We start from the raw sequence: 115,343 nt of genomic DNA on the forward strand, positions 1-115,343 counted from the left end.
GATTTTCTAACATTTTCATTACCTTATCTCCCTTCCTTGTCTCTATTTTCGTTTAGGCAGTTTCCGTTTAGATTTTTGATTTTGCACTAAAAAATTATCGTGACATCATTTCTCATTTTTCATAAAGTCAATTGCATCAACTTTCTGTCACTGTCTCAAACTAGTCTCAATAGTAGCAAAGTCTACTATTGGCGTGTTCAAAAAGAGGAAAAAAGACGTAAAAGAATATGGATGGATAACTCCGAGTACCACAATTTTTTTAATGTGCTAGAAAGTGACAAACAAGACTAACACAGTTATTCAAGATTAAATTTCCTCAGATTTATTTAATATCTTTACTGTGTCTAATTTTTCAAAACTTCAAAGTCACCTTTAAGCTTCAATTCCTCATTTTCATTTTGTACCAATATTTTTCCGCACATTATGGTTTTTCCATCTTCGTTTTTTTCTTCTACAATTTTTCCGGAAATTGACAGCTTCTCTCCTGGGAAAGTCATTTTGGAAAATCTTACTTTAAATTTTCGTAAATCTTTTCTTGGAAACCATTGTGTAAGTGCATCACCAGCCAGTCCCATAACGAGCATACCGTGGGCTATAACATCTGGTAAACCTACACTTTTTGCAATTGGTACAACTGTGTGAATCGGATTAAAGTCACCTGATGCTCCAGCATATTTCACGATTTGCGTGTGAGAAATATTGTCTTTCTCTATCACTTGAAGATCATTCATAAATTGAATCCTCTCCTCTATAATCATTTTAGTTTTTATGTCATATTAGATACTAGACCAACGGTGAGCTTACATTAATCCACTCAAGTCGATCAGAGTAAAGAATGGGATATTAATGCCGCTCTATAATAACCGATTTTCCAATTAATACTGTTTCTTTATCAGTGTTCGAATAAGTTGTTTCTATCGTAATAAAATTCATATTTCTCTTTGTATTAGCATGAACAACTTGACTTACTGCTGTTACTACATCCCCAACAAAAATCATGCCGACATATTCATATGATTGTTCACCGTGTAACACTTTCAAAGCGTCTAAATCAAGTGCGTTTACTAATGAATCAAAGTCAGCACCACCCCACATATCAATAACTGTTGAAAATGTTGGAGGAACTGGTATTTTAACATAGCCCTGCTTTCTTGCTTCTTCAGTTGAATAATAAATCGGATTATTATCCCCAATTGCTAAAACAAATTCTTTCACTTTTCCTTGTTCGACAGAAAATGTGTATGGTTCAAACTTCATTCCAACTTTTGTAGATATGTCTTTTAGCAAAACTCATCACTCCTTTATCATTTACTAGTAAACTAGTAATATTGGTAACTATAAGATCGTGACATTTTATTAAACTGGAATGTACAAAGATATACTTTTACGAAGCTTTATACATCGTTACTACAACAGCACCACCTAATCCAAGATTATGCTGTAAAGCAATATTAGCACCTTCAACTTGTCTTTTGTCTGCTTGACCCCTTAGTTGCCATACGAGCTCCGTACATTGCGCAAGACCTGTTGCACCAAGTGGATGCCCCTTTGACATTAGTCCTCCAGAAGGATTAATAACATATTTCCCACCATATGTGTTATCCTCATCGTTAATGAACTTTTCTGCTTCACCTTCTTGACAAAGCCCCAGACCTTCGTAAGTAAGTATTTCATTAGGTGTAAAACAATCATGCAATTCAACTACATGGACTTCCTCTGGTCCAATTCCAGCTTGTTCATATAATTGTTTTGCCGCACGCTTTGTCATGTCTGCTCCAACTAGATTGATTGGGTCTTGAAAGGTTGAAATTGTATCTGTTGCCATCGTTTGTGACACGATTTCAACAGCATTACCAATTCCTTTTTTCCTCGCAAAATTCTCAGTACAAACAATGACAGCGGCTGCACCACAAGATGGTGGACAAGCACATAATCTTGTTAAATGCTCTGGATAAACGACTGGGGAGTTTAATACTTCATCAACTGTTAGTTTGGTATCAAAAATGGAATAAGGATTATTGACAGCATGACTTCTTGTCTTTACAGCGACCTTAGCAAAAATATTTGGGTTAGCACCGTATCTACGTAAGTATTCGTTTCCAGCCTCACCAAAAATGCGCAAAGTTAACGGGAACCCTTTAGTTAGTGGAGTTAATTCATCTAATTTATCTTGAAACAGATTAAGGGGTGATGTACGGTCATTCCATACAGATTGCAATGCACCAGGTTTCATTTCTTCAAAACCGAATGCAAGAACACACTCAGCTGACCCTGACTCAACAGCTTGACGTGCTAAAAAAAGCGCTGTTGATCCACTTGAACAATTGTTATTTACATTTACGACTGGAATACCAGTCATTCCTACTTTATAGATTGCAGCTTGACCAGAAGTGCTTTCGCCATAAACATAACTTGCAAAAGCTTGTTGTACTTCGTCAATGCCTATTCCAGCATCCATTAATGCCCCACTAATCGCTTTTGCAGCCATATCCTCATACGGATCATTTTTACCTGGTTTAGCGAACTTCACCATATCAGCTCCAATTATTCTTGCTTTGCTCATAATACCATAACCTCCCATTAATTCCTGTTAATGTTTATTTCACCCGATAATTCCATCTTTCTTATAAGAGCTTATTTGACCTTTCTTCAATCCTAATTCTTCCAAGACTTCATCAGTATGATAACCTAACTGGCTACCTACATGACTGTATGATGGTTGAAATGAAGAAAACTTAATAGGACAAGCAAGTTGCTTTTGACTTCCTCCTTCATCCTTCGGTACGTCAGCTATCATATTACGCGCTTTTATTTGTGGATGATGAACGGCTTCAGAAAAATGAAGAACAGGCTCTATACAAGCATCGAATTTATTAAATATTGGTATCCACTCTTCGTAGGTTTTCAATCGAAATATATACTTTAATTTGTCTTTAAACAATTCCATATCCTCTTTACTCATGCTTAAACTAAGAGATAACAATTCCTCAGCTCCGACAGCTTCGCAAAGTTGCTTTCTAAAGTTCGGTTCAAGGCTTCCAACAGAAAAGTAACGTCCATCTTTAGTCTCGTAGTAATCGTAGAAAGTTCCACCATTTAGCATTAATACTTCTGCTTCTGGCTCTACTTCACTTGCTAGGTACCCAGCACCAGAAATCCCATTCAAAGCAAATGCTGCATCTGTCATGCTTACATCAATTGACTGCCCTTGACCTGTTAATTGTCGGTGATATGCTGCAGCTAATATGGCAATAACAGTATGATGGGATCCTCCTGCTACGTCTGCTATTTGAATCCCATAAGGGGTTGGAACGGACCCCTTTCTAGCTGAATAGCTAGTAACTCCTGATATGGACAAATAGTTATTATCGTGTCCTGCTCTATTACGATACGGGCCTGTTTGCCCGTACCCTGTTAATGAGCAATATATTAACTCGGGGTTAATTTGTTTTAGCTCATTATAACCAAGGCCCAATCTATCCATGACACCTGGTCGAAATTGTTCTAACACTATGTCGTATTTATGAATTAACTTTTTTACTATATCTATTGATTCTTCTCTCTTTAAGTCTAGAGCAATAGCACGCTTTGAACGATTCAAGTATTGATGTGCTACTGAATCTTCGCCATCGATAGGTGGTGTCATGCGTAACAAATCTGGCCTTGATGGAGATTCAACTCTTAAAATATTTGCACCTAAATCTGCTAAAAACATCGTCGCATATGGTCCTGGTAGCAGCCCAGAAAAATCAAGAATATTTAGCGAAGATAAAAGAGACATATGAATTCACCGCTCTTTCACATTATTTCACTTTATTAAATTGTTCCCGAAGTTTATATTTCATTATTTTCCCTGAAGCATTTCGAGGGAGTTGATCGACAAATAGTACCTTTCTCGGTACTTTATACCCAGCTAGATGTTGCCGAAGAAAATTTATTAGTTCTTCTTCATCAGCTTTTTGTTGGTGTAAAACGACGACAGCGGTTACAATTTCTCCCCAAGTCGTATCAGGAATACCAATAATTGCGGCTTCCATAACAGCAGGATGTTGGTATAAACAATTTTCTACTTCAATTGAATAGACATTTTCACCGCCTGATATAATCATATCTTTCTTACGGTCTACTAGTTTAATAAAACCATGTTCATCCTTCACTGCTAAATCCCCGGTAAATAACCAGCCTTCACGTAATGCATCTTGAGTTTCCTTTTCCTTTCGGTAATATTCTTTCATAATCGTTTCACCGCGAAGAATAAATTCACCTACTTCACCAGGTACTACGTCCTTACCTTGTTCGTTGACAACCCTTGCTTCAGTTAACAATGTTGGATCCTTCCCTGACGCACCCAAATTCTCTTTATGATCTTCCGGTGTTAGAAAAATTCCAGCCGGTCCTCCTTCAGACAATCCACATAAATTATAAAATTGATCAGTTTGAAATAATTCCATACTTTTTTTCACGAGTTCTGGTGCCATTGGTGCTGCACCGTATGAGCACTTTTTAATAGAACTCAAATTGTATTCCTTTGCATTTGGTACGTGCAATAAAAAGTTATACATCGTTGGTACTCCAAAATATTGCGTAATTTCATATTTTTCAATTGCTCTCAGTACTTCGACAGGATTAAATTCTTTATGAATGACATGTGATGCACCCACACTAATACCAGGAATGAGAAATAAACCTAATTGAGCACTATGAAAAAGAGGTGCAACATGTAATAGTTTTTCAAATGAAGCTAAACCAGTTGTCCCGATTGATGCAATGACGAGGTTTAATACTCGTTTATGATCAAATAAAGCACCTTTTGGGTAGCCTGTCGTTCCAGACGTATATAAAATATGCAAATCATCCTCTTCTATAACTTCTACCTCTGGTTCCGAAATGTTTTCAGATACTACCTCCTTGATTGAAAGATGTTCAGGTCTGTTTGGACGAGTTACTGCTATTACTTGCCTTATTGAATGAACGTCTTGTTTTGCTTCATAAATAATGTCATCAAACTCTTGATCATATATCACAACAACACTATCTGATTGGTGCAAAATATAATTTAATTCACGTGCCATGAGACGAAAATTAAGCGGAACGACTACAGCACCTATTTTCGCAGCAGCAAAATAGCTAATTACGAAATAATCTGAATTCTTAAGTAATAGAGCGACTTTTTCACCCTTTTTTACTCCTAGTTTTAGAAGACCGTGCGCAAGTTGATTTACAACTTGGTTTAACTGTTTGTACGTATACTCTCTGTCCTCAAATATCACAGCCCATTTTTCTGGATGCCTTCTTGCATTGATCGCGAGACAACTTCCAATATTCAAATTGATCCCCCCTATATTATTTTACGTGACCAATATCGTGTACAATATCTCTGAGAACAACTATTAAACGAACTTTAAGTCTTTTAGTATTACAATCTTTCAATGTGAGTGGTCAGACACAGCGCTAAAAATTCATTCCTTTCCACATATAACATACAATTACAGAAATTGTTCATTAATTACGGCTCTACTCGTAACCTATGTTGATATTGAGACTAATTTAGAACGGCTATTAATAATTTTATGGTAATTGACCTCATTATAAATGAGAAAAGGTAGTATCTAGTTCTTCGTACAATATGCAACCACCAATGCGAAAACAGCATTACATAACATGTGGGTTCCTCTGATTACTTTTTTTAAAAATAGCACAGCTTATTAAGTTTTTTAACTCCCTCCTTCTGCACTCTCATGAAACAAATACTCTTTCGTAATTTAAGAAGCAAGTTCTGTGCCAAATAGTTAATAATTATATAGTTATTTAGTAACTTTATACGTATACACATGAATACTCATTTGCAAATTCAAACAACATTGATTATTACAGCTAGGTATTACAATGCTTATGTATATTATTAATACAATTGTTTAGATTGACTGTCTTAAATTAAGACAAACATAACCAATATTAAGGAAACACTTTTTACATAAGCTGATATTTTTCAAGTTTTTTATATAGTAGAGAGCGACTTATACCTAGCATTTTTGCAGCTTTTGTTTTATTACCTTCTACTTTTTCCATCATTTCTTTAATAACTCTCATTTCTGCTTCATCCAATAATGCTTGTTTGTTCATGGAATTTTCCATTTTTGTAGAATGTATCTTTACTTTATTTAGTAAATAATCAGGTAAATCATGAGCTTCAATTTTCCCATGCTCTGCAAAAACCATACCTCTTTCTATTACATTGCGAAGTTCACGTATATTTCCAGGCCAATCGTATGACAACATAACCTTTTTGGCATCATCATCGATCCCCGTTATACTCGTGCCATTTATTTGATTGAGATCATCTATAAAAGCATCACTTAAAATTAATATATCTCCCTGCCGCTTCCTTAAGGGAGGTACTTCAAATGAAATGACATTAAGTCGATAATATAAATCTTCTCTAAATTCTCCACTTTCTACCATATTTTCTAAGGGCCGGTTTGTCGCTGCAATAATTCTAACGTTTACTTGAACCCTCTCATTTCCTCCAACTCTATAAAACTCTTTCTCTTGTAATACCCTTAATAGTTTTGCTTGAAGCTGCAAAGACATATCACCGACTTCATCCAAAAACAGCGTACCCTCATTTGCATGATCGAATTTTCCGTATTTCCCCTTTTGTTTAGCGCCAGTAAAAGCCCCAGCTTCATAACCAAAAAACTCAGATTCCAGCAAATGCTCCGGTATCGCAGCACAATTCACTGTAACAAAAGGACCATTACTAGTCATACTGACACTATGAATAGCATGAGCAAAAAGTTCCTTTCCTGTCCCACTTTCTCCTCGAACTAAAATAGTAGATTTCCCCTTAGCAGCTTTCCTAACACTTCTAATTAACTTTTCCATATTAGCACTTCTTGTAATGATGTGATCAAATGAATACCTAGATGTTTCAGTTACATGATTACTTATGCTAACTGTTTTATTTTCCTGGTCGATTTTCCTGAATTGTTCTTGGACTTCCTTTAGTTGACGAAAGCTGATTTTACCAATTGCCCCAATAATCATGTTGTCTTGATAAACAGGAATACGATGAAGCATGTATTTAATACCTTTGATCTTCATAACCTTACTTACAGTAGCAACACCTGTCTTCATAACCTCTTGCAAATTGAAATGAGGAAGAATTTGATCAACATGTTGATTTTTTATATGATGTGAGTCCAACTCAAATAAATCACATAACATCGAATTGAAAAAAACAATTTTTGCTTCCTCATTTATCATCAATATTCCATCATAGGCATTATCAATCGCTGTTTCTACTAATCTTTTAAGTTTTTTTACAGTCTCTAATTCTTGAGCTATTTGTTCAATTTCAGTTACATTTTGAAATAAAGCGATGTATCCCTTTTTTCCATTAACTAAGTTGTATGTCGAAACTCTCACAATCGTGTGGTGATGATTGAATGTCATTCTTTTCGGTAGCTTTTTTTCCAAGTCATTTAAATAATGTTTTGGGAGGTAATTTGTGACGTCTTCATGAAGTACATCTTGTTCATTAAGATCAAAAATGGTACAGAGCTGTTCATTTACATATGAAATATATCCGTTCTCATCAGTCATGCATGCACCTAATTGAGATGTTTCTAATATCTTTTCTAATTGATTCGTTAAATATTGTGACGATTGTAAAAAAGTCACTACTAAATCTGTTTTTGTTACGAGACCAACTACTTTACTACTCTCATCTATTACGACTGCGGTACCTACTTTGCTTTCTAAAGTAAGTGGATATAATTTTTCATAAGGTGTATTAGTCGGCAGCACATATACTTCTTTGCGAATAAAATCTCCTATTGTGGTAGAAAGGTTAATATGATTTAATAATTGTTTATATAGAATGCTCCTCGTAAAAACACCAACTAATTTCTGATTATTATCACATACAGGAATCGTATTCCATTTGAGCCTTCTCATTATATCAATTGCTTCAGAAATTGAACTATGCTCATAAAGAAACTCTTCTACTTTTGTCATAATATCTGTTACTCTTAACATTCATTCACCTTCTAACTCTATTAATACCAAAACCTATTGTTACGTTTTTCGATAAGTATTGGCAATTTTCCTCTAATCACATTCATCAATTGTATACATCTAGTCACCAGTTATTACAATATATTAAAAAGTTTTATAAATATATTTATCACTTTATTTAATATTTAAAGAATTTTAGCGAAAAAAGATGATTTTTGCTAGTTTTTCAGCTATTAGCAATGTTATTCATAGTTTATAGAAAATTCATAATTATATAATATATTAATTATAAAACTAAAGGAGGTTTTTATATTGAAAAAAAACATGAAATCATTATTACTGACAATGATTGTTGTACTTTTAGTTATCCCCATTATAAAAACTAGCAATATTGCAAGTGCAGCAAACGACAATTCAAATTGGATGGAGCAAGTTAGTATGGCAAACCCTGAGTTTGGGGAAAGAACATTACGTGAGGTTATTTTACCAGGAACGCATGATTCTGGGACAGCCACTATGGATGATCCGAATGATCCAAGAGATCCGGGTCCAGATTTTTGGGATCTTAAGAACTTGTTACAAAACGGAGCTGCACAAGCAGGAAAGTCTATCGTTGCTGACTGGTCACAAACACAAGGGCTTACTATTGAGCAACAATTAAATGAAGGGATTCGTTATTTTGATTTACGTGTTGCACCTAATGTATGGCAACCGGTATTTGATGACTATCAAATACAAGAAACTAACTTACGCACTCTTCATGGCTTATACGGTGAATCTGTAGATGAAATACTTGCTGCGTCTAAAAGATTCATTGAAAATAATGAAAAGGAAATCATAATCTTAGACTTCCAGCACTTTTACGAAATGACTCAAAAAAGCTACGATTACTTAAATAACCTACTCATAAATACGTTCGGAGAATTATTAATTCCTTCATCATATGGGGTCCATGTACCTTTAGAACAACTTTGGAACGAAAATAAACGTGTCATTGTCTTATATGGTACTGATCATCAACGATATACGAATACATTAGATATAAGGGCTCTCTATGATGATGAATTTAACAATTGGTTGTGGGATCGAAAATCTAGTATGCAATCGGATTGGGCAAATACAACCGATGTAGAGATCCTTAAAGAAAAGCTTAATGAAAGTATAGAGTCGGCAAGCCAAAACAAGCTTTTTGTACTTCAAGGTGTGTTAACAGCCGATGAAGATGTTATTGTTGATGCAGTTCTAGGTGGTTTTGATCCATTTTCTGCAACAGGAGTTAATTCGTTACATGATTTAGTCAGGCTTGCCAACAATGAAATTCCTAGCTTAGTACAAAATGAATGGTCTAGTAAACCATTAAACATCATCATGTTGGATTGGTTTCACGAAACAGACATCGTAGATATAATTAAAAGCATGAATGAAGGAAGCACGTTTGATGGGCCTAATAAAGAAGATTTAACGCTGATTGGGACTATTTCATCTGAAGGTGGACCACAATCTGGTCAAAAACACCGTTCTAGTAACAATTTCAACACAACTAATATACCAGCTGGTACAAAACAATTATATTGGGAGATAGTTGGCAATGCTAACGCACAGTCGATTAGCTTCAGTGTGAAAGAAGATGTTGCCATTTGGACTGACCCTATCGTTTTTAACTCATTAAAAAATGGTTCCTACACTGAAGTAGTAAAAAATGATTCTTTATATATTGCTGACCCATTAAGTACATCAGGTCAATCATTTACCGTTAATATATATGCTGTTAAATAAATCAATTCCCAAATTTTTCAAGAGAAAAATTGATTCATGGCTTAAAATATGCATTTCACCTAAGACAACTACACAAGCTGATCAATTTTGCTCGCATAAGATATACTAATCCACTTGTAAATCCGGCCTCCCTACTTAAACAAACACCTCACCTGTGATAGTAGGGAGGTTACATACGTATACAGAAGTAAAAATTGAATGTTTAAGATAAAAGTTATTGTTATAAAATTTTAAGGATAAACTGTTTATGTATACCCATCGTTACCTTAAAAATAAATTCTAACATCTCAGTCACTTTCATATAGTAATCTTTAAATAGGAAATTCGAACATGAACATTTCGTACTACTTTCCACTAAGGCTTTATTCGTTAGCTTTGTTGTTCAAACAAAAACACCATAGGTATATTGCTGAATTCTGCTGATTCTTTAATGAGAGGAAACATCCTAGGGAACTTTTATTCATACGATTAATAAGGTTCTTTTCGTAAACTTTGTTACTTTTTTCACTTACATTTGAGTATCTGATGGTTATAAAATGACTCATATGGACTTTAGCGAAGAAGAAATACCCCGAACGTTAGTTATACTCAGGGGTTTTGCTCTTATTACGAAAAGTAACAATCAATGCTAAAACGACTTTTGAATTAAAATAGAGAGGTTTTTGGACCTCCCTATTTGAAATGACAAGTTTTTTATTTACACAATTGCACACACACCGACTAGTACGATAATGAGTAGAATAAATAATACAACGATCAACGCAAACCCTGATCCAAATGCTCCTCCTACACCAGGGCCATAACCGTACCCAGGGTAGCCAGCACCTGCTACACCACCATAACCACACATAATATCACCTCCCCATTCTTATCTATATATTTCTATGAAAGATTAGTGTATTTTGTTTGTACGAATGGACATGATGAAAACGTACAATTTTTTGGGTGCATTATAAAAATATGGAATAACAAGAAAAATTTGATCTATACTTATGCTGTTACACAAATAAATATTTTTCGAAAACGTAATCATTACTATTTGCAAATCGTAACGATTACGATATAATACATAAGTAGTTTGAAAGAAAGGAAGAACTTATATATGTCATTACTTAATCGTGTATACGCAATAGCAATAATGATTATGCTTGTATTAGTTGGCTGTAGTAACCAGAATAATACAGTAGCAACAAGCCCAACAAATGAGGAAACCTTACAGATTTATACGACTCTTTATCCATTGGAGGATTTCACAAAAAAAATAGGAAAAGAACATGTTGAAGTAGTATCCGTCATTCCTGCTGGAGCTGACGCACATACATTTGAACCTACCCCAAAAAAAATGATCGAAATTGCCAATGCAAATCTGTTTATTTATAGCAGTAATCAACTAGAAAATTATGTAGATAAAATGAAGGATGCGTTAGAAAAAGAGAATGTTCAATTTGTGGCCACCGCTGACAAATTGATGAGTGAGGAACAAAATCATTCCGAAGAAGAGAAGCCGGAAGAAAATGAGCATGAAGATAACGATCATGACCAACATGACGATGATCTTAATCCACATGTTTGGCTAGACCCGACATTAGCGATTGAACTGGCTGCGGAAATAACAGATGCCTTAGCTGCCTTAAAACCTGAGGCAAAGGATGATTTCGAAAACAACTTTCTATTATTAAAAGAAGAGTTAACAAATCTCGACAATCAGTTCCAGACAACAATAGAACAAGCAGAACGTAGAGAAATACTTGTATCTCATGCTGCATATAGTTATTGGGAATCTAGGTATGGCATCAAACAAATAGCTGTTGCTGGAATTTCTTCAACTAATGAGCCGTCACAAAAACAATTAGCTGAAATTATTGAAACTGCTAACGAACATCAAATAAAATATATTTTATTAGAACAAAATGTAAAACCAAAAGTGACAGATGTTATTAAAAACGAGCTTAATGCAACTCCATTACAAATTCATAACTTGTCTGTCTTAACTGATGACGACATTTCAAATGGTGAAGATTATTTTAGCCTGATGGAGAAAAACCTTGAAACTCTTAAAATAGCCTTGAACTAAATTAACAATAATAACAGTTTATCCCGTATCATAGTATTGTGGTACGGGTTAGTTGTGATATAATCATAGTTTATATTAAAGGTGTTTGAACAACCAACTAAATAATGATTTTTCTCATTACTTTGTCATTTTCGTCCTATGCATAACAAAAAATCACAACCGCTTATGGTTCTCGAAGTAAAAATCAATTTGTTCATAAATGTATGTTAGGTTTTCCACTTTATCTATTTACATCCGTATAAATGTTCATCCCACTATTTGAGGAGATTACAAATGAAAGAAACTAACACAAAATCTGAAAAGCTAAAACAGTTTACCTCCATTTTAATTCCAATTCTAATTACTCAGCTAGGCATGTTTTCGATGAATTTTTTCGACACAATTATGTCTGGTCATGCCGGAAAAAATGACTTGGCTGGTGTTGCAATAGGTTCAAGCCTATGGGTACCAATATTTACAGGATTAGCAGGAATTCTTATGGCACTAACACCCATAGTTTCACAATATGTAGGTGCTGATGAGACAAGAAAAGTCTCTTTTTCTGTCATTCAAGCAGTATATTTATCATTAGTCATCGCCTTAGTAGTATTCATTATCGGATTATTCTTTTTAGAACCGATTATTAATGCTATGGATCTAGATAACCATGTAAGTAATATTGCTTTTGACTATTTAAAAGCATTGTCGTTCGGTTTACTTCCTTTATTTTTTTACAACGTTTTACGTTTCTTTATTGATGGTCTTGGGCAAACTCGAACAACAATGATCATTACGCTTATTTCACTCCCTATCAATGTTCTATTAAACTATTTACTGATTTTCGGGAAATTTGGTTTTCCAAAATTAGGCGGAGTAGGAGCTGGCTATGCCTCGGCTATTACGTATTGGTGTTTATTAATTATTACAATTTTTATTATTAAAAAAGTACAACCCTTTGCTAAATTTCAACTCTTTTCTAAGTTTGAAAGATTGTCATTCACAGCTTGGAAAGAGCAAATAAAAATCGGTGTACCCATTGGATTTGCAATCTTTTTTGAGACGAGTATATTTGCTGCCGTCACTTTGCTAATGAGTCAATTTAATACAGACACCATTGCAGCTCATCAAGCTGCACTAAATTTTTCATCATTTTTATACATGCTACCGTTAAGTATTTCAATGGCATTAACTATCTCGGTAGGATTTGAAGTAGGCGCAAATCGATATAAAGACGCTGTACAATATAGCTACTTAGGAATTAGCATTGCAGTAATATTAGCTATTGGGTGTGCTGTAGGTTTATTTATATTTAGAGATACTGTTGCAGGCCTCTATTCAACTGATCCAACGGTCTTATCATTAACTAAGCAGTTTTTATTTTTTGCTATTTTTTTTCAATTATCAGATGCAATCGGGAGCCCTATTCAAGGAGCACTCAGAGGCTATAAAGATGTAAATGTAACCTTTATGTTGGCATTTGTGTCTTATTGGATTATTGGTCTTCCACTAGGATATATACTTGCTAACTATACATCATTTGGTGCATTTGGTTATTGGATTGGCTTAATATCAGGATTAACGGTTGGAGCAATTTGTTTATTTACGCGCTTAATATTTATTCAACGAAATAAGTTTGTCGCTGATAAAATGGAATTATTACAAGGAAAAAATTAATTATTTATCTGTCCCCCTTCTCTAAGCATTAAGATGGGGGATTGTTTTTATTAAATTTTAATGAATATACAGCCCCATAATATACACTCCGCTTTTATTTTCTGGATTTTGGTCAATTTGATTTGTATAACATTTTATAGTGAAATTCCGCAAAGATGATATCCTTGATGTAAAATGCCTTATTAACAGGTTCATTTTTTGTTATAGAAGCAATAAATTTAATTGTTTAACTTTGTTCAGTATTTGTTATAAAACAGTATTACACCCTAATAGTTATGAAGAAAATAATAATTGCAATTGTTTTTAACCAATAGATAATTTTAATTTTTTGTAAGAATAAAAGGGACCAAGTATCTTACAAACAATCGTAGCCTTTTTCCTTCAATAAACAGCGATTTCAATCTTTTCTTTTTTATGCCGTTTAGAAACTATTTCAACAAAATATACGAAAAACTATAAAGAACTTACATAAACGATTTTACTTTTTGCCTTTCTTCTCTCGTTCTAGTCCCTAGTACTTGTTAACTATGTCGTACTACTCATTTATTGATAATTCTATTATCTTACCTTTTTATAAAGTTAATAATGAGATAGAATACCTTTTGAGGATAATTATACTAATAGATTTTTCAGATCTAATTTCTGTATAGCTATTAAACCACCTTAAAAATAACGAATGGAAATGGAGATGAGAAGATGACAGGTTTTCAAAAGATAGCTCAAATATTACTAGCAATTACTCTGTTAACAGTTGGATTCAATACTAACCAAGTGCATGCTAGTATCATGTTTTCTGATGTTCCCTCTAATCATTGGGCTAAGGAAGAAATAGAAGGTTTAGCTTCACAGGGAGTTATTAATGGTTATCCAGATGGCTCATTTCATCCGAACGAATATATTACTAGAGCTCATGCTGCAGTAATTATAGGGAGGTCACTAAATATTGATCTAGATAATCGGCCAAATCCACATTTTGTAGATGTTAGCACATCAAATTCGGCCTACCCATACATAGCTGCTCTAGTAGATGAAGAAGTTTTTGGTAGAAATGATGCATTTAATCCTAACAATCCCTTGACTCGTGCTCAAATGGCAAAAATATTAGTAGAGGCTTTTAAGATTGAAGGCGAATCTAATAAAGTGTTCGATGATCTTCCCTATCATCATTGGGCAACAACTTATGTTACCAAGCTAGTGGCTTCTAATATTACGACTGGCATATCTCCCACTGAATTTTCACCTAATGGGTACGTAACGCGAGCGCAAATGGCAGTGTTTGTAATTCGAACACTAGATTCTCAGGAGAAAAATACCAACAAAGTTGAAAACTCTTTTATTTATGATGTACTAGATTTAGTAAACATAGAACGAGCAAAAGAAAACATACACCCACTTGAACTTTCTACTGAAGTAACCGAAGTAGCTCAAATAAAAGCTGAAGATATGCGTGATCAGAACTATTTTTCACATACATCTCCGACATACGGAAGTCCATTCGATATGCTGAAGCAATTCGGTGTACAGTGGACTAGTGCAGGAGAAAATATCGCAGCTGGGCAATCAACACCAGAAGCAGTTGTAACAGGATGGATGAATAGTGACGGTCACCGTAAAAACATTCTTTCATCTAACTATACAGAAATTGGTATTGGATTTGCTGAAGGTGGTTCACATGGTTACTATTGGGTACAGATGTTTATTGACAAGTAGGAATCTTTTCAAACACTTTTAACTATTTTTACTTAATAAATGCAGTTGGACCGAGGATCTATCTACAAGGCAAGGCATATCACACGGTTTTCTGGACTAATATGTGGTATGCCTTGTATATGTATCGCTTTAATATAGTACATTCATACCTATCCAAATATTATATAGTTGTTTTATTTTCTAAGTAAACACCTTCGCATTGCAGTGAAAGTTAAATTAAGTCGTTAATAGCGCCATTTCCGTGAATACCCATTCATCTGTGTTTTGCGGCAATACCCAGTAAATTCACACTATAAAAAAGGACTAATAATAGTCCTTAATCACCTCAATGATCAACATATTTATTTGATCATTTAAATCACCTATATCTATACACGATAATAGTCTCCACGCCAATGCTTTACTGCTTTTTTAATATCTTTAGGTTGTAGATTTTCTTTAATAGCACGTTCACATAAAGCTGGGAACTCATCATCACTCGCAAAACGCAAAGCAATGATTTGTTGGATCGTTAACCTTGAGTTTAGCATAGTATTCGTAAGCGTATAATGACGTAAATTCTCTTCTGAACGTATGATACGGTCTTGCATCTTCGTAGAATATAGTCTTACTAAAGAAAATGTTATAAATAAGCCTAATGTAATCGCTAACCACAATAAAGCTGTTAAAATCCCTTCACCACTATAAATCGCCATAATTAAATTGACAACTGTTGCAATAAAGACTACTGTAACAAGTGGCGCTCCTATGTAATGATAAATTGGATGCATACGAACATGGTTATTAAAATTTTGACTTTTCATAGCAAATTCCCCACCCCTTTTATTATTTGAGAAAATATCTACTACAACGTTAAATATACTTAATTTTACCAATATTCGGATAATTTAGTCAAGTGCACTTAACAGTTTAGCTAATTACTACTCCTATTTAAAGGATTTCTTCGTAAACTTTATTGCTATTATTGAGTATGATATAGATAAGCTGACACGACGAAAAATTTATTCGTCCAATATCTAAGAATGGAAAGTATTAATCAATGCGAAAACAGCTAAACAGCATTAAACTCTTATCATTATTAAATCTTATTTTGTTACTGAATTGTTTCATAGCTCCTGCATTGTCGAAGATGATATTTACTTATCTTTTTCTACTTTATTTAGCTGTCATCACCATTAGAATAAGATTTTATTCATTTTGTAATGTTAATTTATCTATCATTAATCATACTTTTTCACTATTCTGTAGAATTGTTGCCTAAATAGGACCACCTCTTTCTCATTTGTGACTCTTTACATTAAATAAAAAATTGTATCAACTACATCATTATTTTCTACATACATACTATGTTTCTTTTCATAGTGTTTGCACATTCCAACTTCTTAACAGATTCAAATGTTCATAGTTGACGTAACAACCTCATTCTGCATTTTTTCAACCGCTATATTTCCCTCTATTCCCTCTTGAACAACAAAGTAGCTTTTTTGGACTTATAAGTAACGATAAATAAAAAATTATTTCCTCATATCTTCATTTATAATTTTTTTTCATAAGTAGATAGGCTCAAAATCGGTAGGTCAATAGTATCCGTTCACCTAAGGAATAAAGAAAAATAAGTGAATCATCCTATAGGAAAGATTATCATACAAATGTAAAATAAGGGAGGTATATTTTCGACATATGAGGTGATATTTTGCAAGATCCAACAAACGCTAGTGTAGAAAACAAATTTTTAACACGTAAAATGACGATTTATGCAATTCTATTTATTATCTTCATAACAATAGTTACAGGTAATTATTTATTTAGAGCAAATAATCCAACAGAAGCAAGTACTGAAGCTCAACTCGAAAGCAAGAAGTTAGATTATGTAATAGATACTAATAATAATGACGAGGTAGAAGATTTAAATTCACATACTGATGAGACGCTACAAGAAAATGAAGACTTCTCTACCGAAGATAAAACCAGCACAAGTTCAAATCGTATCAGTGAAGATTCTGTTGAAGATGTACAAGAAACTGTAGAGGTTACAGAGCCTGTTTCTGAGTCTGAATCTACAAATATAGAAGAGGGACAATCTACTAAAATAGAGAGTAAACAATCTTCGGAAACCCTTTTTAGTTCTACGGAGGCATCAATTAATAGCCATAAACAGATTTCCATCCAATATGAGATTTCAAAGGGAGTAACACTTTTTCAAATTTCTAAATTATTTTACAATGAAAATAACACTGAATTTTTACAATTACATAATAATATTACGCATCCTGAATTAGATGTCAAAGAAGGAATGCAAATTGTTGTTCCAAATCCGGATAAATTAGCTGTTTATACTGTACAAGATGGTGACACATTATATCAAGTAGCAAGAAAATTCTATAGTAAACCTAAACTATTAAACTATATAATGGAATATAACGCAATACTTAACCCTGAAACCGATGTAAAAGCTGGTATTAATATTGAAATACCTACTAGTACTGGGATCGTAGTACATACCGTCCAACAAGCAGAAACGCTATATAGTATTATGAATACATATTATCAACTAGCGTATTATGTTGAACAAATAAGTAAAGTAAATGGTAATATCGAATCAATAAAAACTGGTGAAACCTTAATCATACCTAATATTTTCAAACAGCATCAAACAGCTATGACCGGAAATAGCCCGGCTGTTAATACTAACTATTTAATAGAAATCAATAGATCCAATAATCTTCTTATCGCATATAAAAATGGTGAAGAGTTTTTCAAAACAACAGTTTCAACGGGTGAAAATCTATCAACTCCTTCGGGTATATTTGAAATCATTACTAAGTTTGTTGAACCCTCATACACCGCTAAAAATATTCCAGGTGGAGATCCGTCAAACCCTTTAGGCAGTAGATGGCTAGGTCTAAGTGTACCAGGTACAACAGGGAGAACATATGGCATACATGGGACGATAAACCCTGGATCAATTGGAGAATATGTAACACAAGGTTGTATTCGAATGGAAAATGAAAAAATTGAATGGTTATTTGATCGAATTCCAATAGGTACTAAAGTAAAGATCGTTTAACCTTGCTTTTCATAATAATAAATACACAACCTAATATCATACTAAACTACGAACAATAAGAGCCTAGTAAAACTTTTAGGCTCTTTAATTACAAAAAATATATTTTGAGCAATTATCATTTTTTAGATGCACTGTTCTAAGGTAGCTCATTAATTCTATAAACCTATCTACTTATATTCTGAACAAACTCCCTTCCAAACAGCTTACATTTTTCTATTTCTTCGTCTTGAGGACCGTCCTCTATCTTTAAGCTCTCTTGAACGAGTATTCCACCTTGTTGTAAAATAGCTGACTCAAAAATATCAACTGCTCCGCAGTATATTTTATAAGACCTATCTCCTGAACCAAACACTGCAAAAGTCTTCCCTGATAAATCTACCTCAGTTAACTCATCATAAAAATCTAAAAATTCATCTGGAAGCTCCCCATCTCCCCAAGTATATGACCCAAATATGATTGAATGATATTTATCTAAAATATTTATATCTAGATCAAAGACATCTTTCTTTTCAACTGTTACACCTTCGCCCTGTATCCCTTCTTCTATTAAATCAGCTATCGATTCAGTATTACCAGACATACTCGCGTAAATGATAAGCACTGTTGACATTGTTAATCCTCCCTTAAGTAAAAAGCAAGAAGTATTAAATTGATAATTATTATCATTAATATGTTATTAGTATAACTGATATTGATAATCATTGTCAATTTTGTGCCTATCTCTGTTTCATAATTAATTGATACTTCCACCCTTACTAAATATTTCTTAAGAAAGGATGCTAGATACATATAAAATAAAGTAAAAATTAAACATCACTATACATTTATACGACTTCTTCCTTCATTACGGGGCTAGTAGCAGAAGTTCTTCTCAAAATAGTAAGAAGCACAAAGTTAATGACTCCTACACTAGAAAAAATAATCCAAGGAAACATACTATTAGAAAAATTTTTCATCAAATAGGTACCTGTGAAATTTCCTAAAGTTGCCCCAATAGCAAAGGATATTTCAAAAAAACCAAAATATGAACCTTGAAACTGCCCGGAAGTAAATTCTGAAATTGCAATATCTGATGAGGGTAATACAAACGTTTCACCTATTGTAAATACGATTATACATATTAATAACCAATATGGCGATGAATTGAGACTAATCATTAACAAAGAAAATGACATGGTGAGCACACCTACTGTAAGCAGGCTGTATATGTTCATTTTAAGAAATAATTGTTTGATCATTATCATTACCATCAATCCTGTTGTAGCATTGACTGTGATGACTAAACTAACATAACTCTCACTACTGGTTAAATTGTACATATGTAACGGTATCGATACTGTTAGCTGAGAAAACATGAACCAAAAAAATATCATTGCTACACAATAGAGGATGTATTTTTTATTTTTGGCGATATGCTTTACGCTTACAAGAATAGAAGGGCGTAAACTCATTGTGTAATCGCTACGCTTTACTAACAGAAGTTGGACTACAAATAATATGTAAAAAACAATGCCACTAATAACAAATGGGTAGCTAGGATTAACAAATAGTAACACCCCTCCCATAAGAGGTCCAATGATTGCTCCGGCATTTAGTGAAAGGTTTAAATAAGTAAACACTCTCTTTTTTAACTCCTCTTGCTTTACTGATGAAAAATATGCTCTTGATGAAGGTTCATAACATGCAGATCCTACCCCAATAAGAGCAGTCCCACAAGAGACGAAGTAAAAGGACTCTGACATTGCTAAAATAATGAACCCTGTTCCCCTTATTAACAATCCGAATCCCATTAAATTTTTATAACCATATTTATCTCCGAGTCCTCCAGTTAAAAGAGGTAACCCACTTGAGGTTAAAACGATTAAAGATAATACTGTTCCAGTCTCTACTACTGAGAAATAAAGTGTATTTGACAAATAAACTGCAAAAAAGGATATAACGGCAAACCCTGCAAGATTCATCCAAAATGCTGAAAATAAGATAACTTTCGTTGTATGATTCATAGTAACCCCCTTTAGTTGTAACCTTCTTTTTATTTAGATGGTTACATTTATGTTATGTTATAATGAATAGGAATGCAACCTGTAAAATTGATTGGTGGTTACAATTATGGATAAGAATAAAGAAATTAACGAAGTATTATCTTTTTTGAACACTTGGGAAATTCCTAACAAAGACAGAATACCTAAAGATCATTTTGGAACTATATCTGATGTCTCGAATTATATTCATGAACATCTAACAATCGAAGATTCCAATGATTTATTAGATGAAGTTATCTTATTTCGGTCAGACATACGGACGACAATTGAAAAAAATGATGGAGAGCTCATCAATGAATGGATTAACAGAAGGCAAATTGCATACGAGGTTCAAATACAAAACAAAAAACCAGTCTATAACCTGATTTACAAATATAAAAGAAAAAGTCTAATCGACTATATACTGATAGACATTTTGACTTTAATCAACACAGGAACGTTTCATCGACTAAAAATTTGTCCAGATTGTAAGTGGGCCTTTTATGATCAATCAAAAAGTGGTACTAAAAAGTGGTGTAATATGAACGCAAATAGTCCCACTGGAAGAGCATGTGGGACGATATCTAAGGTAAAACGGTATAGAGAGAAGAACAGAAATAAATAGAAATCTAAACATTACACGTATTTTTAGCCACGTTACAATGTTCTACACGGCTTTTTAGCCATGTAGAACATTGTAAGTGTCTCATCTCTCAATAAAACTAAAATTCACAAACGAACCCTCTATTAACTCTACATCATTTGGTACTTTTAAATAAATAACTTGATTTACTCTCCCATCATATTGATTAAAAAGTGACTCTTCTGTAAATTGCCGAACTGGAAACGGAGCTTTTACTAGTTTAATATTTATATCCTGTGAAGGAGAGTTAATAATTAGTCTATTATCATTTAATATAAAGCCAACAGGAGCTACCTTACTAGAAAAATTGATACCATCTACAAACAATCCACTACTTAAGTTAAATACTTCGATCTTGTTATCACTACTCAATTTTCTTTCTACAATCACGTGTGGACTATACTCTTCTGAAAAGTTAACTTCCAATGTTTGATGTCTATAATCATCAAAGCTTTTTGCTTTTATAATATAGTCTGGATCAAGCTTATCTATCTCTATACTGCTCAATAATGAATAGAAGTCATGATCTGTTTCACCTTGTTTTACTTCCTGCTGTTTTAATGAATCATCGGAGACGAAAGCTATAAATACAGAACTTAATAAAAGTAATCCTGTGTATATAAAAAGTAGCCAATGAGTTATTTTTAAAGAGCTAATCTTTTTCCCGGCTTTAATCATTAAAGAGAACAGCCCTACTAAAATGATAAATAAAATAATTTGAAATGTAGCTAGCTCGAAGGAAATCATTTTCTTACCTCCATTCGATTCAGGATGCTAATGGCGGCCATAAAAAACAAGCTAGAAGTTATCAAAACTTTCACAATAAATAATACAAATATTGGCTCCGATACATAAAATTGAAAAATTTTGATGACAGATAAATAATTATCCCTTATCGTCCCTTCAAGTAAGGTCGCCTCAAGAAAAATGAAACCCAACAACGACACTGGAATAACAATGATAAATAACTTACTTACTTGAATCAGTGTTCCAATAAAGTAACCTATTGCACAAACAATTAGCCCATACAAAAAGATTGCGCTTATACCGATAACAAGTTCTTGGATTCCAGTATTAAGAACATAGAGCTGTTGGTCAATGAAAATATATCTAAGGACTTGTATTACATTCCCAGATAAAATGGCTGTAATGCTCCCTACAATGGTAGCCGAAATTAAAAAGAGAATATTCGAGAGACTGCTGCTAAGTCGATTGGTTACAAACGTAAAATCATGGTTTCTATGTGGTTTAGTCGTAATCGTAATTGCTGTAGAGAAAGCCCAAATTAATGTAAATACAATGACGATATCAGCTGCATAGTACTGGATATTGATATTAAAGTTATTACTGCCCGTAGAAATTGTTCCAATTCCACCAAGTGAAAAGATGATACCTAAAACCTGGATTCCTATGAGTGAACTAAACGAATCTATGTTTGCTTTGAGCTTGTAAAAATATTGGTTTTTAACAGTATTAGCTAATGTCACTGTCGTCAAAGACATCTTCAATACCTCCCTTCGTTTCACTAGTCAAATAAACACATAGATCACTGACTTTAACTTGAGAGATTTCAATACCTCGATGACGAGCTTGAAGGGTTGAAGTGTCAGAACCATCGTTTTTTACAACCACATAATCGGTATTCTTACCTAATCGATTTTTGAAAATAACTTCTTTTCCATTAGTCATTTTTGCTATTTCATCGGTCGGTCCTTTTATGCCAACTGCCCACTCCTTCAGTTCATCCATCGACGTATGCAATTGTTTTTCTCCATTTTTAATAAGTAAAACATCCTCCAATATATCTTCTATTTCACCCAAATGGTGACTGGATAGAATAATAGTACGCGGAAAAGCAATATAATCCTTCACCAACACCTTATAAAAATCTTTTCTAACCGCTTCATCCATTCCTGTAGTTGGTTCATCAAAAATTGTTAACGGACAACGCGACGCTAAACCGATAATCATGTTAAACGTACTTTTCTTTCCTTTTGAAAGTCTAGTGTGATAATACTTAGGATCAAAAGAAAAATACTTAAATAAATTACTTGCTAATTGCTTATTCCAATTAGGATAATAGCTTTCAGCAACTTCTAACAGTTCACCTAGTGGTACCGCTTGAGGAAAACTCATTAAATCATCCACAAAAATGGCATTTCCTGAGACGTGTAAATTATTGAATGGCTTGTTGGAAAAAACTTTGATTTCACCCGATGTTTCTTTTAGGAATCCTGCTATTATTTTTAACAAGGTCGTTTTTCCAGCGCCATTCCGACCAATTAATCCTGTAATTTTATTTTCCTCTATGGAAAAAGATAGGTTGTTTAAGACTTTTTTTCTTACGTATCTTTTAGTTAAGACAGAACATTCAATTACAGTCATTGTCTCTCCTCCTTAACCATTTCTTCTCTTATCATTTCAATTAACTCGTTATCTTCTATTTGCAACTGATTGGCTTCTAAAACCAATTCCTGTATTAACCCCTTCAATGTTTGATTTCTTCTTTTAGCTATAATCATGTCTTTTGCTCCACCAGAGACAAACATTCCAAGTCCGCGTTTTTTGTAAAGAATATTTTCGTCCACTAGAAGACTAAGCCCTTTCGCTGCAGTTGCTGGATTAATCGTATACATGTCAGCTAATTGATACTGTGAATACACCTTGTCATCACTTTCGAAATGACCGTTTAATATCTCTGATTCAATCCATTCAGCAATTTGCACATAAATTGGCTTAGTACTTTCTGTATTTAGAATTGTCTCCGCCTCCTTTCTAACATAGTGCATTACTGTTGTAATGTAGTATATAATAAACTAAAATATTCCACAATAGGCTTTCAGTATTTTTGTGTATTAACATAAAGTTTATTTTCGTATGGAGCTATAAAAACTAACACAACTACATATCGTTTTTGTCCAGGAACGATGAAATTAGCTTATAACCTTATTCACGAGGGCCTTGTCCAAAGACAAAGTAGTTATTATTACATTTTTAAAAGATGTCTTAAAAATGAACACAATCTTTCTGTATTCTGAGTTGCTACTATGTATGAATATAGAGTCTTAATTTTTTTATAACAAATAAGCCTATCATAAGTTGATAGCCCATTATAATAATCATAACTTTAATTGTTTAGAGAGCTGATGACATTTTAAATTCAGATGGGATAATGAAATTTGATGAACTAAGTTTAACTGTCGAGGCATAACAAAGTATGTTGTGTACATGAGAGGGTTTTACTGTTTGTGATTTCAACTTTATACAATCTAACAATGCATACCCAGCAACAAAGACTACTATAGTGACCGCTGTTTCGTTTACAATTATATCAAAGATGAAAAGCGGAATTGCTAATAAATCAACTTAGAGAAGTCAAGTATAAGAATGGACAATTAGCAAAGAGAGTCATCGGCATTAAAAGCCAAATAGCATATAATCGTCCCAGTTGTCTAACATTTTATATTCTTAATATAAAAATGGGAACCAATCATTTATGGCTCCCTAATAATCTCACTTACTCTTTTTTTAATGAGGCTCGTTCGTTAACTTTGTTGCTATTTTTCCGAAAAAGAACAGTATGAAGGGTATTTATGAAACCTCATTATTGTAAAAGATGAAAGGATGGCACGACCGTCCTTATATATTAGAACGAAAAGCAAAAATCGTTGCGAAAACAGGCTTAAATTCTTTAATTGCTTTCATATCGATCTATATCTGCTTTTAATATTGAGTACATATATAAATCATCAAATTTACCACACGTATACTCATAACTTCTAAGCAACCCTTCTCTAGTAAACCCTTGCCGTTCAACTAGTTTTTGTGATGGAAGATTAGCAGGTTCTATTAAAGCCTCAATTCTTTCTAACTGACAATGACGAAACCCATAATTAATAACAGCCCCTAACGCTTCACTAGCTATACCTTTCCCCCAAAAATCTTTACTTAATTCAAATCCAACTTCAGCTCTGAAATGTTTAGATTTCATGTTTAGAAAACCACAACTTCCTATCACCTTGTTATGACCTTTTAAAGTAATTCCCCACCTAATACCTGTACCTTCTTCTATAATAGAATCATACCACTTAATCTCATCCCAAACGTCGGATAATGATTGGAAAGGTGTTAAACCAATATGTTTCACAACTTCTTCATCTGAAAGATATGCAAGCATTTCATTCGCATCATTTTTTGTCACTTTTCTTAAGATTAATCTATCTGTTTCAATAATTGGAAAATTACCATCCATGCGTTTTCCCTCTCTCTTTAAACAATAATACGATAATTGATGGATTTCATGTCTTTATTTCTAAAATTATAATTTTTTTGTATTTAAACTAATTTTTTGCTGATATATATCGAAAACGAGCATAGGATAAGTGGTTTTTTCGAATCATTATGATCTATTTTCATCATTTACTTCTATTTGTAAATTCTCCTGCAAAGCAAAATAGTATGTATAAAGCTAGTTGTTCATATATATTTTTACAACTATGGAAATACTACAATAGTTAATAAATGCTAGCACACAATATGAAGAAAATCACCCTATACTACGCATTCTCTTATGATCCTCAAGTTCAAGGAAGATATTGCTCCTCAATCATGATGACTTCATCATGATTTATATATAAGTAAAAGAGTCTCTCATATGGTTCAATAAGCATGTTAAGATCTTCTGTGTAGCTTTTATTGTTACCGTCAGCTATATATAGCAATAAATCCGAACTAAGCCGATAATTCATTTGCTCAACTTGCTTATTTTGTATATAAAAACCATTTGGTAAGAAGACTTCCTCTCTAGACACATTCGCATCATCCATTATGGCTCGTATCGCTTGTTCTCCACTTAAATAATTAACAGCATCGATAGTAATATATTTATCAAGATTGTCAGAGTGCAAGTCAGTTATAAACCCAGTAATAATCTCAATACTAGGAAGTTTTGTTATTAAATGTTCTAATTGTTCTAATTTTTGGTTATCAAGCAGGTACATGTCTTTAACTCCAACTCTGAAGTCTTCTTCTTTAGAGTCCATCATGTCATTCACCTGGTCTTCACTGATTTTTTCATTTAGACGCTCTTCCAACTGAGCAACTCGTTCTTTTAGTTTAGCTATTTCAGCTTGCTCTTTTGAATGTATGTCATGATTACAACCAACTAAAACGAGTAATAAAACTATAGGTACGATTCTTGTCCACATGGCACATTTCCCTCGAATATCATTATTGAATAGGCTGTTATTGCATAGATTGTTGTTTTTTTGTCAAAAAATAAACACGTTTGCAACTAGACGTCGTGCATCTTTTCTTCTGTAAAACGACATTTTTCTCTATTATTTTAGTAACCATAGCAACAACGTTTACGAAAAGAGTCTAGTTTAATCATCTATGCCCTTCCCTTGTTCTAATAACGGCTCATACATCATAATAGCGTGGTTTTCAGTAATATATTCGTCTTTACAAACATCACCATTGTTATTGTAAACTTTCCTATGTAGTAAATTGTGTCGGACGTATTTGCCAAAAGTGGACATTGTAATGAAATGGTCCTTTTCATTTGGCATAACCCTCCACCTATACCTACTTTATACGAGCCATGAGACAAAACCATTCCATTAACATACCCTTTTCCCTTCGTAGGTTTCCCTATTAATTTCCAATACGAAAATGTTTCACCAGGTTTTAAAACAATGCCGTTAATATTTTTTATTGCTAAATGTATGTTGTGAACTTTATTTTGTTGTAGCCACATATCAACATTTTTCAACTTGCGTAACAGTGGGGTTTGATGTTTATATATGATAATAGGAAGCATAACATTGTGTTTTTCAGTTGCAAAATATGTATCATTAAAATACCATTTTAAATAACGCTTAGAAATATAATAGATCTTTCCTACGTTTGTTCTCAATTTTGAACGCTGAACGGGTTGTTTCATATTCACTTCATTCCCCCAATATGAAATAAATACACAGGAGCCTTGGATAAGTTCGTTCTTTTGTAAATAATATTTCTCAACTTTTGTTTAAATAAACTAATTGGATAAGCTCTTTATGACATTATTATCATCTAAATAGAACAACAGTTGCCAAGATCACGAGACTATTCTTATAAAGCTCCTAGTATGATAACCCACAATTAAATTATTTCTTCATGTTTTCTTTAATTAAATTGATAACTCTTTCAATTGAGTTATCATTATTTGATCTTTCCATCTTTTCTATATATTGATGTCGATCTTTATAAACATTTTTTATTGCAGCCTGTAGTGATTCTTTTGAAAGTTTTTCTTCAAAGAGAACTTTACTAAAGCCTTGATCTTCAAATGATTTGGCATTTAACAATTGATCCCCACGACTTGCTTCTTTTGTTAATGGAATAAGCAGCATTGGCTTTTTCAATGCTAACAGTTCGAAAATAACATTTGAACCCGCTCTTGATATAACAATGTCAGCCATCGATAAAAGATCAGGTAATTCTTCTTTCACATATTCAAACTGCTTGTAGGAACGATCATTTATTAACTTATCTACTTGTCCCTTCCCACAAATATGCACGATTTGAAAATGTGGTAACAGCTTGTCAAGACTTGCTCTTACAACTTCATTAATTCGCCTAGAACCAAGACTTCCACCTACAACTAACAGCGTAGGTTTATTTTTTGTAAAGCCCGTGATTACCCTTCCTTGGACAGGATTACCTTCAAATATTTCTTTACGAACAATCGCCCCAACGTGTTCAACCTTATGCGTAGGTAAATGATCCCTTGTTTCTGGAAATGTCGTACATACCTTAGTTGTAAAGGGGAGTGAAAGTTTATTTGCTAAGCCTGGTGTTAAATCTGATTCATGAGTGATTATAGGTACTTTGTTCAATTTTGCACCAATAATTACAGGTACGGAAACAAACCCCCCTTTTGAAAAGACGACATTAGGTTTCCTTCTTTTTATTATTGTATAAGCTTGAAATACTCCTTTTACGACTTTGAAAGGGTCTTTAATATTATTCCAATCAAAGTATCGACGCAACTTTCCTGTTGAAATGCTATGATAATTTACTTCCTGAATACTCTCAGTAAGTTCTTTTTCAATCCCATTAATTGAACCGATATAATCAATTTCCCAACCTTCTTTTATAAAATAAGGAATCAGTGCCAGGTTTACTGTTACATGCCCTGCTGATCCTCCTCCTGTAAACAAAATTCTATTAGTCATTTTTATTCACCCTCATTATTTGCTTATCATGATGTCAAATCATAAACAAATGTTACCATATCAACTTACTCTTGTGGAAGAATAAACTTAAAAAACCATATTGAAATTGTTATAAAAAATGATATACTTATTTTAATTATTGTTATTCCTAAAACTTTTTATGAATGTAGTTCATAATATAGAGCACTAGGAGTAAGAATAAGCATTACATAGTGGAAGATATCCACACAGGAGGAAAAAATGGCACAAGGTAAAGTTAAGTGGTTTAATTCAGAAAAAGGTTTTGGATTTATCGAAGTTGAAGGCGGAGACGATGTATTCGTACACTTTTCTGCAATTCAAGGTGATGGATTCAAAACACTAGAAGAAGGTCAAGAAGTTTCTTTCGATATCGAAGAAGGTAACCGTGGCCCTCAAGCTTCAAACGTTCAAAAATTTTAAGCTTTAACCTGTATTAAACCGTCTAATTCTTTAGGCGGTTTTTTACATTTACAATGTTGTGAGCTTTAATTAAGGCTTTTTAAAAAAATCCCAAAACTAAGTTCTTTTGCAATTTCGTGCTTTCTTATTCATTTGGAAGGATTTACTATCACATGCAGTAAAACACACATCTTACAGACTAATCAACGTGTTAGTTATTTCGCGCTTTTTACTTAATACGTATACAATCATGTGAAAACAGCCTTAAACAATTTTATAATGCCTACAATTGTTGCAGGCATCATGTTCACAATACAGCTTTATCAGGATCAGCTGTCTTCTTTGTTGGTAACTTAAATAAAAACCCTTCCGTATATGGTGTTGGCTCGTTGTTTTCATATTCCTTCACTGTCTTAGCTAAATAATCCCTTGCTTCTTGCTCAGTACGCTTTCTTGTGACAATTTCATGCATAATATTTAACGCAGCATAGTTCATCGCCTCATTATCACACCTTGCAGTCACTTCACCTTTTGTACGATCTAATATGATACTCCCATCAAACCTTGCAATATTATCGTATAAATGTATCGGTACTCTATAGGCTATGGTTTGTTCAATGAAATCAACATGTTTTTTAGGAAAATTGTGCGGTATGGTTTCTTTATATATTACTGTGCGTTTCCAAGGTTCATTGTTATACCAAATTATCATTCTTGGTGTTGCCTCATCTGGAAGGCCATATTTTTTCATGAACTTCAAAGCTTCATTTCTTGGGCCATCATTCCACTTTTGTATCACTTGCTGTACATACATTTGCATTGGCGTTCTTACGCTGTTCATTCTCTTCGGAAACTGAAGGTTTGTTTGTTGTGTATAATAATTGCCTCCAGGCTGATAGTACATTTGGTTTCTACCTCCTCCTATTTCTCGTATTTAGTGTATGCGTTCGCCTCTTTTTCGCTACTACCTAATTTCTATAGTTTTTATATGGTGTAAGGATATTTTTAAAAATTATATATACTCGCTGAATAAAAAGAAAAAAATTGGTTAATGTAATCAATAACAGGAAAAATTTATATTGTATAAAACACGATACTAATACAAAGGTGACTATGATGGAGCTAAAAGAAAATATGCAATTTGAAATTACGACAAAGTTTGTTCCCAATTTCTATAATTCAAAAAAATTAAAAGTAGTAAAGATCAATGCTTCTAATGTAAGGATTGAAATGGAGAATGCAAAATATGGCGGTGTTTTTCCGCTTGATTTATTCCAGTCATTAATTCGGAATGGTGCATTATTACTTGACGATGGTAGAGAGTCTGAAGAGGATACAGCCTAAATAAAATAGTGACACATCAAAAGCATTTCTTAAGTTCTACTCTTAAGTATGATTGGATTGAATAACATAAAAACTCGGCTAGTTAGCCGAGTCTAGTCTGTTGCTACTAAAATTTATCTAGGTCAATGTCCCAAAACAATTCAGTACCAAACCATTTTTTGAACTCTTCTTGTTTTTCTTTATTTTCATTATACCTTTTAATCATACCTTCTGTTTGTGTACGGTGAGCCTTCAAAGCATTTACTTTAATATCGAATACGTCATTTACATCGGCAGTGAAAGTTGGGTTACCGAGTACCTCAAAACGATTTTTTGATATTGCATGACCTAATACTCTCGGTCTATTGTCATCCTTTATTTTTTTTGCTGCTTTAACTGTAGCTAAACCGCATGCATCATGGTCAGGATGAACACCATGATCCGGATAGTGGGTAATGATCAATGACGGGTTCACATCATCTATCACAGCTTTTATACTATTAACTAGTTTTGCTTCATCTTCGAATTCTAACGTTTTATCCCTAAACCCTAACATACGCAAATCCTTAATTCCTAATACAGAACAAGCCTCTTGTAGTTCAGTTTTTCTTAACATTCTAAGGGTCTCTCTATTTGCGATTGGCGGACTCCCCATGTTCCTACCCATTTCTCCAAGTGTAGCGCAAGCATATGTAACAGGAATTCCTTTTTTAGAATATTGCGCTATTAACCCACCTACACCAAAAGCTTCGTCATCTGGATGTGGTAATACAACAAGTACATGTCGTTCCATCTCTTTCTACCTCCTTACTCATTAAATGGTTGTTTACTAAGCTGTAATGATATGGCTAAACGGCCTTCCTTATCATGCCCAGCAAGCAATACTTGGGATTGGTCATTAATCTCCCAATCAGTAATTCCTTCTGCATAAACCCAGCCTTGTTCTATTTTTAGTCCTATACGATACGGTCCGGGGCCCTTAATTTTTGCTTGTGAGAAACAAATTGGCACGTTTCTTATAAAAGCGGCAACTGTCATATTTTTTTCATCGAAATGATTAGCATAGGCACCAGTAGTTGTTTCTAAATGTACGAATAACTTTTCGTTCAAGAGTTTATCGAGTACCTCTTGGACATTTTCCTTTTCAATTGGCTTCACAGTATCTCACTCCAATAAAAATGTAATAGGGATAAAGAGAACATTTTAATACATGGGACTACCAACTAATATCGTATACTTTTTTCCATTTATTAGTATACAAAATAGCATACTAATGAAAGAAACACTTGGTACAAGAATATTTAAGTTTATTTTACATTTCAAATGGCTGTTTTCGTATTAATTGTTGTTTTTCGTATTAAGAATAAACACGTACACAAATAGAGTTCGTGGCATCTTTTCTTCAGTACAACAATTTCTAACAATATAAAACCATTTTTATAGTACTAATTTGATAACAATACAACAATGTTCACACATAGGGCCTTTCAAATAAACTCCACGATAGCCCTCAACGTTAGTCCCACGCAAAAAATGAAATCATTACATAAACTATAGTATATTCATTGGATTGAAACAACTAGTATGCTTACATCACAAATAAATTCATTAGAGAGGAGATTCAAACAATATGTGTCAACATATTTACCACAGATGTTGTTCATATAGAGGAAGACCTGTGGAAGTTCGCTTAAGAGGTGGAGGAGTTCATCGAGGTATTGTAGACAGTGTAACACCCTCACACGTATATATTAGACCAATTGGCCCGGGACCGAGACGTTTCGGCGGGTATGGTCTAGGATTTGTTGGAGGATATGGTGGATACGGTGGGTTCGGTGGAGCTGCTGCAGTTGCAGCTGTTGCGATAGTCGGTATAGTCGCAATAACTGCACTCGCATTCGCTTTTTTCTGGTAAGTACTTTGCTTTCACTCTCAGTTGAATTCATCTCTCCAAAGGCACTATAGCCTTTGGAGATCCATTTTTTACTGCCTATGATTACTTTAAAATAAGCTGAGAATTTTACTAACCTTGTACTTTCTCTTCTTTTATAGCTTCCTTCTTAGCTATAAAAACTCCATAACCTAAAATATGTCGATATTTTTGGGTCATATCATTATGATTTGCCCATAATTTAAATAACTCAGGGTCTATGTTCGCTGAAAAATTGAATTCTGGTTGCTCTTGCCTAAATAAAGAATTGTTTACAGTAGATGTTTTTAACACATCTACTGTGGCAAAACCAGTTTGTGTTAATTTTGTTATCCATTGTTTCTTTGTTAATATTTCTGATATATCATACATGCTCTTTATTTCTTTAACTTCATGCTGTAATAATAGCTTATCTGTCGTCATTTCAATGGCTAATAATACACCATTATCCTTCAATACACGGCTATATTCTTGTAAAGATGTTGAAATATCAGTAAAACACGTAACAGATTCAGCTATTACGATATCAAAAAAGTTATTAGGAAACGGCATGTATCTAATATCAGCCTCTTGAACGTGTACTTGTAAGTTATTTTCAGCAAATCTCTTCTTTGCTTTTGATATCATAACAGGATGGTTATCAAGTGCATACATATTACATTTGTATTTCTTTTTAATGTAAGCTGTCGTTTGACCTGTTCCACACCCAACTTCTAACACACGACTAGATTGATCAATCGGCAATTCAGATAATACCTCTTTTGACAAAAGAAATCCACCAGGGTGAGCTCCGCCAATACCAAATTCTGCAAGAAAATCAATGTATTTAAAAGTTTTCATTGATCCCAACCTTTTTTCATCATGATGATAGCATTATATGAATATTCTTAAAAGATGTACCATGAAAACATAGTTACAACAAAATGAATGCTGTTATCCACAAGTGGCTATAATTATTTCATCATGTTCTCTTACACTTACATAATATTTTCATATTTTACAAGTCAACATCTCATCAGCTGCATATAATAATGCTGAATCGTTTAGATGCTATTTAAGGGTTACAGATGGAAATCTAGATTATGCCATTTTTTCTATGTGTTTTCAGTATAGGTGCATCATGAAAGGTTGTTATCACCTTGATTGTTGTTTTTCATGTTATGAAATATACACGGGGAACAACTAGCGTTTCGTGGCATCATTTCTTCTGTAATATGATTACTAACATATAAAGCCGCTTCTTATGGGATAAACTTGGTAATAATAGCAACAAAGTTTACAAATGAGCTTAATGAAAAAACAAATGTAAGCGAGTGAGGGAAATGTTATTTATAGCGCACCGAGGTGCTTCTGGATATGCACCTGAGAATACATTTGCAGCATTTGATAAAGCAGTTGCCTTAGAGGCTGACTACATTGAAATAGATGTACAAATGACAAGGGATCAAGAGCTTGTCGTCATACATGATATTACAGTAGACCGTACAACTAATGGAACCGGGAATGTGAAAGACTATTCTCTTAGGTCTATTAAACAATTAAAAGCGGGAAACTGGTTTCATGCAGATTTCAAAAAAGAAAAAGTTCCTACTTTAGGAGAGGTGCTCGATCAATATTCTGACAAAATAGGGATTATCATTGAATTGTGCAACCCCTTTCTATATCCAAAGATCGAACAAAAACTAGCTGCAGAGCTCAAAAAGCGGAACCTTGAACAACAAAATTCCAACATAATTATTCAATCGTTTTATCCTTCTACGCTAAAGAAACTTCATAAACTCTTACCAAATGTAAAAAAAGCGTTGTTATTACATTTTTTATTTCACGATTTTTCCAAACAAACACTTGAAAGTTACCGCTCTTTTATTCATTATATGAATGCTTACTGGACCATCTTAAATAGCTCTACGATAAATCATCTCCATTACTATAATTTTGAAATCTTTGCCTGGACAATAAACGACATGAATACGATGAACGAGCTTGCTAAATTAAAAATTAGAGGGGTTGTCACAGATTTCCCAGACTTTAAAACAAGATTTCAAGTTTAATGTGTGTCTCCCCTTTATTCTGTTCATCTACTAAGCAAGAATATACACTTGCTCGGAATGAACTTATTTTCATTTTCTCAGCGAATAACCTATACAAATCAAAATAATTTACATAACCTATTTTTGAGAAAACTAGTGCTAACACACAATAATTTGTTGAGAGGAGAGGAACTACGTTGGCGAATGAAAAGAAAAGTCAACCAAACAAAAGCCCAATGAAATTAATGAATGAATTTTTTCAGGAACGGCCGCGAAGATCTGCTTTTTCAGCAATAGATGATTACTTTTTACTAGCTGCCCCTGAAAACTCTTTCCCTGTAGATGTCTTTGAAACAGAAAAACACTTTGTAATACAAGCTGAATTACCAGGTGTACCGCGTGAGGATATTATTATTGACAGATTAAGTAATGAATTACGAATCAAGGTAAAGCGAGAACTCAAAAATAACAGAACTAACAACAATCCGTTTTTCAGACCCCAAAGACCACCTAAGAATGAAAAGTCTATTTCACTTCCTGAATATGTTTTACCACATAAATTAACGGCTACTCATCGAAATGGTATATTGGAAGTACTAATCCCTAAGAAAAAAAGGAAAAAAATTGACATAGACTAATTCAATTGAAAAAACAAAAATAAAAACAGGGTGATTCCAATCCCTGTTTTATTTTTATATATATAACTTCGGAACAGACTGTCCCTCTGTATTTTGCGCTTTGCGACTTAGAGCTTCTCGATTTTTCCCTTGGGAATTTCCACTTGTTTTTCTTTTTGTTGTTTTTTTATTACTGTCAGATGTTTTCTTCTTCTTTGGAGTACTTTTAGTCCCCTCATTCGATGTTTTTTTCTTTACATTTTTTTTATTTTGATCGCCCGTTTTCTTTGTTGATTGACTCGTTTTATTACTATTATTATCCTGCTCTTCTTCTTCTTCTTCATCTTCTGTTATATCTGTATTTTCTGACTCTGATTCTGTGTCATCTTCGTCTTCACTATCATCATTGAGTGATCTCATCATCTTAACCATTGATGGAATGTTTCTAACCAAGGGTCCATATTGTTGCACCATAGGAATTGTTTGTTGTGTCATATTTAACACTTTTTGAACATTACCTAACATTCCCATGATGTTTGAGCCACCAGTAGCCCCGCCGCCACCAAGAAATCTTGATAAAAGCCCCCCAGTTTGTGCTGCCTGTTGTGTCCCAGCTGCTGCCCCGCCAGTAGCATTAGGTAACATTCCACCTAATTGCTGAGCGCCCCCTAAGCCTCCAAACATTTGGTTTGGTACAGTACCAGCAACATTTCCTGGGTTAACTCCTCCACCTCCTAGTAATCTACCAAGAATTCCTGGTCTAGCTGCTGCTTGTTGCATTTGATTGGCAGCTCCCCCAATCATATTTGCTCCTCCTGTAGGGGGTCGAAACAATCCGGGTCGTATTGGCGCTTGGTTTGCTATTGGTGGAGGTGTCGGCCTTTGAAATGGAAACATATATCTATCCTCCTTTCTGTAGTAATCAGAAAGTTATCTTTATTGGGTACATAATATGTTTATTCGTTTCAAAATGAAAATGAAACTGCTTTATAACAAATAGGCTATCTTAAAATTGAACAGGTTGTAATGATGCATCAAGCTTAAGTAACTCATAATGATTTTCTGTTAAGTACTCTAATAATTCGCGTAAATGGTTAACAGTAGTAGTTTTGTCATGTAATAAGATAACAGGAGCATGATCTTGTTCGCTTAATTTCTCTATTTGCGCAATTGTATCATGTACATACCTTTCATCTCTGTATTTCCAATCTTTACTATCGACATTCCAATCCCACATTATATAGCCATTATTAGTAACTGCAGCTTTATATTCGTCCGTCATATAAGGAGCACTACCATAAGGCGTCCTTATTAATGGTGTGGTTTCTCCAGTAATCTCTTTTAATGTTTCATTCGAAACAGACAGTTCATTAAGTAATGATTGACGAGATGAGTAAAATTGATGTTTATCATGTGTGACAGAATGTAAGCCTACACCATGTCCTTTTCTAACCATTTCTCGAACGAGTTCAGGATACTCTCTCATTTTTGGTTCTACCATAAAGAAAGTAGCTTTAGCATTATATTCTTCTAAAATATCTAATATATCTTTTGAGCTACCGTAAGGTCCATCGTCAATAGTTAAATATGCGACTTTTTTTTCATGCTCTATTTGTTCTTTATTTATTTCATTTCCAACTTCTAAGCCAGTTGCGATAGAGCTATTCGTTGGTTGTGTTTGTTCAGACTCATCAATTTCTTCTTGTTCTACAGTTGTTTCATCAACATTTTCATCTTCCTGCTGATGAATATTTTCGTTTTCGTCTGAAACATCCACAGTGAGATTTTGTTGCTGACTTTCGTCATTGTCTGTATGTTCGGCAATTGTATTATTGTCATTATCAATTATTTCATCCTCTACAATATTTGTTGTAGATTCAGTTTTGTTACTTTGTTCTGCTGCAACTACTTTATTATTTGAAGCAATTGGCTTATCACTGCCAATGTTTAAACTCATAATAATTATTAATAGCACAATTGAACTGCAAATTAATATACCTTCCCTTAATCTTAAAATCTTTCTTTTTTGTCTTTTCTGTCTCAACGTCATCATCCCTTTTAGTCTATGTTGTTAATAAAATTATAAAATTGAATGAGAGATAAATAGTAACAAAATGGTTACAATAAACGACAAATTTATACTGTATATCGATGACAAGACGTTTTGTCGAATACAATAAAATAAAACAAGCAAACTAGTAAATATGAAAAAACAATTATTCTATGTACAACATTTACATATTCGTATTTAATCAATTATTTATGTACGTCAGATATATATAAATGTTAAAAAGAACCCAAGCATGTGTCATTGGGTTCTTGTCTTTATTTGTAACTAACGCGATTTAACATTGGTTTTGTGCCAGAAGTAATGACTCGAATTACAAATAGAGATTGATACAATTTTATTTATTTTAGAAAATAATACGAAATGTATCTAAAAACAGAAAGCTGCTCCAACGATGATTAATAAAATAAATAACACTACGATTAACACAAAATTTGAAAATCCATGATAGCACCCATAACCATAATGAGGACCATACCCTCCATAAGCTGGGCTTACTCCTTTATAACCATCCATACTTTTTTCCACCTCCTATTACGTGTAGTAACAACAATAGTTGTTAATATCTAATAAAGGCTGTACCAACTATAATTAATAAAATAAACAATACAACGATTAACGCAAATCCACTTGCAAATCCTGCTGCAGCCACTACAAAACACCTCCTTCAAATATTCCTTAATACGTTATTCAAATTGGGTTCTTGACGTAAGGGATAAACACCTAATTTAAGGCATTTTTTTGATGAATTTGTACTATTATTGAAAATTTTCTTAAGTTAAACATGGATAAGCGTACAGGCAAACATCATTGACAAACATACGCTAAATGGAAAGGAGGAGACATATATGAGTTTACACTGGTACAATATGTGCCGTAGATACCATGGGCAAGTCGTTCAAATCGATGATCACCATGGAAATCGTCACGTCGGTAGAATTGTGCATCTTACACCAAATAAAGTATATCTTCAGCCTGCTGGCCCTCCGAGTAGAGGGTTTGGATACGGTCCTAGAGGCGGCTTCGGATATGGCTTTTATCGACCATTTGGTGGATTTTTCCCAGGGTTAGCTGTTGGTATCGGCCTTGGAGCTATAACTGGCATTGCTTTGGCTAGTCTATTTTTTTGGTAATCGAAGCCTTTTATCAACATGCTTGTTGTTATGTAACTATGATCAAAACAGAATATCTAATGTTATAGCAACAAAGTTTAAGAAAAGAGCCTAATAAAAAAACACTTCCATAATTTCAAAGTGGAAGTGTTCATTTTATATATAATAATTATTAGACTGCCTCAACGTATATAGCTAACTTGATCAAGGATTATGCCTCATCCCGAAATTACAAATTATTCCTACTATATTTACTTTGAATAGCCTTTAGCTCTAATAAGCGCATCTCTAAATCAGTATAAGTAGGTCGCTATACTTTTTTTGAGAGTAGACACTTACTTGAACGAGTTTGTTAACCTCTAACAATTGTTTTCATTAACATATGCATTTTAGTTAATAGTTTCGATTTTATTGTTTCGTCTAAAGATATTTCTTCCATACTTTCCTCCATCACTCGTATCCACATTTGCGCATTTTCTGGTGTCGTGTTAAATGGGTGTCGTGTCTGAACTTGCTGATGATGATTAGCATTTACCTCTGTATCATCCATTAAAGCAAGAATAAAAGATTGCTGCCTTGACTTTAATAGATTTAGGTCTACACCTCTAGCATTAAACGTATCTTTAAAATATTGCTCTTGTAAAAGGTTTTGATAAAACACCTCCACCAGTTCTTTAATCTTTTCTGTATTTAGATTGAGAGCTTCACGGTTAGCCATTTCTATCACCTCTAAATGATATAGAAAATACGATTTTATTTTATAACTAAGCCTTCACAGTTAATAGTTTTGTATAATTGTACTTATAATACTTAACGTTTGATAAAGCTTCAGTTTCTATAATCCTTTGTTAAATGTAAGTTTCTAGTTGCTACCTAACAGCTGCTTTTTCATTTAGTATTGACACTTTAAATCTTTTGTTCGCTGAAACCGTTAACGTAAGACAAACTATAGAAAGGATTGTAAAAAAAGCGAAACCAACAGAGTAGCTATTAGTCAAGTTCACTATATAGGCAATGATAAGAGGTGGAAAAAATCCCCCTAAGCTACCCGTAGCTGCTACAATACCATTCGCTGTACCTGTTTGTGTTTTTACTAATAACGGTACAAGCTTAAAGACAACGCCATTCCCAATTCCTGAGCAGAAGGAAATGGTCATAATTGCAATAACGAAAATTGCATACTCATTAGTTAACGCTATGACTATACTTACTATCCCTATAACAACAAAGACTAGAATAAGAATCACGTAAGGGTTGAATTTATCTGCAAGCAACCCGCCTATCGGTCGAATTAATGTAGCAATGATAATAAATATTGCCGGAATAAACCCAGATTCCACCTTAGGTATATTAAAATTAGATACAAGCATTGTTGGTAATAACACCGTAAACGTTACAAACGTTCCGAATGTTAGGAAATAAAAAAGAGATAGCATTGAAACTGCTTGATTTTGTTTTAAATATTTGAGCGGGTTTACAAATTTCTCATTTACAGTTTTTTCTTTCTTATCCCCTAATATAAAGTTTGCAATGACCATAAAAGCAATTAAAAATAAATAAAATTGAATAGTTAATCTCCATCCTAATTCATTTGCAATAATTGGGGCAAGGAAAGATGTAAATGCAGTCCCTATATTACCTAATCCAAAAATACCATTTACTAATCCATGCTTTGCTTTATTAAAATATTTAGGTAGTGAAGTAACACCAATTGAAAATGTGGCGCCACTAATACCAAGAATTAAACCGAGAATAAATAAGTGAATAAATGATGTCGAAATACTTACTAAATATACTGGAATAAGCAAGATTATAAAGTTTGCTATAAATAAGTTGCTAGCACCGTGCTTACTTGTAAGAAACCCAATAGGAATTCGCAGTAGTGATCCTGATATAACAGGTGCTGACGTAATTAGAGCAATTTGAGATGTGGATAAAGTTAAATCCTGTGAAATAAATGGCATTAACGACGATAATATTACCCACACCATAAAACTAGCAATTAAACTAATGGTTTGTAATGATAGCTGCACTATTGGTCTACTATTCATTGTGGTTGAAAGCATGCAAAAAACCTTCCTTCTCTTCTAGTAAAAAATTGGTTTCTCTCTTATGAGTGGTTCATCTCTCAAAAGGGTTTAAGCTATTTTTAACGTGTTGCAATCAATATTTATTTCATAATAAGTGGAAGCTGTTTTTTCAACTCATTATGTAAATTCATCTATCAAAACCTCCTAAACCAATTTGTTTTTATCATTTACACTATCATTATAGTGTAAACACAAACTCTAAATAGTGACCTGAATCACACTGTAATCAATCCTGTTAGTTTAATGATGGGCTGAGCACATAGTAGAAGGGTTTTTTTTAGACTTATCGAAGATATGATGTGAGATGGTTATAATGAGGTGAGGAATTTATGGATGGTTATATACAAGTTGCAGTCATTTTCTTATTATTTATCACGCTTATACTTCCGTTTACAACATTCATTCATGAACTTGGTCATGCACTTCCAGCTTTATTAATAAGTAAGGATCCTGTAGAAATAAGATTAGGGAAATCCGATAAAGGTACTGGGATTACTTTTGGTAGACTAACAATTAAAATTCAGCCATTAAGTGGTTGGCTTGGATTTGCTTTTTTTCATATTCCAAAACATAAAAGTATGAGTGTTCACCATGCTTTAGTCTTATTATCAGGTCCATTATTCTCATTTATGTTAAGCTTATTTTGTTATGTGTTATATACATTTCTAGACTTTAATTCGATAAGTAGTTTTCTTATTAAATCCATTATGCATGCATCTCTCGGACAATTCATTTTAACAATCCTCCCAATAAAATATCCATCATTTTTATGGGGATACGGAGGTATGCCCAGTGATGGATACAGAGTATTGAAACTATTAATGAATCGTCGATAATAATGAAAGGCTGATTTTATATTAACTGTTATTTTTCTTATGATCACAAGTGGCAGTTAACACAGCCGTGGCATTTTGTCCTATGAGGTCAAATAAATCACTGCCTAGTATCTTACTTTGAAGAACAACTATAAAACGTTAAGGCAATTTTTAAACTCTCATTTCAAAAAGGGAAATCTATTGAACTGCTGATAAGCATACATCATAGAACTTGTTAGGCTCTTCAAAATTAGGAGAATGAGCAGAGTTTTCAAACCAAACTAGCTCTTTTGTTGGTGCCTCAATCGAATGATAATATTCTTGAACAAGTTCGTGCGGAGTTTGATAATCGTAACGCCCAACGCAGAAATACATAGGAATTTCAAACTTTAATGCAAGATCATACATATCTACTTCCAGTAACTCTTCCCATAGATTATCCAAGGAAAATAGAATGCCATCTTTAATAGTCCTAACCCAATCTAGCATTGTATATTCCCGTAATGTAAACGACTTTAGCGCTAATTTTGGAAATGTGCTTTTATGCACTGTTCCTCCAAATTTTTCTAACCACTTTCGTTGTATACGAAGTTTCATTAAATTTTCAAATGGTGGCTCACCTATGTTTTCTAATTGTGTAATTGCTTTTATGTTATTTGTTTCTTTTGCTTTATCAAGTGTAAATTGGTAAGAAACATTCTCACCTCGCTCCATGTTAACTATCTGACCTACTCCAATGTATGCATGTATAAGTTCGGGATACTTATAAGCTGTTATGATACCTAAAAAACTTCCCCAAGAATGTCCGACTAAGTATACTTTTTCTTGATTGAAACGACTCAAAAGAGTAATAATCAATTCATAAACATCTGTAGTGAATTGCTTAATATTCATTGTTTCCCTACTAATATCAGCTGAATATGATTTACCAGATCCTCTTTGATCCCAATTCACTACAACAAAGCTTTCCTCAAGCTTTTTTTGTAACTTTGGTGCGAATCCTATTTGAGCTGAACCTGGACCCCCATGTAAGAACAGTAATATTGGAGCATTTTTACTTTTCCCTCTCATGAGAACATACTGATTCACCCCACCGATCATCATTTTTTCCAATGAAGCAATACTATCGTCCACCAAATTTCCCTGTTCATCTCTAAATCTTGGTGTTTTACTTTTAATCATATAAACCTCCTTGTTTTTAAGGTGAAGAATCCATCTATTCCAAACTGTTATAAGAAAGTAATATATATTATAAATACTTAATATTAAACAGATATATGATTAAAAGAAAAGTTGATAAATATGTTAGTAATCTACTTTTTAATTTGCACCTTATTTGTTATTAGTATAGGGGGAAGTATATCTAATTGTGTAGGACCATTTCTATCTAGCCAAAGTTCCAACTCAATTTTTTCTCCAACCACCAACTCTTCATACTCGGCCTCAGTAATTCCCCCAACCCAATATACGTCATTGTTCATCATCTGTTCCACTGTTACCTCTTGGCCCGGTTTAGCTATTAAATGATCAGACATTAAAATACGAAAAACACTATCATTTACTTTTTCTTTTGTGATAACATAACCTAACTTAGTTATTTTTATTTGATTATTATTTATGAAGGTAGAACTTAGAAAAACAATTATAATAATAATAAATGATAAGATAACAAAAATAATACTACCTACAGTAACCTTTTGTTTATTCATAATTTTTCTCATCCTTTTCAAGATTGTATTATATATGTACTTGATAAGGTAATACTCTATACTCTCAGTACAATCCACCTAATAAAATTACATCTCTTGCCTCCATATGAACCCACTTGTCACTTCAGTTGTTATTACTGATTACATACATTTTTCATTTAACTAAGCCTATATACATCAGTTATCCAGCCGCTAAAATAGACTCAAATAAAAGATGCGCGCTGCTCGTTTAATTTGACGCATCGGTAATGTGAATCATGCCAGCATCGAGATATTTGCTCATCTAAATGTTTTTTGTTTTTGTTAAGTAAAAACTCTTAAAAGAATGTCTATATTTAATGAGAAATGGCACACACTTAAAAATGCAATTATTCTATGTATAAATGATCCTACAAAGACTGATAGTTTCTTTTAAAACATTTTTAGTTTTTAATAGCTACTTTTATGTAGCAAAGACCAAATTTACACTTAAAAATATTGCTAATATTGATACTTTTCTTTTCATAATTTTCACACTCTCTAATTAATTATTTCTAATTACGAATTATTGCATCAATTGCATCCAAATCTTCATTTGTTAAAAAAAGAGCTCCAAATGGAAGCATTGCTGTGTCACCAATTACACCACTAGTGATCGTTACATCAACCTCATTGGTTTCAGGATCTAACCTAATTGATAACATACCATACTCTTCTACACTTTTATTTTTAATCGTAATTTCAACGCTACCATAATAGATTTCTCTATTATCAAAACTAATTAAATTAAGATCTCCTTCACCATTGAAAGGAAATGTTCCTTCAAGTGTTTTGATGTTACCATTTACTATTGCTCCAACAATACTAAATGAATCAAAAACTTCTGTTTCATCATTTACTATTTCTAAATCTAGTTTTAAATTAGGCTCGTTCACTTTTTTGCCAAACTTTTTTTCGTTTTTTTCTATAATTGGGTTACTATCTTTCTCTAGAAAATCCAAAACTTGATTATTTATATCCAGTTTAAACTCATAAGTCTCTTTGTTGTTAAATCCTACCATAACCGATGCAAATATAACTCCAATTAGGATCAACAATATAATTTTATTCTTGTTCATTTACCTTACCTCCTACAATAAATCATAAGTATTATCACGGGAAAAATTTATAATTTTAAGACAAAAAACAAATGTTAATTTTCAGTTCAAAAATATTAATAAAGTATGACAAGGCTATGTCTATTGAAATTATAACAGCGCTACAGTTGCAGAAAAAAGTTTCAATAACTGGTAATTAACTCCCTAATGTAACCTAAAATTGATTAATTCATCAAAAAAAAGGTTAAGGATATTGTTCCTTAACCTTTATAACGCTAAAATAACCATTCTATTTGATGAAAAGTCTTTCGGGTAACCACTATATATTGTTTTTAAGTTTTACTGTTAATGTGTGAGTTGTCTCATTTGGATAATCATATACATAATAAACTACTTCGTAAAATTTATCATCCCTGTGTTACTATCCTATTCAACTTGTATTTGATACTGCTTTCGATGGTGATTGGTTTTATCGTATTTATATGTTAGTACGAATAGCTGCAATCAAGACGAAAACAGCCTAAGTATACTACTCTTCTTCAGGATAACTACAATTTGTTGAAAAACATTTTAGTGTTATACATAAATAATCTTATCTTGTAACCACAAATCATCTTGTTTCGTATAAAACTATATACATTTCTACGAACTTAGAATGGAGAAGTGCTTGTGGTTTTTTTAAAACAATACAACATAATTTCATTAAAATTGTTCAATGGTGCACTTTGCAGTCAGTAAGTGCACCATCGAGACTACGCAGGCTTTCGTTGAATTAATATTTATAGCAGTCATTCTTCTATTTATTATAAATGACAGGAGTTTTAAATGCCCATTTTCCCCATATAATATCATCTGAAACTAGTTCAGCCATAAAATGACTTACATTTATTCTGCTCGTTTTACCAGCATTAAAAATTGGGCTTCTTATTGGAAATTCACAAACTTCATAAGAACTTTCTTCATCAATGTTGACTAATGTATCCGGCCGTACAGCAATCCAATCAATGTTCCCATCTTCTTTACCAATATTTTTAATCAAATAATTAGCAGCCTTGACATTATCACGATGAGGAGGAAGGAATAAATATAGTAGTGAAAGGATGAGTTTTTCTCCTATAGAATTTCTCTCACTAGATAAAGTATTCGTATAACCTGTTGTACTCATAAGTATGAGTTTTACTTTTGTATCTTTAACTGTCTCACTGATTCTTTTTATTACATCAAATACCAAATAACGAGGTTTACCAAACATCCCTTTAAGTGTAGGGTTGTGACCAAGGCAGGAGATAATGACATTACAATTAAGTAGGAGGTTATTCATCTCAGAATCATTTAAGTCGTTGATATTACCCTTCTTGATTTCCACTAATGGATGTTCTTTTATGTCTTTGGAAAGAGTTGCACTATTTCTGATAAGAATCCGTGTATTGATTTGCCTTTTGATTAATTGTCTAACGACTTGTTTGCCGGTAGCGCCACTTGCCCCAAGAACTAATACTCTCATATTCCATCTCTACTTTCATACTATTTTATATCATGTATTCATGTATGATTGAATCGATCAAACAGTCATACTCTTTAATATATCTTTGAACCATTTCTTGTGTATCGTAATGCTGAAACTATTGTACTTCAAATAATTAACGTTCCACAGACACTTAAGTGTTGTTTGTTAAAATAATGAGGCAATATTGCTAATTGATTTACCAACAGATTTCATATAATAGCTTCATTTTCCCATATCATTTTATTTTATATATAATTTACTTTAAATGGTAAAACAATAACTTAGACATTCGTTATAAAAACTTCAGGAGATGGCAAATCGTTATAGATCGAATGTATATCATACAACTCTTCTATATGATAGACCCCCTTCTGGTTTTGAACAGTGTAAAGATTTTCTGCTACTTTGGCTGCTACTTTGGCAGTAATCAAAGATTCTTTTTGTCCTTGAATCCCACATTCAGCAACTACTTTTTTACCGTTATACACCCCAAAAGCGTCAACTTTCACTGCATACGTATCTTTTCCGAACCTAATGTTACTTAACAACCACACCATCATCTTTCGAATAGATTGATATTTTAATAGCTTAAATACCCCAGCCCTTTTTAACAATGCAAACATACTAGTCATAATACGGGAATCAAAGCACGCCCTAGTAGCAACAGCTGGAACCTTCAATGTGTCTGGTAGCGTATGTTGGTCGGAAAAATTGAAATAAAATCCCTTTCTCTTTCCAATATTTTTTCCGAATGAAGTTTCCTTTCCCCCGCTAAAAGCTTCTATTTGAGTCTTATCACTACCCGAATGAATTTGATACGTGCTATTTAAGTTATTTACCGTCCACTCAATGGCGGCTTTGCCATGATAATCTCCTAGCCCTAGCATGATATAAATATCAATTGCCTCCGTACGATCAAGGGAGCTTTTGGCAAAAGAGGCTAATAAATTCGTCAGTCCAGGCGCTAACCCCACACTTAGAACTGCGCATACATTACTTTTCTCTGCTTCAGCTTGTAGTCTTTTAACACTGGATAGAAACGTGTATTTTGCAGAAATATCAACATAATGGATTTTATGATTAAAGCAAGTACGAACGAAGTCTAAGTTCCTCTGATCTAAGCACATTACTACAACTCTCACTTTGCTTAATAACTCTGAGGGAACAGGCTTTGAAATATCTAATTCAAACGGTATTACCGTACCTTTTGTTGTTTGACAAAACTCCTCCGCTTTCCTTAAATTTCTTCCAGCTGCAATCACTTTTCCAGGTAAGTTCCTCCCAAGAATCTCACAAACTATTTTTCCAACATGTCCATACCCACCAATAACAAGAATATTATCCTTCATTTCATTTCTCACTTCCTTTGATTGTTTGTTCTTCATACAGCAACTACCATTAATATGGCACCTATTGAAATCATAAAGATTGTTATCAAACTACGAATTGTTATAGAATCGGTACGTTTCAAAAAAATCCCACTAATTATTACCGTGATGATGGGCTCTGTAGAGGTAATGACACTTACATAAGATACTTGAATCGATTGTGTTGCAAGAAAAAAGAATAATGGACCTAAACTCGTAAATAGACCAGCAAGTAAATAATAAGGATTTAATTTAATGAAGCTTCCCTTAATATTGCTTGTTAAATTGCCACGGATTAATTGATAAATCAACACAAAAAGTAAGGATGTCATTGCTCCAACCCACGCTCCAAAAAAAGCGTGATCCATAGTTAATAAACCTTGTTTCCGAAGTCCTTGCCCAACACCAAAGGTAAATGCTGAAAGAATTGCTAATCCATATCCAAACGTTTGCTTATTTTTGTAATGCAAGCTCTCTTGTGATTTGATTAATTGCTTATGAGATGTTCCAATTTTCCGTAAACCAAACCCTTCATTCATAATCCCCGCCATTAACAACATCATTCCAACTCCTGGTAATAGAGAAATTGTTTCATTTAGAAAAAGGATAGCGAATAGCGTTGTAAAAATCGGTGTAGTATTTCGGATTGCAGATGCCCTTGAAGGGCCAATATAAGAAATACTAGAAAACAAGGTCAACCTTCCGATCCCTGTCGTGCATAATCCAGCCAACGAAAAAAACAATACAGAAGTCCATGAAAAGGGTATGTTCCAGCCTTTCACAGCAATTGTAATGAGACAAAGAAGCCCTAAAAAAATCACATTTATGAAAATAGTAATAAAGAAACCATTATCTGTATTGTTATTTCTTATTATTCCTTTTTTAATGATCACGTTATTTACTGCAAACATTAACGCTGATAAAACAGCATAAAGCTCACCCATATAAATCCTCCTCCATTCTTCTTATGCAGGATAATGTTATTGAAGATTATATTAGTTTAGATACTAAACCTTATCATTAAAAATAGTTTAGTTACTATACTATAAATAGTAAAAAACTACAATCAACAGAGAGCTGTATGCTGATTGCATTGTTTTGTCAGTATTTTATCCTTTATCTTCTTTTAATAAATCAGTAAATATTTTTATACATCTTTCAAAGATTGCAACTTCGTTTGGGTCTAATTCTTCTCTAATTCTTGCGTAAAATTGCTCGTGAAGCTCCTCATGGGCTTGAAAAGCTACCTTCCCCCTCTCTGTTAATGAAATGAGTACTGCTCGAGAATCTTTATAATGTGGAGAACGAAAAACCAGTTTCTTGCTTTCTAAACGACTGATAACCTGTGTAACGGCTCCTTTCGTTACGTCCAAGCGCCTTGCAAGTTCACTCATTAGAATCTCACCTTCAATTCCAATTGCATCTATCGCATGAATTTCACTCGGCGTCAGATTTATTTCTCCACCAAAAGTTCGAGGATGTCGTTCGAGTCGTTGTAATTGAAAAATTAACCTTCCTATATTATGGCTACTTTGCTTAGCTTGGTCTGTTGTGTTTTTCTTTTTACTATTCATATCACTTAGTATAGTTACTAAACTAAATAAGTGCAAGCGATTTATTCACATTTTTTTACAAAGTCTCTTTTCGTATATTTTGTTGCTATAGATCGTAAAGCTATTGTTTACTGGAGTATTAGTTAAAAAGAAATGTAGTTGTATACGCGTTTTAATTTTTCATACTCCAAACAACAATCAATGCTAAAACCAGTCATGCAAAAAGATAATTAAGTCATGAATTAGTGAAATATATCTACGTATATGGAAAAGCCTAATTGTAAAATCAAATAAAAATTATGAACCTAATATTATATAATTATTTTACACAATGCGTCGCAATATGAAGTTTATTGAATCGTTACAGAAATAAAAAATGGCAATTATGAAGCATTCGTCCATTTTGGTTTTATTATCCGCTAAATACAATTGAGGGAAACCTAGTTAGATAGGTTCCCCTCATCTTTAATTAGCAGCGTTTTTATACATCTCAATGATTGTTAATCACATACACTACGTACTAGAGACATTTGTTCTTGCACCTATTACTTTCAAACCTATTTGCTCTATAATCTCAGGAGGTATGGAAAAAGCAAGTGCTGCTGGATCCATAGCAACAGCCATACCTGCTGCCTCTAAATAATCTTCTTCGATGCCGTAATCTGCAAAATCCGCAGGTAATCCAACTTTCATCTGTAAATCTCTAATTTTCTGTACTACCTCTTTAAGGAGAACTTGTCGATCCTTGCCAGCTGTTTCTATTTGTAAGGCTTGAGCAAATTCAACGATTTTCGGCAAGTATAAGTCAGGTAATGATTCAATAACAATTGGAAGAAATACAGCATTGGCAAGCCCATGCGGAATTCTAAACAATGCACCGTAGGCATGAGCTAAATTATGGACAGGTATCGCGTTTAAAGAATAGCTGAAGGCGGTAATCCCCATCGTACTTGCTTGTAGCATTTCTAATCGAGCTTCTAAATCTTGACCATTTTCAACAACGGTTGGCAAATGTTTTTCTATTAAACGAATGGTGTGCAAGGCATTTGCATCTGTAAAAGGAGTCGCATTCGGCGATGCCAATGCTTCTATGGCATGAGTCAGTGCATCAAATCCTGTAAATGCTGTAATGAAAGCTGGAAGTCCTGTCGTCAAGTCTGGATCAAGAACCGCCATATCAGCATTGATAAATGGATTAATCATCGTCGTTTTTAATCTAAGTTCTTCATTGTATATGACTGCAATAGGTGAAACCTCTGAACCAGTTCCTGCTGTTGTAGGTACAGAAATATGTGGTATTGTCATATGAGTGGCTTCAGGCCAACTTTCAATTAAAAGCCCACCTGGAATTGCAGTTTTAATATCGGTTAACCCCTTAAATAAAGCATATTTCACACCTTTAACCGTATCTAAAACACTCCCCCCACCTACTGCAAGAAGCGCATCAGCATTTACTTCTCTTGCAAAACGTGTTGCCGCGTTGACACATTCACTACCAGCATCTTGAACAATATCTAAATAAACACCAGCTAATTCAGGTCCCGTTCCATAAGAAGTTAATGAAAACAATTCAGCTATTTTGTCGACAATTCCAGCTTCCTTAAGGCCTTTATCACTGAATAAAACAACTCTTTTTGCTTGCATGTTTTGAAATAAATCTGGAATCATTGCTCGTGTACCTGATCCACTATGAATGGCAGTTCTTTGCATATATTGGTTATACGATAATGTCATATACACACCTCATTTCATTAATTATGAAAAACCCCACTTTTTCGAAAGTGAATATGTTACAGTAAAAGGTAAATAAGTTGGGTATCAAGTTGATAAGTGATAGTCAATAAACTAGGATAATAATTAAGTCTCGTGTAGGTTGGAAAATAACAATTGATTCCAACGTCGTTTATGGAGATCAGGAACCATCGAAGTATGGACATGCTTTAACTGTGTATATGCATCTAATGAATATTTTCCCATCTCCCTGCCAATACCACTCTGCTTATACCCACCAAATGGTGCATCATTTCTTAATAAATGCCAATCATTAATCCAAACAACCCCTGCTCGAAGTTGTCGCACTACTTCGTATGCTTTATTTACGTCTTTCGTCCAAACCCCCGCAGCTAGACCGTAAATCGTATCATTCGCCATTTTAATAGCATCATCGAGCTCACCATAACGAATAATTGATAATACAGGACCAAATATTTCTTCTCTCGCAATTTTCATATCATTCGTGACATCAGCAAAAATAGTTGGCTCAATAAAATGGCCATTTTCACAGCCTTCAACTACCGCCTCTTTTCCTCCGCAGACTAACCTAGCTCCTTCTTTTTTTCCTGATTCTATATAAGAAAGGATCGTTTCCTTTTGTTGTGAAGATATAACAGGTCCCATATCAGTTTCAGGATCAAGCGGATTTCCTAACTTTAATGTACCTGCCAATTCTGCCAGTTTTTCAATTACCATTTCATATAGACTATCAGGAACAAATAATCTAGTTCCAGACTCACATAACTGTCCCGAATGTAGGAAAACGCCAAATAAGCTACCAGGTAACGCAATATTTAAGTCAGCATCTTCAAGAAGTATATTAGGAGATTTTCCACCAAGCTCTAGCGTAGTATTCTTAACTGTATGTGAAGCAAGACTCATTATATGACGTCCAACTTCCGTAGAGCCCGTAAATGCAATTTTATCAACCTTTGGATGTGTAGCAAGCGGCTCACCTACTTCATTTCCGGAGCCGGTAACGACGTTTATAACTCCTTTCGGTACAACCTCGGAAATAATTTCAGCCAGTTTAAGAGTTGAAAGTGGTGTATAACTAGCTGGCTTTATGACAATTGTATTTCCCATTGCTAATGCAGGTGCAATTTTCCAAGTAGCAATTAACATAGGCATATTCCAAGGGGTAATCGCTGCACAAACGCCAATCGGTTCTCTCCATACAAAGTTATGTGCAGGACCAGGGAAAGGAGGTACAGGCAACGTTTCGGAGAATGGATATTCTAGAACAAACTTGCCTAAAGTTTGGAATAAATCAGCCATTTGCATAACGTCACTAGAGGATAATCTTCTAACAGTTCCGCCAGAGCTAATCGCTTCTAAGTAAATAAGCTCTTTTGAGTTTGCTATGATTTTATGCGCAATCGCATATAACAATTTGGAACGATCTTTCGGGTTCATATCGCGCCACTCAGCTTGCTCAAATGCTGCGCTGGCTGCATTAACTGCTTTTTCCACATCATACTTATTGCCTTTTGCAACTTTTGCAACCACATCTCCTGTTGCAGGATTGTGTACATCAAATGTTTCTCCGCTAACAGCTGGTACCCACTCCCCATTAATAAACAATGGGAAAGTACTTACATCAACTTTTATAGACATATTTGTCCCTCCTTTTAATTTTTAGGCTCTTGTCATAAACATTATTGCTAATGAGACTAATATAGGACTGCAACAATAAAATTTATGGACCTCTTTGTAAAGATACCAAGCCCGCGTCGTTAATCAGTATTTCTTTCATTGAACGAAAAGCAACAATCAATGCGAAAACAGCCATTTTTTTAACAAAGATCTATTTTGAATAACATATTTAAAAAACTACGTAGTGAAGTTAGGAATTTGCCAATGATATATAAAAAGTATCACAATCGGATATCACATAAGAGTTTATGTGGAGTCATTAACTATCTCAACACAGCCTGAAATAATGAGAGAAAAATGTATTCCTATATCACACCGACATCCGCTTCATTCGTTTTATATATTTCCTCGATTTTTTTCCCTCTTGCTCTTGAGAGAATTTCCATTCTAATACTAAGTTGTTTCATCGTATATTGCATTGTTTCTTCAGTCGGATTTCCAAATGAGCTCATTTCTCTTCCTGCTATTCCTTCTTGATTCAACTGTAATGCTAGTGGTGCTAACTCTTCCATTTTGTTACTTACTAAATCAAAGATATGTGGATGCTCTGAAATTAAGCGCTGAAGTAAATATGTCCCGTACCCTATATGTCTGGACTCATCCCTCTTCAACAGTCCAATTCCTTTCATTAAGCCTGGCATAATACCCGCTTTGTCAAGAGAAATGTAAAAGGAATAGTACCCTGTCTCTGCCAAGACTCCTTCTACAAACATGTTATATACTGTAGCAGCTTCTGCAATGGCTTCAGGAGATTGATCGTAAACAATTTTTTCCATTGCATTTGGAAGAATCTCAAAAAAGATCTTCTTATAAATAGGTGTATGGAAATGAGATAAATCACCCTTTTCTCCAATTATATTAAGTACGTTACGGAAAAACTCTGTGTGTTTAGCTTCCTCAAATAGAAAGGTAGTTAAAAACATTTCCTCCTCAATACGTCCTTCTTTTGCGATTGCCATGATCAGAGGTAGTAAATCTAAAGTAACTGCCTCTTCCCCTCCTTGAAATTGGGCAATAACACGTAGAATATCTTCTTGCTGAACTTCATTAAGTGATTTCCAGTCTTCTCGATCTTTTGAAAAATCAATATCTTGAGGATTCCAAATCCCAAACCGTTTAGCCTTTTGATATAATCGGTATGGCAATAGATCTTCAACAATTCCCCTTTCACTAGTAGTAATCACGTGTTTTCTAACCATTTTACTCCTCCTTTGACATATAAATTGATGAATTGCTCAAAAAATTGTACAATTAAGTTTGATAGATATCTAAATCTTCTGTTAAATCAATCTAGTAAACGCTTACATTTATCATAAGGGATTTAATTAATCGTTTCGATTCCTGAAAATATAGGGGTGAATAATGTAAATGTTTGATGGAGAGGTAATTGATTTTATTCATCGTTTAGTAGACACGAAAAACATTAATAAGAGGATTGAATTAATGCTCAGAGGTAGTTTGACTTATTTTCCTTTTGAAAGAGCATCGATATTTTCATATTCTCAACTGAGTTTTATTGGTGAAGGTGTAATGCGAGTAGATGCTGATGGTGTTTATCCTATAACTTATATTCGAGAAGATGTTAGAACGATACCTCCTATTCAAGCCGCAATTACAAGAAATAAAGCGCATTACTTATTTCTTGATCAACTTCGTAAATTCATACCTAACAGGTATATTGATCAATTTGAGCTTTCATCCTTACTAGTTATTCCATTAAGCTACTTACGAAATGTTTTTGGCTGTGTTCTTATCGACAGATATGTTGGTACAAAGCCAATAGACAATGCACTCATAACGAATGTTATGGAATATTACCAATTAGCAGTGCATTCTGTTAAGAGATCCGAATCGCTAACAGACATATTAAGCAGAAGAGAGGTTCAAACACTGCAATTTCTATCAAATGGGTATAGTACTAAGGAAATAGCAATTTTATTAAAAATAAGTGAATTTACAACGAGAGATTATATTAGCTCTGCAATAAAAAAACTTAACGTAAATCATCGTACAGAAGCTGTTGCTGTTGCATTACGCGAAAAAATTATTCATTAGCACTTTGAAGCTATTTAAATAGTTATAAAGTCATCAGAATCAAAAAATATTATAGTAAAAAGCAACCTATTAGTACTCCATAACATCATATCTGCTACTGCTAGCTAGTTTTGAGAATCATTAAATCACTTTCTATCATGTAACTATATAAAAATAGTAACAAAGGTGACAAAATAACTTATTGATATTTCGATACTCCTATCCATAAAACTAACTAAATAGGAGTATCTTTATATGATTGTTTGAATCCACTAACTTAAGTAGTTTCGTCCCCCTATTAATAGAGTTCTGTTATCCTAGCATTGGCGCGCTATTTCTTATTTATTCAAGATACTATCGAGAATAATATTATTATCATATAACACTTTAGCAACATCCTTCCCTACATAACGGATATGCCAAGGCTCGTATTGATAGCCCGTGATATCTACTTTGTCTTTTGGATATCTAACAATAAAGCCAAACAAATGAGCGTTATTTTCAACCCATTGCCCTTCGATTGTATCAGCAAAATCAGTTGTTAATAAAAAGTTTACACTTTGACTACTTATATCCATTGTTAACCCTGTTTGATGTTCGCTATGACCTGGAACAGCAACAGCCTGTGATGCTTTCTCTTTTCCATACTTAGCCACCTCAGCGGTGAATAGTTCATTTTGTCTTTCAAATGAACGATAGCCAGAAACAGCATATAAAGTAATATTTTCTTGAGATGCCTGCTTAAACATTTCTTCTAAGGCAAGAGCAGCTTCCGATCGTAAGTAGCTTTTTTCTAGTACTTGGTCTCCAAATGAGAATGCTACATTCGGTACTACCAAGTCATCAGGAATATAATCGCTAGGTAAGCTTTGTTCCTTATTGACGATGGATAATATATTTTCTGGATTCATAATCACTTTAAGTCCATTTTGCTCTTCTATGACATTATTAAATTGTTCTAAGGAAACCAGGTCCTCGTTATTATTGGACGATTGTTTGTCTTGGTCTTCGCCTTGTTGGGCTTCATCTACTGTCGTTTCAACTTCTTCTTCAACTGCTAAATTTTCTTGCTGACTTTCGTTGCCTTGGTCAGAAACGTTTTCTTCTACGGTCTCCGTTCCTTCAGTTGCTATTACTTCTTCATCTTGCAAATTTACACTTCCATTTGAACAACCTGAAATTAACAGTATTCCAATGAATGTTGAAGTAATAAATAATCTTGTTAGTGTGAAAAATTTCATGTTGGTTGTCCCCTTTTTCATATTAACTTATATAATAAGACCTCTGATTTTATATTTTACCAAAATATAATCAATTATAGGAAAGTTTTTTCCGATCTATTTAACAACCTTTTAGCAAAACCATTCACTTTTAGTACCTTACATAACAATTTACTTTACTCTATATTAGCTTAAAATGATTTGGTTATAATCTAGTCAATATATAAACAAGCCCTTGCTTTGCAAGGACTTGTAAAAGCCAAATAGTGTTTTCAGGGCTCTAGCCTAACACCCATGAATTGAATGGAGAAATCCATTTTCCATATATTCAAAACATGAAAGTTTATTGATCACAAGGTATATTAAACTTCAATATACTTACTTAATTGCTGCATCAAGTGCAACTTCAATCATATCATTAAAAGTAGTTTGGCGTTCTTCAGAAGTTGTTTCTTCTCCTGTTAGTATATGATCACTTACCGTTAACACTGATAGTGCTTTGCGACCGAATTTAGCAGCTAATGTATATAGAGCAGTTGTTTCCATTTCGATTGCTAAAATTCCATACTGAGCCCACTTTTCAAATTCGGCATTATCGTTATAGAATTGATCAGCTGTAAAGACATTACCTGCTTTTAAATTCAAGCCTTTTTCAACACCTATATCGTACGCATTCTTCAATAGTTCAAAGTCTGCAGTTGGTGCATAATCAATCCCACCAAATCTAATTTTATTCATACTTGAGTCTGTAGATGAAGTCATCGCTAAAATAACATCGCGAACTTTAACATCTTTTTGGATCGCTCCACAAGTTCCTACACGTATTAATGTTTGAACATTGTAGCTTTGCATTAACTCGTTTATATATATAGCAATCGAAGGTACCCCCATACCTGTACCTTGAACTGATATTTTTTCTCCCTTATATGTCCCTGTAAAACCAAGCATACCTCGTACTTCGTTATAACAAATAGTGTCATCTAAAAATGTTTCTGCTATATACTTAGCACGTAATGGATCTCCTGGTAGTAATATTTTGTCAGCGATTTCATTTTCTTTTGCTCCAATATGTACGCTCATCGTAATTCCTCCTAATGTTGTTTACTAGTTCAAGTACAATATAACATAGTTACATGTAGAAAAAAAAGAACATTTTGCGAAAATTTGTTTGGATGTCTGACGTCGGATGTCTAATCGGAGTTATGACATTCATGTTTCAAATTTGTTCAGCAAAAATGCTTAGCATTCTGAACGAGTGTATATCCTCATTAAATAAAGGGATTAACATTACTTTCTGTGATTTAAATTGTTCCTTAATTTGATCTAAATAAACTCTTTCTTGTTGTTTTCGTTGTTGAAAAAAAGTGTCAGACATATCGTCAGGTAACACTTTATTAACAACAATAGTCTCAACTTGAAAGTCATTATCTTGAAGTAACATTACAGCTTTTTTAGTTTCAATAATTGGAAGTCGTTCTGCATTTAACACGAACAAGTATCCTGTAACTTTACTATTTAATAACATATCTCTAACTTCTTTAAATCTATTTTTTCTCATTTTTAAAATTTTATAAATTGGATCTTCAATTTCCTCACCGTCATTAAGTAATTGAGAATAATTTCTGTTTATTTTCTTTCGACGACTTACCATTCCGTTCATCCATACAGTCATTAATTCTGGTAGCGATAATAGCCTAAGTGTGTGTCCTGTAGGAGCTGTATCAATAATTAAATGATCGAACTTGTCTTTTTTTTCGATGATAATTGAAACCAATTTGTCAAATAATGCTGCTTCATCCGCTCCTGGGGAGCATTTAGCTAAATCAATTTGACGATTCACCTCCTCAAGCATGTGGGGTTTAACCGTTTCCCTTATATTGTCCTTAACTGTCTGAATGTATCGATCAGCTTCTTGCTGTGGATCTATTTCAAGCGCAAATAAGTTTGAATACACTTCTCTTTGTGTATGTCCTACTTGTTGATGAAAAATATCACCAATATTATGTGCTGGATCTGTGGAAATGATTAATGTTCTTTTGTTATTTTTTGCAAGTTTCAGCGCAATGGCGGCAGCTGTTGTTGATTTCCCTACCCCACCTTTGCCTCCTACAAATAGAATTTTTTTAATATCCATTAGTAACCTCCGTTTATGGTTTTAATCATTTAACAGCATCGAATGCCATCTAGTGGTGAGTGCTCCATACCCATGCGCAAGTGCCATTCGTGGAAATTTTCAATCATATAAGGGTATAATTCTAGCGTATAATAAAAAATTGGATTAGGAACACCCAGTAACTCTGAACTACAAAGTAATACAAATAAATCATCTTCGTCTCTGAGCTCCCTTGCAATTTCTATGCGGTGAGGTAATTTAAGCATTTCATCATAATTCCTAATGAGTATTTTCAACATATTCCATGCCTTGTCCATTATTTCACCATCCTTATACAAAATGAACCTAAGGTTTTTAGAATCAATCTTCTTATATATAAAAAAGGTGACTTGCCTTTAAAGGTAGCCACCTATGCCAGTTTTTCATTATCAGGCTGTTTTAGATTACTTTATTGTTATTTTTAAATACTACCAAATCAGCTTTTTCAAAGAATGAAATAGGCGTTACAACTATTACGTATAAGCGTGTATATAACTTTATCACCACCACCAATTAAGAAGAGAACAGCAGACTTTGGTAGTTACATCGGAGTATTAATATTATTAGTGTTGTCCTTTTTCGTTAATGAAGAGAAGGCAATCAACAATATCCAAAAAGCGAATACTAATATAACTCCACCTAGTATGAATAGAAGTAAATTTGCATCTGATTCACCATATCCTGACCACTGAAAAACAACTTGTTGTAGCATCGCCCAAAGCGTCATAATAATAATGAACAACATAGGAGCTAGTGTAACAATATAATTTCTCCCTTGTTTTTTGAGCCAAATTGAAATAAGTAACAAGCTTATACCTGCCAATAATTGATTCGACGTACCAAACAATGGCCAAAGCAAGTACCCACCTGACCCAAAACCATTGGGACCTTTTGGTAACAATATTAGAGCTGCACTTGTAATTACAGCAACCGATGTTGCAACATGCGTCTTTGTTAATGGATTTATCTTGTACTCATATCCCAATTCTGAAATAATATATCTCATTAATCGTACTGAAGTATCTAACGAAGTTGCCGCAAAGCTTACGACGATAATCGTTACTATCGTTTTTGCAATTTCCTCTGGAATAAATAACCCAGTTGCTAGCTGAGCTGCCCCGCCAATAAACGCACTTAAACCTCCGCTACTAGCATTATCAAAACTACTATAAGCAGTTAAAAATTCTCCAGGTGTAGCGAAAAATGTCACGACTGCAATGATAGCAATCAAAGCTAGCGACCCTTCACCTATTGCCCCTAAATAACCAACAAAACGAGCATCTGTTTCTTTATCTAGCTGTTTAGAGGTTGTCCCTGACGAAACCAATCCGTGAAACCCTGAGATAGCACCACATGCAATTGTGATGAATAACAATGGAAACCAAGATTTGTCTGTAGCAGCTGTATTTGTCATAGGCGCCGTTATTTCAGGCCTTAATAATAATAGTCCACCATATAAAATAAATAACCCGACGATAAGTTGATGAGAGTTAATATAGTCTCTTGGCTGTAATAACTTCCAAACTGGTAAGATAGAAGCGATATACAAATACACCATTAAAATGATGATCCAAACAAAAAATGCCATTGAAACACCATCAAGTCCAAATAAAACAGTGTTATTTGCACCACCGAAATATCTCACTAAATCTATTTGAAGAATTTGATACTTACTAGTTAAAACTGCAGTTGCGTACATTATCAAAAGCGCAATAATTGAAGGTACAAGCATCCCTTTTTTCTTTCTATAAACTGCATACCCTATCCAAATGGCGAGAGGTATTTCAATAAATACAGGGATAACACTGGCTGGAAATGTAATAAATAAATTTGAAATAACCCAAGCAAAAACTGCATTTACCATAAGCACTAAAATTAAGATAATAAATAGAAATAAGATCTTAGCTTGCTTCCCGATTAGTTTATTCGTTAAAGTACCGACAGATTGTCCTTTGTGACGAACAGATAAAACGAGTGTACCAAAATCATGTACCCCTGCAGCAAAGACAGTTCCCAATACAACCCATAGCAATGCAGGTAACCATCCCCAATAAACAGCTATAGCTGGCCCAACAATTGGTGCAGCACCTGCTACCGAAGTAAAATGATGCCCCCATAAGATGGATTTTTTCGTTGGCACAAAATCAACACCGTCTTCATACTTATGTGCCGGAGTTACATAACTAGAGTCAAGACGATAAATTTTCTCCGCTATAAACTTCGAATAATATCGATACCCGAGTGCAAAGACTACCATTCCGAATATCGCTAACCAAATACTATTCAACTTCATTCCCCCCAACCAAAGAAAATTTGTACAATAGTGATAAAACAACTACATTCTTGTCCATTTTGAACCTTGTTAATAGTAATACTATTCAAGTGACCAATTCGATATTATATTTTTCTAAAAGAAAAGGCTCTTTTCATAAACTTTGTTTTTGTTTTGACTAAGGTTGGACTGATATATAGAGATTTATGAGTAGGATATATTTTAAATAAAGTAGAGAACACTAGACTTATACGTGATTAATGTTAGTAAGAAAAATAACCAAAAGTGCACAAACAGTATATAAAGGCTCTTTTCGCAAACTTTGCTATTATTTCATTTATATTTGAGTAACTAATATGTATTAAATGCTTCTTTAGTTCATTGAAAAGAAAAGATGCCACGAAGGTAACTTATTGCATGTCTACCTCTCTTAGTACGAAAAGTAACAAATAGTGCACAAACAGTATATAAAGCCTCTTTTCGCAAAATTTGCTATTATTTCTAAATTAGAATGATTGGTAACCGGTTATATAAACACCTGGATTTCAATTAGCAAAGACACATCAAATTCTAGCTTTTGAAAAGGAGAGTTTCTAATACGCAAAACTTCCATCAAGGCTAAACATATTATAGAAAACGAATAGAATTCTTCAAAAAAGGAATAGTATAAACGGTGAAGTTGGTTAATCTCGATGTAACGTCAAGCAGGTTAGGTAAAGTTCTAGAAGCTGTAATTAAGTATAAAATTACAAGGGGGTATGACTGATATGACTAATAAAAAAATAAAGCAGGCGGTAGATTATGCCAATGAAACGAATCCAACATCGCGGTCTAATAAAACGAAACCAAATTCTTCGAAAAGTGATAAAAATAAACTTTAGTAATAATCATAAAGGAGAGATGATGCATGGGTAAAAAGAATAGAAATCGTATTAATGCACCTAAAAAAAACAACCATCTACCACCAGAGGCAACGAGAGCTGAACAAGAAGCTCACGGTGAGGAATTTTCTGCTAAAAAGCGAAAAAAATAGTTTGTTACCCTTATAAAATCTAGCAATAAAAGCAGCCAAAGAAAACTCCTACAAAAATAATAGTAATTTCTTTGGCTGTACATCTTCATTTGACCTTTGTTCTAAAGAGACTCTCCCTAGTTAATGATGTGGTTCAACCATTTCTCTGCTATCTCTTTCATGTCTATATGTTGATAAATTACGATATATTTCTACTCTAGCCCGGTTAATACCCCCGATGGGTTGATGTTCAACAAGAGCATGTCCAGGTGAGAATGTAAAATCCTCTGCTAGCTCGTCTCTTTGCTTCGTTCTAAAAATTTGTGATGGGATTTTAATAGTCGCAACTTTTATAAATGGAGAATCCTCTTCTTTCCACTCTACTCCAGCATCTTCCACAGGCATAAGTTGTGGATCTTTTTGAAATTGAATGAAAAAGTCAAAACTAGCCTCCTCTTTAGCTAAGTGCTTTTCTATATTATCAGTTAAATAACGGTCAGTTAAAGGTTCTGGTAGCGTACTTTTATATGTAGATGTTGGGATGATTGAATATTTCACTACTTTATTAACACCGAACATATAAGGAGTTGTACTCCAATAGCGGATATCTAAAGGAGATGAATGATTTTTTTTACCATTATTTAATTCCTTAATAATATCTCCTCTCCCAGACAAAGTCATCTTCAACAATAAAACGAGTGGATTCCACTTTAAACTATAATAAACAGCATCATGAAATAGTTTTACTGTCCCTAATGGCATAGTTGGATGGCTCATTAGTACAAAATCTTGGGTTTCATTTTCATCCTTCTCATATTTTTTCCCCTTAACTCCCATTAATTTTACTGCAAATCCTCTGAAGTCTTTTTTCATATCCGACTGTATTTTACCATTTGCATTTGATATACGAATCCACGCATCATATTTGTTTGGTTTTTCAAAAATACCTACTTTTAGTTCATCAGGAAGATTTGGCTCAATAATAAACTGAGCCTGTAACAATGCGAGGTGTTTTGGGTGAGCATCTCTTTTCGTATTTCCTTCAGTATATTCCTTCTCCATTTTTTTTCTTAGTAACGATTCCATACTTTCAATTAAAGATGCTTCATCATTTGGTATTGATTCAAATTTAGTTACTTGATTTGCATTATCCATAGAAATATCTCCCTTTTTTCTTATTAACAATATGATTAGCAAAAACATCATAAATATTCATAACAAAACTGTAGTTGAGTATGGAATTAAGTATTTGAGGAGCTTCTAGCTAATTAAAAATAACCTCACTCCATATAGAGCAGGTTATTTATTGTACAAGTTATAGAAATCAAAAACTACTGGCAACTTGCTTATAAATAAGAATGGTTGTGACAGTCATCTAAATGAACAGAAAGCTACTATTATATGCTCGTGGAATTTGTAAGGTATACACAATTTGTATGACTAATTATCTCCTTTTTCAGTTGGCTGCTTTTGTATATTGATAACAATTTCTTTAATGCGATGACTCCCACACAATGAACAATTGTTACTTTTATAACTTAAAATAGCACAACAATGAGTACAATATTTGTTCATATCCTCTACTCCTTTTACAAGTGTTGTACTATTCTATGCAACGCTAATACAAAATGATGCTAAATATAATAATTTATTATATTTATGGCTGCTTTCGTAATAATTGTTACTTTTCATTCGATATAAAGCGTTATACCTCTAGCGTTCGTGCATTTTTTCTATTTTTTCAATTATAGAGCTCTCATAAAACTCATCATACATCCATTTTTTATGAATGAATACAAAGTTTACGAAAAGGGCCTATTTAAAAAAGAGATTGTTTCATTAATACGCTTAACTATCATGGATATCATAAAATAGTTTAATGTCTATCTTACCAGGTGTTGCTACTGGATCTGCCCCTGAAGAATTATCCGTAATAGCAGCTATTACTACTCCACAACCCTGTATGACACCAGTCGTGCATGAGCATGGTAGAATAGTGGTGGTTTCATTACCATTAACGAATATTGTTATCTCATCAGTATCTGACACATTTTCTATTTTAAAACAAGCTGTTACAAATGCACATCCAGCTGTTTCAAAGAGTATTGTAGGGTTGTCTTCATCAATACTCGCTACATTAAATTTACAACAAAATTTGTCAGTAGCTTTTATCTTGTCGCATCCAGACCCTTTACGATCACAACAAGGATCTTGAAAAATTTGAACCATTCGAATCGCTCCTTTTATTTTATCGATTTTGCATAAGCATATATATCGATGTAGCTTTTACTTTAATGAATATCGTAGAATAATTTTATATCAAACTTCCCTGTTGCTCTTCTAGCTGGACCTCCACCACCAGGAATTTCAGCAGTTATACGACTATCTCCTTGATCTACTTTTGTTACACAAGAGCACGGTGCAACATCAAATTCTTGACGGAGTGAACCTGAGGCGGAATATACTCTAATTCTAATTGTGTGCTCATCTGAAGTATTTTCAATTTTGTAGCATGCTGTCACAGTCGGACATCCCCTCGTAAAGAACAAATCGTGTTCTACCGGACTAACGTTAATCTTACAACAAAATTCATCTGTTGCTAACGTTTTATCGCATCCCGACCCTTTGCGATCACAGCACTCATCGACAAATATTCTTGCCATTGTCAATCTCTCCTCTACTCGATATTGTTAAACCTTTCTTTAATCATATAATTCAAGACGAAGACTTTTTGTCTACAACAAAGACCTAGATTTCATAAAAATAGTTGAAAATATGTATCTTAAAAATAAAAACAACAGCCAAAATCGTATATTAAGCAGTTAAAAGAATCATCTCAGCTTGAATAAACGTTGGATGCTGTTTCCAATATTTTTTATTAAGGCTTTTTTTCGTATACTTTGTTGTTATAGTTCCAAAAATTGAGGGTCTTAACATCTTTTTACTCAACAGTCATCCTTCGTTAGAACAAAAGATGACTCGATACCTAGTTATATACATGTTTATTTGTTATTATCAAAAACAATAATGTATACGATAACAGCCTTTATTTAGCCTCTTTTCGAAAACTTTGTACTTAAAACAACATTGCATACGAAAACAGTCATTATTAACATTCTTAGTCGTGTATATCGTAAAATAGTTTTATGTCTATTTTCCCGCAACCGATACTTGTCGAATATTTGTCAAGTATTGCAGATACTTCCTTCAAACCATTTACAACCCCCGTAATACACGAGCAAGGTAAAACAGTGATCGTTTGTGATTCGTCACCATCTATCATAATAATAATGCTCTCTTGATCAGACTGGTTTTCAATTTTAAAACAAGCTGTAACACTTGCACACCCTAGCGTTTTATATAAAATAGTTGGTTCACTTTTTTCTTCTCTGTCTACGGTAAATTGACAACAAAAACGATCTGTTGTTATCGTTTTATCACATCCCGAGCCTTTGTCACAGCTTGGGTTGACATGTACTTCACCCATATTTCATCCTCCTCTTTGTTATTATTAGCAGCTATGAATATCGTAAAAAAGTTTTATATCAATCTTGCCAGTTGCACCTCCTGAATCGTTCATTGCGTAAGCGCTAATTCCTTTTAACCCTTCAACTACATGTGTAACACAAGAACATGGAGGGACTTCAAATGTATGTGCATGGTTCGTTGAACCCTTTTTGCGAATAGTGACGCATAGTGCATTTTCATCAGACGTATTTTCAATTTTAAAACAGCTCGTTACCTCTACACAGCCTTTTGTAATGTATAAGCTTGTGTCTGTATGGTTTGGTACAGCGAATTGACAGCAAAAATGATCTGTCGCAATGTTTTTATCACACCCTGAACCTTTATTGTCAATGCACGGATCTACGAATATATTTGTCATATAAACCTCTCCTGTATGTTTTTATAATGATATCACTACTCATATAATTCAAATGCCTATTTGTCCTGTATGTGCATTCGCCTAGTTCAATAAAAAAAATTAATATTTACCGAAGCAAAATAAAAAAACCAGTGTAAAAACTGGTTTTTAAAAAACTAATTATTCCTTGTTATTTTCCTTCCATATCTCACTCACTTGACCTTCTTCTTGTACATCTATAATAAATGAACCATTGCTATATCGATCGGTCGGTCTAAGGGTGATAGGATCAACAGAATGAATCACATCATTTTCAGTTTGGAAATATACTACGTCTTTTTGAGTAACAAAAACAACACCAACTAAACGATGAGGGTTATTTTTTAGTTCACGTAACATCACTACACCACGTTTTGCACGAGATGTTTTTTCAAATCCTGTCAATTTCATTCTTTTAATTGCACCGCGGTGTGTTATCGCTAGTAGATCAGGCTGCTGTTCTTGTTGACCTATGATTCCACTTACGACATAATCGCCATCTTTTAAATTGATTCCCTTCACTCCTGCCGCACGCGCTCCGACAACATTTACTTCATTTTCATGAAACCATAATCCATATCCAAAGTAGGTTGCTAGAAAAATATCCTTAGTCCCATCTGTCATTTCAACATCAATGACTTCATCATGATCTTTTAAATTAATTGCTACTAATGCTCGAGAATATCGTGTTGCTTTATATTGCTCCAGAATGGTTTTCTTCACCATACCGTTTTTTGTGACAAATAATAAAAATTGACTGGTCTTAAACTCTTTAATAGGAATTGCTTTAATGATCTGTTCATCTCGATCAATGTTGACGATATTTGCAATATGTTGTCCAAGGTCTTTCCAGCGTATATCAGGTAATTCATGGACAGGACAATATAAATAATTACCTTTGTTAGTGAAAATTAATAAGACATCAGTTGTATTAATTTCATACATTCCTAACAGCCTGTCTGATTCTTTCATTGCAAAATCTTGCCCATTTGAAGCAGAATATGAACGAAGACTCGTTCTTTTCACATAGCCGTCCTTCGTAACCGTGACAATTACATCCTCAGGTGCAACCATCACTTCTAAATTGATTTTTAAATCCTCTATTTCAGCTTCAATAATCGAACGTCGGTTATCAGCATATATTTTTCGAAGCTTCCTTAAATCTTTTTTTATGACAGTAAATAACCTTTTTTCACTAGTTAAAATTGCTGTTAATTCAGCTATTTTATCTAATAATTCACCTGCTTCTTGTTCAAGCTGAGTAATGTCTGTATTTGTTAGGCGGTATAGCTGCAATGTAACAATTGCTTCCGCTTGTAGCTCAGTAAATTGAAACGCACTAATAAGATTTATTTTGGCATCTTTTTTATCTTTTGACGCACGAATGGTTGAGATCACTTCATCTAATATCGATAATGCCTTCATGAGCCCTTCCACAACATGATGTCTGTCTTTTGCTTTATTTAACTCATATTGCGTCCTGTTTTTTACCACTTCTGCTTGGTGTTTAATGTAAGCATCAAGCATCTCTGCTAAGCCCATTAGCTTCGGACGTTTTTGGTGGATAGCTACCATGTTAAAGCTATACGGAATTTGCAAGTCCGTATTCTTTAATAGATAATTTAACACACCTTGTGCATCTGCATCCTTCTTTAATTCTATAACGATTCGCAATCCCGTTCGGTCGGTCTCATCACGAACCTCTGATATCCCTTCGACTTTACGATCTAGGCGTAAATCATCTATTTTCTTTACTAAGTTGGCTTTATTTACTTCATAAGGGATTTCAGTTACGACAATTTGTTGCCTACCACCTCTAATGGATTCAATCGACGTTTTACCTCGAATGATCATTTTGCCTTTACCAGTTTGATATGCTTTTTTAATCCCTTCTACTCCTTGGATGATGCCTCCCGTTGGCAGGTCAGGGCCTTTAATAACTGTCATTAGGTCATCAATTGTACAGTTTGGACGGTCAATTCGCATAATTACACCATCTATTACTTCTCCAAGATGATGTGGAGGAATTTCGGTCGCATACCCTGCTGAAATCCCAGTGGATCCGTTCACTAATAGGTTCGGAAACATAGCAGGTAACACAACTGGCTCTTTACTCGTTTCATCAAAATTCGGTATGAACTCTACTGTATTTTTATCAATATCTCTCAATAGCTCTGAAGCAATTGATGAAAGCCTTGCCTCTGTGTAACGCATAGCAGCTGGCGGATCGCCATCAATACTTCCGTTATTCCCGTGCATTTCAACCAACAATTTACGCAGTTTCCAATCTTGCGTCATACGCACCATAGCATCATAGACTGATGTATCACCATGCGGATGGTAATTACCAATTACGTTTCCTACAGTTTTTGCTGATTTACGAAAGGCTTTGTCAGCTGTATTTCCTTCAACGTACATAGAATACAATATACGTCTTTGTACAGGCTTCAACCCATCCCTAGCATCAGGTAAAGCACGTTCCTGAATAATGTACTTACTATATCTACCAAAGCGGTCGCCGAGAACATCTGCTAGTGGTAATTCTCGAATTGTTTCAATTTGTGACATTCTTAATCCTCCTCCACGACCGACAAGTTATCATTGTCTAAAATATTCGTTTCTTCCTCTAAACCAAAAGCTACATTACTTTCAATCCATTTACGTCTAGGTTCAACTTTATCACCCATTAATGTTGTAACTCGTCTCTCTGCTCTTGCAGCATCATTAATCCTTACTCGAATGAGCGTTCTCGTTTCAGGGTTCATAGTTGTTTCCCAAAGCTGATCAGCGTTCATTTCACCAAGCCCTTTGTAGCGCTGAATTGTGTACCCTTTCCCTATCTTATCCATAGCTAATTTCAGCTCGTCCTCAGACCAAGCATATTCTAACACTTCTTTTTTTCCAGTTCCTTTACTAACTTTATATAGTGGTGGCAGAGCGATAAATATTTTACCTGCATCAACGAGTGGTTTCATATATCTATAAAAAAATGTAAGTAAAAGTACTTGTATATGTGCTCCATCTGTATCGGCATCAGTCATAATGATTACTTTATCATAATTAATATCCTCCACAGAAAACTCAGAGCCAACTCCTCCACCTACAGCATGTATAATTGTATTAATTTCTTCATTTTTAAATATATCTGCAAGCTTAGCTTTTTCTGTATTAATAACCTTACCACGTAAAGGCAGCACAGCTTGAAATCGTCGGTCTCTCCCTTGCTTAGCAGATCCACCGGCAGAATCACCTTCAACTAAATAAAGTTCATTTTTATGTGGATTACGAGATTGAGCTGGTGTAAGCTTTCCACTTAACGTACCTTCAGATTTCTTTCGTTTCTTCCCGTTTCGTGCTTCTTCTCGAGCTTTTCTAGCAGCTTCTCGAGCTTGATATGCTTTTATAGCTTTTTTCACTAATAACGAACTAACATCAGGATTTTCCTCAAAGAAATACGCCAAATTCTCCGTTATAACAGCATCAACTGCTGAGCGCGCATCACTTGTCCCTAACTTCCCTTTCGTTTGCCCTTCAAATTGAAGTAACTCCTCTGGAATTCTGACAGACACGATGGCAGCAAGCCCTTCACGAATGTCTGATCCCTCAAGGTTTTTATCTTTTTCCTTTAATAACCCTACCTTACGGGCATATTCATTAAAAGCACGCGTCATTGCTGTTTTGGCACCCGATTCATGGGTACCTCCATCCTTCGTTCTTACATTATTCACGAATGAAAGGATGTTTTCTGAAAATCCATCATTAAATTGGAAGGAATATTCAACTGCAATGTCGTTTTGTTCCCCTTCAAATGATATCACTGGATGTAGTGTATCCTTTTCCTCGTTTAAATATTGAACGAAAGCCTCTATGCCATTCTCATAATGAAATATTTCTTGCTCATTGTGCCGCTCGTCTATGAGCTCAATCTTTAGACCCTTTAACAGAAATGCTGACTCACGCAATCTCTCACACAGTGTATTAAAGTTATATGTAATTGTACTAAATATGCTTGGGTCTGGCTTAAAGTGAGTTGTTGTACCCGTTTGATTCGTTCGCCCTTTATTTTCAAGTGCAGAAACTACACTTCCTCCTTGTTCAAACCTCTGTTCGTATACGTTTCCATCACGACGGATCGTAACAGTTAACCATTCAGAAAGAGCATTAACGACAGATGCACCTACACCATGTAATCCTCCACTCGTTTTATAACCACCTTGTCCAAACTTCCCACCAGCATGTAAAACAGTATGTATAACTTCAGGAGTGGGCTTTCCTGACTTATGCATGCCAACTGGCATGCCTCTCCCTTTATCAACTACACTAATACTTTGATTTTTATGTATCGTAACTTTTATATGGTTCCCGTAGCCAGCTAAAGCTTCATCTACAGAATTATCAACAATTTCATATACTAAATGATGTAGCCCTCGTGTGTCCGTACTTCCTATGTACATACCCGGACGTTTTCTTACAGCTTCCAGCCCTTCTAGCACCTGGATGGCTTCATCATTATATTCAAAACTTTGCTTTGACAAAAAACTACCTCCTCAATACAAAAAACATACACAACAACTTTTTAATCTTGTTATAGTACAAAATAAATGCGTAAACGCCTCGATTATCCCTGACAAGCATTCGAGTCATTTCCCTTGATAGGATGTATGGAAATGGCCTCGAGGGGATCGGCACTAAAGGTGGATTATCCTATAGCCCCTAAATAATATTATTAGTTCCTTTTTGCCCATAAAAAGAACGAGTGTTCTAATTATACACCTTTTAGAAACAGAATAAAACTGCAACTCCTATTTTATATAATATATGGTAATACCCACTTATCACAAGGACAAAAATTTTTTCTTCTTTTAAAACCCCCTCATTTTTGTAAAATTTGATTTTTCTAGCCTATGAATGATAAATAATTTAACATAAGGCTCTTTTCGTTTACTTCGGTGCTTTAGGAACTTATATTGGAGTAAATGATGTGTATCATATGACTCTTACAGTCTATAGAGAAGAAAGGATATCCACCGTTTGTTAATTCTTTTATGTTTAGGTTTTTTAGAAAAACCAACAATGAATACGAAAACAATCTAAAGTGAAAGTTCAAATGCTCCTATTGAATGAAATTAAGACATATAGAAAAAAGAGTACTCAATTTTCATGAGTACTCCAAGAGGGAGGAAAATTTGTGAACATTTACTTATTTTGCGACATGGATGACAAAGTAACAATTATTCAACCATGTTGTTTTTATAGTGTGTCGCATTTGTACAATAATTATGCAAAATAAAGCAGTCATTGAAGAATGAGTTCAAACTTACTTTGTAGCAGCATATTCAACTTTAATACACCTATCCATAACAACAGTGTATCCTTTATCATTTAAAAAATGATATGCTTCTTCATTAATAAGTCCTAATTGAGCCCAAAAAACATCAGCATCTATTTCTACAAATTCCTTTGCAACGTCATAAAGTTTCTCTGACCGACGAAATACATTAACGATATCTACATGACCTTCAATCTCTTGAAGAGATTTCACTGCTTTGACACCTAATACTTCATTAACAGTTGGATTGACTGGGATGATTTCATATCCTGCATCCTGCATAACTTTACTAACTTTGTAGGATGTTTTTTCTGGATTGGCAGATAGACCAACAACCGCAACCCGTTTACTTTTTTTTAAGATTTCTCCCAATTCTTCTCGATTTGGAATTTCAATTGCCATCTAATCATCTCCATGTATTAGTTATATACTTATTGTATCACTATCACCTTAAGCTCAGAAATAGAAATGCTTACGTATTTTAAAACAAATCACTATCCAATCTTATCTATTTACATACAAAGTACAAACCAATGTTACACCTCTTACTTTTGCGTGACTTGGATATGTTTTAACGAGTCAGAAAGGGCAGTCCAAGCACCTTCATTGCCAAACGTTCTAGCCCAAGTAGCTATACCTGCCAGCTGATACGAATGTACAATTTGAGCTCTCTTTTGTAATGAATAGTCATTTTCAATCCAAATTTTATACATTGCTTGTTCTTTTTCATCCATATATTCGACGTAGTATTGTCCAGATTTTTCGTCATATGCTGGTTCTAAATTACGTTCATTCATCCACTCACGGACAAATTCAATAGAATGCGCCTTTGAAGATACTTCTATTTCACCATTATCATTCTCTTTCTCTTCCCATATTCGTGTATATAGTGGGACACCTAAAATTAATCTGTCGTTAGGAATCACTTCTAGTATTCTTTCTAGATTATTTTCCACCCAAGGAAAACTTGCCACACTACCTGCAATAGGTGACGATGCCCAGTGTTCATCATACGCCATAACCATCATATAATCGACAACATCGGCTAGCTTTTCTCTTTCATAAAACTTAGACCAATTCTCACTTTCAGATATAAAAGTAACATCCATGCTTACTACTAGCCCTGCTTCATGCAAGTAAGGTGTTGCTTCTCTTACAAATTGTGTGACGAGTGGTCCATCTTCCAAATTAACATTTTCAATGTCAATGTTGATGCCATCTAGCTCATACATTTGACTGTATTGAAGTATTTGGCGAATAATTTTTTGTCTTGTATCAAAATCTTTAAATGCTTCATGGGTTTTTTCAGGGTCAAAATCGTTAGAAAATACAGCCCATACTTGATAATTACGTTGTTTAGCCCATTCGGAATATGCCGTAGATCCCAAATTTGTAACATCTCCCTCATTATTTTTCAGCGAAAACCAAGTGGGAGAAACTACATTTAAACCGTCCATCTGTGGCATTGTTGATGTATCAGGATTTTTAGAGTACACAGCTTCCCAAGTTAAATTTATAGGCCCATCTATTAACATTCTTTGTTCTGCACGCAAATCTCTCGTTAAATTAACCGTCGTCGGTTTGTTTAAACTTATCGAATTCTTTTTAATATACCCTGCAATCCCGTTTTCCTTTCTGATGAAGTAATATTCACTATGATCATCTTTTTCAATAATAATAGATTCATTTCCATCTAACTCCGCAACGTATTTTGACTTAAGAGATGGCTCTACCCTCAATCTTGATTCATGCTCATTTAATTTATCTTCTACAACACCTGTTAACAATGTTTGACCGTGTTTTTGAACAATAATAGCGGATGTTTCATCATTCAGTTTCACTTCTATTGGATATATTTGTAATATTTGATCGATATTAATATAACGTTCACCTGCTTCTGTAACTAAAGCAGGTACCTCTAACTTAAATGGTTCTTCATTTATAAAATAAGTTAACGACTCTGAAGGAAGCTGTAAAACTTTATTACTCGTAGTAATAATAATAGAGTTCGAGTTTTCATCAAAAACAATAGAAGAATCTATTTCTTCTTGAATAAATGAAAATGGGAAATAAATTGCGTCATCAACAACATACGCAGTAGACATCACCTCGCCTTCAAAAATAATGTCATTTTCCGCCTGAAAGTATTCAACACTTTCTGTTGAAGGTAATAAATAAATATATAATAAAATACTAGATACTATCATAATTAAAGATATACTTAATCCCATTACAATATAGGGTGTTTTAGTTTTTTTCTCTTTATAGGTTTCAAGCCTTGACATAAAATCCCCTCCTATCGACATATTACGCAATAAATCACAAATTGAAAAGAATAAATTCTTCCTTTCTTATAATTTTTTTTATGTTCATGAAATTGTATGGTGTTTTTAGATAGAAGTGGTAAAATGAAAGAAATAGAAACGTTGTTATCAAAGGAGATTCATAAATGTCAGAAGTAATGATTATTGTAATTGCATATCTATTAGGTTCCATCCCATTTGGGCTTATAGTTGGAAAAATAGGGTATAATATAGACATACGTGAACATGGGAGTGGAAATTTAGGGGGTACTAACACCTTTCGTGTATTGGGGAAAAAAGCTGGGATAATCGTAACTCTGGGTGATATTTTAAAAGGAACGTTAGCTGCACTACTGCCTTTTCTCATTGAAGTTGATATTCACCCACTATTAATCGGATTATTCGCATCAGTCGGTCATATGTTTCCAGTATTTGCAAAGTTTAAAGGTGGTAAAGCAGTAGCGACATCGGGAGGTGTTCTGCTAGGTTATCAGCCGTTGACTTTCTTGTTCGCTGTAATCGTATTCTTCCTTCTTTTGATTATGACAAGATATGTTTCACTCTCCTCTATGCTAGCAGGTGTTTTAACAGTCTTTTATAGCTTTTATACAAAAGATGTTCCGTTAATTATCGTAGTTAGTGTTTTAACAATATTTATTATTTATCGCCATAGAGCTAATATATCGCGACTAATTAATAAAACAGAACCAAAAGCAAAATTATGGTAACGCTTTAAGTCCAATCATACATAACATTTTTTCTCAAAGCTCTTTTCGTAAACATTGTTGTTTTTCACTACAAAATAAAAGCATGATCAGTATAATGTGAACTCAATAATTGTAAAATATAAAGGATGTCACGAGCTATAGATGTATACGTGCTTAAATTTTAGAACGTAAAGCAACAATCATTGTTTCACAACAACATATTACCATTTATAAGGAATTTCTATATGAAGTTCCTTTTTTTTGTGAAAAAAAGCGACGTAAAATAAAACAATTTTTAATAATTTAGGACAATAGAACATACTTAATTTTTTCAAATTACATAAACTAACCCATCACCAGCGATATGAAAATTTATTTTACCAACCGTACTGAATTTAAATTAGTAGGTTATATATTTAGCAGATACAGATTTAAGCTTTTTCTTTGAACAAAAATGGAGGGAGTAGATGTGCTAACATTTTTCTTTATTCTTTTAGGAGTATTTTATCTTTGGTTTTATTTATAGGTATGTAATGAGGGGGAATTCCCCCTTAAAATATACTTTATAATTTTTTTTGCTAATTAAACATATTCCTAATTATATATTGCATTTTTATTACCTGATTTTATAATAATTGTTATAATTTATGTAAACAAAGAAATAGAGGTAAACATATGATGTATCGGAAAATTTTGTTCGTTTCATTAGGAACAACTGTAACAGTTTGTATATCCATTTTTAGTTGGTTTTTGTTAACATCTATTAATACTCAAAGCGTTCAGGTAGTTGTTAATACTCATCATAATAAAACTCATCACTTGTCCCAAAAAGACTTTACGACTAGCTTAACGATAGGAGCAGTAGGTGATATATTATTGCATAGTACAGTTTATAACGATGCTAAAACATCGGATGGTTATGATTTTACACCTATGATGTCCAATGTACTTCCCCTACTAACAAAACCAGATATTACATTTGCCAATCAAGAATCCATGATTGGTGGTAAAGAGTTAGGAATTTCTACTTACCCACGATTTAATAGCCCTTATAACATAGCTGATACTATAAAGGCTGCTGGCGTTGATATTGTTTCTATTGCAAATAACCATACGCTAGATCGTGGAGAACGTGCCGTATTAAATGCTACTGCTTACTATGATAAAATCAATATGGCTTATGTTGGGGGATACCGTAGTAATCAAGATAAAGAACAACCACGTATACTTGTAAATAATAAGATATCAGTAGGTTTTCTTGCCTATACATATGGAACGAATGGCTTACCTATACCTAAAGGAAAGGAATACTTGGTTAATGTAATAAATGTTACAAAGATTAAAGAGGATATTAAAAAATTGAGGGCGGATGTAGATGTCATCGTTGTAAGTATGCATTGGGGAAATGAATATGAACGGTTCCCGTCTTTTCAACAGCAAGAACTTGCTCATTTACTAGCAAATGAAGGGGTAGACATTATTATAGGTCATCATCCACATGTACTACAGCCAATCGAGTGGATTGAAAGAGATGATAGCTCTAAGAGTATAGTCGTTTATTCTCTAGGTAACTTTCTGTCAGGACAATATAATGACTATAAAGATATAGGAGGATTATTTGAAATAACTGTAACGAAAAGTTTTTCAGGTAATGTAAATGAAATACACTTAGACAATCCAACATTTACTCCTACATATGTATCGAATCAATATCAAAGTAATTTCGAAACATATATTTTAAGTGAACTGGTTAGTTCCAACAATGACCATCTATATGAGCAAATGTATAATGATACAATGGAACATATGTATCAATGGCTAGATGAACAACCTTAGCATAATATTTCATAGTAATAATAGGCTCTTTTGTATTTGTATTTATACAACATTACAACAGTAAAAAGAATTTTTGGATACTTATCAATGGATACTTATCATCATATTATAGAAAAGATGCCACGAAACTATTGTTGAATGCTTGCAAGTAGCCGTATCGGAAGGTGAGGCTGGATCTCACCTCCCTTCTAAGGAAATATGTGAAGCTAGACATTATATAAAAAGACGCTTTTGTTTAGAACGAGAAGCAACAACCACCATTACGAAAACAGCTTAATAAAAAAGACGATCTGAAAGTAAAAAAACTTGAAATTTTCTTTCAGACGTAACGGCTGTCTCAATAATATATGTGGTGGCTATGGGATGCCTTTTCTTCATGTTATTGTAAAAGCTTTGTCAATTAACTAATATTTCTCTAATCCATTCCGACATAAAATATAATTATCGTTGATTTTTTACCTTTTCATATGCTTCATGCCATTCAGGAAAATATTTAGCTATACTGATTGGGCGGAAAGAATCTTTTTTTACACACACATGCTTCGTTGTGCCACATACAGCTAACTGGCTTTCGGAATTGGTAATTTCGTAGCCATACACAACTCTCAACCCATCATATTCTTCAACCCAAGTTGTAATTTCTGCAATTTCTCCATAACGTATTGGCTTTTTATACGAAACATGTGCTTCAAGAACTGGACATAAAATTCCATCATCCTCCATTGCTGCATAGGAAAATCCTAAATCTTGAATATACTTTGTTCTGCCTACTTCCATCCATGTTAAATAATTTGCATGATTAACAACCCCCATTTGATCTGTCTCAGCATAACGAACTTCTATTTTTCTCTTTGATTTTAACAACCTTAATTCCCCCTATGAATTATAATGCTATTTTTATAATTTTAATTGTTAGGCTCTTTTCGTAAACTTATGTTACCACTTTACTTGAAATAGCAATATGATGAGTTTTATGAGTACTTAAAAATTTTAAAAGTAGAAAATGCCACCAACGCTACAAGAATGCGTGTTTAAATTTTAGAACAAATTGCAATAATCAATAAGAGAACAGCCCATTGTTATTTTACATGAAGAGAAGAGCAAGTAAAATATCGTGCTTATAAAAACACTACACCATATATGTGAAATAAGCATGAATAAAGTTGAGTCTCTGTAAAAATGTCTATATAAATATTTTTAGAAAAAGTATGTTCAAACAACAGTTACAGAATCACTATTTTCACAACAACCTCATTAAACAATAAAAGACATGAGCCCGGTTATTCCCGAAATCATGTCTTAAATGTGACTTAATTGTAGCTTTAAAGTCTTCTAGGTTGGCCTTTGGGGAGAATATTACTTATAACCGTTTTCACGGTCTTGAGCTTCATCTTTAATTTCTTCTCTCATCGCTGCAATGCTTTCTTCTCTACGTTGATTTTTTGCCTCGATTTGCTCTCGTTCTTCATCACTAGCAAATTCCATCGTTTCATGTGCTTCCTCAATATTTTCAATCGTATTTTGCACCATATCTTGTAACTTTTCTACATTATCACTACGATCATCAGGCTTTGGTCTATTAGTCAATACTAACCCTCCAATACAAATTGTATATTGTACATCACTAGTGTGTTTCAAACCTCTTGAAATTATGATTAGAAGTCCGTTAAAAAAATCAATTAAATTACTTCTTACGAAAATGAAATTGCTTTTGTTAATTACATATGAATGACTGATGTGTATGGTATGTTTTTCTAACGTCTAGAGAAGAAAAGATGCACCGAACGTTTAGTATATTCATGTATTACTCTTTAACGGACAGCAATGTTTAGATGTAAGTTTCAAATTAATTCATAGGCTTTTTTCAATATTGTTAATGTTTAAAAGTAATACACCTACACTTTAACAAAGTGGCACTTTTTCAACTTTATATTGATAATGAACTAACAAAACACCCTCGATATGGTAAAGGTTAATGAATAAATTCTAGTAAAAAAAGCTAGAAGCGATTTCATGCCTCTAACTTATTTATGACTATGACAACTTTTGCTATAGGAGAATACATACAAATATTGAACCTTCTTATAATTAACTAATTACTAAGGGCTCTAAAGCACAATATTTAATAACTTCATTCACCTTTTGTTTGAATGACATCTGGTTTGTCACCAGATTGATCTTGCATTTTTTTCCCTTTATTACCACCGAAGCCTCTAGGCTGAGTTCCGATATGATTTGGTGTATAATGACTACGTTTATCATTAAACTGTTTTGCCATGTATAACCCCCCCTTTTCATCATTTATTATGGTCAAGTTGACCTTATTCATGTATGAAAGGAGCAAAAGTTTTCATCTGTAAAACTATTGGATTTTTCTGATCATTTTCTGTTCAAGCTTTAATTCAATTCTCTCTAGTGCCTCTTGATCTTTTAATAATTCTTTTTTATTTTCTCGTACCAATTCCTCAAAAGTAACTTTTTTAATTTTTCGCAATTTTCTCACCATCCTTTATATATTATTTTAACGTTAGTATTACCCAATAAACGTATAAATTATTACAACTTTTCGAAAAATCATTATTATACAAACACAAAAAAAGAAACTATCTTTGATAAGTTTCTTTTCCTCACTTTTCACATTTGGCTTTTTTTTGCAAAGATTGTTGTTCATTCAACAATATTAATACTAAGTCGATTAGCAATAGTGACATCTTTGCTACTATTGCAATTATTGAGCTCTCTTAAAACTCTATAATGTCCTTTTACCATTATATATAACAACAAAGTTTATAAAAAAAGCCTTACATTTTCTAGCATACATCCTACACTCGTTTATTTTCTTTATGAATTAGCAAAACATCGTTTCTAATTCATATCATCAACAAACTTTTCCATCTTTTCATAAGACAGTTGACCCACAAACTTATTTCTAATTATCCCATTACTATCAATAAAATACGTAGTAGGGATTGATAATACTTGATAAATCCTATTTGCCTGATCATCTTCATCTAACAGAACAGGAAAAGTCATTTCATATTCATTCACAAAACTCTCAACATCATATTCTGGATCAACATTTACCGCTAAGATCACAACATCAGAGCCGTATTTTTCATGAAATAACTGAAAATCAGGTATCTCTTCTTTACATGGTGGACACCAAGTTGCCCAATAGTTCACTATTACTTTTTTTCCCTGTAGATCAGAGAGCTTAATTGATTCTCCAGTTAATGTAGGTAATTCAAAATCAGGAGCCTTATTTCCTACTGCAATACCTTCAACAGCAGCTTCTGCGTTACTAGTTTTTTCATCAACATCAACAATTTCAGTACCATTTCCAACATGTTTGGAAACTTCTTCAATGCTACCATCTTTCCCAGCAGATACTACTTGCCAAATACTTACTCCAATAAAACCGATTATTAAGATCCCAGCTATTATTTTTTTCATTCCAACGCTCCTTAAATACCATGGTGAAAAATCACAACTCTAATTAGAAATAAAAAAATGTAACGTTATATTGTTTATTATAATTGTTTATATGTAATAATAATATTTCTCTTTATAAACATTTTATGACAAGCTCTATTCACACACTTAGTTGCTTTTTTTCCTTACATAGAGTCACTGATCTATATTATAGTACTTTTATAGTCTTTAGTGAAGAAAAGGTGCCCGACAGCTATCAATACCGAAATAGTCTTTAACAAGGCTCTTTGCGTAAGCATTATTGCTTTTTCCACTTACATTTAGTTACTAATCTATATTATAGAATTTTTATTATGTTATAAACGTGCTTAGATCTTATTATTAAAAAACAATATATGTGTAAACTGTAAAAATAACCTTACAAAAAAGCGTCAAAAATCAACGCTTTTATTGTAAGTAATTCTAATGTTAATGATTTGACGGCTCAGCAACTTTCACTAATAATTTGCCTAAGTTTGTACCTTTAAATAAGCCAATAAATGCTTCAGGTGTATTCTCAAACCCTTCGATAATCGTTTCTTCATATGTTAATTTTCCTTCTTTTAACCATTGTGCTAATTGTAGAATCCCTTCGCTAGCACGATGTGCATAATCACCTACTAGAAACCCTTTCATTAAGGTGCGGTTTTTAATTAAAGTAGTTTGAATGCGCGGTCCAATGTCTTCTTGCAAATTATATGCAGAAATCGCTCCACACACTGGGATGCGTGAATGTACATTTAAATGTTTAAATACTTCATCAGACACATTTCCTCCAACATTTTCAAAGTAGACATCTACCCCATTAGCACATGCGCTTGCTAATTCATCTTTGAAATGTTCACTCTTATAGTTTATAGCTTCATCAAATTTAAGTTCATTTACTAGGTAGTCGATTTTATCTTGAGAACCTGCTATCCCAACTGTACGAGCGCCTTTGATCTTCGCAATCTGCCCAACGATCATACCAACAGCCCCTGCAGCCCCCGATACAACAACAGTCTCCCCTTCTTTCGGTTCACCAATATCCAGTAAACCAAAATATGCGGTTAAGCCTGTCATACCGAGAATTCCTAACGCAGTCGAAATTGGTGCAAGCGATGGATCTATTTTCTGGAGCTCTGATTCATGAACAACTTGATTTCTAGCCCATTTCTGAAAACCTACAACGATATCCCCTTTTATCAATTTCTCTGACTTTGATTCCATTACTTCACTAATGACACCACCGACGATTGGTTGATGAAGTTCATATGGGGCAGCATAAGACTTCCCTTCCCTCATTCTTCCTCTCATATATGGATCTACAGATAAGTATAAAGTTTTTAAAAGAACTTCCCCAGAATTGAGAGAGGGTAAATTAATTTCTACAAAATTAAAGTTATCATTGTTTGGAACACCTTGTGGCCTTGAAGCTAGTTGAATTTCTTCACTACGCATATTTGAATCTCCTTTCTCTTTCTATACTACAAACTACCCTACACCGTTAGATTATATACTAAACTGTTCTAAACAAAAAAGAAGTTGATTTCATCATAACAATAAAAATATTGAACGTAATAAATTTGGCAGTTGGACTATATTATCTAACCAAGGGTTTTGATAAACAAACAGGTAGTTGTCCCTTTTTCTTCTACTATTTAAACTAATTAATTTATGTACGATTTTTACCTATTGCTAGATACTTATAACAGGGTTGTCATTATATTAATTTGATATTGCTACAATAAGATCATTTTTAATGTCCTTGCATTTAAGCTAAACAGCTGTTAACAGTTTAAGTACTGTATCATAAACAGCTATATAAAGAAACAGGGCCAGACCTTTATACTATATTATGCAAAAATGTTGGTATACTCCCTTTCACATTATATAGAATTAGTCAGACCCTTTTTAACTTACTTAATATATTCTAAATTATCCGTGTAATTTGTCACGAAGAACCATTTGTAAAATACCACCGTGGCGATAGTAGTCAATTTCAACTTCACTATCAAATCTCACAAGTACTTCGAATTCTTTTTGATTACCCGCTTCATCAGTAGCTGTCACTTTTACATGGTCTCGTGGGCTTACAGATTCATCGATAGCAACTTCGATTGTTTCTTTCCCTGTTAACCCTAAGCTTTCAGCACTTTCACCTTGTTTAAACTGTAGTGGTAGAACACCCATAAGAACAAGATTACTACGATGAATACGTTCAAAGCTTTCAGCAATGACAGTTTTGATTCCTAGAAGGTTCGTTCCTTTAGCAGCCCAGTCACGTGAACTTCCCATTCCATAGTCATTGCCAGCTAATACAACAAGTCCTGTATCATCTTCCTTATACTTCATACATGCTTCATATATTGACATGATCTCGCCAGTTGGCCAATGAGTAGTCCAACCGCCTTCTGTACCTGGAGCGATTTGGTTACGTATTCTAATATTAGCAAATGTACCTCTTGTCATCACTCGGTCATTTCCACGTCGAGAACCGTAAGAGTTAAAGTCTCGTGGCGTTACACCTTGTTCTTGTAGATATTTACCAGCAGGAGTATCTTTACCAATTGAACCAGCAGGTGAAATATGGTCTGTTGTGACAGAGTCTCCAAATTTAGCAACTACACGTAAGCCTTTTAAGTTTTGTACTGTGCCTGGCTCTTTTGATAACCCTTCAAAGAACGGTGGATTTTGAATATAAGTAGAATCTTCATCCCAACTATACAATGCTTCTTCAGAAGTCTCTATTTCATTCCAACGCTCATTGTCATCAAATACTTGTTCGTATTCTTTTCTAAACAATTCTGGTGTAACAGTTTGATTAACAACTTCTTTTACTTCTTCCATAGTTGGCCAAATTTCGTTCATGTAAACGTCGTTACCGTCTTTATCTTTTCCAATTACATCTTTTTGCAATTCAATATCAACAGTACCTGCAAGAGCGTAAGCAACAACTAATGGAGGTGATGCTAAGTAATTTCCTTTGACTAAAGGATGAATACGGCCTTCAAAATTTCGATTACCAGAAAGTACTGAAGTAACTAATAAATCATTTTTCGCAACTGCTTCTTCAATTTCCTCTGCCAATGGACCTGAGTTACCGATACATGTTGTACAACCATAACCTACTATGTTAAAACCAAGTTGCTCTAAGTATGGGAGTAAACCAGCATCTTTAAGGTATCCAGTAACAACTTTAGAGCCAGGAGCTAATGATGTTTTTACATATTCAGGAACTTGCAAGCCCTTTTCAACTGCTTTTTTCGCTACTAATCCAGCACCCACTAAAACATATGGATTTGAAGTATTCGTACAAGATGTGATAGCAGCAATCGCAATCGCACCAGTTTCCATCGTTGTCTCATTGCCGTTTGCTAATTTGACAGCTACTTTTTTATCTAATTCAGCTTTATCTAACCCAAATCCTTGGTTGCCAGCTTCTGCTGTTAAAGCTGTATTAAATGCTTCCTTCATTTTAGTAAGTGGTATTAAATCTTGTGGACGTTTTGGTCCTGATAGGTTTGCTTCTATTGCTGATAAGTTTATCTCAACCACATCAGTAAAGATAGGATCTTCTGCATCAGCTGTAAAGAACATACCATTAGCCTTACAGTAAGCTTCAACAACTTTCACTTGTTCTTCTGAACGTCCTGTTAAACGCATATATTCAAGCGCTTCCTCATCAACTGGGAAGAAACCACAAGTTGCCCCGTATTCTGGAGCCATATTAGAAATTGTCGCACGATCTGCAAGTGGTAATTCAGCAACACCTGGTCCATAAAACTCAACAAATTTTCCTACAACTCCTTTAGCACGAAGTACTTGAGTTACTTTTAATGCTAAATCAGTCGCTGTAGTGCCATTCGGTAAAGCTCCTGTTAGCTTCACACCAATGACTTCTGGAACTGGAAAATAAGATGGTTGTCCTAGCATACCTGCCTCTGCTTCTATACCACCAACACCCCAGCCTAGAACTCCTATACCATTGATCATTGTCGTATGTGAATCAGTACCTACAAGTGAATCAGGATAAGCTATAAATTCCCCATTCTCCTCTTCAACCGCTTGAACAACATTTGCTAAATACTCTAAATTTACTTGGTGAACGATACCAGTAGCTGGTGGTACAGCACGATAATTATCAAAAGATTTTTGAGCCCAGCTTAAAAATTTATAACGCTCTGCATTTCGCTCAAATTCTAAGTCCATGTTAAAGTTTAACGCATCTGCACTACCTGCTTTATCAACCTGTACAGAGTGATCAATTACTAAATCTACTGGAATTTCAGGGTTAATTTTATCTGGATCTCCACCCATATCTGCCATAGCTTTACGCAGTGACGCTAAATCAACGACAGCTGGTACTCCTGTGAAATCCTGTAAAATAACACGTGATGGCTTAAAAGGTACATCTATGGCTTTTATATCCTTAGTACCCCATTTAGCTAAATTTTCCACATGATCTTTTGTAATTACTCGACCGTCAACTTGACGTAAAACTGATTCCAACAATACTTTAATAGAATATGGTAGGCGAGTAATGTTACCTAATTTTTGTAAAGAACTTAATTGAAAATAATTATACTTTTTTCCATTAACCTCAAATGAAGAACGTGCTTGAAAAACGTCTTGCTTTGTCATTTGTCCTTCCCCCTGTGTCGAAATTTTAAGAATGTAGTCTCAAAAAACATTCTGAGCGCACATTAATTTGAACATATTATTAATATGTTCAATAATTAGTTGAGAGTATTATCGAAAAATATCATTTTTTCTCCCAATTCTAAATTACTTCTCATCCATCTTAATACAAGGAAGATTATAAGTAAATATCAATAATGTTATTGAAAATGATAAGTTTCCCTTATTATACATATTTTTTCCCTTGCAAATAAAAAATAGTAGTGTCTGCAATTTATCAGCAAAAATTGTAATTATAAAGATGATGGAGGTGAAGAAATGGGCAAACGTAAAGCAAACCATGTCATCCCTGGTATGAATGATGCAAAATCACAAGGAATGGGTGCGGGCTATAATGAAGAAATGCAAAATGAGCCATTGACTGCTGAGCAAAGAGCGAACAATAAGAAGAGAAAGAAAAATCAATAAAAGATACCAAACCTTTTCGTAAATTTTGATCATGATTAATGCACGAACCTTGTTTTATATAACATTACATCATAATAATATTCTGAACAAAGTTTCAACGACAAATGCCATTTCGCAAGAATACACCTTTTCTCTTGTGAAATGGTTGTTTCATTATTACATTAAATAAGTTCAACTCACATCAATTGAATATAGAAAATTTCAAGAAACACGAAATTAACATGATGAAGACAAAAAAACCTGCCCAGGCAGGTTTAAGGTGTATTATTGATTTCATTTACAATCGTGTGTAAATCTTGCTGAAATTGCTCTAGTTTCGGCTTTTGGTTTTCAGAGGCAACTTCAAGTGCATTATTTATTTGTTCGTAAGCTTCATTTATTTCATTAGATAAATGTTTTAATTCAGATCCATAATCCGCACGATTCTCTACGATATTATTGTATACGTCCCTAACTTCCTCTGTACCTTGTTGTGCAGCTTGAAAAGCTTGCTGTTTATTTTTTTGATAAGGCACTTAATGTCAACTCCTTCAAATAGATGGAACTTTCTAAGCTAGTATAGACAAAGCTTTTAATATCTATTCATTGAATAAAAAAAAACTATACTGTCATCCTAAAAAAGAAGGAGGAGATTTATCCATGGATGAAAATAATACTAAAGGAATTCGTAAAAATGCTCCTGATGGTGAAAACCCTGGTCAGCCTGAGCCATTAGACGGATCGAAAAAAGTAAAAAATCATAACCATACGAGACAGAAGCATAATAAAGGACATGATATGTAAAAAATTATGAAATCCTATGTAATATATCAACTATTACATTTGCCTCTTCTACAGTCACAGTTCTAAAATCTAGTACGACCTTACCTTTATTAATTCTAGTAACAATGCTCGGTGTGCTCCTCCTTAACTGTTGTGATAGCTGTTGAGACGATTTGCTATGGTGCTCTACTGTTACAACATATGTGGGGAGAGTAACTCCTGGCATTGTTCCTCCGCCAATTTCGGATTCATCTTTTAATAAAGCGAACTTATAATCATTTGTTTTGGTGTTAACCGATTCTATAAAATGCTCAGAACGTTGTTTAATCGCTTCGGTCGTTTCCAATAAATCTCGCAATGTTGGGATCTCAAGTATATTACCTTTTAAGTATGATAAAAGTGTATCTTCAAGTGCTGCAAAAGTCATTTTATCAACTCTTAAGACTCGCGCAAGCTGATGTTTTTTTAACAGATCAATAAGAGGCTTTTTCCCAACAATTATTCCTGCTTGAGGACCCCCTAATAATTTATCACCACTAAAAGATACTAAGTCAACTCCTTGTTCAAGGATGTCTCTTACTACAGGCTCATCCCCAATGCCATTTTGCTGAAAATCGAATAAGCTCCCACTACCTAGATCTTCATAAAATAAGATGTCGTCATACTTTTCTTTAAGCTGTACAAGATTTTGTGTAGGTACTGTTTTAGTAAATCCAATCGTTTTAAAGTTACTCGTATGCACCTTCATGATCATCGCAGTTTGCTCATTAATTACTTCTTCATAATCGTGTAGATGAGTTTTGTTTGTCGTCCCAACTTCCTTAAGGGATACTCCACTCTCCTCCATAATAGCTGAGATTCGAAATGAACCCCCGATCTCTACAAGCTGCCCTCTGGACACAATGACCTCTCGATCCTTTGCTAATGCTCTTAATACTAAAAATACAGCAGCGGCATTATTATTGACAACCATCGCAGCCTCAGCACCTGTCACTTTACTAATTATGTTCTCAATGATGTCATGCCGAGAACCCCTGGTGCCCGAATCAAGGTCAAATTCTAAATTGGAATAGTTTGATGCAATTTCTGCTACTCTCTTTACAGCTGAATCACTTAAGCGGGCTCTCCCTAAGTTTGTATGTAGGATTACTCCCGTAGCATTAACTACCTTTTGTAAATGATATTCAGACATTGACTGTAGTTTAGCTTTAACTTTAGAAAATATATGATCAATCATGGAGGCCTGCCCATGAAATTGAATGATATATTCATTAGATAAAAGCTGTTCTCTCAATTGATTCACTTCGGTTTGAATAACTTGAGTCAACGTTTGCTCGTCTATATTAAACTCTAATAACATAGTAAAAAATTGATTGTTTTTTTGCAATATATGTATTGGTGGTATTTGTCTTAATAAATCAATTCTCATGAAATCTTCCCCAGTCCATTTTTTATCAATTATTTTTAACCATTTTAATTGTTGACACCTTTTTCGTTCAATCATCATATCATATCCAATAGTATATTTCTGGAGGATAATTCAAATGGTTAATAACAAATATCCTAAAGCGATGCAAATCCAGTGTATTGAAGATTGGATGGAGCAATTTTTTCATGACTCTTTCTATCAAATGATTGACGAGCAACAATTTAGAGTTGATTTATTTGAGACTGAACATGAATATATAGTGGAAGCAGAATTACCAAATGTGAACAAACAGCAGATTAATATAACTAGACACAATAATGAGGTTTCAATTATCGTTAACAAAGATGAGCAAGAGGTAGTTGAAAGAAACGTGACTCTTCCATTTTCTATTGAATTGAAAGAAATGAAAGCACTGTTTCATAATGACATTTTAGAAATTTATATTAGTAAAGAAGCTAAAACAAATGTTCAAACAAAACATATTAACATACAGTAATATCCTATTCATCTTCTACAGTATTTCGTAGAAAATTTGACCACAAAAATAAGCATCAGTCACAAGCTGTGAACAGATGCTTTTTAAATTGCTCTGATTGCTTTATAAGTGTACCGCTACCGAGATAAATGGGCTATTTTGCAACCTCGGTCAGGTGAAATAAAGTCTCCACATCATACACCAATGTTTATGTTATTTTGAACATGTTCACATCTTATTCCATTTATTCTTTTTGCTCAATCATATTTATAATTTCATTGGGATCCGGATGTTCACCAGTTTCAAGTTTTGAGTAAATCTTCTCACCATTAACTGAAACTTCGAAAGCACCACCTGAACTTGGAATAAGCTCAAGACTTGTTATTTTAGAATAAAAATGAGAAAACAACTTCTCTGCGAAACTCGCAGCTCTAGGTGCATAGTTTCACTGCATACAAAATTCTACGGATACTTTATAATTTTTCACAACTATTCCTCCAGTACTAAATTAATTATTTCAGCATATGCCTAAGTAACATGGGATAGCAAATATTTTGCAACCACTTTTATTGTAGTACATCCATTATTATATCGTAAAGTTACTTAAACTATTGGTTTTTTTTTTATTGTCAGTCTATACTTTTATTAACGGAGGTGAAGATGATGAGTGAACATGAAAAAATCCGTTTAACTGCGTTATCAACAAAAGCTGGTTGAGGCTGTAAAATTGGTCCACAAGACCTAGCGCAAGTTTTGCGCTATTTACCTGAACAAAAGAATAATCCAAACCTTCTGGTCGGACATGAAACATCCGATGATGCAGGAGCCTACAAAGTAACTGATGAACTAGCATTAGTACAAACTTTAGATTACTTTACTCCAATCGTTGACGATCCATATATGTTTGGTCAAATTGCAGCTGCGAATGCATTGAGCGACCTATATGCGATGGGGGCTACGCCAAAAACAGCATTAAACATTGTCGGTTTCCCAATCAAAAAACTAGGGGCAGAAATTCTAGCACAAATCTTAAAGGGAGCTGCTGATAAGGTAGCAGAAGCAGATGCACTAATTATTGGTGGGCATTCCATTGATGATCAAGAGCCTAAATTTGGGTTATCTGTTACTGGCTTTGTTCATCCGAATAAAATATGGAAAAATATTGGTGCTACAGCTGGAGACGTATTAGTGATTACGAAACCACTCGGTGTAGGAGTTTTAACAACTGGCATTAAACGCGATAAAACTACACTCGAACAGACAAAACAAGTTACAGCCATCATGGCTCAGTTGAACAAGTTGGCAGCTGATTTGTTACAAAAATATACACCAAGTGCTGTTACTGATATAACGGGATTTGGATTACTTGGACATGCAAGTGAAATGGCGCGAGGAAGTAATGTAAGTATGATAATTGATTACTCGAAAACACCTCTATTAGACGGTGCACATAAGCTAGCGCAAAATGGAGTAATACCGGGAGGCTCAAAAGCCAATCATATATGGCTAAAACAATTTGTGGCATATGGTACGAACATCACTGAAACTGAACAGTTACTATTATGTGATGCCATTACTTCGGGTGGGCTCTTTATAAGTATGCCTATAAACGAAGCAAAATCGTATGTAGAAGAGCTACATAATAATGGTCTTGAAGACGCAGCCATTATCGGGCGTGTAATAGAAAAAGAAGATCAGTTTATATACGTTCAGTAAGTTTTTACTTTAATTGGACGTATATACGAGAAATAATGGTTAAACCATTACTAACTAAGCTGTTCACAAGCCATGAAATGATTATAGCAAAAGGTCCAAAATGTAGAAGCAGCGGGAATCTATTCTGAACCGCTGCTTCTTATTTGAACCCATACTCTGTTAGAGTCTTCTCTCGTTGTATAATTTAATTTATCAATCAGTTCAAGTAATGGTACTAAATACTTCCTAGATAGTTGTAGAACATCTTTAGCGTCTTTAAGCTCAAACTGTTTCGGAAAATGTGAGCGTAGCTTTGTAATAGCTTCTTGTAACGCTATAAAATGAATATAGTATTTATCACTCATACGTACTAGTTTTCCAGTAGATATCAAATAATTTCTTAGTTCTTCAGCTTCCCTATCGGGTAATCCTGATTGTTTTACATATTCTGCCCAAGACAGAACTGTGATTCCGTCCTTTCGGATCGTTTGAATCATATTCTCCATTCGTTTTGACCATTGTTTAGGATAACTAGGAGTAAAGCAACGCATTGAGATAAATTGCTCTTTCTTAATAAATATATCTTGATCAGACGTTTGATTAAGTACAAAATCAAGCACTTGTGTTGGATATTTGGTAGAAAAGTGTTGAAGTAATTCCGCTTTGTTGATTCCTGTTCTTAATGGATAACGAACATGGTAAGTATGTAAATATGATTTCATCTCTTCAATGATATTAAGGATAATAGCATTTAGAGTAACTTGGTTCTTTTTAATAACAACAAACTCTGGATGTAAGACCAATTCACCTACCAGGCGTTCGTCAATCGAACTACGCTTATTAATGTCAGGTATGGAAATGATACCAGCTTGTTCGATCATATCTATTAAACGTTCTTTCGGAGTCCCTTTCATTTTGCTATGCAACATAGATACTGTATCTTTGCCAAATCGGTATTTCTGACCATTAGGGTCAATTACCCATCCCCCACCAATAGTTTCTACTGGAGTAGGCCTACGAATGATAAAACGATCTCCTCTTGTCACAACCGTAGACTCTGCTAAACGGAGTTGACAGAGAATTTCCGCATGATCTTCATCACTATTAACCTCATTACGATCAAAGAAGACAATTTTCGCCATTATTTCAGCTGTTCCAATGTGGCATTTTACTAGAGACCTTTGTTTTAGTGTGTGCTTAACATGCTTACTAAGTGAAAGTGCAATATCAATCGTATTAGTTACTAAATAAGATTCTGAAGAAGAAACTAACACATCACCACGCTTCACTTCATCACGTAAAGACGATACATTTATAGCTATTCTTTGTCCAGCCCAAGCTTCATCTACTGGTTTGCTATGCATTTGCATTTGCCTTATATTTACTCTTTGGTTTGAAGGTAGTATCGTTACTTGCTCATCTTCCCGCACAGACCCATCAAAAACTGTTCCTCTTACGACTGTGCCTTGACCTTTTAACGTAAAAACTTGGTCGATTGGCAAGCGAAATGCATGTCTTGTATTTCGTGGTGAGATAGTCTGTAATAGTTTAAGTAATACCTCTTTAAGCTCATCAATTCCCTTGTTTGACAAACTATCAACTAAAAGGGCTGGAGCATATTCAAAAACTGTCCCTTGTAACTCTGACTGAATATCTTCTTTAACGAGTTCAAGCATTTCGTCATCTACTGTATCTATTTTAGAAATTGCAATAACTCCATGTTTAATTCCTAAAAAAGATAATATTTCTAGGTGTTCCTTCGTTTGTGGCATGACACCTTCATCGGCTGCAATTACAATAACAACAACATCTATGCCAGCCACTCCTGAAATCATCTGCCTAATAAACCGTTCGTGACCAGGACAATCAATGATTGAGGCCAACATGTTTTCATGAAGGTGCAAAGGTGCAAAACCTAACTCTATAGTAATCTTGCGCTCCTTCTCCTCTTTCAATCTGTCAGTATCTACATTTGTCAACGCTTTCGTTAAAGCTGTTTTTCCGTGATCTATATGACCAGCTAGGCCGATCGTATAATGCTGCTCTGTCATGTAACATCACCTGCAACTCAATCACAATATTACATTGTAATTTCTCTTTGTATGATTTTTAAAACTGATGAAGTAAAAACCTATTCTATGCACCTTTTAGATAGCTATTGGTGAAAAAACTACTAATCAAACCATCTTAAAGGCATAATTTTTGAGTATCAGAACACGAATACTTGGCGCTTAATGTGCGATATATGCCATGACATTTTATTACGCAATGGTAGCTGCTTGTTCTTCTATTGCCCTTTGCATATCTTGGTTAGTTGCACGCTTTTCAACTTCATCTAGTAGATCATGAATCTTGTTTTCAAAATACTGTACTTCTTCTTCTGTTAAGGCATTCTTCATTTTTTCTGTTAGCCCATCAACCTGCTCTTTCTCTGCTTCAGTTAGATGCTTTGCTAATCCTCGCATGAAAAGACCTCCGTTAATTTATCAGTACTGCTATTATATCATAAAAACCTTTAACCGTTAGATCATTCATGCGACTACATTAACCTTTTTTTAACACGTTCAAGTCCATCCACTTTTGTTCTCTCTGTTTTAATTTCTCGATGTAATAATATATTTTCAGCTGCCATTCCTGATAATATTGAAATACCGACTAAATCTGTAACATTACACGGTGAAAATAAATATGTTGTGGCTAATATTGCAGCCACTGAACCTATTAAAAAATCCGCAATAAAACCAACATCATAACCTTTTGGCTGTGTCCTTTTTTTGGGGAAGATGAGAACTCTTTTATTACGAATGAGATGGGCAATAATTCCCGTAACCCCCCCTACTATCGCCGAAATTAACACGGTTTCAAGTAGCATTTCTCACCTCAACCTCCTTTTAGTTGTAAAAGCACTAAAATTCCATTTAACTTCTTTACAATTTTACAAAACCTAAGCATGTGACTACATAGATAGCAGTTAATAAAGAGTTAATTCGATATTCAATTGCATAATATAGGTTTGATAGAAATTGGAAGCAATAGTTTTAATAGTGGGTAGATGGTTTAATAAATATATTGGGGATTGAATTTATTGGAGTAATAAAAGTAAAGCAGATCTTATTTTTCTTAATTTTCAGTCTTTTTCAAAGATTTCTAAAGCTTGTTCACTGTCCTTTAATAGGCTATATTATTATTTATTATCATAACATATATATAAACATTATTTTCCTTTTTTATCTTATAATTATAAAAATAGGAATATGTACTTGCATAACTCTTGTTTTACTATAGTATTCAAGTACTAGTGTATATATTGTTGAAACAAATACCTTAATTAACATCCTTCAATTAATCACTAGTATTATTATTAATATATAATTATCAGGTTCCTTGAGTTAATCTATTAACCATTAAATTAATATATGCAAAAAATTTCTCTTGCCGATATTATGTAGTGAATTGTATAATGTTACTCGTAAATTACTATTACTAATCTACACTTTATCAATGTGGGGCTGGGTGTACATCTGGTGAGTGCCACGGTCTTCAAAACCGTTTGAGAGGCGCGTGTCGTCTTTGGTGGGTTCGATTCCCATGCAGTCCCGCCAATATACATTACGGCATAAGGGTTTCTAGTGATTTGATCGATGATTTTATACGGTCATTTGTGCGAGATTTCCCTAACGGATTTCTCCCGGTATGATCCGTAATGAAAAACCGTTACAGTCTGGCGATGAAACTGTCCGCTTTCAAAAATTGAAAGGGGCTATTTTTATGCGTAAAAAAACTATTAAGAGAAGATACAATCGCGACAATTCCTCAAGAGAACGCGTAGTTTTATCGATGTCAATGAGCGAGATGTTCGAACAATTTATGTATCTCAAGAAAGCCGAAGGACTCGAAAATAGAACTATCGACGAATACTATATTCACTACGAATATTTTATGCGGTATGCTGAAACTGATCTTCCCGCGAGGAAATGACGACAGAATTATTTTGCAGCTGGATTGCGGACATGATTGAGGAGATGGAACTAGCGCCAGTTTATATTAATATTCGAGTCAGAACTATGAGGGCATTTGTGCGCTATGTGTACGAAGAAAAAGGTTGGATAGACGAGCCGGTACATAAACGGTTTAAACCAATTAAAGCGTCGATAGACATAATAGAAGCATATACAAGTGAGGAAGTTAAGTGAACGATAGGTGCGATTGATGATTCGACTTACGTTGGATTTCGCACTAAGGTGGTTGTGTACGTATTACTTGATACGTTAGTAAGAGTTTCAGAGCTAGTTGAATTTAAACGTAATAATATCGATTTGAAGTCAGGCACTATAAAATTAGAGGGCGTCGAAACTAAGACGCGAGTAGGTCGTTATGTGCCACTTTCTTCTAAAACCATCCGCCTACTTAAAGAGTATTTGGTTGAAACGGAGGATTGCGATAGTGAATACGCTTTTCTAACATACGAGGGGCGAAAAATTAGTACAAGCACTATTCGTGACGATATAGCCTTAGTTGGTAAGATTGCAGGAATTAAGGATAAGCGAGTATCCCCGCACACATTTCGACATACGGGAGCATTGTATTATATACTAAACGGAGGTGATCCGTTTAGCTTACAAAAAATACTTGGTCACTCACATATGAACATGGTTCGACGTTACGTACAAATGACTGACGTTGATATAAAAAGGCAACACAACACTTACTCACCGTTGAATCGAGTTTTTGGTAATAAATGAGAACTACAGCCGGTTTTTACACCGGCTCATATACGTCCACTTCAACGTCGACCACTTCGGTAAACTTCACTCGCTTAAATCCCGTACTCGTTTCAACATGGCATAATAAAACCGCCTTCTCGTTATGCGTTAATTAACGATCGGACGGTTTAATCTGCTGCGTCGATTAATTCTTCGCATTTATATAATTCTTCAAGCATCGGGTTTAAGTAATCATTCGCTGATTCTAAATAGGCCCTGGCGCCTCCAGTTATTTCGAACATATCTTTAGCAATGTTTGAAGCCGGTTTGCTTTCGAGTATCTCTTTCGCTGCTTCGTACCGTTGAAGTATCAACTCTAACATTTGCGTCGGTTGAGCTTCATAATTGCTGCGAATGAGTGGTAATGCGATATTTATTTGCGTTAGGAGTTCGTTAACATTTTCCGCCTTCATAATAACACCGCCTTCTCGTTATGCGTTAATTAACGATCGGACGGTTATAAATCTTGATAATGTTCAACATAGAATTTATTCACTGCTAACACTTGATCTATAATTTCCTCCGGATCATATCTTTCTATCATCTGTGTTAATTCTAAATATTCAAAGTCGGTTGCAAGTGTCTTGTTTATCGCTGCATCTTTTATTTGAGTTAATTCCTCAACAATATAATCAAATCGTTTCTGATCTTCTTCATCAGTAGGATGTTCATGTACTTTTCTTTTACAATCTTCTATGAGTCTAATAAATTTCGCATCAGTGTTCATTTTCTTCACCACTCTGAAAGCTCAATTACATGTAATTTTAGATTTTTAAATGCCTTGACGTCAGCATTTGTCCCTCTAAAATCAAAGTTTGAAAATCCTGCTGCTCGAATTGCTTCTCTTTTTAAGGTTGCTCTGTTATTACGGTTCAACCCTTTAGTATCTATACGATCCAGGAGGGCGTTAAGTTCCCCGACTTTCCAATCGCTTATATTAGATCGTTTAATATTCGCAATAGTTTCGTCTATATCGTTTGTGTTCTTTAATATTCGTTCAACTTTATTATACACCGGTTTATTATTTCCATCAACTACCAAATTAGGGTCGCTTGTAGGCATTACTTGATGACCACACCTCGGATGGAATATCTCACGCCTCGGCAAGTCGCCGATATACGGATAATCGCCCGGCGCGTCCCTCGTTATCTTAACAATTCGCCCTTCCCAATTTCGGCAAGCATCCGTCGCACCGTGGCTCGAAATCAATCCGTAATATGCTTCACGCTCCACCGCTTCATTCATTGTCGCCTGTCGATGTGTTTCAGCCATTTTCGTCATGACTACCGTTTCTGCATAAACCTTCGGTCGCCATCTTCGCCCCATAGAATCAATAATGCCGGTTTCTAACGACTTATCTAACTGTTGTTTTAACCCCGAAACAATATCGCGAGTAAGTGTCCGAGTACCGTTAACGTTTTGCGTCAAGTTGGTTCTCATGACCTCTGCCGTGACCGAACGAACTGCGTTCCTGACCTTTCGCTCAACGTTTTTAGTGACAGCAAGTAAATCGGATTGAGTGTCTGCGACCGCCATTTTGACGAGTTCTTTGTTAACTGCGCTGAAAGCAACAATCGTTTTCGCCTCTTCCAACGTACCAGCTTCGCCGAGAGCAACTAACGTCCTCGCAACACCATCCTCGGCAGCTAGTTCGATATTCTCTTTCGTCCACTCGACCGATTTCTTATCGAGATCGCGTAGTATCTTTTTAATGTTGGCGAGTGTAGCCGTAATATTAGCTCGTCGGTATTCCGTTAAATCAATACGATCGAGTTCACGTTGTAATTGACGCATTGCCTTTTCATAGTAGCCAACTAATTGAGCGACGTTGTAATCGTAATTTGGTTTTGGAATGTCGGCGTTACTCATCGTTCAAAGGCTCTCCGTTAAAAACCGTTCCATCTACCATTCCGTTGACACTTTCCTCGTCACCATCAATCCGACGCATAACCTCGCGAGCCTTTTCGTCGTCTACACCATCCTGCTTTTTGATCGCTGATTGAACGTCGATTGTTGGCTTTCCACCAGTACGAATCTGCATGATTTCGGCGAGCTCTTTCTCATTCTTCGGTAAACCGTCGCTCCAAGTAACCGAAGGATAAATCGGGTCGTATGGCGTAAACTCCTCAACGCCCTCATTCGCATAGTTCTCGAGGATTTGTGCTTTCCACAAAGCGTCGCGAATCGCTCGATCAACGTGTGCCCGAATCCGCTTCACCTTTGATAAGATCGGCATGAACCTCGCTTTTATGGCTGCTCCGTCAGTGTGACTCGTTCCGGTACCGCCTCGATCTTCCGTCATTGTTGTACCGAATAACCATTGCGGGGTTTCCGCCATTTGGAATACGGTGCCTAGTAAAATATCGAGCTCCTTAAACGCTGAATCTAAGTGCCCGTTCCATACGATTGCGCCAGGCGTTTGTTCTTCCTTTTGTACCGGAATATAATTGCCTCCAAGTGCGACCGAGCCTGCTCCGTCCTCTGTTAATTCGGGGCCATATAACGTCGGGTCGCTGTGTTTCCACAAGATATAATCGATTTGTACCAAGCGATCATTAATCGCTATCAACACCGATTCTAACTTTTCGACTAAACTAATACCGCGCCAATCATCGTCGACTGACTTGTACGGGATTTGTTCAACGAGTAAGTGTGGCACGCAAGTTTCGTCAACGTCAGACTCGCGCATGGTATCGACCTTCTTTTCGATTTCGAACAATTCAATAGGTACGCCCCAAGTAGTGTCGACGCCTTTTTCGACTAAGCGATAACGTTCATATATAACGTAACCTGGTACGTGCTTTTCAACGTTTAAGAATGGGATTTCCTCTCGCTTTGTTTCAATGTATTCCACCCACGCAATATTAATCGCCTTGAATTTTTTAGCCGAACCATTCGCAAGTTCCGGAAACACGTAACATGACGGCACCGTTTCAATAATCGGCTCAGGGCTGAGTTCCGGTTTCACCAAATCGCCGGGAATCGCTGATAAATCTTGGCGTACATTGTAATACGTTTTAATCCAGGCATCGCCACGATAACCATTGCCGACGGTTAGTTCGTGTAGTTGCTGAGTTATGTCGTTTTCCTCAACGATTCGATTAATCGCTTTTTGTTCAGTACTTTCGCTATCCATGCCGGATTCAAATTTCGGTGGTTCACCGACGAGTAGATCGGCTGGTTTCGTGCAAAGTATATCGATGATGTTCACCGCGATATATAACTTTTCCATTTGCGACGCAAAAGGTCTGTCTTTTAATAATTCGGATGCACGTTGATAGACTTCGTGTTGCTTGCCGTCAAAGAACGATTTACCTCGCTTATATTTCGCTAAGCGTTCAACGTCGCCTGCCGGTGGAAACTGCTTGCCTATTTCGAACATTGCACCGCCTCCTTTCGTTTAGTAATATAATTAATAGATTACAAGGGGGTCTTTCTATGAAATTTGTAAAACCGATAGTTGCAGCAATCGTCGTGTATTTTTTATTAGATGTATTTTTACCGTTTGATTGGATAGTTTATATCACTTTCGGAGTAGTCGTTGGTTGTTTATTTGGGATAATAAATTTACTCAAAGATATAAACAATAAACTGACGCCAAAGTCTAATGGATTGATAGAAGAAAGAGAAAATAATGAGTAAACTACAACCACGCAGGCTTTTCCATTACTCGCGCTCTGACCTTTTTAGATATTGAAATCGCCTGCTCCATTGCGTCAATTAAGTCGTCATGCTCACCCGTTCCATATCGTTCAAATTGTTCGAGCAACAGGGCGTGATTACTTGAAAACTGAATTCCACCGCTTTCAATATCCGGCAACATTGCCTCGATTCGAAGCTCTTTACGCTGGCGTTGCTGAATTTTATGAACGCGTGAATGTGCCGGGTAATTCGCATTTCTTAGCGCCTCTTTCAGCTTATCAACGAAAAACTCTTGCGCCATTTGCGCCTCGGCTGCTATGCCATGGGGCTGATATTTTAGCGTCATTTCAACGATCTTTTTCATGAATACGTCAGGCTTAACACGTTCGCCCCAGGAATCAATAACGTAATAGGTATTCGTTGTTTTATCCTTCGCAACAACACCAATCGCCGAGTAGTCGCCTTTCTTTTTACCCATCGCAAAGTCGACGCCCATCGTTATTAAATATTGGTTTGCGTTGTAATCAAATGTCGACGTGTTCTCATTCCAATACGTAAAGGTGCTCGGAACGAAAATCATCGATTGGATTATTCTGATATTCGGTGTTGAACGCTTTGGAACCGTTGTCCCACTTCCATTTCATCAGCTTGTACAACGACTGAACGTCCGACCAAAGCACGTCAGCACCTTCGTCCATTTCCTCGCGATTGGTTTCGTAAAATGCGAGTGCTTCGTCGGCTCGATTTGCGTTATTGCGATCTTGATAGATTTCGCGACATTGTTCCCATAACGCCATGTTCTTCGGTTGTTCTATCATCGCACGATAAATCTTCGTTCGAAAATCCGACCGTTTATGTAAAATGTTCATCAATAATGCGTCGTGGTGTACGGTCGTTCGCATGTAAACATACGCTGTTAACTCGCCTTTCGGGTCGCCAAGTGGCATAACAACCGATGCGAACCATTCGCGCAGCTTCTTTCGAAGTTCCGGCGTCGAGGCGTTGGTGTTTGCGTCCTCTAGGTCATCGCAAATAACTAAATCAGGGCGATTTCCATCCCAGTTACGACCACGTAAACGCTGTCCGGTCGATGCTGCTTGAACTAACGCCACTCGCTCGCGTCTGTGTTGTTCACCAACGATCGGATGCCATGCGATAAACTCACTCGAATTGTCCTTTTCGTTCCCCTGCAGTTTTGGGTCGAGCAATGGGCCGAAGTCAGCGCGTAGTTTTTCGTTGTATTTCAACTGATTCGAAATCCAATCCATATTAGCGCTCGATACGTCCGGCGTTTCCGAAATAATGATGATATATTTGCGTAATCGATACACGACCTCATGAATCGGGTATGCCTTTGAAAGAAACGACGATTTAGCGTGAGATCGGGGTGCTGCGACTCCGACCTTATCATTGCGCTTGACGTAAGATACTTCGTCCATTAGACCGCAAATTTCATGGTGAAACGATGGGGCATTTGCTAATACGTTGCTCGGTAGTTCGTTTTCCGCGTTGAAATCGTAGCTCGGAATCCAGTTACCGGAGTTTTCCGGGTTCAAGTCCTCGCCGAAATATTCATACGCAAAGTAGAGCAAATCACGTTCGCCACGATGAATTCTGTTATAGCGTTCGAGCTTTTCGATTAATTCAAAGTAGTCTTGCGCAATTTCGACCGGCATTTCCTCGACTGAGGTATATTCAGCGTCAATTAACGTAATAATTTCGTTTATTTCTTCGATTTTATGTCGGCGTTGATCGTATTCGAGCCACTCACCGTTTTCCCACGCCATAAGATCATCCTCCTTTCCGTTTTAGTGCACGCAAAAAAAGCCCGCCGTCGATGGCGAGCTTATTGAGCATATAAATTTACGCTATGTTAGTTCGGTATGAATGTAATAGTTATCGGATTAGTACCAACAGAAACCGTTGCGATAACGGAATGAGTTTTCACGTCAATTACTGATACTGTACCATCGTTTTCATTTCCTACGTACGCTAATTTGCCATTTGGTGTAAAAGCAACAAAACGTCGATCTTGGTTATTACCGACTTGAATAGTAGCTATAATCGAATGGGTTTTAACGTCAATAACTGTGACAGTGTTTCCGTTTTGAGTAACTACATACGCTAATTTCCCATCGGGGGTAATAGCGATTCTCTCAGGGAAGTCACCCTCATTACCTATCGACATCGTAGCGATCACAGAATGAGTTTTGACGTCGATTATTGTTACAGAACCACTTGTATCATCCGGACCACGATTCGCTACATAAGCAAGTTTTCCGTCAGGTGTAAACTCGATATCAAACGGGAAAACTCCTACGGGCACCGTAGCAATAACTGAGTGTGACTTAGTGTCAATAACTGACACGTTATTAGCAAAGGTAGCTACATATGCGAGTTTTCCATCAGGGGTAAACGCTACATCATCTTGAGTAATTACAACATCCACAGTCGCGATAACAGAATGAGTTTTTGTATCTATGACACATAAGTTTGAGGTATCGTCAGTTGTTATATAAGCAAATTGACCATCAGGTGTTAACACGATACCGTTAGGATCACTACCTACAGTCACAGTTGCGATGACTGAGTTTGTCTTAGTATCTATAACTGATAACACACTATTATCTGGCGTGTTTCCGCCTACAACATAAACAAGCTTGCCATCAGGTGAAATAGCTATATCTCTTGGTCCTGAAAAAAGATTCACAGTGGCAATAACGGAATGAGTCTTAGTATCTATAATCGATACACTATCTGAGTCAGTGTTTGCAACATATGCTATTTTACCATCAGGCATGGAAGCGATAGATCGTGGTCTAATTCCCACGGGTACAGTTGCTAAAACTGAATTCGTCTTAGTATCGATGACAGATACATTCGAAGGGTTTCCGACAATACCGTTATTCACCACATAAGCCAGTACCATTCTGTACCGACCTCCTTAATTCGTTTCTAGTAGTGTATGCGAGAGTAAGGTCAAAGTGATTTTTTGAATCCGCATTGTTTTTTCACCTGATAAGGGCTTTTGGTCGGGCGCGCTTGGGGGTAAGCCGTTTTCTCCTTGCGATTACACTTCGTTTTCTGCATATCACTGTATACGTCATTCGTTTCTAGTTTACATAATAGTAGCTATAGGAACCAATACGCTCTCACAACCGTTGATATGACAGCGTTTCTAAGGCGTGTAAATTTATCGAACATTCGCAATTTTATACATCGTTGATTTGGCGGTGTTTGTAGCGTGTTGCCTGTGCTTTATTACGCTAAAATAGTGCATACGATTAACCTTCCATTTTAAGTCGAAAGTGTTCGTGGTACCGCGCGTCAGGTTCGGCTTGCAGACTTAACTACACGACTCTGTCATTCCATGCAAATCAATAAACCCATCCAAGGTAGTTCCATTTGCCCCCATAAACATCACATCTACTTTAGTTACATTCTTCAACGAAAAGAATTTGCAAGGGTTGATATTATCTAGAGTTATAGATTGTACTGCGCCATTTGAAGTAAAGTTAAAAACTACTTTATCATTAGGGTCACTTACATTTAATACGACATTACCGTGCAATCCGACAGCCCTTCCATTGTAAAACTCTTTTATTGGGTTATCACTACTTAAATTATCGAATGAACATTGAATATCATCAACAATCAATTGGCACGGACAATCACACGTTTTATCTTCTTTGATAGCACTTCCACAACACGTACTGACTTTCTTATACTGACTCATTGTTCTACCTCCATAATCACAGTTTAATACGGTATTTTATGCCGATATTTATAACCGTGATTGGACGTACGACCTCAACCGACATCAAGTCAGCCCTATTATTCCGCATCCCTTCTTATTAACTATCTCTCTCTATTCGTCAGTGTCTACCGATTGCTTAAACCGTTCGATCTTCGCTTTCATATCCGATACACTAACGCCTTCCTCCTTACCTTTTGAATCGACCTCGACCTTCTCCGTCACACACAATTTCTTTTTGGTCATCGTATGACTCATACACACCTCCTCTAACCATTTCTCATTCGAACTGTATGACGCTATTGAGCTTATTTTTAGACAGGTGTGAGGTCCTTGTGCTGATTGATACCGTTAGAACTTAATGCGTGCTAATTTCGTCGTTTTCAATCTTCTACAAATCTGACGTGTTCGAAATGATAGTTCCTTTAATATTGTTTGCACTTTAGTATTAAACTGGGTAAATATCTTAATTTTTAGTCAACATTTGTGTATATTTTACATTACATTGATGACGCTGTTCTTTAAATAACTTCAATCTAATCTCCCCCCCCATGTTATTGTTTCATTTTGCTTTTCTCTATAAAAAAACATAGCCTATAATATATTTTTTTGAAAAACTACATTCTAGCTTTGAGAATCAGTGCAGCAAACAACAAATAGAGTGCTTAAAATATATATGCCTTATAAATTGCATCAGTTACCATTTTACAGCTAAAGTAACACAATTTTTATTTATTATGTATATTCTGTAAAGAGGTGATATCATGCAGCTACAAGCAATAAACTCATCAAAAATAGAAGCAGTGGGATATGATTACAACGGGATGATTTTAAGGCTTAAATTTAAATATATTACTTGTGACTACTACGAAGTTCCCAGCGAAGTATACAGAAACTTAATGGCAGCATCTTCAAAAAGTGGATATTTTACAAAACATATTAAAAATTCATACCGTTATTGTATCGTTTAAATCATATATATGAGAAATAACTGCTATACAAGTAGTTATTTCTTGTTCCTCTCAAAGATCTACACTGTAATATTTTAGATGAGACATGAGAACAGTATGTATAGATTTTCCCATGTTATGTATTCCTCTTTATCAATAACAATGGAAAAAACAAGTTTTTGCAGAACTTTTCTTTTTGCTCTTTTTATAAACTTTGTTCTTTCTACTTCTAAATCCATCGTTTTAATAGTAGAAAATTCAAAAAAACACACTCAAAGATAAAACACTATACATATAGACCTTGCCACAAGGATGCTTCTACCATTAATTTATATAATCAGGTATACGTTTAACATATTGTTTATATTTTAATGTACGAAAATTGTTACAATTAATGTCGAAATGTTATTTAAAACATTTTCATAGAATTTGTTGCTTTATAGCTCAAACAATAATAATATTAATTTTGATGTTATGAACGTGAGAATTTTTTGAGGTGAAAAAGATGTTAACTGGTTGGTTTTTATGGTTTATTCTGTTTTGGGTTGTTTTTCTTATTGGCATGTTTGCAATCGGAGGCTATTTCATGTTCCGCAAATTCTTCAAAAGACTTCCGAAAGAGGATGGTAAATCCGAATTGGATTGGCAAGATTATTATATTGAAAAAACGTATCACTTGTGGCCTGATGACCAAAAAGCTTTATTAGAAGAATTAGTTAAGCCAGTACCTGAACTTTTTAGGGATGTTGCCCGCCAAAAGATTGCAGGGAAAATTGGTGAAATAGCATTAGAGGAAAAAGCAAACTCAATTACACAAAGTCTAGTCATTAAGGGGTATATTTTAGCAACACCTAAGAGAGATCATAAATTTTTAGTTCGCACATTACGAGAAAAACAAATTGATCTAACACCGTACGAAAGTTTTTTTTAACACATTAAAATAGGCTGACTCAATTAAAGTGCTCCCTTTAAAGGACATTTTAATTGAGAACAGCCTATTTTTACGTTTGCTATCATTGTTTGTTGTTTTCATATTAAGAGTAAACGGTGCTTTTATGCACCTTATCATCACTAATTTCATCAAAATCGATTCTATTTTGGTAACCGTTTTTGACAAGACCTATGCTAAAAGCACTTCAAAATTTGCAAGTTTATAACGATTCGTTCGCGGCTAACCTTGATGTATAAATCTTTCTATATTGAAAATACATTGCAATACGCCAAGGTACAATCATGCCAAAAGCTAAAATCCAAAACATACCACTCAACTCAGCATAGTTAATTTGTGTGCTTAAGTATGATTTAAAGATGATTCTTATGATAAGTAGCCCTATTAAAATGAATACAAAAGCTTTTGATCTCTTTAAATATATATCTTCCCCTCTCACTTCAAACTTAGAAGTCTTAATTAAAAGTATTGAAAAGAGAGCCCCGACCGTCAATGCTTCTATCAATTCAGCTGAAGAAACACGAAACATCGGATGGATAAACATCAATGCCCCCGTGCTCATAAATATTGGTGGTAATACTATTTTTTTAACATTCGTAGGTTTCTTGGCCGCTTTCATTCTAATTAAGATGACAGCAATCGCCATTAAAATTGCAACTATTGATGAAGCGTAAATCAATCAAATCAATCCTTTGCTTATTTATCTATAAAGTTTATTATACGTAATCATCATTATAAACGATAGTAGATAAATAAAAAAACCATTTAAGTCTTTTCTTAAATGGTTTTTTACATTAGCTTTTTTTAACTTATGTTGCGATCGTCTAGAACATCAAAATGAGGTTCTATGCTATCGTCTTTAAATTAGGTGATTTCCGCGACTTTACATCCTTAGAGCTAACACGATTATATCAATCGCTCGTAGCATTTATGCCACTCTTAAGGCCAACTGCTCAAATTTTATGAATAATAGCAAAAACTTTTCTGAATGGAGCTTAGTTGTAAAGAAGAAAAGCATGAACTTTAGGGATAGTGTCGTTAATTCCTTATTACCAAATTACGTCAACAGAAACCTAAACATTTTATCGACTTAAATAACTCGATTAATAGCTTCTATTACACGACCCTCATCGAACGGTTTAACAATAAAATCTTTTGCACCTGCTTCTATTGCTTCAACAACCATTTTTTGTTGTCCCATCGCTGAACACATAATAATTTTTGCATGTGGATATTTTTGTCTAATTCCTTTAACTGCATCAATTCCACCCATACCAGGCATTGTTATATCCATAGTTACCAAATCAGGTTGTAATTCATCGTATAATTTAATCGCTTCATTCCCGTTTTCACCTTCACCAACGACTTCGTGGTGTGCTTTCTTTACTATGTTTCCAAGTGTCATACGCATAAATTTCGCATCATCAACAATTAATACTCTTGCCATACAATTCTTCTCCCCTCGACTCTAATAGCTCTATAGTCAAAAAGTCGTAACATCATATACTTTATCGAAAAATCACAATTTTTTCAATACTTTTGATGTGATATGAAAGTCCTCATTTATTATAAAATGACCGTCTAAAAAATTAACGGGAACAAAAGTCCCCGTCACTCCTCTTAAGTTAAAACCCTGTAAAACCACCAAAAAATGGCGTAAGATAAATCGTTATTTTCGTCATTAAGTCAAAAAACAACATAATTCCAAAGACTATCATTATAAATCCACCAATTTTCATAATGGTTACATTATGTTTGCGTATCCAGTGCATTTTTCCTATGAAAAGGGATAGGATTAAAAATGGTATTGAAAAACCTAAAGAGTACGCAGTCATGTATATTACTCCTGAACCGGGATTGGCTGCAGCTAGCACTAACACACTTGAAAGGATTGGACCAGTACAAGGTGTCCAACCTGCTGCGAATGCCATACCAATTAAAGAAGATCCTACATAACCAGATGGACGATTTTTAAATTCGAGCTTTACGTCTTTCATCATAAATTTAGGTTTAAAGACTCCAATTATAACTAGACCAAAGAAAACAATTAATATGGCACCAATTTGCCTTATTAAATCTTTGTAGTTAATAAAAAATTCTCCAATAAATGATGTACCAAATCCTATCGCAACAAAGATTACTGAAAAACCAAGTAGAAAAAATATTGTATGTAATAAGCTTCTTTTTGCTAATTTGGTATTTTCATCTTTCAATTCTCCAACAGAAACACCGGTGATATATGATAAGAATGCTGGATATAATGGCAAACAACAAGGCGATATAAAAGATAAAAAACCAGCTCCAAATGCTAGAAAGATGTTAACATCAGCCATTTAAACAACTCCTACGTAGTAGATTCTCTTTATATTCTAGCAAATAAAAGAGGTAAATCCTCATTTGAAATTGTGACATATTTGTGTCGAACTTACTATCTCTGTTCATGATTTCCTTAAAATACTATTTCTTCTAATTTATCAGATTGACCATTTTGTAAAATAAACATTTTATAGTATAGGCCTTTTAATTGAAGAAGCTCTTGGTGAGAACCTCTTTCAACAATCTCACCTTTATGGAGAACGAGAATTTGGTCTGCGTCTTGGATTGTTGAAAGTCGATGAGCAATTGCTATTGTCGTTCTACCCTCTCTCATTTTAGATAATGCAGCTTGGATGGCTTCCTCAGTTTCAGTATCGATATTTGCGGTTGCTTCATCAAGTATAAGTACCTTTGGGTTTGTTGCAATTGTCCTTGCAAAAGCGATGAGTTGACGTTGACCACTAGAAAATGTTGACCCTCTTTCAACAACTTCTTGATTATATTTATTCGGTAGCTTATCAATAAATGAATCAGCTTGGACAAATTGTGCAGCTTTTTTCAAATCCTCTTCTTTTATAGAATTATTTTTCAGTTTGATGTTATCAGCTACCGTACCAACGAATAAAAATGGGTCTTGAAGGACGAGGCCAAGACTAGACCTTAATTCCTTATTTTTATATTTTCTAATAGATACTCCATCAATAAGAATATCTCCTCGATTAAATTGATAAAAATTCATTAACAGGTTGATGATCGAACTTTTCCCGCTACCAGTATGCCCAACCAAAGCAACTGTCTCTCCTTTTTTTGCAGTAAACGAAATGTTCTTTAAGATATCTTGTTTACCATCGTAAGAAAAACTAACATTTTTAAATTCAATATTGCCAACTTTGATCAAAGGATTGTTATCGCTATCGCTTTCAGGTGCTAGTTCATTTTCATCCATTAAATTGAATACTCTATCAGCTGAAACAATGGCTTGTTGATAAAGTGATAATCTCATCATCATCTCATTAACAGGCTCAAAAAAACGGTCTAAATAGCTAATAAATGCATACAGTACTCCAATTTCAATAGGTCCATCCATTGAAATTATCCCGAAATAAGAAAGCACTAGGATTAATGCCAATGTAGCAACTACGTTTATAGCTGGACGTAATAACAAACCATCTAATTTAATATTCTTCATTCCCGCACGAAAATGACCTTCGTTAATATGAGCAAACTCTTCTCTTAATCTGCGTTCTTGTCTGAAAACTTGAATGATTGCCATACCTTGAAGGGATTCATTTAGTTTAGCATTTAACTGACTCAACTTTTCACGCATATCTTGATAATATTTAGAACTGTAACGACGATAAGTTTTCATAATAAGAAAGATAATTGGTATAAGGACTAAACAAAAAATTGCTAATTGGACATTTAATAAAAACATAGCCACAAAAATACCAATTAAAAATACACCGTTTTGAACGAAAGTTGCTAACACACTAACAAACATATCTTTGATTGCTTCTGTATCATTCGTTACTCTAGAAACAATGCTCCCATCAGGAGTTTTATCGAAATACGATAAACCAAGTTGATGTACTTTGTTAAATACATCAATTCGTAATTGCTGAATAATTTTTAGTGCTATTTGCTGAAACTTTAATAATTGGAAATATTGAATAATGACCTTAGCCAAGATGGAACCTAAATATCCAATTGCCAACAATAGAATCGGTCCATATTCTAAATTTTGTGGCGTTAAATAGTCATCAATAAATATTTTGACTAAGATTGGACCGATGATATCAGCTGTTGTTGCAGTTATTAATAAAGTAAATGCAATGACAAAAGATTTTTTATGGGCTTTCGTATACGAAAGCAGTCGAAACAACACTTGACGCTGCTTTTTAGCAGAAATTGATTTATCCATGTTTATCCTCCAAATTCAACAAGTGCTTCTAATTGCTGAGTAACATACATCTTTTTATACCAGCCAGCTTGATTCATTAGCTGTTCATGAGTCCCTTGTTCCATAATTCTACCTTCATCTATAACTATAATGAGGTTTGAATGTTGAATAGCACTCAATCGATGAGATGTTATCATTGTTGTTTTGCCGTTACGGTTGTCTTTTAGAGACGAAAGAATTTTCTCCTCTGTCTTCGCATCTACGGCTGATAAAGAATCATCTAAAATGAGAAGTTCTGGTTCCATCAATAAGGCTCGTGCAATTGCTATCCGTTGCTTTTGTCCACCTGATAATGAAACACCCCTTTCTCCAACTATTGTTTCATAACCATGTGTAAATCCGATAATGTCTTCATGAATATGAGCTAGCTTTGCTGCATGCTGTATTTCAAATATTGATGCTTCTGGTTTAGCAAAGGCTATATTATCTGCTATTGTACTTGAAAACAAAAAATGATCTTGTGGCACATAACCTATGGCACTACGTAATTCATGCAAAGAATACTTCTCAATAGGATGTTCCCCAAATAAGATTTCCCCTTCATATTTATCGAACTCTCGTAAGAGGAGCTTTAAAAGAGTTGTTTTACCTGCACCCGTTTTACCTACAATACCAATTGTTTCTCCTTTTCGTAGTTTAAATTTAATTCCATGTAAAACATTTTGCTGTTCATTAGGGTACGTAAAGCTATTAATATCATAGGTAATATGACCAGAAGGAATTTTCTTACTATCTTTTGAATCATCGGCAATGTCGATTTTTTCAGATAATAAATTAGACACACGGTCATATGATGCTCTTCCTCTTTCCACAATGTTAAACAGCCAACCAAAAGCCAGCATAGGCCATATAAGTAAACCTAGATACGTCGTAAATGAAACTAACTCTCCTAATGTCATCTCACCTAGTAGGACATATCTGGATCCAAACCCAACTGCCAAGAGAAAAGATAGTCCAACAATGAGAGATATAGTAGGGTCAAACAGCGAATCAATCCTAGCCACAGTTACATTCTTTTTGACGACGTCTTCAGATTGTTCAAAAAATGCCTCATTGTCTTCTTTTTCTTGTCCAAAAGTTTTAATAACTTTTATCCCGCTAATGCTTTCTTGAACTTTGTCGTTTAAAGAAGAAAAAGCTTCCTGTGCTTTATGAAAATGTTTATGCAATAATGTTCCGTAAAAATTGGTTGCTAATGCCATAAAAGGCAAAGGTATTAGACTAATTAATGTTAATTTCCAACTAATCGTGGCTGCCATCGTAATTAATACAAAACCACCAGTAGCTACTGAGTCGACAAGTGTTAATACTCCCGCACCCGCTGTTTGCTGAATGGCTTGAATATCATTTGTAGCATGTGCCATTAAGTCACCTATACGCTTTTTTTGGTAAAATGATTGAGACATTTTTGTGAAATGTTCAAATAATTGGTTTCGTAACAACCTAGCCAGCTTTACTGAAGATCCAAAAATCATCATCCTCCATACTAAACGGAGAAAATAAACTATAATAGTAACCGCAATTAGTAACAACATCCACTTTAATAAGAGATTAATAGATAACGTCTGATCATTAATATGATCTACAACAATCCCAATTACTTTTGGCGCAACAAGTTCCAGCATAGCTACTATACACAACACGAGAATTCCAAAAATATATGACTTTTTTTCTTTTTTAAAAAACCACATCAAGTCTTTAAAAACACTCATCTTTTGTCCCCCATTGAACTCAGTCAAGTAAGCTTGAAAATCGCTGTACTAAGTTAAGTCTCTTGCCTCACCCTCTTCACCAATAAGATTTCATCGCTCAGTGAGAAAGTGCTTGATATTTACTATGATAAGGTATGTACATATACATAAACATTAAAAATAATGTTTATTAGTATTGCAAAGAAATAATATGTATGAATAATCTAACATATACGAAAACTTCATAACAGTTTATTTGCAGACCATCTTCATTATTTGTAATCGAATTCATAAAAAGACACCCAACCATTTGAGTGCCTTACAACTTTATTTTATTTGGTTGTTCATTGCTTTCATCATTTGATTAATTTTCTTTTGTGATGGCTTTTGACCCATTTGCGCCATCATCACTTTCAACATTTGTTCATTAATAGGTGGATTTTTCTTAAGATAGTTCATCATATATTTTCGAGCTATGAAAAATCCTAGAGCAACTCCAGCAATTAAACCTAAAGATACCCATAGAACTATTTCCCACATACTATTTTCCTCCTTCAAATTGTCTACATTACAGTGTACTAAACCAAATACGATTATACAATAGTTAAGCACAAAAGTCTCAATAAGAAGTAATTTTTATAAAAAACATGTCATTTTATTGTTTTTTACAGAATATTCAAAATATTTTATATACAATAATGGTAATGAAAGATTCACTAACATTACTATAGAGCATTCATTTTAACTGGTTTTAACCAGCCATACCGATCGAGCTGTATATCCATTGCTAAGAAACATGGGTCGAATTTTCTTATAATCTCAAAAAATACAGCTTCAGCTTCATAGCTTCCTTCAGCAGTTAATTGCATGTATTCTTCATATACGACTAATTTTGCATAGCTTTTGTTATCAGGCAATAATATGGAATGAACCTTACGATGAGAGTTATTATCGTTCTGGTTGTGTAGTTGTTTCACCAATAATTTGTGGATTGTTTGAGTAGGAATTGGTTGAGTTATATACTCAATTTGTTTTTTTAGTAATTGTTTTCTTGCACCATTAGCATGTTCATAATCTACAAACAGCTGTAATAGCATTTTCTCTCGTCCAAAATAATGCTTAGCAAATTGTTCTTCAATTAAATAAATACGATAGTGTCTCACAAAGTTCCCTCCCTTATCCTACATATTTAATTTAATTATAGACTTGTCTTATTTAAATTATTGTCTTATTCCGCAAAAATGAACCACTTGTTTTGCCGAATTCTGTCTAATCTCTCTTTTAATGATAATCACCTATTTTATTTATGAGCGTATAATATAAAAGTTGAAAGCTACTTACACATAGATAACTGTTTTTCCTTCTAAAACAAAAAACATGCATACAATTCGTGTAATATAACAATTAATGCGAAAACGACGACCAAGCGAAAATAGCTTAACAGAAAGATTGAAGGAGGTATGATAAGGTGTTTAACCCCAAAGGTAATTGTGATCCTAGTGCATACCATTATCAAATAATATATAATTCCCCTCCATGCCTTAACGACTATCATATAAACCATACTAGTCGACACCCATTTAATAACAGACAATTTCCTCCTGTTGACACTACAATGTTTAGTAAATCCGCAAAAGAAATGCAAAAGTTGATGAGTGAGGCCGCTTTAGTTCTAAATAAAATTGCTTACTCTAAGGAATTTGCACATCAGGTCATGACCGCCGCTCAAGAGTCTCAGTTAAATAAAGTTGAACAATTAATTAAATCAACAGGGATTACTTCAGAAGTTGAATGTTCATTTAATCCAGATGGTATTACAATCACTTTTATTTTAGCAACTAGTGAAATTGATTGTTGCCATTTAAGTATTATTTTGCGTTGGAGAAGTTAAGCTATCGTTCCTATTCTAAAAGAAAAAAATGTCCGCGAAAACAGCCTAAAAAAAAGAGCCCTTGAAAAAAGGCCCTCTTTTGCTTATTTTTGTAATAAGCTCTTTACTTTGTTAACTACATTTTCAACTGTAAAACCATACTCTGCCATTATTTTTTCTCCAGGTGCAGATGCGCCAAACTGATTGATCGCTAAAATTTCACCTTCATCGCCAGTATATCTTTCCCATCCTAATGAAGAAGCCATTTCAATTCCTAAACGTTTTTTAATGTTTTTAGGTAAAACAGCATCTTTATATTCTTGTGGTTGTTCTTCAAAACGATCCCAAGATGGCATACTAACAACTGATACATGAATGCCATCATTAGCTAATGACTTCTGCGCCTCAACAGCTAGACTAACCTCTGAGCCAGATGCTAAGAGCAATGCATCTACATTGTCATTATTTGTTGGAGACACAACATATGCTCCTCGTTTTACACCTTCATATGCATCACGCTTCGTGTTTGGTAAAGTCGGTAAGTTCTGACGTGTAAGCACAAGAGCGTGTGGCCTATCAGTAGCTTCAATTGACACCTGCCAAGCTGCAGCTGTCTCATTGGCATCACCCGGTCGAATGACTGATAGACCTGGCATTGCACGTAGTGCTGGTAGCTGTTCAACTGGCTCGTGAGTTGGTCCATCCTCACCAACAGCAATACTATCATGCGTAAATACATACGTTACTGGTAATTTCATTAAAGCTGCTAAGCGAATGGCAGGACGCAAGTAATCAGAAAATACAAAGAAAGTCCCACCAAATACTTTCACACCACCATGAAGTGTCATACCGTTTAGAGCAGCTCCCATGGCAAACTCACGTACACCAAACCATATATTTTTTTCTCCATATGAATTTGGCATAAAGTCATTTGACTCTTTAATCATTGTTTTATTAGATCCTGCTAGATCAGCAGATCCACCTATAAATTGTGGAACACTATTAGCAATAGCATTTAATACCTCACCAGAAGAGGATCTTGTCGCTAAGCTACTTCCTTCCTCATAAGTTGGTAACTCCTTTTCCCAACCATTTGGAAGTTTCCCTGTAATAGCTGCTTCTAGCTGTGCTGCTAACTCAGGGTATTGCTCCTTATACTGAGCAAACATTTGGTTCCATTCATCTTCTGTTTTACTACCAGCATCTTTCACAGTAGCAGAGAAATTGTCGTACACTTCAGACGGTACATGGAAATCTTCTTCAAATGTCCAGTTGTATGCCTCTTTCGTTAACTTTAACTCATCTGCACCTAGTGGAGATCCATGTACTGCCGACTTACCTGACTTATTAGGTGCTCCGTAGCCAATGACTGTTTTAATCTCAATCATCGTTGGATGGTCAGTATCTGCCTTCGCTTCTTCAATAGCCTGCGATAATTCTTGTATATCATTACCATCTTCAACACGAATATACTGCCAGCCGTATGATTGGTAACGGTTTTTGATACTTTCAGAGAATGACTTATCGAGGTCGCCGTCTAAAGATATATCGTTTGAATCATATAACACAACTAGACGTCCTAGCTTAAGGTGACCTGCTAGCGATGCCGCCTCAGCTGATACACCTTCCATTAAGTCACCGTCACCACAAATTGTATATGTGTAGTGGTCTACAACATTAAATGTATCTTTATTATATGTAGATGCCATATGTCTTTCAGCCATAGCCATACCAACAGCCATCGCGATACCTTGACCAAGTGGCCCTGTTGTTGCTTCAACTCCAGCAGTATGCCCATATTCTGGATGCCCTGGTGTTTTGCTTCCCCATTGACGGAAATTTTTAATATCATCCATCGTTACGTCATAACCACTTAAATGTAATAAGCTATATAATAGCATTGATCCGTGCCCAGCTGATAATACAAAGCGATCACGATTAAACCATTGAGGATTAGACGGGTTGTGGTTCATATATTTAGTCCACAACGTATATGCCATAGGAGCAGCTCCCATCGGCATGCCTGGATGTCCTGAGTTAGCTTTCTCAATTGCATCAATCGATAAAGTTCTGATTGCAGCAATAGATAAATCATCAATATTAAGTGACATAAAATACCACCCTTTCAATCATTATAGTACATATCATATATTCAAAATGAACAAATGTACATACATTGTGAAAAAAAGATACATTTTGTTCAAGAAAACATCTTTTCATAGTATGTACAAAAAACCATACATAAAATGATGTATCCTTAAACTTCCTTCATTCAGCTTATAATTTAGGAAGATTATAAAATAAAAATTTACGAATGGTAATAACTCTAGCCTTAATGAAAACGGCTATTCTTACTCTTTTTTAATTTTGTAGGCGTAACATCATTTCCTTCTTTATCTACTACTTTTACTGAATGTAAAGTATTTTCCATCGAATTACGAAACGATTGAATATATTCCTTGCGTAAATCCTGTTGTTCACGTTTTTCTTCATCCGTTAACCCAGATGATTTAGATTTTTTTGACAAATAGTTAATACGATTAATTTTTTCATTTGATAACACGTCAATGCTTCCTTTCTATTCAATAGGATATTATGTTCTGTACATATTACAAGAAGAGAGCTTCATTTTCAACGGTTTTGTTTTAGTACAAAAAACTAAAGACTTATACAATTAGCAATTGCTGGATTTTTTCTTCTCTGAAAACATTGTCAATCGGCTAATAATTACGTTTTAACCTTCCACTTTAGTTGAATACAATGATATTGCCAATAGTGTCATTTTAATAGCCTATTTTCATACAGACTGTTGCTTTTCAGACTAAGAATTAATCACGTATACATCTAGCTTTTGTCGTACCTTCTCTACTTATAATTTTGGGGACCCAATCAAAACTCCGTCTTACTGTCTATTCCTTTATTATAATAGCTACCAAGTTTCGAAAGGCTGTTTTCGCATTGATGATTGTTTTTATATTTAGACTCAACTGCAGATTGTGGCATCTATTCTTCTCTACAACGAGGACTAACATGTAAAGCCACTTTTCTTGGTACTAATGTAATAATAATAGTAACAAAGCTTACGAAAAGTGCCTTTCAATAACAACGTAATAAAAGTATACAATTGTAACTTGTATACTACAGCATTCGTTCATTCTATTGTTAGCCATCTACTCTAAATTATTATGCATATATTCTTTATAACGTCGATGTACCGTTGCTTTTGACACATCAAATCCAAGACCACGTAATGTTGCCGCTATATCTGAAAACGTGAGATTATTTTGTCGTAACCTTATAATTTCCTCAATAGGTATTTCCTTTCTTTCTCTACCTGAGCTTACATGGATGTTTTTTAAATTCCTCTCAGGTCTATACCCTTCTTCGATAGCTCGTTTCATTCCCCGTTTAATTTTTAAATTATGTATTTTCCGTTGATATTCCTCAACAATGCTAACAATTTCCAACATCATGGAATCAGCTTCAGACAATTGTAACTCTCCATGATGATGAACTGTGTATATTTTAACTCTTTCCTTTAAAATAAAATGCAGCAAAGCTATTCTTGCATTACCCCTACCTAGCCTCGTCTCATCTTGTATTAAAAGGGCATCGATATGCTGTTCTTTAATTTCATTCAATAGCTCATAAATGCCATCTCTATCCATGTCATATCCGCTTGCCCTTTCTACAACCACTTTCTTCACATCAAAATGGTAACTGTTTGCAAGCTGGAGTAATTCTGCCTTTTGTCGTGTTAATGATGTCTCCTGTGTTTGTTTATTTGTACTAACACGACAATATATTATTGCTTTTTCCATTTCTACCTCCGATTAATTGTTAACTGCATATGTATCATATATTTTATTACCTTCTGATTTTAACACTGGAATATAAATTTCATCACCATAAAAAATTCTATCAGGAGCTATTTGATTTACATCCTCTACCCAACTGATAAAGTCATTGATTGATAAATCGTGACTGTTACTATACTCGGACGCAATATCCCAAAGTGTATCTCCATCTTCTACTTTAATAGTAATATAATCATTTTTCTCGATATCCTTATAAGAAGTAATTAGTGCAAAAGCAAAGCCGATAAAAACAGTAAAAAATAAGATATAGTAAATTTTAGATTGTTTCATAATAAGTCCCCCTGATTAACAGAATACATGTTCGTTTTTAGTTATTGTATACGAACAAATGTTTTATGTCAACATTTTTACGAACTTACGTTTGTTATACATAACAAGTCGTGCTATAATGAATGAAAGTAAAATCTTTCTAGTATATCCTTACATTATTAATAGATGATCTTAATTTTTTAATGTTATGAACGGGTATACATGCTAACAATAGAAAAGATTATTATAATGAGGTGCTAACGATGGCAAAATTATCGAAAAGGCAACAAGACATACTAGATTTCATAAAACAAGAAGTACAATCAAAGGGATATCCACCTTCTGTTAGAGAAATTGGAGAAGCGGTAGGGCTAGCTTCAAGCTCAACAGTTCATGGTCATTTATCTCGTTTAGAAAGTAAGGGACTAATCCGTAGAGACCCAACTAAACCTAGAGCAATTGAAATATTAGATTTAGATCCTGCTGATGTAATCCCAAAAAATAACGTCATGAATGTACCGATTATAGGAAAGGTAACAGCTGGTCAACCAATAACAGCAATTGAAAATGTTGAAGAATACTTCCCTCTTCCTGATAAACTTGTATCCCCTGACGAAAATGTATTTATGCTTGAAGTAATGGGAGATAGCATGATTGAGGCCGGTATATTAGATGGGGATCACGTCATTGTTCGGCAACAACAAACTGCTTCAAATGGAGATATCGTTGTTGCAATGACAGAGGATGACGAGGCAACAGTAAAAAGATTTTTTAAAGAAAAAGACTACATAAGACTTCAGCCAGAAAACTCAACTTTAGAACCTATTATTCTTCGTAATGTAGCTATATTAGGAAAAGTAATCGGGGTGTATCGTACCATCCATTAAACACTATTGTACATAACGAATGTATGATCTATTCTTTGACAAACAGTCTCTTTTAAAACGTTGTTCCAATCAGATAGATTAACATACAGGTTAGCAGTCCACAATGCTTTTTAATGTATTCATACGATCTCATATTATAATCCAATCCTTAGCTTAGAACCTCTGAGCTAAGGATTTTTTTGTCATATTGTAAGCTCCCTCCGAATTCATTTTGATTGGCTATTTTCACAATGGTTGCTGTTTTTACTTTTAAGATATACACACGTATATATCTAGCGTTCAAGACACCTTTTCTAAGCTCCTATAAAACTCATAATACTGTCCATTTTTAGTAAAAAAACAAAATTCAAGCAAAAAGTCTTTAGTTTAAATTTATCATTCAATGATTTTCTTAGTCACTTTTTCTCATATCCCCCACTATGTCACCAATTTTATGCTCGTTATCCCGAGATTAGACTTGACGGTCTAGACCATTCGGTCTAATATGTATAATAAGCAAGCAGCATTAACTATCAGGCTATTTCAGCATAGCGTGTTTTTTTTGCACTAATAAACACGAATACAGCTAGATTTTGTGCCATCTATTCTCATATAAAATGACGGTATTCTTTATCTTCAGGATAAAGAACTATAACAACAAAGTTTACGAACAGAGCTAACGATTAAGATTAAAAACTTGTAGGAGATGATGTAATTGACGCGAGGATTTAATAAAGAATTCGAACATTCAGATGCGTTAATGCAAGCAGCATTAAATGAATTTGTGGAAAAAGGCTATGACAAAGCCTCATTAAATCATATTTTGAAGACAGCGAATATGAGTAAGGGCTCATTTTACTACCATTTTAACAACAAGGAAGATCTTTACTTAAATCTCATAGACATGTTGATTCAAAAAAAGCAACTATTCCTTGCCAAGGTTATGAATCCAAGTGATTATTCCAAAGACATTTTTTCGATATTTAAAACACAAATCAGAATTGGAATGCAATTTGCCAATGAATATCCAGATATTAATCGTTTTGCAAACAGCTTTATTAAAGAAAAAGGAACTCCCATATACGAAAAGGCGTTGACAAGGCATAATTTTCAGGATAATGACCAAATGAACAAGCTCATTGAAGCATCCTATAACAAAGGTGAAATTAGGCAGACACTACCACTGGAATTCGTCCAATCACTAATTGGTTTCTTGTTCACTAATATTGTGGATGTAGCGGATATGTCAAAGCCTGATCACTATGAGTCAAGTCTAAACCACTTAATTGATTTCCTTAAAAATGGCCTGACAGATCAATAATGATCTTAACCATCACATATTGACATCAGCAAAGTAGGTGAAGATTTAAGTCTCTACCTGACTAACTGATAATTTGGAGTAAGGTATATGCTACATCTGTGCATCGTTGAAGTAATGGTTCCTTTCTGCATTCAATTATTTTTCAAAATAACGAGCTTAATTTGAAAAGGAGAGTTATTATATGGCCCAATTTGATTATCCTGTAGGATACCATGA

At 34.5% G+C, this 115,343-nt stretch carries 114 protein-coding genes, 1 tRNA gene and 1 pseudogene (2 of these 116 cut by a window edge); 31 read left to right on the forward strand and 85 right to left on the reverse strand.

What is annotated here, in order from left to right; all coding sequences use genetic code 11:
- The 7 genes from SLH48_RS04625 to SLH48_RS04655 form a co-directional block, all read right to left on the reverse strand.
- On the reverse strand, positions 1 to 19 hold the 5' portion of the coding sequence (locus tag SLH48_RS04625; protein WP_320257194.1) for an SDR family NAD(P)-dependent oxidoreductase. 794 nt of this gene lie to the left of the window's left edge; 19 of the gene's 813 nt are visible here — the first part of the coding sequence; its start codon is at positions 17 to 19; its stop codon lies off the left edge, out of view.
- A 325-nt stretch (positions 20 to 344) separates the two neighbouring features.
- Complete coding sequence (locus SLH48_RS04630; protein WP_320257195.1) at positions 345 to 731, reverse strand: MaoC/PaaZ C-terminal domain-containing protein; 387 nt, start codon at positions 729 to 731, stop codon at positions 345 to 347.
- 112 nt (positions 732 to 843) lie between these two features.
- Complete coding sequence (locus SLH48_RS04635; RefSeq protein WP_320257196.1) at positions 844 to 1,287, reverse strand: MaoC family dehydratase N-terminal domain-containing protein; 444 nt, start codon at positions 1,285 to 1,287, stop codon at positions 844 to 846.
- Positions 1,288 to 1,384: 97 nt separating this feature from the next.
- Positions 1,385 to 2,563 (reverse strand): lipid-transfer protein, encoded by a 1,179-nt coding sequence (locus SLH48_RS04640; protein ID WP_320257197.1) that lies wholly within the window; start codon positions 2,561 to 2,563, stop codon positions 1,385 to 1,387.
- A gap of 39 nt (positions 2,564 to 2,602) precedes the next feature.
- Complete coding sequence (locus SLH48_RS04645; protein WP_320257198.1) at positions 2,603 to 3,781, reverse strand: CaiB/BaiF CoA-transferase family protein; 1,179 nt, start codon at positions 3,779 to 3,781, stop codon at positions 2,603 to 2,605.
- 22 nt (positions 3,782 to 3,803) lie between these two features.
- Positions 3,804 to 5,327, reverse strand: coding sequence for a long-chain fatty acid--CoA ligase (locus SLH48_RS04650; RefSeq protein WP_320257199.1), 1,524 nt, complete (start codon positions 5,325 to 5,327; stop codon positions 3,804 to 3,806).
- 643 nt (positions 5,328 to 5,970) lie between these two features.
- Complete coding sequence (locus SLH48_RS04655; protein WP_320257200.1) at positions 5,971 to 8,040, reverse strand: sigma 54-interacting transcriptional regulator; 2,070 nt, start codon at positions 8,038 to 8,040, stop codon at positions 5,971 to 5,973.
- A gap of 291 nt (positions 8,041 to 8,331) precedes the next feature.
- Here SLH48_RS04655 and SLH48_RS04660 point away from each other — a divergent pair, with 291 nt between their 5' ends.
- Positions 8,332 to 9,795, forward strand: coding sequence for a phosphatidylinositol-specific phospholipase C domain-containing protein (locus SLH48_RS04660; protein WP_320257201.1), 1,464 nt, complete (start codon positions 8,332 to 8,334; stop codon positions 9,793 to 9,795).
- A gap of 697 nt (positions 9,796 to 10,492) precedes the next feature.
- On the opposite strand, the gene SLH48_RS04665 is transcribed toward SLH48_RS04660, so the two are convergent.
- On the reverse strand, positions 10,493 to 10,645 hold the full coding sequence (locus SLH48_RS04665) for a YjcZ family sporulation protein (protein ID WP_214481847.1): 153 nt from the start codon (positions 10,643 to 10,645) through the stop codon (positions 10,493 to 10,495).
- Between the two features lie 252 nt (positions 10,646 to 10,897).
- Here SLH48_RS04665 and SLH48_RS04670 point away from each other — a divergent pair, with 252 nt between their 5' ends.
- The 3 genes from SLH48_RS04670 to SLH48_RS04680 all read left to right on the forward strand — a co-directional run bounded on the left by SLH48_RS04670 (position 10,898) and on the right by SLH48_RS04680 (position 15,232).
- Entirely contained in the window at positions 10,898 to 11,869 is a 972-nt protein-coding gene (locus tag SLH48_RS04670) for a metal ABC transporter solute-binding protein, Zn/Mn family (protein ID WP_320257202.1), read from the forward strand.
- Positions 11,870 to 12,142: 273 nt separating this feature from the next.
- Positions 12,143 to 13,522: an MATE family efflux transporter gene (locus tag SLH48_RS04675; protein ID WP_320257203.1), complete on the forward strand. Its 1,380-nt coding sequence runs from the start codon at positions 12,143 to 12,145 to the stop codon at positions 13,520 to 13,522.
- 696 nt (positions 13,523 to 14,218) lie between these two features.
- Complete coding sequence (locus SLH48_RS04680) at positions 14,219 to 15,232, forward strand: S-layer homology domain-containing protein (protein ID WP_320257204.1); 1,014 nt, start codon at positions 14,219 to 14,221, stop codon at positions 15,230 to 15,232.
- Between the two features lie 368 nt (positions 15,233 to 15,600).
- Here the strand turns inward: SLH48_RS04680 and SLH48_RS04685 are convergent, their stop codons facing one another.
- Positions 15,601 to 16,035, reverse strand: a complete 435-nt coding sequence (locus SLH48_RS04685) for a DUF6526 family protein (protein ID WP_320257205.1) — start codon at positions 16,033 to 16,035, stop codon at positions 15,601 to 15,603.
- Between the two features lie 890 nt (positions 16,036 to 16,925).
- Between SLH48_RS04685 and SLH48_RS22450 the strand changes: the two genes are divergently transcribed.
- Positions 16,926 to 18,299: a L,D-transpeptidase family protein gene (locus SLH48_RS22450; protein ID WP_413785393.1), complete on the forward strand. Its 1,374-nt coding sequence runs from the start codon at positions 16,926 to 16,928 to the stop codon at positions 18,297 to 18,299.
- Between the two features lie 163 nt (positions 18,300 to 18,462).
- On the opposite strand, the gene SLH48_RS04700 is transcribed toward SLH48_RS22450, so the two are convergent.
- Together SLH48_RS04700 and SLH48_RS04705 are read right to left on the reverse strand one after the other, a co-directional pair.
- A complete protein-coding gene (locus SLH48_RS04700; protein WP_320257206.1) occupies positions 18,463 to 18,909 on the reverse strand; it encodes a flavodoxin in 447 nt (148 codons plus the stop codon).
- A 214-nt stretch (positions 18,910 to 19,123) separates the two neighbouring features.
- Complete coding sequence (locus tag SLH48_RS04705; protein WP_320257207.1) at positions 19,124 to 20,302, reverse strand: MFS transporter; 1,179 nt, start codon at positions 20,300 to 20,302, stop codon at positions 19,124 to 19,126.
- Positions 20,303 to 20,408: 106 nt separating this feature from the next.
- On the opposite strand from SLH48_RS04705, the gene SLH48_RS04710 reads away from it, so the two are divergent.
- The gene (locus SLH48_RS04710; protein WP_320257208.1) at positions 20,409 to 20,945 is read left to right on the forward strand and encodes a CGNR zinc finger domain-containing protein; all 537 of its coding nucleotides are present in this window, start codon (positions 20,409 to 20,411) and stop codon (positions 20,943 to 20,945) included.
- Between the two features lie 81 nt (positions 20,946 to 21,026).
- Here the strand turns inward: SLH48_RS04710 and SLH48_RS04715 are convergent, their stop codons facing one another.
- The 8 genes and pseudogenes from SLH48_RS04715 to SLH48_RS04750 all read right to left on the reverse strand — a co-directional run bounded on the left by SLH48_RS04715 (position 21,027) and on the right by SLH48_RS04750 (position 28,183).
- On the reverse strand, positions 21,027 to 21,710 hold the full coding sequence (locus SLH48_RS04715; RefSeq protein WP_320257209.1) for a hypothetical protein: 684 nt from the start codon (positions 21,708 to 21,710) through the stop codon (positions 21,027 to 21,029).
- Positions 21,707 to 22,465: a hypothetical protein gene (locus SLH48_RS04720; RefSeq protein WP_320257210.1), complete on the reverse strand. Its 759-nt coding sequence runs from the start codon at positions 22,463 to 22,465 to the stop codon at positions 21,707 to 21,709. Before SLH48_RS04720 ends, SLH48_RS04715 begins: the two co-directional genes overlap by 4 nt.
- Entirely contained in the window at positions 22,437 to 23,348 is a 912-nt protein-coding gene (locus SLH48_RS04725; RefSeq protein ID WP_320257211.1) for an ABC transporter ATP-binding protein, read from the reverse strand. Before SLH48_RS04725 ends, SLH48_RS04720 begins: the two co-directional genes overlap by 29 nt.
- The gene (locus tag SLH48_RS04730) at positions 23,345 to 23,752 is read right to left on the reverse strand and encodes a GntR family transcriptional regulator (RefSeq protein WP_214481859.1); all 408 of its coding nucleotides are present in this window, start codon (positions 23,750 to 23,752) and stop codon (positions 23,345 to 23,347) included. Before SLH48_RS04730 ends, SLH48_RS04725 begins: the two co-directional genes overlap by 4 nt.
- 902 nt (positions 23,753 to 24,654) lie before the next feature.
- Positions 24,655 to 25,215: a GNAT family N-acetyltransferase gene (locus SLH48_RS04735; protein ID WP_214481860.1), complete on the reverse strand. Its 561-nt coding sequence runs from the start codon at positions 25,213 to 25,215 to the stop codon at positions 24,655 to 24,657.
- A 331-nt stretch (positions 25,216 to 25,546) separates the two neighbouring features.
- Entirely contained in the window at positions 25,547 to 26,170 is a 624-nt protein-coding gene (locus SLH48_RS04740; RefSeq protein ID WP_320257212.1) for a hypothetical protein, read from the reverse strand.
- A 177-nt stretch (positions 26,171 to 26,347) separates the two neighbouring features.
- A pseudogene (locus SLH48_RS04745) lies at positions 26,348 to 26,907 on the reverse strand (VanW family protein).
- 205 nt (positions 26,908 to 27,112) lie between these two features.
- Complete coding sequence (locus SLH48_RS04750; protein ID WP_320257213.1) at positions 27,113 to 28,183, reverse strand: undecaprenyldiphospho-muramoylpentapeptide beta-N-acetylglucosaminyltransferase; 1,071 nt, start codon at positions 28,181 to 28,183, stop codon at positions 27,113 to 27,115.
- A gap of 240 nt (positions 28,184 to 28,423) precedes the next feature.
- Between SLH48_RS04750 and cspD the strand changes: the two genes are divergently transcribed.
- The gene (gene cspD / locus SLH48_RS04755) at positions 28,424 to 28,624 is read left to right on the forward strand and encodes a cold-shock protein CspD (RefSeq protein WP_214481863.1); all 201 of its coding nucleotides are present in this window, start codon (positions 28,424 to 28,426) and stop codon (positions 28,622 to 28,624) included.
- Positions 28,625 to 28,910: 286 nt separating this feature from the next.
- On the opposite strand, the gene SLH48_RS04760 is transcribed toward cspD, so the two are convergent.
- On the reverse strand, positions 28,911 to 29,507 hold the full coding sequence (locus SLH48_RS04760; RefSeq protein WP_250886586.1) for a hypothetical protein: 597 nt from the start codon (positions 29,505 to 29,507) through the stop codon (positions 28,911 to 28,913).
- A gap of 230 nt (positions 29,508 to 29,737) precedes the next feature.
- Here SLH48_RS04760 and SLH48_RS04765 point away from each other — a divergent pair, with 230 nt between their 5' ends.
- Entirely contained in the window at positions 29,738 to 29,947 is a 210-nt protein-coding gene (locus tag SLH48_RS04765) for a hypothetical protein (protein WP_214481864.1), read from the forward strand.
- Positions 29,948 to 30,053: 106 nt separating this feature from the next.
- Here the strand turns inward: SLH48_RS04765 and bshB2 are convergent, their stop codons facing one another.
- Positions 30,054 to 30,719 carry a bacillithiol biosynthesis deacetylase BshB2 gene (gene bshB2 / locus SLH48_RS04770; protein WP_214481865.1) on the reverse strand — a complete coding sequence of 222 codons (666 nt, stop codon included), beginning with the start codon at positions 30,717 to 30,719 and terminating at the stop codon, positions 30,054 to 30,056.
- A gap of 14 nt (positions 30,720 to 30,733) precedes the next feature.
- On the reverse strand, positions 30,734 to 31,075 hold the full coding sequence (locus tag SLH48_RS04775) for a YojF family protein (RefSeq protein WP_410629503.1): 342 nt from the start codon (positions 31,073 to 31,075) through the stop codon (positions 30,734 to 30,736).
- Between the two features lie 529 nt (positions 31,076 to 31,604).
- Here SLH48_RS04775 and SLH48_RS04780 point away from each other — a divergent pair.
- Positions 31,605 to 31,841 carry a hypothetical protein gene (locus SLH48_RS04780; RefSeq protein ID WP_320257214.1) on the forward strand — a complete coding sequence of 79 codons (237 nt, stop codon included), beginning with the start codon at positions 31,605 to 31,607 and terminating at the stop codon, positions 31,839 to 31,841.
- 108 nt (positions 31,842 to 31,949) lie between these two features.
- Here SLH48_RS04780 and SLH48_RS04785 read toward each other — a convergent pair whose 3' ends face one another.
- A complete protein-coding gene (locus tag SLH48_RS04785) occupies positions 31,950 to 32,696 on the reverse strand; it encodes a class I SAM-dependent methyltransferase (RefSeq protein ID WP_214481868.1) in 747 nt (248 codons plus the stop codon).
- A gap of 482 nt (positions 32,697 to 33,178) precedes the next feature.
- On the opposite strand from SLH48_RS04785, the gene SLH48_RS04790 reads away from it, so the two are divergent.
- Together SLH48_RS04790 and SLH48_RS04795 are read left to right on the forward strand one after the other, a co-directional pair.
- Positions 33,179 to 33,907, forward strand: coding sequence for a glycerophosphodiester phosphodiesterase (locus SLH48_RS04790; protein WP_214481869.1), 729 nt, complete (start codon positions 33,179 to 33,181; stop codon positions 33,905 to 33,907).
- Between the two features lie 176 nt (positions 33,908 to 34,083).
- Entirely contained in the window at positions 34,084 to 34,524 is a 441-nt protein-coding gene (locus SLH48_RS04795) for an Hsp20/alpha crystallin family protein (RefSeq protein ID WP_320257215.1), read from the forward strand.
- A gap of 54 nt (positions 34,525 to 34,578) precedes the next feature.
- On the opposite strand, the gene vrrA is transcribed toward SLH48_RS04795, so the two are convergent.
- The 4 genes from vrrA to SLH48_RS04815 form a co-directional block, all read right to left on the reverse strand.
- Positions 34,579 to 35,400: a VrrA/YqfQ family protein gene (gene vrrA, locus SLH48_RS04800; protein ID WP_320257216.1), complete on the reverse strand. Its 822-nt coding sequence runs from the start codon at positions 35,398 to 35,400 to the stop codon at positions 34,579 to 34,581.
- 109 nt (positions 35,401 to 35,509) lie between these two features.
- Positions 35,510 to 36,547, reverse strand: coding sequence for a polysaccharide deacetylase family protein (locus SLH48_RS04805; RefSeq protein ID WP_320257217.1), 1,038 nt, complete (start codon positions 36,545 to 36,547; stop codon positions 35,510 to 35,512).
- Positions 36,548 to 36,940: 393 nt separating this feature from the next.
- A complete protein-coding gene (locus tag SLH48_RS04810; RefSeq protein ID WP_320210503.1) occupies positions 36,941 to 37,087 on the reverse strand; it encodes a YjcZ family sporulation protein in 147 nt (48 codons plus the stop codon).
- 43 nt (positions 37,088 to 37,130) lie between these two features.
- Positions 37,131 to 37,223 (reverse strand): YjcZ family sporulation protein, encoded by a 93-nt coding sequence (locus SLH48_RS04815; protein WP_214481874.1) that lies wholly within the window; start codon positions 37,221 to 37,223, stop codon positions 37,131 to 37,133.
- A gap of 196 nt (positions 37,224 to 37,419) precedes the next feature.
- On the opposite strand from SLH48_RS04815, the gene SLH48_RS04820 reads away from it, so the two are divergent.
- On the forward strand, positions 37,420 to 37,704 hold the full coding sequence (locus SLH48_RS04820; RefSeq protein WP_320257218.1) for a hypothetical protein: 285 nt from the start codon (positions 37,420 to 37,422) through the stop codon (positions 37,702 to 37,704).
- Between the two features lie 331 nt (positions 37,705 to 38,035).
- Here the strand turns inward: SLH48_RS04820 and SLH48_RS04825 are convergent, their stop codons facing one another.
- Together SLH48_RS04825 and SLH48_RS04830 are read right to left on the reverse strand one after the other, a co-directional pair.
- Entirely contained in the window at positions 38,036 to 38,401 is a 366-nt protein-coding gene (locus SLH48_RS04825) for a hypothetical protein (protein ID WP_320257219.1), read from the reverse strand.
- A 151-nt stretch (positions 38,402 to 38,552) separates the two neighbouring features.
- Entirely contained in the window at positions 38,553 to 39,749 is a 1,197-nt protein-coding gene (locus SLH48_RS04830) for a nitrate/nitrite transporter (protein ID WP_410629323.1), read from the reverse strand.
- Between the two features lie 353 nt (positions 39,750 to 40,102).
- Between SLH48_RS04830 and SLH48_RS04835 the strand changes: the two genes are divergently transcribed.
- Complete coding sequence (locus tag SLH48_RS04835; RefSeq protein WP_320257220.1) at positions 40,103 to 40,609, forward strand: hypothetical protein; 507 nt, start codon at positions 40,103 to 40,105, stop codon at positions 40,607 to 40,609.
- A gap of 177 nt (positions 40,610 to 40,786) precedes the next feature.
- Here the strand turns inward: SLH48_RS04835 and SLH48_RS04840 are convergent, their stop codons facing one another.
- The 10 genes from SLH48_RS04840 to SLH48_RS04885 all read right to left on the reverse strand — a co-directional run bounded on the left by SLH48_RS04840 (position 40,787) and on the right by SLH48_RS04885 (position 52,428).
- A complete protein-coding gene (locus SLH48_RS04840; RefSeq protein ID WP_320257221.1) occupies positions 40,787 to 41,770 on the reverse strand; it encodes an alpha/beta hydrolase in 984 nt (327 codons plus the stop codon).
- 131 nt (positions 41,771 to 41,901) lie between these two features.
- Complete coding sequence (locus SLH48_RS04845; protein WP_320257222.1) at positions 41,902 to 42,297, reverse strand: hypothetical protein; 396 nt, start codon at positions 42,295 to 42,297, stop codon at positions 41,902 to 41,904.
- A 533-nt stretch (positions 42,298 to 42,830) separates the two neighbouring features.
- Positions 42,831 to 43,394 carry a hypothetical protein gene (locus tag SLH48_RS04850; protein WP_320257223.1) on the reverse strand — a complete coding sequence of 188 codons (564 nt, stop codon included), beginning with the start codon at positions 43,392 to 43,394 and terminating at the stop codon, positions 42,831 to 42,833.
- Positions 43,395 to 44,169: 775 nt separating this feature from the next.
- Complete coding sequence (locus tag SLH48_RS04855; RefSeq protein WP_320257224.1) at positions 44,170 to 44,877, reverse strand: NAD(P)-binding oxidoreductase; 708 nt, start codon at positions 44,875 to 44,877, stop codon at positions 44,170 to 44,172.
- Positions 44,878 to 45,161: 284 nt separating this feature from the next.
- A complete protein-coding gene (locus SLH48_RS04860) occupies positions 45,162 to 46,265 on the reverse strand; it encodes a saccharopine dehydrogenase NADP-binding domain-containing protein (protein WP_320257225.1) in 1,104 nt (367 codons plus the stop codon).
- Positions 46,262 to 47,191: a DMT family transporter gene (locus SLH48_RS04865; RefSeq protein WP_320257226.1), complete on the reverse strand. Its 930-nt coding sequence runs from the start codon at positions 47,189 to 47,191 to the stop codon at positions 46,262 to 46,264. Before SLH48_RS04865 ends, SLH48_RS04860 begins: the two co-directional genes overlap by 4 nt.
- Positions 47,192 to 47,356: 165 nt before the next feature.
- On the reverse strand, positions 47,357 to 47,821 hold the full coding sequence (locus tag SLH48_RS04870; RefSeq protein ID WP_320257227.1) for a MarR family transcriptional regulator: 465 nt from the start codon (positions 47,819 to 47,821) through the stop codon (positions 47,357 to 47,359).
- A 492-nt stretch (positions 47,822 to 48,313) separates the two neighbouring features.
- A complete protein-coding gene (locus SLH48_RS04875; RefSeq protein WP_320257228.1) occupies positions 48,314 to 49,534 on the reverse strand; it encodes an iron-containing alcohol dehydrogenase in 1,221 nt (406 codons plus the stop codon).
- A gap of 123 nt (positions 49,535 to 49,657) precedes the next feature.
- On the reverse strand, positions 49,658 to 51,190 hold the full coding sequence (locus SLH48_RS04880; protein ID WP_320257229.1) for an aldehyde dehydrogenase family protein: 1,533 nt from the start codon (positions 51,188 to 51,190) through the stop codon (positions 49,658 to 49,660).
- A gap of 344 nt (positions 51,191 to 51,534) precedes the next feature.
- Complete coding sequence (locus SLH48_RS04885; protein ID WP_214481889.1) at positions 51,535 to 52,428, reverse strand: R2-like ligand-binding oxidase; 894 nt, start codon at positions 52,426 to 52,428, stop codon at positions 51,535 to 51,537.
- Positions 52,429 to 52,597: 169 nt separating this feature from the next.
- On the opposite strand from SLH48_RS04885, the gene SLH48_RS04890 reads away from it, so the two are divergent.
- Positions 52,598 to 53,284 (forward strand): response regulator transcription factor, encoded by a 687-nt coding sequence (locus tag SLH48_RS04890; protein WP_214481890.1) that lies wholly within the window; start codon positions 52,598 to 52,600, stop codon positions 53,282 to 53,284.
- A 317-nt stretch (positions 53,285 to 53,601) separates the two neighbouring features.
- Here SLH48_RS04890 and SLH48_RS04895 read toward each other — a convergent pair whose 3' ends face one another.
- The 5 genes from SLH48_RS04895 to SLH48_RS04915 form a co-directional block, all read right to left on the reverse strand.
- Complete coding sequence (locus SLH48_RS04895) at positions 53,602 to 54,504, reverse strand: M15 family metallopeptidase (protein WP_320257230.1); 903 nt, start codon at positions 54,502 to 54,504, stop codon at positions 53,602 to 53,604.
- 357 nt (positions 54,505 to 54,861) lie between these two features.
- Positions 54,862 to 55,563, reverse strand: coding sequence for a purine-nucleoside phosphorylase (gene deoD, locus SLH48_RS04900; protein ID WP_214481892.1), 702 nt, complete (start codon positions 55,561 to 55,563; stop codon positions 54,862 to 54,864).
- A 136-nt stretch (positions 55,564 to 55,699) separates the two neighbouring features.
- Positions 55,700 to 56,617 carry an ArsA family ATPase gene (locus SLH48_RS04905; protein ID WP_320257231.1) on the reverse strand — a complete coding sequence of 306 codons (918 nt, stop codon included), beginning with the start codon at positions 56,615 to 56,617 and terminating at the stop codon, positions 55,700 to 55,702.
- Between the two features lie 29 nt (positions 56,618 to 56,646).
- Positions 56,647 to 56,913 (reverse strand): cory-CC-star protein, encoded by a 267-nt coding sequence (locus SLH48_RS04910; RefSeq protein WP_214481894.1) that lies wholly within the window; start codon positions 56,911 to 56,913, stop codon positions 56,647 to 56,649.
- 263 nt (positions 56,914 to 57,176) lie between these two features.
- Positions 57,177 to 58,922: a carbon starvation protein A gene (locus SLH48_RS04915; RefSeq protein ID WP_320257232.1), complete on the reverse strand. Its 1,746-nt coding sequence runs from the start codon at positions 58,920 to 58,922 to the stop codon at positions 57,177 to 57,179.
- 892 nt (positions 58,923 to 59,814) lie between these two features.
- On the opposite strand from SLH48_RS04915, the gene SLH48_RS04920 reads away from it, so the two are divergent.
- On the forward strand, positions 59,815 to 59,940 hold the full coding sequence (locus tag SLH48_RS04920; RefSeq protein ID WP_284730443.1) for a hypothetical protein: 126 nt from the start codon (positions 59,815 to 59,817) through the stop codon (positions 59,938 to 59,940).
- A 120-nt stretch (positions 59,941 to 60,060) separates the two neighbouring features.
- On the opposite strand, the gene SLH48_RS04925 is transcribed toward SLH48_RS04920, so the two are convergent.
- The 9 genes from SLH48_RS04925 to SLH48_RS04965 all read right to left on the reverse strand — a co-directional run bounded on the left by SLH48_RS04925 (position 60,061) and on the right by SLH48_RS04965 (position 71,437).
- On the reverse strand, positions 60,061 to 61,074 hold the full coding sequence (locus SLH48_RS04925) for a catalase family protein (RefSeq protein WP_320257233.1): 1,014 nt from the start codon (positions 61,072 to 61,074) through the stop codon (positions 60,061 to 60,063).
- A gap of 693 nt (positions 61,075 to 61,767) precedes the next feature.
- The gene (locus tag SLH48_RS04930) at positions 61,768 to 62,148 is read right to left on the reverse strand and encodes an S-Ena type endospore appendage (RefSeq protein WP_320257234.1); all 381 of its coding nucleotides are present in this window, start codon (positions 62,146 to 62,148) and stop codon (positions 61,768 to 61,770) included.
- 62 nt (positions 62,149 to 62,210) lie between these two features.
- A complete protein-coding gene (locus tag SLH48_RS04935) occupies positions 62,211 to 62,582 on the reverse strand; it encodes a hypothetical protein (RefSeq protein WP_320257235.1) in 372 nt (123 codons plus the stop codon).
- Between the two features lie 455 nt (positions 62,583 to 63,037).
- Complete coding sequence (locus SLH48_RS04940; RefSeq protein WP_320257236.1) at positions 63,038 to 63,406, reverse strand: S-Ena type endospore appendage; 369 nt, start codon at positions 63,404 to 63,406, stop codon at positions 63,038 to 63,040.
- Positions 63,407 to 63,430: 24 nt separating this feature from the next.
- Positions 63,431 to 63,805 (reverse strand): S-Ena type endospore appendage, encoded by a 375-nt coding sequence (locus tag SLH48_RS04945; protein ID WP_320210529.1) that lies wholly within the window; start codon positions 63,803 to 63,805, stop codon positions 63,431 to 63,433.
- A 159-nt stretch (positions 63,806 to 63,964) separates the two neighbouring features.
- On the reverse strand, positions 63,965 to 66,391 hold the full coding sequence (gene parC, locus SLH48_RS04950; protein WP_320257237.1) for a DNA topoisomerase IV subunit A: 2,427 nt from the start codon (positions 66,389 to 66,391) through the stop codon (positions 63,965 to 63,967).
- A 2-nt stretch (positions 66,392 to 66,393) separates the two neighbouring features.
- Complete coding sequence (parE, locus tag SLH48_RS04955; protein WP_320257238.1) at positions 66,394 to 68,358, reverse strand: DNA topoisomerase IV subunit B; 1,965 nt, start codon at positions 68,356 to 68,358, stop codon at positions 66,394 to 66,396.
- A gap of 782 nt (positions 68,359 to 69,140) precedes the next feature.
- Entirely contained in the window at positions 69,141 to 69,554 is a 414-nt protein-coding gene (locus SLH48_RS04960) for a CoA-binding protein (RefSeq protein WP_320257239.1), read from the reverse strand.
- A 143-nt stretch (positions 69,555 to 69,697) separates the two neighbouring features.
- Entirely contained in the window at positions 69,698 to 71,437 is a 1,740-nt protein-coding gene (locus tag SLH48_RS04965; protein ID WP_320257240.1) for a glycosyl hydrolase family 18 protein, read from the reverse strand.
- 164 nt (positions 71,438 to 71,601) lie between these two features.
- On the opposite strand from SLH48_RS04965, the gene plsY reads away from it, so the two are divergent.
- Complete coding sequence (gene plsY / locus SLH48_RS04970; RefSeq protein WP_214482402.1) at positions 71,602 to 72,183, forward strand: glycerol-3-phosphate 1-O-acyltransferase PlsY; 582 nt, start codon at positions 71,602 to 71,604, stop codon at positions 72,181 to 72,183.
- Between the two features lie 654 nt (positions 72,184 to 72,837).
- Positions 72,838 to 73,998, forward strand: a complete 1,161-nt coding sequence (locus SLH48_RS04975; RefSeq protein WP_320257241.1) for a CapA family protein — start codon at positions 72,838 to 72,840, stop codon at positions 73,996 to 73,998.
- A gap of 441 nt (positions 73,999 to 74,439) precedes the next feature.
- On the opposite strand, the gene SLH48_RS04980 is transcribed toward SLH48_RS04975, so the two are convergent.
- The 7 genes from SLH48_RS04980 to acnA form a co-directional block, all read right to left on the reverse strand.
- Positions 74,440 to 74,862, reverse strand: a complete 423-nt coding sequence (locus tag SLH48_RS04980) for a thioesterase family protein (RefSeq protein WP_320257242.1) — start codon at positions 74,860 to 74,862, stop codon at positions 74,440 to 74,442.
- 492 nt (positions 74,863 to 75,354) lie between these two features.
- Positions 75,355 to 75,585 carry a small acid-soluble spore protein Tlp gene (gene tlp, locus SLH48_RS04985; protein WP_320257243.1) on the reverse strand — a complete coding sequence of 77 codons (231 nt, stop codon included), beginning with the start codon at positions 75,583 to 75,585 and terminating at the stop codon, positions 75,355 to 75,357.
- A gap of 544 nt (positions 75,586 to 76,129) precedes the next feature.
- Entirely contained in the window at positions 76,130 to 76,276 is a 147-nt protein-coding gene (locus SLH48_RS04990) for an acid-soluble spore protein N (protein ID WP_214482398.1), read from the reverse strand.
- Between the two features lie 84 nt (positions 76,277 to 76,360).
- Entirely contained in the window at positions 76,361 to 76,501 is a 141-nt protein-coding gene (locus SLH48_RS04995) for an FbpB family small basic protein (RefSeq protein WP_410629344.1), read from the reverse strand.
- 362 nt (positions 76,502 to 76,863) lie between these two features.
- On the reverse strand, positions 76,864 to 77,451 hold the full coding sequence (locus SLH48_RS05000; protein WP_320257244.1) for a TlpA disulfide reductase family protein: 588 nt from the start codon (positions 77,449 to 77,451) through the stop codon (positions 76,864 to 76,866).
- Between the two features lie 447 nt (positions 77,452 to 77,898).
- Entirely contained in the window at positions 77,899 to 78,909 is a 1,011-nt protein-coding gene (locus tag SLH48_RS05005; protein WP_320257245.1) for an NADP-dependent oxidoreductase, read from the reverse strand.
- 477 nt (positions 78,910 to 79,386) lie between these two features.
- On the reverse strand, positions 79,387 to 82,092 hold the full coding sequence (acnA, locus tag SLH48_RS05010; protein ID WP_320257246.1) for an aconitate hydratase AcnA: 2,706 nt from the start codon (positions 82,090 to 82,092) through the stop codon (positions 79,387 to 79,389).
- 315 nt (positions 82,093 to 82,407) lie between these two features.
- Between acnA and sspO the strand changes: the two genes are divergently transcribed.
- Entirely contained in the window at positions 82,408 to 82,557 is a 150-nt protein-coding gene (gene sspO / locus SLH48_RS05015) for a small acid-soluble spore protein O (RefSeq protein ID WP_214482393.1), read from the forward strand.
- A 254-nt stretch (positions 82,558 to 82,811) separates the two neighbouring features.
- On the opposite strand, the gene SLH48_RS05020 is transcribed toward sspO, so the two are convergent.
- Positions 82,812 to 83,072: a hypothetical protein gene (locus tag SLH48_RS05020; RefSeq protein WP_214482392.1), complete on the reverse strand. Its 261-nt coding sequence runs from the start codon at positions 83,070 to 83,072 to the stop codon at positions 82,812 to 82,814.
- 124 nt (positions 83,073 to 83,196) lie between these two features.
- Between SLH48_RS05020 and SLH48_RS05025 the strand changes: the two genes are divergently transcribed.
- Positions 83,197 to 83,340: a small acid-soluble spore protein P gene (locus SLH48_RS05025; RefSeq protein ID WP_214482391.1), complete on the forward strand. Its 144-nt coding sequence runs from the start codon at positions 83,197 to 83,199 to the stop codon at positions 83,338 to 83,340.
- A gap of 4 nt (positions 83,341 to 83,344) precedes the next feature.
- On the opposite strand, the gene selA is transcribed toward SLH48_RS05025, so the two are convergent.
- The gene (gene selA / locus SLH48_RS05030) at positions 83,345 to 84,823 is read right to left on the reverse strand and encodes an L-seryl-tRNA(Sec) selenium transferase (RefSeq protein WP_320257247.1); all 1,479 of its coding nucleotides are present in this window, start codon (positions 84,821 to 84,823) and stop codon (positions 83,345 to 83,347) included.
- Positions 84,824 to 84,863: 40 nt separating this feature from the next.
- On the opposite strand from selA, the gene SLH48_RS05035 reads away from it, so the two are divergent.
- Positions 84,864 to 85,244, forward strand: coding sequence for an Hsp20/alpha crystallin family protein (locus SLH48_RS05035; protein ID WP_320257248.1), 381 nt, complete (start codon positions 84,864 to 84,866; stop codon positions 85,242 to 85,244).
- A 223-nt stretch (positions 85,245 to 85,467) separates the two neighbouring features.
- Here SLH48_RS05035 and SLH48_RS22455 read toward each other — a convergent pair whose 3' ends face one another.
- Complete coding sequence (locus SLH48_RS22455; protein ID WP_410629504.1) at positions 85,468 to 85,677, reverse strand: Rdx family protein; 210 nt, start codon at positions 85,675 to 85,677, stop codon at positions 85,468 to 85,470.
- Positions 85,678 to 85,886: 209 nt separating this feature from the next.
- Between SLH48_RS22455 and selD the strand changes: the two genes are divergently transcribed.
- Positions 85,887 to 86,939 (forward strand): selenide, water dikinase SelD, encoded by a 1,053-nt coding sequence (gene selD, locus SLH48_RS05040; RefSeq protein ID WP_413785394.1) that lies wholly within the window; start codon positions 85,887 to 85,889, stop codon positions 86,937 to 86,939.
- Positions 86,940 to 87,058: 119 nt separating this feature from the next.
- On the opposite strand, the gene selB is transcribed toward selD, so the two are convergent.
- The 3 genes from selB to SLH48_RS05055 all read right to left on the reverse strand — a co-directional run bounded on the left by selB (position 87,059) and on the right by SLH48_RS05055 (position 89,790).
- Positions 87,059 to 88,969 (reverse strand): selenocysteine-specific translation elongation factor, encoded by a 1,911-nt coding sequence (gene selB / locus SLH48_RS05045; protein ID WP_320257250.1) that lies wholly within the window; start codon positions 88,967 to 88,969, stop codon positions 87,059 to 87,061.
- 210 nt (positions 88,970 to 89,179) lie between these two features.
- Positions 89,180 to 89,383 carry a hypothetical protein gene (locus tag SLH48_RS05050; protein WP_214482386.1) on the reverse strand — a complete coding sequence of 68 codons (204 nt, stop codon included), beginning with the start codon at positions 89,381 to 89,383 and terminating at the stop codon, positions 89,180 to 89,182.
- A 74-nt stretch (positions 89,384 to 89,457) separates the two neighbouring features.
- Complete coding sequence (locus SLH48_RS05055; RefSeq protein WP_214482385.1) at positions 89,458 to 89,790, reverse strand: DUF4257 domain-containing protein; 333 nt, start codon at positions 89,788 to 89,790, stop codon at positions 89,458 to 89,460.
- A gap of 633 nt (positions 89,791 to 90,423) precedes the next feature.
- Between SLH48_RS05055 and SLH48_RS05060 the strand changes: the two genes are divergently transcribed.
- The 3 genes from SLH48_RS05060 (at position 90,424) to SLH48_RS05070 (ending at position 91,660) form a co-directional block, all read left to right on the forward strand.
- Positions 90,424 to 90,520: transfer RNA gene (locus SLH48_RS05060), tRNA-Sec, on the forward strand.
- 372 nt (positions 90,521 to 90,892) lie between these two features.
- Positions 90,893 to 91,111, forward strand: coding sequence for a hypothetical protein (locus SLH48_RS05065; protein WP_320257251.1), 219 nt, complete (start codon positions 90,893 to 90,895; stop codon positions 91,109 to 91,111).
- A gap of 54 nt (positions 91,112 to 91,165) precedes the next feature.
- The gene (locus tag SLH48_RS05070; RefSeq protein ID WP_320257252.1) at positions 91,166 to 91,660 is read left to right on the forward strand and encodes a tyrosine-type recombinase/integrase; all 495 of its coding nucleotides are present in this window, start codon (positions 91,166 to 91,168) and stop codon (positions 91,658 to 91,660) included.
- Positions 91,661 to 91,809: 149 nt separating this feature from the next.
- Here SLH48_RS05070 and SLH48_RS05075 read toward each other — a convergent pair whose 3' ends face one another.
- From SLH48_RS05075 to SLH48_RS05090, 4 genes are read right to left on the reverse strand one after another with little or no spacing between them, the layout of a single operon-like run.
- A complete protein-coding gene (locus SLH48_RS05075; protein ID WP_320257253.1) occupies positions 91,810 to 92,094 on the reverse strand; it encodes a hypothetical protein in 285 nt (94 codons plus the stop codon).
- Between the two features lie 44 nt (positions 92,095 to 92,138).
- Positions 92,139 to 92,408, reverse strand: a complete 270-nt coding sequence (locus tag SLH48_RS05080) for a hypothetical protein (protein ID WP_320257254.1) — start codon at positions 92,406 to 92,408, stop codon at positions 92,139 to 92,141.
- A gap of 5 nt (positions 92,409 to 92,413) precedes the next feature.
- Positions 92,414 to 93,550 (reverse strand): phage minor capsid protein, encoded by a 1,137-nt coding sequence (locus SLH48_RS05085; protein ID WP_320257255.1) that lies wholly within the window; start codon positions 93,548 to 93,550, stop codon positions 92,414 to 92,416.
- Complete coding sequence (locus SLH48_RS05090) at positions 93,543 to 95,063, reverse strand: portal protein (protein WP_320257256.1); 1,521 nt, start codon at positions 95,061 to 95,063, stop codon at positions 93,543 to 93,545. Before SLH48_RS05090 ends, SLH48_RS05085 begins: the two co-directional genes overlap by 8 nt.
- A 56-nt stretch (positions 95,064 to 95,119) precedes the next feature.
- On the opposite strand from SLH48_RS05090, the gene SLH48_RS05095 reads away from it, so the two are divergent.
- On the forward strand, positions 95,120 to 95,323 hold the full coding sequence (locus tag SLH48_RS05095) for a hypothetical protein (RefSeq protein WP_320257257.1): 204 nt from the start codon (positions 95,120 to 95,122) through the stop codon (positions 95,321 to 95,323).
- A 1-nt stretch (position 95,324) separates the two neighbouring features.
- On the opposite strand, the gene terL is transcribed toward SLH48_RS05095, so the two are convergent.
- The 4 genes from terL to SLH48_RS05115 all read right to left on the reverse strand — a co-directional run bounded on the left by terL (position 95,325) and on the right by SLH48_RS05115 (position 99,059).
- Entirely contained in the window at positions 95,325 to 95,801 is a 477-nt protein-coding gene (terL, locus tag SLH48_RS05100; protein WP_320257258.1) for a phage terminase large subunit, read from the reverse strand.
- A 64-nt stretch (positions 95,802 to 95,865) separates the two neighbouring features.
- Complete coding sequence (locus SLH48_RS05105; RefSeq protein WP_320257259.1) at positions 95,866 to 97,110, reverse strand: hypothetical protein; 1,245 nt, start codon at positions 97,108 to 97,110, stop codon at positions 95,866 to 95,868.
- 86 nt (positions 97,111 to 97,196) lie between these two features.
- A complete protein-coding gene (locus SLH48_RS05110; protein ID WP_320257260.1) occupies positions 97,197 to 98,252 on the reverse strand; it encodes a beta-propeller fold lactonase family protein in 1,056 nt (351 codons plus the stop codon).
- 417 nt (positions 98,253 to 98,669) lie between these two features.
- On the reverse strand, positions 98,670 to 99,059 hold the full coding sequence (locus SLH48_RS05115; RefSeq protein WP_320257261.1) for a hypothetical protein: 390 nt from the start codon (positions 99,057 to 99,059) through the stop codon (positions 98,670 to 98,672).
- A gap of 782 nt (positions 99,060 to 99,841) precedes the next feature.
- Between SLH48_RS05115 and SLH48_RS05120 the strand changes: the two genes are divergently transcribed.
- Both SLH48_RS05120 and SLH48_RS05125 read left to right on the forward strand, forming a co-directional pair.
- On the forward strand, positions 99,842 to 100,048 hold the full coding sequence (locus SLH48_RS05120) for a KTSC domain-containing protein (protein ID WP_320257262.1): 207 nt from the start codon (positions 99,842 to 99,844) through the stop codon (positions 100,046 to 100,048).
- A 484-nt stretch (positions 100,049 to 100,532) separates the two neighbouring features.
- Complete coding sequence (locus SLH48_RS05125) at positions 100,533 to 100,958, forward strand: DUF2621 domain-containing protein (RefSeq protein WP_214482413.1); 426 nt, start codon at positions 100,533 to 100,535, stop codon at positions 100,956 to 100,958.
- 220 nt (positions 100,959 to 101,178) lie between these two features.
- Here SLH48_RS05125 and SLH48_RS05130 read toward each other — a convergent pair whose 3' ends face one another.
- The 7 genes from SLH48_RS05130 to sirA all read right to left on the reverse strand — a co-directional run bounded on the left by SLH48_RS05130 (position 101,179) and on the right by sirA (position 108,106).
- Complete coding sequence (locus SLH48_RS05130; RefSeq protein ID WP_320257263.1) at positions 101,179 to 101,655, reverse strand: cytochrome c biogenesis protein CcdC; 477 nt, start codon at positions 101,653 to 101,655, stop codon at positions 101,179 to 101,181.
- Between the two features lie 411 nt (positions 101,656 to 102,066).
- Complete coding sequence (locus SLH48_RS05135; protein ID WP_214482377.1) at positions 102,067 to 102,423, reverse strand: response regulator; 357 nt, start codon at positions 102,421 to 102,423, stop codon at positions 102,067 to 102,069.
- Positions 102,424 to 102,601: 178 nt separating this feature from the next.
- On the reverse strand, positions 102,602 to 103,309 hold the full coding sequence (locus SLH48_RS05140; RefSeq protein ID WP_214482376.1) for a cytochrome c biogenesis CcdA family protein: 708 nt from the start codon (positions 103,307 to 103,309) through the stop codon (positions 102,602 to 102,604).
- 116 nt (positions 103,310 to 103,425) lie between these two features.
- A complete protein-coding gene (locus SLH48_RS05145; protein ID WP_214482375.1) occupies positions 103,426 to 105,213 on the reverse strand; it encodes an ABC transporter ATP-binding protein in 1,788 nt (595 codons plus the stop codon).
- Between the two features lie 2 nt (positions 105,214 to 105,215).
- Entirely contained in the window at positions 105,216 to 106,964 is a 1,749-nt protein-coding gene (locus SLH48_RS05150; RefSeq protein ID WP_320257264.1) for an ABC transporter transmembrane domain-containing protein, read from the reverse strand.
- A 306-nt stretch (positions 106,965 to 107,270) separates the two neighbouring features.
- Positions 107,271 to 107,483, reverse strand: a complete 213-nt coding sequence (locus SLH48_RS05155; protein WP_214482373.1) for a YneF family protein — start codon at positions 107,481 to 107,483, stop codon at positions 107,271 to 107,273.
- Between the two features lie 185 nt (positions 107,484 to 107,668).
- Complete coding sequence (gene sirA / locus SLH48_RS05160) at positions 107,669 to 108,106, reverse strand: sporulation inhibitor of replication protein SirA (RefSeq protein ID WP_214482372.1); 438 nt, start codon at positions 108,104 to 108,106, stop codon at positions 107,669 to 107,671.
- 305 nt (positions 108,107 to 108,411) lie between these two features.
- Between sirA and SLH48_RS05165 the strand changes: the two genes are divergently transcribed.
- Positions 108,412 to 108,834 (forward strand): hypothetical protein, encoded by a 423-nt coding sequence (locus tag SLH48_RS05165; RefSeq protein WP_320257265.1) that lies wholly within the window; start codon positions 108,412 to 108,414, stop codon positions 108,832 to 108,834.
- 83 nt (positions 108,835 to 108,917) lie between these two features.
- Here the strand turns inward: SLH48_RS05165 and tkt are convergent, their stop codons facing one another.
- The 4 genes from tkt to SLH48_RS05185 all read right to left on the reverse strand — a co-directional run bounded on the left by tkt (position 108,918) and on the right by SLH48_RS05185 (position 112,961).
- A complete protein-coding gene (gene tkt / locus SLH48_RS05170) occupies positions 108,918 to 110,924 on the reverse strand; it encodes a transketolase (RefSeq protein WP_320257266.1) in 2,007 nt (668 codons plus the stop codon).
- A gap of 221 nt (positions 110,925 to 111,145) precedes the next feature.
- Positions 111,146 to 111,376, reverse strand: coding sequence for a DUF896 domain-containing protein (locus SLH48_RS05175; protein WP_214482369.1), 231 nt, complete (start codon positions 111,374 to 111,376; stop codon positions 111,146 to 111,148).
- A 607-nt stretch (positions 111,377 to 111,983) separates the two neighbouring features.
- Positions 111,984 to 112,634 carry a recombinase family protein gene (locus SLH48_RS05180; protein ID WP_320257267.1) on the reverse strand — a complete coding sequence of 217 codons (651 nt, stop codon included), beginning with the start codon at positions 112,632 to 112,634 and terminating at the stop codon, positions 111,984 to 111,986.
- Between the two features lie 12 nt (positions 112,635 to 112,646).
- Entirely contained in the window at positions 112,647 to 112,961 is a 315-nt protein-coding gene (locus tag SLH48_RS05185; RefSeq protein WP_320257268.1) for a LysM peptidoglycan-binding domain-containing protein, read from the reverse strand.
- Between the two features lie 242 nt (positions 112,962 to 113,203).
- Here SLH48_RS05185 and lexA point away from each other — a divergent pair, with 242 nt between their 5' ends.
- From lexA to SLH48_RS05200, 3 genes are all read left to right on the forward strand, one after another.
- A complete protein-coding gene (gene lexA / locus SLH48_RS05190) occupies positions 113,204 to 113,827 on the forward strand; it encodes a transcriptional repressor LexA (RefSeq protein WP_214482366.1) in 624 nt (207 codons plus the stop codon).
- Positions 113,828 to 114,521: 694 nt separating this feature from the next.
- Positions 114,522 to 115,127 carry a TetR/AcrR family transcriptional regulator gene (locus tag SLH48_RS05195; RefSeq protein WP_320257269.1) on the forward strand — a complete coding sequence of 202 codons (606 nt, stop codon included), beginning with the start codon at positions 114,522 to 114,524 and terminating at the stop codon, positions 115,125 to 115,127.
- A gap of 181 nt (positions 115,128 to 115,308) precedes the next feature.
- Positions 115,309 to 115,343 carry the beginning of an alpha/beta fold hydrolase gene (locus SLH48_RS05200; protein WP_320257270.1) on the forward strand. The gene runs 1,099 nt beyond the window's last position, so 35 of the gene's 1,134 nt are visible here — the first part of the coding sequence; its start codon is at positions 115,309 to 115,311; the stop codon falls past the right edge of the window.

The sequence above is a fragment of the Cytobacillus sp. IB215316 genome (genome assembly GCF_033963865.1).
Lineage (GTDB): Bacteria > Bacillota > Bacilli > Bacillales > SM2101 > Nanhaiella > Nanhaiella sioensis.

What these genes read in the sequence shown, in the direction of transcription:
- SLH48_RS04630 (WP_320257195.1), bottom strand. Translation starts at nt 731, where the DNA reads ATGAATGATCTTCAAGTGATAGAGAAAGACAATATTTCTCACACGCAA.
- SLH48_RS04640 (WP_320257197.1), bottom strand. Translation starts at nt 2,563, where the DNA reads ATGAGCAAAGCAAGAATAATTGGAGCTGATATGGTGAAGTTCGCTAAA.
- SLH48_RS04645 (WP_320257198.1), bottom strand. Translation starts at nt 3,781, where the DNA reads ATGTCTCTTTTATCTTCGCTAAATATTCTTGATTTTTCTGGGCTGCTA.
- SLH48_RS04655 (WP_320257200.1), bottom strand. Translation starts at nt 8,040, where the DNA reads ATGTTAAGAGTAACAGATATTATGACAAAAGTAGAAGAGTTTCTTTAT.
- SLH48_RS04665 (WP_214481847.1), bottom strand. Translation starts at nt 10,645, where the DNA reads ATGTGTGGTTATGGTGGTGTAGCAGGTGCTGGCTACCCTGGGTACGGT.
- SLH48_RS04670 (WP_320257202.1), top strand. Translation starts at nt 10,898, where the DNA reads ATGTCATTACTTAATCGTGTATACGCAATAGCAATAATGATTATGCTT.
- SLH48_RS04675 (WP_320257203.1), top strand. Translation starts at nt 12,143, where the DNA reads ATGAAAGAAACTAACACAAAATCTGAAAAGCTAAAACAGTTTACCTCC.
- SLH48_RS04680 (WP_320257204.1), top strand. Translation starts at nt 14,219, where the DNA reads ATGACAGGTTTTCAAAAGATAGCTCAAATATTACTAGCAATTACTCTG.
- SLH48_RS04685 (WP_320257205.1), bottom strand. Translation starts at nt 16,035, where the DNA reads ATGAAAAGTCAAAATTTTAATAACCATGTTCGTATGCATCCAATTTAT.
- SLH48_RS04700 (WP_320257206.1), bottom strand. Translation starts at nt 18,909, where the DNA reads ATGTCAACAGTGCTTATCATTTACGCGAGTATGTCTGGTAATACTGAA.
- SLH48_RS04705 (WP_320257207.1), bottom strand. Translation starts at nt 20,302, where the DNA reads ATGAATCATACAACGAAAGTTATCTTATTTTCAGCATTTTGGATGAAT.
- SLH48_RS04710 (WP_320257208.1), top strand. Translation starts at nt 20,409, where the DNA reads ATGGATAAGAATAAAGAAATTAACGAAGTATTATCTTTTTTGAACACT.
- SLH48_RS04715 (WP_320257209.1), bottom strand. Translation starts at nt 21,710, where the DNA reads ATGATTTCCTTCGAGCTAGCTACATTTCAAATTATTTTATTTATCATT.
- SLH48_RS04720 (WP_320257210.1), bottom strand. Translation starts at nt 22,465, where the DNA reads ATGTCTTTGACGACAGTGACATTAGCTAATACTGTTAAAAACCAATAT.
- SLH48_RS04725 (WP_320257211.1), bottom strand. Translation starts at nt 23,348, where the DNA reads ATGACTGTAATTGAATGTTCTGTCTTAACTAAAAGATACGTAAGAAAA.
- SLH48_RS04730 (WP_214481859.1), bottom strand. Translation starts at nt 23,752, where the DNA reads ATGCACTATGTTAGAAAGGAGGCGGAGACAATTCTAAATACAGAAAGT.
- SLH48_RS04735 (WP_214481860.1), bottom strand. Translation starts at nt 25,215, where the DNA reads ATGGATGGTAATTTTCCAATTATTGAAACAGATAGATTAATCTTAAGA.
- SLH48_RS04740 (WP_320257212.1), bottom strand. Translation starts at nt 26,170, where the DNA reads ATGTGGACAAGAATCGTACCTATAGTTTTATTACTCGTTTTAGTTGGT.
- SLH48_RS04750 (WP_320257213.1), bottom strand. Translation starts at nt 28,183, where the DNA reads ATGACTAATAGAATTTTGTTTACAGGAGGAGGATCAGCAGGGCATGTA.
- cspD (WP_214481863.1), top strand. Translation starts at nt 28,424, where the DNA reads ATGGCACAAGGTAAAGTTAAGTGGTTTAATTCAGAAAAAGGTTTTGGA.
- SLH48_RS04760 (WP_250886586.1), bottom strand. Translation starts at nt 29,507, where the DNA reads ATGTACTATCAGCCTGGAGGCAATTATTATACACAACAAACAAACCTT.
- SLH48_RS04765 (WP_214481864.1), top strand. Translation starts at nt 29,738, where the DNA reads ATGCAATTTGAAATTACGACAAAGTTTGTTCCCAATTTCTATAATTCA.
- bshB2 (WP_214481865.1), bottom strand. Translation starts at nt 30,719, where the DNA reads ATGGAACGACATGTACTTGTTGTATTACCACATCCAGATGACGAAGCT.
- SLH48_RS04785 (WP_214481868.1), bottom strand. Translation starts at nt 32,696, where the DNA reads ATGAAAACTTTTAAATACATTGATTTTCTTGCAGAATTTGGTATTGGC.
- SLH48_RS04790 (WP_214481869.1), top strand. Translation starts at nt 33,179, where the DNA reads ATGTTATTTATAGCGCACCGAGGTGCTTCTGGATATGCACCTGAGAAT.
- vrrA (WP_320257216.1), bottom strand. Translation starts at nt 35,400, where the DNA reads ATGTTTCCATTTCAAAGGCCGACACCTCCACCAATAGCAAACCAAGCG.
- SLH48_RS04810 (WP_320210503.1), bottom strand. Translation starts at nt 37,087, where the DNA reads ATGGATGGTTATAAAGGAGTAAGCCCAGCTTATGGAGGGTATGGTCCT.
- SLH48_RS04820 (WP_320257218.1), top strand. Translation starts at nt 37,420, where the DNA reads ATGAGTTTACACTGGTACAATATGTGCCGTAGATACCATGGGCAAGTC.
- SLH48_RS04825 (WP_320257219.1), bottom strand. Translation starts at nt 38,401, where the DNA reads ATGGCTAACCGTGAAGCTCTCAATCTAAATACAGAAAAGATTAAAGAA.
- SLH48_RS04830 (WP_410629323.1), bottom strand. Translation starts at nt 39,749, where the DNA reads ATGCTTTCAACCACAATGAATAGTAGACCAATAGTGCAGCTATCATTA.
- SLH48_RS04835 (WP_320257220.1), top strand. Translation starts at nt 40,103, where the DNA reads ATGGATGGTTATATACAAGTTGCAGTCATTTTCTTATTATTTATCACG.
- SLH48_RS04840 (WP_320257221.1), bottom strand. Translation starts at nt 41,770, where the DNA reads ATGATTAAAAGTAAAACACCAAGATTTAGAGATGAACAGGGAAATTTG.
- SLH48_RS04845 (WP_320257222.1), bottom strand. Translation starts at nt 42,297, where the DNA reads ATGAATAAACAAAAGGTTACTGTAGGTAGTATTATTTTTGTTATCTTA.
- SLH48_RS04850 (WP_320257223.1), bottom strand. Translation starts at nt 43,394, where the DNA reads ATGAACAAGAATAAAATTATATTGTTGATCCTAATTGGAGTTATATTT.
- SLH48_RS04855 (WP_320257224.1), bottom strand. Translation starts at nt 44,877, where the DNA reads ATGAGAGTATTAGTTCTTGGGGCAAGTGGCGCTACCGGCAAACAAGTC.
- SLH48_RS04860 (WP_320257225.1), bottom strand. Translation starts at nt 46,265, where the DNA reads ATGAAGAACAAACAATCAAAGGAAGTGAGAAATGAAATGAAGGATAAT.
- SLH48_RS04865 (WP_320257226.1), bottom strand. Translation starts at nt 47,191, where the DNA reads ATGGGTGAGCTTTATGCTGTTTTATCAGCGTTAATGTTTGCAGTAAAT.
- SLH48_RS04870 (WP_320257227.1), bottom strand. Translation starts at nt 47,821, where the DNA reads ATGAATAGTAAAAAGAAAAACACAACAGACCAAGCTAAGCAAAGTAGC.
- SLH48_RS04875 (WP_320257228.1), bottom strand. Translation starts at nt 49,534, where the DNA reads ATGACATTATCGTATAACCAATATATGCAAAGAACTGCCATTCATAGT.
- SLH48_RS04880 (WP_320257229.1), bottom strand. Translation starts at nt 51,190, where the DNA reads ATGTCTATAAAAGTTGATGTAAGTACTTTCCCATTGTTTATTAATGGG.
- SLH48_RS04885 (WP_214481889.1), bottom strand. Translation starts at nt 52,428, where the DNA reads ATGGTTAGAAAACACGTGATTACTACTAGTGAAAGGGGAATTGTTGAA.
- SLH48_RS04890 (WP_214481890.1), top strand. Translation starts at nt 52,598, where the DNA reads ATGTTTGATGGAGAGGTAATTGATTTTATTCATCGTTTAGTAGACACG.
- SLH48_RS04895 (WP_320257230.1), bottom strand. Translation starts at nt 54,504, where the DNA reads ATGAAATTTTTCACACTAACAAGATTATTTATTACTTCAACATTCATT.
- deoD (WP_214481892.1), bottom strand. Translation starts at nt 55,563, where the DNA reads ATGAGCGTACATATTGGAGCAAAAGAAAATGAAATCGCTGACAAAATA.
- SLH48_RS04905 (WP_320257231.1), bottom strand. Translation starts at nt 56,617, where the DNA reads ATGGATATTAAAAAAATTCTATTTGTAGGAGGCAAAGGTGGGGTAGGG.
- SLH48_RS04910 (WP_214481894.1), bottom strand. Translation starts at nt 56,913, where the DNA reads ATGGACAAGGCATGGAATATGTTGAAAATACTCATTAGGAATTATGAT.
- SLH48_RS04920 (WP_284730443.1), top strand. Translation starts at nt 59,815, where the DNA reads ATGGGTAAAAAGAATAGAAATCGTATTAATGCACCTAAAAAAAACAAC.
- SLH48_RS04925 (WP_320257233.1), bottom strand. Translation starts at nt 61,074, where the DNA reads ATGGATAATGCAAATCAAGTAACTAAATTTGAATCAATACCAAATGAT.
- SLH48_RS04930 (WP_320257234.1), bottom strand. Translation starts at nt 62,148, where the DNA reads ATGGTTCAAATTTTTCAAGATCCTTGTTGTGATCGTAAAGGGTCTGGA.
- SLH48_RS04935 (WP_320257235.1), bottom strand. Translation starts at nt 62,582, where the DNA reads ATGGCAAGAATATTTGTCGATGAGTGCTGTGATCGCAAAGGGTCGGGA.
- SLH48_RS04940 (WP_320257236.1), bottom strand. Translation starts at nt 63,406, where the DNA reads ATGGGTGAAGTACATGTCAACCCAAGCTGTGACAAAGGCTCGGGATGT.
- SLH48_RS04945 (WP_320210529.1), bottom strand. Translation starts at nt 63,805, where the DNA reads ATGACAAATATATTCGTAGATCCGTGCATTGACAATAAAGGTTCAGGG.
- parC (WP_320257237.1), bottom strand. Translation starts at nt 66,391, where the DNA reads ATGTCACAAATTGAAACAATTCGAGAATTACCACTAGCAGATGTTCTC.
- SLH48_RS04960 (WP_320257239.1), bottom strand. Translation starts at nt 69,554, where the DNA reads ATGGCAATTGAAATTCCAAATCGAGAAGAATTGGGAGAAATCTTAAAA.
- SLH48_RS04965 (WP_320257240.1), bottom strand. Translation starts at nt 71,437, where the DNA reads ATGTCAAGGCTTGAAACCTATAAAGAGAAAAAAACTAAAACACCCTAT.
- plsY (WP_214482402.1), top strand. Translation starts at nt 71,602, where the DNA reads ATGTCAGAAGTAATGATTATTGTAATTGCATATCTATTAGGTTCCATC.
- SLH48_RS04975 (WP_320257241.1), top strand. Translation starts at nt 72,838, where the DNA reads ATGATGTATCGGAAAATTTTGTTCGTTTCATTAGGAACAACTGTAACA.
- SLH48_RS04990 (WP_214482398.1), bottom strand. Translation starts at nt 76,276, where the DNA reads ATGGCAAAACAGTTTAATGATAAACGTAGTCATTATACACCAAATCAT.
- SLH48_RS05000 (WP_320257244.1), bottom strand. Translation starts at nt 77,451, where the DNA reads ATGAAAAAAATAATAGCTGGGATCTTAATAATCGGTTTTATTGGAGTA.
- SLH48_RS05005 (WP_320257245.1), bottom strand. Translation starts at nt 78,909, where the DNA reads ATGCGTAGTGAAGAAATTCAACTAGCTTCAAGGCCACAAGGTGTTCCA.
- acnA (WP_320257246.1), bottom strand. Translation starts at nt 82,092, where the DNA reads ATGACAAAGCAAGACGTTTTTCAAGCACGTTCTTCATTTGAGGTTAAT.
- sspO (WP_214482393.1), top strand. Translation starts at nt 82,408, where the DNA reads ATGGGCAAACGTAAAGCAAACCATGTCATCCCTGGTATGAATGATGCA.
- SLH48_RS05025 (WP_214482391.1), top strand. Translation starts at nt 83,197, where the DNA reads ATGGATGAAAATAATACTAAAGGAATTCGTAAAAATGCTCCTGATGGT.
- selA (WP_320257247.1), bottom strand. Translation starts at nt 84,823, where the DNA reads ATGATTGAACGAAAAAGGTGTCAACAATTAAAATGGTTAAAAATAATT.
- SLH48_RS05035 (WP_320257248.1), top strand. Translation starts at nt 84,864, where the DNA reads ATGGTTAATAACAAATATCCTAAAGCGATGCAAATCCAGTGTATTGAA.
- selB (WP_320257250.1), bottom strand. Translation starts at nt 88,969, where the DNA reads ATGACAGAGCAGCATTATACGATCGGCCTAGCTGGTCATATAGATCAC.
- SLH48_RS05050 (WP_214482386.1), bottom strand. Translation starts at nt 89,383, where the DNA reads ATGCGAGGATTAGCAAAGCATCTAACTGAAGCAGAGAAAGAGCAGGTT.
- SLH48_RS05055 (WP_214482385.1), bottom strand. Translation starts at nt 89,790, where the DNA reads ATGCTACTTGAAACCGTGTTAATTTCGGCGATAGTAGGGGGGGTTACG.
- SLH48_RS05065 (WP_320257251.1), top strand. Translation starts at nt 90,893, where the DNA reads ATGACGACAGAATTATTTTGCAGCTGGATTGCGGACATGATTGAGGAG.
- SLH48_RS05075 (WP_320257253.1), bottom strand. Translation starts at nt 92,094, where the DNA reads ATGAAGGCGGAAAATGTTAACGAACTCCTAACGCAAATAAATATCGCA.
- SLH48_RS05080 (WP_320257254.1), bottom strand. Translation starts at nt 92,408, where the DNA reads ATGAACACTGATGCGAAATTTATTAGACTCATAGAAGATTGTAAAAGA.
- SLH48_RS05085 (WP_320257255.1), bottom strand. Translation starts at nt 93,550, where the DNA reads ATGAGTAACGCCGACATTCCAAAACCAAATTACGATTACAACGTCGCT.
- SLH48_RS05090 (WP_320257256.1), bottom strand. Translation starts at nt 95,063, where the DNA reads ATGTTCGAAATAGGCAAGCAGTTTCCACCGGCAGGCGACGTTGAACGC.
- SLH48_RS05095 (WP_320257257.1), top strand. Translation starts at nt 95,120, where the DNA reads ATGAAATTTGTAAAACCGATAGTTGCAGCAATCGTCGTGTATTTTTTA.
- terL (WP_320257258.1), bottom strand. Translation starts at nt 95,801, where the DNA reads ATGGGTAAAAAGAAAGGCGACTACTCGGCGATTGGTGTTGTTGCGAAG.
- SLH48_RS05105 (WP_320257259.1), bottom strand. Translation starts at nt 97,110, where the DNA reads ATGGCGTGGGAAAACGGTGAGTGGCTCGAATACGATCAACGCCGACAT.
- SLH48_RS05110 (WP_320257260.1), bottom strand. Translation starts at nt 98,252, where the DNA reads ATGGTACTGGCTTATGTGGTGAATAACGGTATTGTCGGAAACCCTTCG.
- SLH48_RS05115 (WP_320257261.1), bottom strand. Translation starts at nt 99,059, where the DNA reads ATGAGTCAGTATAAGAAAGTCAGTACGTGTTGTGGAAGTGCTATCAAA.
- SLH48_RS05120 (WP_320257262.1), top strand. Translation starts at nt 99,842, where the DNA reads ATGCAGCTACAAGCAATAAACTCATCAAAAATAGAAGCAGTGGGATAT.
- SLH48_RS05125 (WP_214482413.1), top strand. Translation starts at nt 100,533, where the DNA reads ATGTTAACTGGTTGGTTTTTATGGTTTATTCTGTTTTGGGTTGTTTTT.
- SLH48_RS05135 (WP_214482377.1), bottom strand. Translation starts at nt 102,423, where the DNA reads ATGGCAAGAGTATTAATTGTTGATGATGCGAAATTTATGCGTATGACA.
- SLH48_RS05140 (WP_214482376.1), bottom strand. Translation starts at nt 103,309, where the DNA reads ATGGCTGATGTTAACATCTTTCTAGCATTTGGAGCTGGTTTTTTATCT.
- SLH48_RS05145 (WP_214482375.1), bottom strand. Translation starts at nt 105,213, where the DNA reads ATGGATAAATCAATTTCTGCTAAAAAGCAGCGTCAAGTGTTGTTTCGA.
- SLH48_RS05150 (WP_320257264.1), bottom strand. Translation starts at nt 106,964, where the DNA reads ATGAGTGTTTTTAAAGACTTGATGTGGTTTTTTAAAAAAGAAAAAAAG.
- SLH48_RS05155 (WP_214482373.1), bottom strand. Translation starts at nt 107,483, where the DNA reads ATGTGGGAAATAGTTCTATGGGTATCTTTAGGTTTAATTGCTGGAGTT.
- tkt (WP_320257266.1), bottom strand. Translation starts at nt 110,924, where the DNA reads ATGTCACTTAATATTGATGATTTATCTATTGCTGCAATCAGAACTTTA.
- SLH48_RS05180 (WP_320257267.1), bottom strand. Translation starts at nt 112,634, where the DNA reads ATGGAAAAAGCAATAATATATTGTCGTGTTAGTACAAATAAACAAACA.
- SLH48_RS05185 (WP_320257268.1), bottom strand. Translation starts at nt 112,961, where the DNA reads ATGAAACAATCTAAAATTTACTATATCTTATTTTTTACTGTTTTTATC.
- lexA (WP_214482366.1), top strand. Translation starts at nt 113,204, where the DNA reads ATGGCAAAATTATCGAAAAGGCAACAAGACATACTAGATTTCATAAAA.